The organism is Stenotrophomonas sp. YAU14D1_LEIMI4_1 (genome assembly GCF_003086815.1).
Lineage (GTDB): Bacteria > Pseudomonadota > Gammaproteobacteria > Xanthomonadales > Xanthomonadaceae > Stenotrophomonas.
In genome coordinates this window covers 1,934,359-2,049,701 of record NZ_CP025997.1, presented here as the reverse complement: position 1 = coordinate 2,049,701, position 115,343 = coordinate 1,934,359, and the positions used below count along the sequence as shown (strand labels likewise).

Below are 115,343 nucleotides of genomic sequence, written 5' to 3'. Positions count from 1 at the left end.
ACCGCCGACAAGGACAAGAGCGCCAAGCCGCGCAGTCCTTTGCTCATCACCGCCCTGGTGGCCGTCCTGGCCGCAGGTGCCGCCGGCGCCGGCGTCTGGTTCTTCACCCAGAGCAAGCACGAACCGGCCACCGCCGAAGCCCCGAAGAAGGGCGCCACCCCGGCCCCGGCCCAGTACTTCGCGCTGGAACCGGCGTTCGTGGTCAACCTGAACGGCCCCATTGATGGCCCGCGCTACCTGCAGGTGGAAGTGCAGCTGATGACCCGCGACGCCGCCGCGCTGGAGGCGATCAAGACCCATGCGCCGGCACTGCGCGCCAACCTGCTGATGCTGTTCTCGCAGGTCAGCCCCGAGCAGATTGCCGACGTGGCCGGCAAGCAGAAGCTGCAGGGCGAAGCGCTGGCCGCCGTGCAGAAAGTGCTGAAGGCCGAGACCGGCAGCAACGGCGCCGACGATCTGCTGTTCACCAGCTTCGTGACCCAGTAAGGGCCTACCGATGAATGACCTGCTGTCCCAGGATGAGATCGATGCCCTGCTGCATGGCGTGGACAGCGGCGCGGTCGAAACCGAGCCGGAGCCGCCGTCCGGCGAAGCGCGTTCGTACGACTTCGCCAGCCAGGACCGCATCATCCGCGGTCGCATGCCCACGCTGGAAATGGTGCACGAGCGTTTCGCCCGCCTGTGGCGCATCGGTCTGTTCAACCTGATCCGCCGCTCGGCCGAACTGTCCGTGCGCGGAATCGAGCTGATCAAGTTCAACGACTACATGCATTCGCTGTATGTGCCGACCAACCTGAACCTGATCCGCTTCAAGCCGCTGCGTGGCACCGGCCTGATCGTATTCGAGCCGACCCTGGTGTTCGCCATCGTCGACAACTTCTTCGGCGGCGACGGGCGCTACCCCACCCGCATCGAAGGCCGCGAATTCACCGCCACCGAAATGCGGGTGATCCACCTGTTGCTGAAGCAGACCTTCGCCGATCTGCGCGAAGCCTGGGCGCCGGTGATGGAAGTGGATTTCGAGTACATCAATTCGGAAATCAACCCGCACTTCGCCAACATCGTCACCCCGCGCGAATACGTGGTGGTGTGCCGCCTGCACGTGGAACTGGACGGCGGTGGCGGCGATATCCACGTCACCCTGCCGTATTCGATGCTGGAGCCGATCCGCGAACTGCTGGACGCCGGCATCCAGAGCGATCGCAACGACCGCGATGCCAGCTGGGGCGTGATGCTGCGCGAACAGCTCGACATCGCCGAAGTGACGCTGTCCAGCGTGCTGGCCAGCAAGCGCATGACCCTGCGTGACCTGACCCAGCTGAAGGTGGGCGACATCCTGCCGATCGAGCTGAACACCCAGGTGCCGCTGTGCGTTGAAAACATTCCCGTGTTCACCGGCGAATTCGGCATCGCCAACGGCATGAACGCCGTGAAAGTCACCGCTACCCATCCGCCGGGGACCCGCCCGCGCGTACCCGTCATCCAGGAAGACCCGCAATGAACGATATCGACGCCCTCGAACCGACCCCGGCCCAGTTCGGCAGCCTGCTGGCCGATGAAACCCAGGGTCCGGACCTGAACCTGGACGTGATCCTGGACGTGCCGGTGACACTGTCGCTGGAAGTCGGCCGCGCCCGCCTGCCGATCCGCAACCTGCTGCAGCTCAACCAGGGCTCGGTGGTGGAACTGGAACGCGGCGCCGGCGAATCGCTGGACGTGTTCGTCAACGGCACCCTGATCGCCCACGGCGAAGTGGTGGTGATCAACGACCGCTTCGGCGTGCGCCTGACCGACGTGGTCAGCCCGAGCGAGCGGATCCGGAGACTGCGTTGAGCCTGCTGCTGGCCACCGCGCAGGCCGCTGCGAAGGCAACGCCGCAGATCGGCCAGCATGCCGCCACCGCACCGAGCCTGTTCGGTGCGGTGCTGGCCCTGCTGGCCGTGCTGGCCCTGGTGATCGGCCTGGGCTGGCTGCTCAAGCGCCTGCCCGGCAGCGGCTTCCGTCCGGCCGAAGGCATGAAGCTGGTAGCCAGCCTGACCGTGGGCGCCAAGGAACGCGTGGTGGTGGTGGAAGTAAACGGCCAGCAGCTGCTGCTGGGCGTCACCGCCGGCAGCATCAACACCCTGCATACCCTGTCCGAGCCCCTGCCGCCGCCGGCGCCGGTGCGCGTGCCGGACCTGAAGAACCTGCCGAATTTCGCCCAGCTGCTGCAACAGCGGCTGCGCAAGGACCCCTGACATGCGCGTGACCCGTTCCCGCTTCGCCACCCTGATGCCGTGGCTGATCCTGATCGCCCTGTGCCTGCTGCCCGCGCTGGCGTTTGCCGCGCCGGGCGCACCGCCGTCGCTGCCCGATGTAAACGTGGGCAAGATCGGCGGCGCACCGGTCAGCCTGCCGCTGCAGACCCTGCTGCTGATGACGGCGATCACCCTGATCCCGTCGATGCTGCTGGTGCTGACATCGTTCACCCGCATCATCATCGTGCTGGGCCTGCTGCGCCAGGCGCTGGGCACCGGGCAGACGCCGTCCAACCAGGTGCTGCTGGGCCTGGCCCTGTTCCTGACCGCGATGATCATGCTGCCGACCTGGGACAAGGCCTGGAGCACCGGCATGGCGCCGTACCTGAACGGCGATATCGACTTCCAGACCGCCTGGACGCTGACCACCCAGCCGCTGCGCGCCTTCATGCTGGCGCAGATCCGCGAAACCGACCTGATGACCTTCGCCGGCATTGCCGGCCACGGCACCTATGCCAGCCCCGATGCGATTCCGTTCCCGGTGCTGGTCGCCTCGTTCGTCACCAGCGAGCTGAAGACCGCCTTCGAGATCGGCTTCCTGATCTTCATTCCGTTCGTGATCATCGATCTGGTGGTGGCCAGCGTGCTGATGTCGATGGGCATGATGATGCTGTCGCCGATGCTGGTGTCGGCGCCGTTCAAGATCCTGCTGTTCGTGCTGGTCGATGGCTGGGTGCTGACCGTAGGTACGTTGGCGGCCAGCTTCAATCCGGCTTGATTGCAGCAACAGCAGTCGAGCACAGCAGTCGAGCATGGCTCGACTCTACCCAAAGCAAATGGAACAACGATGTCTCCCGAACTTGCCCTGACTGAACTGCGTGGCGGCCTGATTACCGTGCTGTGGGTGGCCGGCCCGCTGCTGCTGACCGTGCTGGTGGTTGGCGTGGTGGTGGGCGTGGTGCAGGCCGCGACCCAGTTGAACGAGCCCACCATTGCCTTCGTGGCCAAGGCCGCAGCACTCACCGCCGTATTGTTTGCGCTCGGCAGCCTGCTGATCGGCCACCTGGTCGAGTTCACCACGCTGCTGTTCCAGCGCATTCCACACCTGATCGGCTAGGAACCGCGCCGCCATGGACGCCGCCACCCAGATGGCCGCCGACGGCCTGCAGGCCTTCGGCATGATCGGCACCGTGCTGTGGACACTGCTGCGTTTCGGCGCGGTGGCCATGGCCATGCCCATGGTCGGTACCCGCGCGGTGCCGGCCCGCGTGCGGGTAATGCTGGCGGCCACGCTGTCCATCGCGCTGGCCCCACTGCTGCCGCCGGTACCGGACTGGACCGGCTTCGACGCCGCCACCGTGCTCACCATTGCCCGCGAACTGGCCATCGGTGTGTCCATCGGCTTCCTGCTGCGGCTGATCTTCGAAGCCGGCGCTCTGGCGGGCGAGCTGGTCGCCCAGGGCACCGGCCTGGCCTTCGCGCAGATGAGCGACCCGCTGCGTGGCGGCACCTCCGGTGTGATCGGGCAGTGGTTCTACCTGCTGTTCGGCCTGCTGTTCTTCACCGCCAACGGACATCTGGCACTGATCTCGCTGGTAGTGGACAGCTACCGCGCCCTGCCTATCGGCGCGCCGCTGCCCGACCCGCATGCCTTCTTCAGCATCGCCCCCACCTTCCTGCTGACCGTACTGCGCGGCGGCCTCACCCTGGCCATACCGCTGGTGGTGGCCATGCTGGCGGTCAACCTGGCCTTCGGTGTGCTAGCCCGCGCCGCGCCCGCACTGAACCCGATCCAGCTGGGCCTGCCGGTATCGCTGCTGCTGGGCCTGTTCCTGCTGGCACTGCTGGCCGGTGAAATGGGCCCACCGGTGCAGCGCATGTTCGACGCTGCGTTCGAGGCCGCTGGCGCCGTCACTCAGTGAGAACTTCATCACATCCTGTTGATTGCCCTGCCCCCCCTGTAACGCGTTACAGTGAATGGGCGGCGACCAGGGGGCGCCGCACGCGGCCCGCGTTCTGTACGGCCGCTTGCCGTAGCCTTGCCCCACCGTAGTTTTTCCGTTGACAGGCAGGTCCGGGAGACTGACGAATGCTGGTAGGCACGTACAACCCATGGCTGGTGGCCACATCGCTGCTGGTTGCCGTCATGGCTTCGTATACCGCCCTGGCCATGGCCGGGCGCACGGTGACTGCACCTGGTCGCGGTGCCACCTGGTGGTGGCGGCTGGGCGGCGGGTTTGCCATGGGGCTGGGCATCTGGTCCATGCACTTCATCGGCATGCTGGCCTTCGACCTGCCCATTCCGCTGGGTTACGACCTGCCCATCACCCTGGTGTCGCTGGCGCTGGCCATCGCCTCGTCGGTGTTCGCGCTGTGGCTGGTGTCACTGCACACCCTGCCGCATGGCCGCCTGGCCGGCGGCGCGCTGCTGATGGGCACCGGCATTGCCAGCATGCACTACGTGGGCATGGCCGCGCTGCGCATGCAGCCGGGCATCGACTACCAGCCAGTGTGGCTGGCGCTGTCGCTGTTGGTGGCCGTGGCTGCATCGTGGACCGCGCTGTACGTGGCCTTCCGGCTGCGCGCGCAGAACACCCGCAACGTTGATCGGTTGACCGCCGCCGGCCTGCTGGGCCTGGCCATCGTGGGCATGCATTACACCGGCATGGCCGCCGCCCGCTTCCCGGAAGGCAGCGTGTGCGGTGCCGCCGTCGGCGATGGCCTGCGCAGCACGTGGCTGGCGGTGATGGTGGTGGTGCTGACCGTGGCCATCCTGGCGGTGGTGCTGGTGGTGTCCTGGCTGGAACAGCGGGTGGAAGCGCAGCTGCTTCGGCTGCGCAATTCGCTGCTCAGCACCTCGCTCACCGACGCCCAGCAGGAACTGACCCAGGCCGCACTGCACGACCCCCTTACCCGCCTGCCCAACCGCCTGCTGCTGCAGCGCCGGATCGTGCAGGCGCTGGCCGAGGCCGAACAGCGCGGCAGCCGCTTCGCGGTGATGTTCATGGATCTGGACGGCTTCAAGCAGGTGAACGATGCCTATGGCCACCAGGCCGGCGACGCCCTGCTGGTGGCCGTGGCCGAACGCACCCGCCAGCTGCTGCGGCCCAACGACATGCTGGCCCGGCTGGGCGGTGACGAGTTCGTGCTGGTGGTGCGCATAGAACACGACGAAGACCTGCCAACCCTGGCCCGGCGCATCCTGGAAGCGGTGGGCGGCGGCCCGCTGCTGGCCGACAACGAACTGCAGGTGACCGCCAGCATCGGCATTGCCATTTGTCCCGACCACGCCGCCAGCGAACGCCAGTTGATGGCCTTTGCCGATGCGGCGATGTACCAGGCCAAGGAATCGGGCCGCAACGCCTTCGTGCTGTTTTCCGACTGGATGAACGACAGCGCCGAACAGCAGTTCCGCCTGCTGGCCGACCTGCGCCGGGCCATCGGCACCGACCAGTTGTTCCTGCACTACCAGCCGAAGATCCGCGTGGCCTCGCAGGCCGTGGCCGGTGCCGAGGCGCTGATCCGCTGGCGCCATCCCGAACAGGGCCTGATCCCGCCGGACCGCTTCATCCGCCTGGCCGAGCGCAGCGGTGCCATCCACGATATCGGTCGCTGGGCGCTGGAACAGGCCTGCCAGCAGTTGCGCCGCTGGCACGATGCCGGCCATGACGGCTGGTCGATGTCGGTGAACCTGTCGCCGGTGCAGTTCAGTTCGCCGCACCTGCTGCGCGATGTGCAAGACGTGATCGAACGCTACGCCGTCACCCCGCGCCACCTGGTGCTGGAAATCACTGAAAGCACGGTGATGCGCGATACCGACACCAGCCTGCGCCTGCTGCAGAGCCTGTCGGCGCTGGGCGTGGGCATTTCCATCGACGATTTCGGCACCGGCTATTCCAGCCTGCTGTACCTAAAGCGCCTGCCGGCCACCGAAATCAAGATCGATCACGCCTTCGTGCGCGATCTGGAACACAGCCCGGAAGACGTGGTGATCGTGTCGGCCATTGTGGCCCTGGGCCACGCGCTGGACATGGATATCGTGGCCGAAGGCGTGGAAACCGCGCCGCAGCGCGCCTATCTGGAACGACTGGGCTGTGACTACCTGCAGGGCTACCTGCTGGGCCGCCCGGTGGACCCGGCCCGCTTCATGCAGTTGCATGACCTGCCCCGGCCGCGGGTGGAGCTGGCCAACCCACCGCCGCGCTGAGCGGTGGTGGGTTGCACCCCCGGCCGGCTGCGGCGCCGCCGTCCACACGAACTGAGCGTGTGGACGGCGATCATGCGCTGCGCAGAGCCAGCAGCAGGCTATTTCACCCGCAGGTTGATGGATATCTGCTGCCGAACAAATCGCACGGTAGACGTCTCATCGATGATGGACTGTTCAAGCGGGCGGCCCTTTGCATCCAGGAGCGACACCGTAAACATGTCGTACCCTCCAGTACTGGCGTCAGCATCGCGTACGACACGTAACAGATAGGGCGCCGACAGCGGCGTGGCAAGAAGATTGAACGCCTGGTTCTCCTTGACCTCGACAATCACGGAACTGTTGCGGGCTTGCACGTGCGGATCCAGCGAGTCCACCTTGACCAGAAAATCCAGCGTAGCGGCCGCGCCTGATTGCCTGGCCGTTACGGATCTGTTGGCCGCAGGCGCAGCGGTTGCGGCCCCTACGCCGCCCACCAGCAATGCTGCGGCCCCCATGGGGGCCAACCTCAGCAGTTGGCGACGACGATCATCGAATTTTTCCATGGATCATTCCTCCCAAAAGTGGCTTATTCGAGAACCGGGACATCTTCGACATAGCAGATATGACGGTTGGTGCAGCCCCGGTTGTTCGTGCCGGTACAGTCAGTGGTATTGGTGCAGCTGACGTTGCAGCTTGGATTGGAACAGCCGCTGTTCGCCATGGGGCTGATACGGTCGCCCCTGCGCTGCAGAGACTGTGCTGCTTCGTCGTTGATGCTCACCGCACCGGATGACGTCACTGCAATATCTGAAGGATCAATGCTGTCGATCACCGGGTATCTCCTTTACGCGGGAAGAGTCGAAAGCGGGCAGGAAAGCGTCCGCGCATCCATCGTGCGATAACCCTCGAACCATCTCCGCAGCTGCTGCTGGTCCAGGTCAAGCGTTCCGTCATCCAGCAGGCGGCCTACATCATTACGCGGATCATTCAGCGCCACTGTGCACTTGCCGATACGGCCATCAGCACGCACGAGCAGTGAATTGGGCCTGGCGGCATAGCAGATGTAGTCATCCAGACTTGCTTCGGACGTCGCCTTGGCCGGCTCCCCGATCTCCTGCCCGCCCGTGATGTAGGCCAGCACCTGCTGATATCTGGAGAACCCCAGCTCTGTCTGCGGAATGCCTTTTTCACCACTGAGGTTTGAGACACGGTGGAAGAACACCTGGTAGCGATCATCAGCGCCGAATGTCTGTTGCACATTGCTGTAAAGCCGGCGGACAGATTCGATGTTCTCCGAATGCACATGGAGGCGCAGAGTTATCCGGAAGTCCTGCTGGAGACCCTGCATCTGAACGAGATTGTTCCAGATGACATCGAACGTGCCGGACTTGTTCGCCAGAAGCCGAGTTCGGTCGTGCCACTCCGCATCGCCGTCGAGGGTTATCTGGTAATTGTTGTGCCTGATTGCGACGAGATCATCGAACAGACTCCTCTGCAACGTATATGCATTGGTGGTCAGGGCGCCGTGGAACTGGATGCCGCTTGATTCGCACAGCGCATGCGCGAATCCACCAATCTCACGCACCACGCCCTCAGCCAGCAGGGGCTCACCGCCGAACCAGGATAGCGTGAAGTCGTCGATGTCACGCACTCTGACCTCAATGAGCTTCTTTATCCCATCGATGGTCCTTCGCTTCATCCTGCCGATCTGGAAATCTTCGTAGCAGTAGGTACAACGGAAGTTGCATTTCTCGGTCGGCAGTACGATCAGCTCAAACCGCCTGTTGGACAATGCACCCGCCAGGGAGGCTTCACTTACCATGGGTGAAATCCTCCTATTCGAAGATGGGGTGTTCGCTGGTAAGGTTGCAGCTGCCGATGTTCTTGGAGCCGCCGCAGGCTCCACTGTTGGTGCAGTCGATGTTGGTGCCCCTGCACGACCCTTGGTTCGTGCAGAGATCGTTGGCGCCGCCAGCCTTGACGACAGTGCCGATGTTCTCAGCCAACCCGCTCGCGTAAAGGTCCTGATGACGAACCCTCCCCTGCTTCGACACAGAGATGGTCGAAGGATCAATCCCTTGAACTGCCATGGCTACATTTCCTCGTTGGAAGAACGTTGCTTGTTCCAGCAATACAGGTGACACAGGACCGATCATCATCGCGCCTGTTACTTTCTGTCAACATTATCTTTGCGTGGGTATTTTCCTACACCACCGTCTCGAGCAGTGGATTGTCGGATTTACCCGACCCTGCAGATAGGGGTAGCCGTCAGCGGACGGGAACAATGGACCGCTGAAATGCCCTGAGACATTTCGGAACAGTTCTTGCAAGCACCCCGGCACTCCCCGCCGTAGTGCACCGCGATGTCCGAGAACGAAGACGCAGGCGAAAAAACCGAACAGCCCACAGAAAAACGCCTGCGCGACGCTCGTGAACAGGGCAACATCCCGCGTTCGCGCGAGCTGGCCACCGTGGCGGTGTTCGGAGCGGCGGTCATCGCCATCATGGCCACCAGCAGCTCCATTGCCGCCGGCGGCCATGCCTGGATGCGCGCCGCGCTCAGCCCCGAACCGGCCCTGTGGCAGAACCCGCAAGCCTTGTTCGGCCACTTCGGCTGGCTGTTCCTGCGCCTGATCCTGGCCTGCTGGCCACTGCTGGTGGTCTGCTTCCTGGCCAGCTTCCTGTCGCCGCTGGTGATGGGCGGGCTGCGCTGGTCGAACAAATCACTGATGCCCGACCCCAAGCGGCTCAGCCCGATCGCCGGCCTGAAGCGCATGTGGGGTGCCGAGGCCGTGGCCGAGTTCACCAAGTCGCTGCTGCGCGTGGGCTTTGTCGGCGCCGCGGCCGCGCTGGTCTTTGCCAGCAGCTTTGATGCCCTGCGCGGCCTGCTGCACCAGCCACTGGAATCGGCCATCGGCCATGGCCTGGCCTTCACCCTGAAGCTGCTGCTGGCCACCGCCGGCGCCATGCTGCTGCTGGGCGCCATCGATGCGCCGTACCAGCGCTGGAACTGGATGCGCAAGCTGAAGATGACCCGTGAAGAGCTGCGCCGGGAAATGAAGGAAAGCGAAGGCAGCCCCGAAGTGAAGGGGCGCATCCGCCAGCTGCAGCAGCAGATGGCCAACCGCCGCATGATGGAAGCGGTGCCCACCGCCGACGTGGTGGTGGTCAACCCCACCCACTACGCCGTGGCCCTGAAGTACGAAGGCAGCCGCATGAGTGCCCCCACCGTGGTCGCCCTGGGCGTGGACGAAACCGCCCTGCGCATCCGTGAAGTGGCCGACGGCAACAAGGTGGCCATCGTCTCGGCCCCGCCTTTGGCACGCGCCTTGTATCGGGAGGGTCAACTCGGCAAGGAAATTCCCGTGAGACTGTATTCAGCCGTCGCCCAGGTGCTGTCCTACGTCTACCAGCTGCGCAGCTGGCGGACCGGCCCGATGCCGTCCACTCCCCACATCGATGTGGATGAATTCGGCACTGGAGGCCGCCCATGAACGCCCAGACCTCTGGTTTCAACAGCCGCCGCGTGCTCGACATGATCCGCCAGGGTCTTGGCGCGCCGCTGATCGTGCTGGCCCTGCTGGCCATGGTGGTGGTGCCGCTGGCCGCCCCGGTGCTGGATGCGCTGTTCACCTTCAACATCGCCATCTCGCTGATGGTGCTGCTGGCGGTGGTCTACGTGAAGCGTCCGCTGGATTTCACCATCTTCCCCATCGTGCTGCTGGTCACCACCATGCTGCGCCTGGCGCTGAACGTGGCCTCCACCCGCGTCATTCTGCTCAATGGCCAGAACGGCCACGAAGCAGCCGGCAAGGTGATCGCCGCCTTCGGCGAGTTCGTGATCGGCGGCAACTACGCGGTCGGCATCGTGGTGTTCGCGATCCTGACCATCATCAATTTCGTGGTCATCACCAAGGGTGCCGGCCGCGTGTCCGAAGTGACCGCGCGCTTCATCCTGGACGCCATGCCCGGCAAGCAGATGGCCATCGACGCCGATCTGAACGCCGGTTTGCTGACGCGTGAAGAAGCCAAGGCACGCCGCGAGGAAGTGCGCGAGGAAGCCGACTTCTACGGTGCGATGGACGGCGCCAGCAAGTTCATCCGCGGCGATGCGATCGCCGGCATCCTGATCCTGTTCATCAACATGCTGGGCGGCCTGGCCGTGGGCGTGCTGCAGCATGGCATGCCGTTCGGTGAAGCGGCGGCCACCTACACCCTGCTGTCCATCGGTGATGGCCTGGTGGCGCAGCTGCCGGCCCTGCTGGTGTCCAGCGCCGTGGCCATGCTGGTCACCCGCGCCTCGCGTTCGCAGGACATGGCCCAGGCCATGACCGGCCAGGTGTTCGGCCAGTACCGCGCGCTGGCCATCACCGCAGGCATCATCGGCCTGGTCGGCCTGGTGCCGGGCATGCCCAACGTCGCTTTCCTGACGCTGGCCGCGATCCTCGGCTTCATTGCCTGGAAGCTGTACCGCAAGACCCAGCTGCCGGCGGCCGATGCCGCCGCCACGGCCGGCGAGAACGGCCCGGTGAACGCGCTGGGCCGCCCCGCCGCGCCGGCACCGACCGCCGAACTGAGCTGGGACGAACTGCGCCCGGTCGATCCGCTGGGCCTGGAAGTGGGCTATCGCCTGATTCCACTGGTGGACAGCAACCAGGGCGGCGAACTGATGGCGCGCATCAAGGGCGTGCGCCGCAAGCTGACCCAGGACGTCGGCTTCCTGATTCCTTCGGTGCATATCCGCGACAACCTGGAACTGGCCGCCAACGCCTACCGCGTACTGGTGCACGGCGTGCCGGTGGCCACCGCCGAAATCCACCCCGACCGCGAACTGGCGCTGGACCCGGGCAGTGCGCTGGGCCCGCTGGATGGCATTGCCGGCAAGGACCCCGCCTTCGGCCTGGACGCCACCTGGATCCAGCCGCACCAGCGCGCACAGGCCGAAACCCTGGGCTACACCGTGGTCGACCCGGCCACCGTGGTCGCCACCCACCTGTCGCACCTGATCCGCGAGCACGCGCCGGAACTGCTGGGCCACGAAGAAGTGCAGCACCTGCTGGCCAACCTGGGCAAGAGCGCGCCCAAGCTCGTCGAAGATCTGACGCCCAAGGCGCTGCCGCTGTCGGCAGTGGTGCGTGTGCTGCAGAACCTGCTGATCGAACGCATTCCGATCCGCCAGCTGCGCAAGATCGCCGAAGCGCTGGTCGAGCACGCCCCGTCCAGCCAGGACCCGGCCACCCTTACCGCTGCCGTGCGCAACGCGCTGGGCCGCTTCATCGTGCAGGAGATCGCCGGAATGTCGGCGGAGCTGCCGGTGTTCACCCTCAACCCGCAATTGGAACGTGTCTTGCAGGAGTCCACGCAGGGCAACGGCGCCGCGCTGGAACCCGGACTCGCTGAGCGACTGCACCAGAGCCTGGCCGAATGTGTCAGCAAGCAGGAAGCCCGCAACGAGCCCGCGGTTGTGCTGGTACCGGGCCCGGTGCGCGCCGCGCTGGCCCGCCTGGTCCGCCACAGCGTTCCCTCGCTGTCGGTCCTGGCCTACAGCGAGGTGCCGGAGGACAAGCGCCTGAAGCTGGTCGGAACGATCAGCTGACGCCGCCCACCGCAGCGCCAGAAAACAGACACCACTCTTCACTTGCAGCAACCGACAGATTCCAAGGGGAACCCGAACCGTGCAGACCACCGACCACCCGCGTTCTCCGACCGCCAATCCGCCGTCTTCGACCCGTGATCACAGCATGAAAATCAAACGCTTCGTCGCCGCCGACATGCGCTCGGCCATGAACCTGGTGCGCAAGGAACACGGGCCCGATGCCGTGATCCTGTCCAACCGCCGGATCGAAGAAGGCATCGAAATCGTGGCCGCCGCCCATTACGACGAAGGCGTGGTGCAGCGCGCACTGGATGCCTCGCGCCGCGATGTCGCGCCGCCGCCGGCACCGAAGCCGCGCACCGCCGCCGATGCCGTCATCGCCGCGGTTACCCGCCGCCGCAGCGCCACCCGGGCGCCGGAACCGATCGCGGCCACCACCTCGGCCGTGGCCGCCCTGGCCCGCGCCGCCGTGGGTGCCACCGGCCGCACCCTGGACAGCGCCGACGAGATCGTGCCGACCCGCGGCAGCACCGGCTTCGCCGACACCCTGGCCCGCGCCAGCGTCAACGAACCGGCACTGCCGGAACAGATTTTCGCCCCGTTCGCCCAGGCCGTCGTCGCCCCGCCGGCACCGGCCGCTGCGCCCGCCGCGCCGGCCCCGATCAACCGCGCCCGCTTCCTGATCGATCCGCCGCACGACGAACCGCAGGACACTGCCGCCCTGCCGCCGCCGCTGCCGATGACGGCCGAAGCGCCGACGGCCGCCGTGATCGCCGCCGAGCCGGCAGTGATCACCGACCAGCCGGCGCCGGCACTGGCCGCAGCCGCGCCGCAGCCCGAACCCGCCCCGCAGCTGATGCCGGCGCCGGTGGTGACCGTGGTGGCCCAGGATGACGCCGAGATCCGCCAGCTGCGCCAGGAAGTGGCTGGCATGCGCCAGGTGATCGAGCGCGAGATGAACCGCTTCACCGACGAACGCCTGCGTGGCAATGCGGTGCGCGGTGCCGCGCTGGACCTGATGGACGAGTACGGCTTCGATGCCGGCCTGGCCCGCGACGTGGCCATGCAGATTCCGGCCGAGACCGAGGCCCACCGTGGCCGCGGCCTGATGCTGGGGCTGATCTCGCGCAAGCTGCCGATCGCCCCGGTCGATCCGCTGGAAGAAGGTGGTGTGATCGCCCTGGTCGGCCCCACCGGCGCCGGCAAGACCACCACCATCGCCAAGCTGGCCTCGCGCTTCGCCGAAAGCCACGCCGCCCGCGATGTGGCCCTGGTCACCACCGACACCCTGCGCGTGGGCGCCCGTGAACAGCTGTACGGCTACGGCCGCCAGCTGGGCATCGCGGTGCACGAAGCCAACAGCGGCACCGACCTGGACCAGCTGCTGGAACGCCTGAAGGACTACAAGCTGGTGCTGATCGACACCGCCGGCCTGGGCCCGCGCGACCGCGCCCTGGCCGCCCAGCTGCAGTGGCTGCGCGCCGCCCGCCAGGTCCGCACCCTGCTGGTACTGCCGGCCAACACCAGCTTCGGCGACATGGACGAGGTGGTCCGCCGCTTCGGCGCGGCCAACCTGCAGGGCCTGGTGCTGAGCAAGCTGGACGAGACCGGCCGCTTCGGCAACGCCCTGTCGGTGGCCGTGGACCACCAGCTGCCGATCACCTGGGTGACCGACGGCCAGGACGTGCCGGACGACCTGCACCGTGCATCTGCAGCCAATCTTGTACTTCGCCTTGAAGATTTGCGCCGAGCGGCCGATATGCCCTGCAACCCGGAGTTGAACCATGCCGTCGCGTGAGTACGCCAAGCTGACCACCACCTTCCCGCTGACGGCCACCCGCAGCGAGCCGCTGGGCCCTGTGCGCACCATTGCGGTGACCGGCGGCAAGGGCGGCGTGGGCAAGACCAACGTGTCGGCCAACCTGGCCGTGGCGCTGGCGGGCATGGGCAAGCGCACCCTGTTGCTGGACGCCGACCTGGGCCTGGCCAACATCGACGTGATCCTGGGCCTGAACCCGACCTTCACCCTGGCCGATCTGGTGGCCGGCCGCTGCTCGCTGGACGATGTCATCATCGAAGGCCCCAACGGCGTTCTGGTGGTCCCGGCCGCGTCGGGCCGCAGGCACATGGCCGAACTGGCCCCGGCCGAGCACGTGGGCCTGGTCAACGTGTTCTCCGAACTGGAACGCGACCTGGACATCATGGTGGTGGACACCGCCGCCGGCATCAACGACGGCGTGCTGACCTTCTGCCAGGCCGCGCAGGACACCGTGGTGGTGGTCTGCGATGAGCCGGCCTCGATCACCGACGCCTACGCACTGATCAAGGTGCTGTCGCGCGAACGTGGCGTGGACCGCATCCAGGTGGTGGCCAACATGGTGCGCGACCCCAACGAAGGCCGCGTGCTGTATGAAAAGCTCACCCGCGTCTGCGAGAAGTTCCTGGCCGATGTCTCGCTGAACTACCTGGGCTGCGTGCCGCAGGATGACTGGCTGCGCCTGTCGGTGCAGCGCCAGCAGCCGGTGGTGAAGGCCTACCCGTCCAGCCCGGCCGCGCTGGCGATCACCGAGATTGCCCGCCGCACCGCGCGCTGGCAGGCCCCGACTGAGCCGCGCGGTGGTGTTGAATTCTTCCTGGAACGCATCCTGAAGCAGCGCGGGGTGACCGCATGAAAGGCGCAGCCCAGTACAAAGAGGTGCAGCGCGCCTCGGCCACCGATGTGATCGTGCAGCACTCGGACCTGGTGCGGCGCATCGCCCACCACCTGGCCGCGCGTCTGCCGGCCAGCGTGGAAGTGGACGACCTGATCCAGGCCGGCATGATGGGCCTGATCGAGGCCTCGCGCAGCTACGACGCCGACCAGGGCGCTTCGTTTGAAACCTATGCCTCGATCCGCATCCGCGGCTCGATGATCGACGAGATCCGCCGTGGCGACTGGGTACCGCGCTCGGTGCACCGCCGCGCCCGCGATGCCGCCGCCACCATCCGCCGCCTGGAACAGAGCAGCGGCCGTGCCGCCAGCGCCACCGAAGTGGCCGCGGCCATGGAAATGCCACTGCCCGACTACCTGCGCCTGATGGAAGACGCCTCGCGCGGCCAGGTGCTGAGCCTGGAATCGCGCATCGAAGACCAAGGCGAACTGGACACCATCGCCCAGGGCGGGCCCACCCCGCAGCAGGTGCTGGAGCGCGGCGAATTCGGGCGCGAACTGGGCAAGGCCATCGGCCACCTACCCGAACGCGAACAGCTGGTGCTCTCGCTCTACTACGAGCAGGAACTGAACCTGAAAGAGATCGGCGCGGTGCTCGGCGTGAGCGAATCGCGGGTCTGCCAGATCCATGGCCAGGCAGTGCTGCGCCTGCGTGGCCGACTGAAAGTCTTCGAGGCGGCCGACGCCGGCCTCGAGAATTGAACAACAAAGGAACTCTGCTTTGAACAAGAACATGCGCATCCTGATCGTTGACGACTTTTCGACCATGCGTCGCATCGTCAAGAACCTGCTGGGCGATCTGGGCTTCACCAATACCGCCGAAGCCGAGGACGGGCATGCTGCGTTGTCACTGCTGCAGAGCCAGCCCTTCGATTTCGTGGTGACCGACTGGAACATGCCGGTCATGACCGGCATCGAACTGCTCAAGGCCATCCGCGCCGACGCCAAGCTGAAGACCCTGCCGGTGCTGATGGTCACCGCCGAAGCCAAGCGCGAGCAGATCATCGAAGCGGCACAGAACGGGGTGAACGGCTACATCATCAAGCCGTTCACCGCGCAGACGCTGGAAGAGAAGCTGGGCAAGATCTTCGAACGCCTGGCGGCCAGCGCCTGATGGATACCACGGTCGACAAGAGCGCCCTGGCCCTGCGCCTGCAGGAAGCACTGGATGCACTGGAAGCAGGCGATGAGAGCGCCTGGCGCCAGCGCATCGACAGCCTGGTAGCCGCACGCACCCAGCCGATGATGAGCGGCCTTTCGCGGCTGGCCCGTGAACTGGGCCAGGCCCTGGGCGAGCTGCCGACCGTGCCCGACGAAGCCGGCGAGCTGGATGACGCCTGCGCGCGCCTGGACCACGTGGTGGCCATGACCGAACAGGCCACCCACCGCACCCTGGACCTGGCCGAAGAATGCCGCGCCCTGACCGAACAGCTGCGCGCCGATGGCCTGCAGCCCGGCCAGGACGTGCAGCTGGAGCGCATCCGCCACAACCTGACCGAGATCGCCCTGACCCAGAGCTACCAGGACCTGACCGGGCAGATCATCCGTCGCGTGGTCGGCATCGTCCGCCGCGTGCACGAAGGCTTCGGCGCGCTCGGCCTGCCACCGGAACAGCATCGCACCGACCCGGAACTGGCCGGGCCGGCACTGAAGGGACTGGACCGCCACGCGGTCTCGCAGAACGACGCCGACGACCTGTTGTCGGACCTGGGGCTGTAAGCATGAGCGCGGTTGCCGACGACATCACTGCCGATTTCATCATCGAAGCACAGGAGATCCTCGATCGCCTGGGCGAACAGCTGGTGTCGCTGGAACAGGCACCGCAGGACAGCGACCAGCTCAATGCCGTGTTCCGCGGCTACCACACGCTGAAAGGCGGCGCCGGCTTCCTCGGCATCACCGCCATGGTCGAGCTGTGCCACGCCGCCGAAGAGGCACTGGGTTCGGCCCGTGCCGGCCAGGCCGTGCTGCAGTCGCACCACTTCGACGCGGCGCAGCAGTCGCTGGACTACCTGCAGTCCATGCTCGACGCCGTTTCATCCGGCACCGAACCAGGCTACGCCCCGCCGGAACTGATCGCCCAGTTCGACGTGCATGGCGGCACCGCACCCGCGGCCAGTGCCAACACGGCGGCGGCGCCGGCCGCCGGCGGCAGTGACCTGATCACCGACGATGAATTCGAAGCCCTGCTGGACCAGTTGCACGGCGGCGGCGCGCCCACGGCCGTGGCCCCGGCGAAGAAGGCCGACGATGGCCTGATCAGCGAAGACGAATTCGAGGCCCTGCTGGACCAGCTGCATGGCGGCGCCGCACCCGGCAGCAAGCCGGTGGCTGCAGCGCCCGCCCCGGCACCGCGCCCAGCGGCGGCACCTGCCGCTGCGCCGGCCAAGCCCGCTGCTGCCAAGCCGCTGGCCGAAGCCGAGCACACCGTGCGCGTGGACACCAAGCGCCTGGACGCCATCGTCAACCTGATCGGCGAACTGGTGCTGTCACGAAACCGCCTGAAGACGCTGCGCACCCGCCTGCGCGATGAAGAGCTGGACCGTGCCGTGTCCACCCTGGATATCGCCACCGCACGCCTGCAGTCGGCGGTCATGCGCACCCGCATGCAGCCGGTCGGCAAGGTGTTCTCGCGCTTCCCCAAGGTGGCCCGCGATGTGGCCCGTTCGCTGAAGAAGGAAGTCGATCTGGAACTGATCGGCGCCGAAACCGAACTGGACCGCAACCTGGTGGAAGCGCTGGCCGATCCGTTGGTGCACCTGGTGCGCAACGCCATCGACCATGGCGTGGAAATGCCGGACCTGCGCGAAGCACAAGGCAAGCCGCGCATGGGCCATGTGCGCCTGTCGGCACAGCAGGAAGGCGACTACGTCAGCATTGAAGTGCAGGACGACGGCGCCGGCATCGACCCGGAAAAGCTGCGCGCCAAGGCACGCGAGAAGGGTCTGATCGATCCGGAAGCCGCCGCCCGCCTGAGCAGCGAGGAATGCCTGCACCTGGTGTTCCTGCCCGGGTTCTCCACCAAGCAGCAGGTCACCGATATTTCCGGCCGTGGCGTGGGCATGGACGTGGTGCAGTCGCGCATCCGCGAACTGAGCGGACAGATCCAGATCCAGTCTGAACTGGGCCGCGGCAGCCGCTTCCTGATCCGCGTACCGCTCACCCTGGCCATCCTGCCGACCCTGCTGGTGCAGGCCGGCGAAGATGTCTACGCCCTGCCGCTGGCCCGCGTGATGGAAGTGCTGCATGCACCGCGCACCTCGCTGGGCTGGTTCGATGGCCGCGCCGTGCTCGACCGCCGCTCGCACACCCTGCCGCTGATCGATCTGCGGCAGTGGCTGGATGTCACCCCGGCCGCCTCCAGCCTGCTGACCATCGTGGTGCTGCAGGCCGGCGAGGCCCGCTTCGGGCTGGTGGTGGACCAGGTGCGCGGCCGCGAAGAAGTGGTGATCAAGCCGCTGCCGAAGGCGCTGCGCGGCCTGCGCGGCTATGCCGGGGCAACGCTGATCGGCGATGGCCGCATGGCCCTGATCCTGGACGTGGACGGGCTGAGATGAACCCGGCCGGGCCCAGCCCGGCACCCCGAAAACTGTGACTACCGTCTGTACACGCGCCACCGGTGTCTCAAGTCCCATTCACACACGCCGATACCGGACCCATGGATAGACTCAGCCTCATTGGACTTTTCCTTGCCCTGGCCTCACTGGTCGGCGGCAGCATCCTGAAGGGCGCCGGCCTGGCCTCGCTGTGGTCGCCGGCTGCCTTCGTGATCGTGATCGTCGGTACCGTGGCGGCCATCCTGCTGCACACCGCGCCGGCCGTGTTCAAGCACGCCTTCAAGATCGTGCGCTGGGTCGTGCGCCCGCCGCACAGCGACCGTCGCGAACTGATCCAGCAGATCGTGGAATGGAGCAACATCGCCCGCCGCCAAGGCCTGCTGGGCCTGGAATCGCAGGTGGAAGCACAGCGCGATCCGTTCCTGCGCAAGGGCCTGCAGCTGCTGGTGGACGGCGTGGAGCCCGAATCGATCCGGCACATGCTGGAAATCGAACTGGGCAGCCAGGAGCACCAGGACCAGGCCGGCGCCAAGGTGTTCGAAGCCATGGGCATCTATGCGCCCACGCTGGGCATCATCGGTGCCGTGCTGGGCCTGATCGCCGTCATGAAGAACCTGGCCGACCCCAGCAAGCTGGGCCACGGCATCGCCGCCGCGTTCACCGCCACCATCTACGGCATCGCCTCGGCCAACCTGCTGTTCCTGCCCATCGCGGCCAAGCTGAAGGGCGTGATCGCCCACAACTCGCGCGACCGCGAGATGGTGATCGAAGGCCTGATCTCGATTGCCCAGGGCGAGAACCCGCGCAACATCGAAACCAACCTTTCCGGCTTCCTGCACTGACATGGCCCGCCGCAAGCACCACGAAGAGCACGCCAACCATGAAGCATGGGCGATCCCCTATGCCGATCTGATGACGTTGCTGCTGGCGTTCTTCGTCGTGATGTACGCCATTTCCTCGGTGAACGAGGGCAAGTACCGCATCATGGCCGATGCGCTTACCGATGCGTTCGGCGGCGCCCCGCGCACCATCAATCCGGTGCAGGTGGGCAACAAGCAGGTGCAGGGCGGCGGCTGGGACAGCCCCTCGGTCATCAAGTCCGGCACCAAGATCGGCCCGTCCGCGCCGGCGCCCTCGCACGACCCCACTCTGCTGCCGTCGATGGCCTCGCAGATGCGCATGCCGGTGTCGGTGCACAACCAGGAACAGATCGCCCGTGCCGAGCGCCAGCTCAACAGCATCGCCGACCGCCTGACCGCCGCACTATCGCCGCTGATCGACCGCGGCATGATCAGCGTGCGCCGCACCGAGCTGTGGATCGAGGTGGAGATCAACAGTGACATCCTGTTCCCCACCGGTTCGGCGGCACTGGACGTGCATGCGCGGCAGACCCTGGCCAGCCTGGCCGAGGTGCTGCGCGATGTGCCCAACAGCGTGCGCGTGGAAGGCCACACCGACAATATTCCGATTGCCACGGCCACCTTCCCGTCCAACTGGGAACTGTCGGCCGGGCGTGCCGCCAGCGTGGTCCACCTGTTCGCCGACCAGGGCGTGCAGCCCTCGCGCCTGGCCATGGTCGGCTACGGTCAGTTCCGCCCGCGCGATGCCAACGACAGCGCACAGGGCCGCAACCGCAACCGCCGGGTGATGGTCATCATCCTGGCTGACACCAGCCACGCGGTGGACCCGCTGGGTGAGCGCCTGAACGCCGCCACTGGCCAGACCGATTCCGCCGCACCTGCGGCCAGCACCGCCGCTGCGGCGACGGCACGCCCCCCTTCCCCCCTTGCACCGGTGCAGTTGCCGCCGGTGTCGGCAGGCAGCCATGTCGGCGCCGCCGTTCCCCCTGCAATGAAGGAGTAATCCGATGCGCATCTGGGCAGTCGCCAACCAGAAGGGCGGTGTCGGCAAGACCACCACCACCCTCGCCCTCGGTCGCGGCCTGGCCGCACTCGGCCACCGGGTCCTGCTGATCGATCTGGATCCGCACGCCTCGCTCACCCGCGCCTTCGGCGTGCCGGTCGAGCCGGCGCCTGCCGGGGTCCTGGAACTGTTCGGCGCACCGCCGGCCGATCTGGCAACGCTCAGCCACCCCAGCCCGATCACCGGCCTGGACTACGTCTGCGCGCAGGCCTCGCTGGCCACGCTGGAACGCCGCAGCGCCAACCAGCCCGGCCTGGGCCTGGCCCTGCAGAACGCGCTGGCCCGCCACCAGGGCCAGCACGATTACATCCTGCTGGACTGCGCGCCCACCCTGGGCCTGCTGATGATCAACGCACTGGCCGCGGCCGATCGCCTGATCATTCCCACCCAGGCCGAACCGCTGGCGCTGCACGGCCTGGACGGCATGGTGCGCACCGGTGAAATGGTCGAGCGCTCGCGCCGCCGCCCGCTGCCGATCTCGATCCTGCCGACCCTGTTCGACCGCCGCACCCGCGCGGGCAACGAATCGCTGCGCAGCATGCAGGACCGCCACATCGGCCGCGTCTGGGAGGACGCCATCCCGCTGGACACCCGCATCAGCAACGCCGCCGGCCTGACCCTGCCCAGCGTGGGCGAGGACTACCCGGGCCGCGGCCTGGCCGCGTACCGGCGCGCCCTGAACTGGATCCTGGGCGAAGACGAGCGCGCACTGGAGCAGGCGGCATGAGCACCACCGGCGTACTGGACGACTATCTGGACGAACTGCTGGGCGAAGCCATCGTGGCGCCGCCGCCGGTTGCCGTCGCCGTGGCCGTGGCCGCTCCCGAACGCGAGCCGACCTGGGACGATCTGCCGGCCGAAGTGATCTACGAAACCGAAGACGCTCCGGCGGCCGTGCAGAGCGACAGCGCAGCGCTGGAGGCCGCCTTCGACGCCGTGGCCGTCGCCGCACCCGAACGCGAGCCGACCTGGGACGACCTGTCGGCCGAAGTAATCTACGAAACCGAAGACGTTCAAGCCGCCGCGCAGAGCGACAGCGCAGCGCTGGAGGCCGCCTTCGACGCCGTGGCCGTCGCCGCGCCCGAACGCGAGCCCACCTGGGACGACCTGCCGGCCGACGTGATCTACGAAACGGAAGACACCGACGGTAGCGCCGGGCCACGCCCGGCGAGCGCCGCGGCGCCTGCACCCGCCGCACCGACCGGCCCCGAGCCCACCTGGGACGACCTGCCGGACGAAGTGATCTACGAAACCGACAGTGCCGACAGCCACGCCCTGGCCCACATCGACAGCCCCGCCCTGCAGGCCGCCTTCGAAGCCGCCGCAGAAGGTGAAACGGTAGCCGTGCCGGCCCCGGCCACAGTGGCGCCAGCGCTTCCGCCCGCCGCGACCGTCGCAGCGGCCCCGGTCGCCCGCACCGCTGTGGCACCGCCGCCGCGCGTGGCAGTGAACGCCCCGGCAGGCGCGCGCCCGTCCAGCTGGCAGGAACTGCAATCGCAGGCCCACCAGCCGGCCAGCAGCCCGCACCCGCAGGCCCGCCGCGCCGGCGAACGTACCTCGCGCTGGCTGCGCCTGCGCTGCGGCGTGCAGGCCTACGCGCTGGAACTGCTGAAAGTGCAGGAAGTGGTGCTTCCCGTGCCCCTGCTGCCCCTGCGCGGCACCGCCGCCGCCATGCTGGGCATCATGAACCTGCGCGGCCAGGTGGTACCGGTGATGGACCTGGGCCTGCACCTGGGCACCACCACCGCCGAAGACGACGCGCAGACGCGTATCGTGGTGCTGGAAGAGAACGGCGAGATCCTGGGCCTGCGGGTATCGGCCGTGGAAGACGTGGCCAACCTCACCGATTCGCAGATTGAACCGCCGGACACCGCGCGTATCTGCCAGATTTCCAACGACCTGTTCCGCGGCGTAGCCCGTATTGGCCAACGGCCGATGATCCTGCTGGACGCGACCCGTTTGTTGGGGTGAATCCCATCCACGCATGGCGTGGATCTACCGAACCTCATCCACGCATGGCGTGGATCTACACGCCGGCATCGCCCGGGGCGATCAACACCCTGATCGCCCGGTAGATCCACGCCATGCGTGGATACCCCTCTCCCCGAAACAATCCTAAAGAACCCCGCCGGTGTGCCGTTATGGATCTCGGAACCGTTTGTCCGGAGCAATCATGAGCACTGTCGAACTGGGTGATGATCTCGGCATCGAGAGCAGCACCGAGCTCAAGAACCGCCTTTCGCCCCTGGTGGCGGAAGCAGGCGAGCTGACCCTGGACGCAAGCCAGGTCGGCCGCATCCACACCGCCAGCGTGCAGGTGCTGTGCGCCTTCGTGCAGGCCCGCCGCGAGGCCGGGCTGGACACCGGCTTCCACGGTTGCACCGCAACCTTCCGTGACGCCGCCCGCCTGTTGGGCGTCACCCAGGCCCTGGGCCTGGACGTACCCCATGACAACCTGAAATCTGTGGAGAACGCTGCATGAGCGCACGTATCTTGGTGGTGGACGATTCGGCGTCGATGCGCCAGATGGTTTCCTTCGCCCTCACCTCGGCCGGTTTTTCCGTCGAAGAAGCCGAAGACGGCGCCGTGGCCCTGGGCCGCGCCAAGGGCCAGCGCTTCAACGCGGTGGTCACCGACGTCAACATGCCGAACATGGATGGCATCAGCCTGATCCGTGAGCTGCGCCAGCTGCCGGACTACAAGTTCACCCCGATGCTGATGCTGACCACCGAATCGGCTGCGGACAAGAAGTCCGAAGGCAAGGCCGCCGGCGCTACCGGCTGGCTGGTCAAGCCGTTCAACCCCGAACAGCTGGTCGCCACCGTACAGAAGGTGCTGGGCTGATCGCCCGGCACTGCTGAACCGCCCCTTCCCCACGTTTCCGGATTACCTCTGCCATGAGCATGGACCTGCAACGCTTCCACGCCACCTTCTTCGAGGAGAGCCGCGAAGGCCTCGACGCCATGGAGGCCGGGCTGCTTGCCCTGGAATCGGGGCAGCAGGATCCGGAAATCATCAATTCGGTGTTCCGTGCCGCCCACTCCATCAAGGGCGGCGCCGGCACCTTCGGCTTCGACACCATTGCCGGTCTGACCCACGTGCTGGAAACACTGCTCGACGAGCTGCGTGCCGGCAAGCGGGCCCTGGAAGCCACGGCCGTGGACGCCATGCTGTCCTCGGTGGACGTGCTGCGTGCACTGCTGCGTGAAGCCGAACATGGCCAGGCCGCCGACCCGGCGTCGGTGGCCGCAGTAAAGGCCCGCCTGGAAGCGGTGCTGTCCGGGCAGGCCGCGGCCAGCGCCCCGGTAGCAGCGGCCGCCCCGGTCGATGACACCCCCGAGGCCTGGCAGATCGGCTTCACTCCGGCGCCGTCGCTGTTCATGAGCGGCAACGATCCGCTGCGCATCATCCGTGAGCTGGAGCACCTGGGCTCGCTGCAGGTGGCCGCACGCATGGACCGCCTGCCGGGCTTTGCCCAGCTGGACCCGCTGGAAGCCCACCTGGCCTGGGACCTGGGCCTGGTCGGCAAGGTGCCGCGCAGCAAGATCGAAGACACGTTCGCCTGGGTACTGGACGACTGCGAACTGGATATCCGTCCGGCCGCACCGCCCAGCCTGGCCACCCAGGCACCGCCGGCACCCGCCCTCACGGCGGCCGCTGCACCTGCAGCCGCACCTGCTGCTGCCGCCGCAGCCACGCCGGCCGCCGCCGAAGCGGAAACCTCCATCCGCGTGAGCGTGGACAAGGTCGATGCCCTCATCAACCTGGTGGGCGAACTGGTCATCACCCAGGCCATGCTCAAGCAGGTATCGCATGCGATTGATCCGGTGCATGCCGAACGTCTTTTCGCCGGCCTGGACCAGCTTGAACGCAATACCCGCGACCTGCAGGAAGCGGTGATCGGCGTGCGCATGCTGCCGGTGGACGCGGTGTTCCGCCGCTTCCCGCGCCTGGTGCGCGACCTGTCCAGCCGCCTGGGCAAGCAGGTGCGCCTGCGCACCATCGGCGAAGGTACCGAGCTGGACAAGGGCCTGATCGAGAAGATTGCCGACCCGCTGGTCCATCTGGTGCGCAACTCCATCGACCACGGCCTGGAAATGCCCGACGTGCGTCGCGGCGCCGGCAAGGACGAGACCGGCACCATCACCCTGGCCGCTTCGCACCAGGGTGGCCACATCGTCATCGAAGTCAGCGACGACGGCCGCGGCCTGAACCGCGACAAGATCCTGGCCAAGGCCCACGAGCGCGGCCTGAGCGTGCCAGACAACCCCACCGATTCGCAGGTCTGGGACCTGATCTTCCAGCCCGGCTTCTCCACCGCCGATGCAGTGACCGACCTGTCCGGACGCGGCGTGGGCATGGACGTGGTCCGCCGCAACATCCAGGCCCTGGGTGGTGAAGTGCAGATCGAAAGCAGCCTGGGCAGCGGCACCCGCACGTTGATCCGCCTGCCGTTGACTCTGGCGATCCTTGACGGCATGACCGTGGCGGTGGCCGGCGAAACGCTGATCCTGCCGCTGGCCTACGTGCTGGAAGCGCTGCAGCCGCAGCCCGAAGACATCCGCAGCATGGCCGGCGAAGGCCGCGTGCTGCGCGTGCGCGGCGAATACCTGCCCATCCTGTCGCTCACCGAGTACTACGGCTACGGCAACCGCCGCGCCAACAGCGAATCGCTGGTGGTGGTGGTGGAAGGCGATGGCCAGAAGATCGCGCTGGAAGTGGACGAACTGGTCGGCCAGCAGCAGGTGGTGGTCAAGAACATCGAGAACAACTACCGCCGCATCGGCGGCGTATCGGGCGCCACCATCCTCGGCGATGGCCGCGTGGCCCTGATCGTGGACATCGGCGGCCTGGTGCGCTCGCTGCGCATGCCGCAGGCCGCCTGACCGCCGCCCACATCGCTGTGCACCACCCAACCGCCGCCCATCTGGGCGGCGGTTCTGTTTGCGGGGCCAGATCCCCGGGGTCAGATCCCTTTTCGCAGAAAAGGGCTCTGACCCCACAAACGTGACACCGATCGCCCCGGCAGTTTCCCCAGCAACCATCCAAATACCCCAAGGCCCCCGCCCCACAAGGCCTGCAGGCCCCCATCCCTACGCTAGCGAATGTGACATCCGTCCATAAAGTCCCCGCACGCAGGGCCGCTATCTCGCTTTGACGGCTTTCACCGAACCCCCACCGGCACGACCGTTCCCTCCTGCAACCACCCCCTACGCCGCCGCACCCGCGCCGGCACCTGCCCATCCGGAGCACCCTGCATGAAGTGGTTCCACGATCTGCCCATCGCCCGCAAGCTGGCGGTGGGGTTCACCCTGACCACCCTGATGACCGTCATCCTGGGCGTGTTCGCCCTGGTGCGCCTGTCCGAGGCCAACGCGCAGCTGCGCGCCATGGCCACCAACGATATTCCGTCCGTGCAGTACCTGGGCGAAGTGCGCTCGCAGCTGGGCGAATTCCGCACGTACGAGCTGGCCCAGCTGAGCATGCTGGACAAGCCGGAAAAGGTCGCCGAGTACAACACGCGCATGGCCGACACCGCCAAGATCGTGCGCGAGCAGTTGGCCGCCTATGCCGCCCTGCCGTCGGGCGAGAAGGAGCGCGCGCTGTACCAGCCGGTGCAGGCCGACGTGGACGCCTACTTCGCCGCCAACACCAAGCTGCGTGACGCCGCCACTGCCGGTGAAGCCGCCCTGGCCCAACAGGTGTCCGACGAGCAGTCGCGCCCGCTGCGCCGCAAGGCCTTCGAAGACATGAAGGCGCTCAGCGCGTATCTCAGCTCGCAGATGCAGGGCAAGATCGACGCCGCCAACGCCACCCACCGCAACAGCCTGATCGCCATCATCAGCTGCATCGTGCTGCTGTCGCTGGTCGCTGCAGCCCTGGCCGTGGTCATCTCGCGTGCCGTCACCGGTCCGCTGGGCAAGGCCGTGCAGGCCATCCAGGCGGTCTCGCGCGGCGACCTGAGCGTAACCACGCAGGCCACCAGCAACGACGAAGCCGGACGCATGCTGGCCGCCACCAGCGAGATGACCGCCATGCTGCGGCGCTTCTCGGAACAGACCCAGCTGATGGCACAGATGCATGCCGGCCCGGATATCAGCCACCGCATTCCGGAAGATTTCCCCGGCGTGTACGGCCAGCTGGCCGGCGGCATCAACACCGTCATCTTCGAACACCTGGATGCCATCCGCGATGCCATCGACGTGCTGAACCAGTACGCCGCCGGCAACCTGACCGAAGATGCGCGCCGCCTGCCGGGCACCCGCGCCTTCCTGCACGAAGCCATGGATGCAGCCAAGTCCAGCCTGCTGGCCATCAACACGCAGATCCAGCAGTTGGCCAGCGCTGCCGCCGCGGGCGATTTCAGCCAGCGTGGCGACGCCGATCGTTTCGCGCATGACTTCCGCGCCATGATCGACAACCTGAACACCATGATGCAGGTGGCCGACGGCAACCTGGGCCAGTTGTCCACCCTGCTGCAGGCCATCGCCGAAGGCGACCTGACCGCACGCATGGACGGCCAGTTCAACGGCGTGTTCGCCCGCATGCGCGACGATGCCAACACCACCGTCGCCCAGCTGACCCAGATCGTCGGCCAGATCCAGGCCAGCACCTCCAGCATCACCCTGGCCGCCGGCGAAATCGCCTCGGGCAACAGCGACCTGTCGCGCCGCACCGAACAGCAGGCTGCCAACCTGGAAGAAACCGCTGCGTCGATGGAGGAACTGACCTCCACCGTGCGCCAGAACGCCGAACACGCCCGCCAGGCCAACCAGCTGGCCATCGGCGCACACGGCGTCGCCTCGCAGGGCGGCGAAGTGGTCGGCCAGGTGGTCACCACCATGTCCGCCATCGAAGCGTCGTCGAAGAAGATCGCCGAGATCATCAGCGTGATCGATGGCATCGCCTTCCAGACCAACATCCTGGCACTGAACGCCGCCGTGGAAGCCGCGCGTGCCGGTGAACAGGGCCGTGGTTTCGCCGTGGTCGCCAGCGAAGTACGCACCCTGGCCCAGCGCTCGGCCGCTGCCGCCAAGGAGATCAAGGGCCTGATCGACGATTCGGTCGGCAAGGTCAACGAAGGCTCGGCGCTGGTGCACCAGGCCGGCGCGACCATGGGCGAGATTGTGGCCTCGGTGCAGCGCGTGACCGACATCATGGCCGAGATTTCCGCCGCTTCGCAGGAACAGAGCGCCGGCATCGAGCAGGTCAACCAGACCGTGGTGCAGATGGACGAAACCACCCAGCAGAATGCTGCGCTGGTGGAAGAAGCCACCGCTGCCGCACGCGCCATGGAAGATCAGGCCGCGCAGCTGGGCGAAGCGGTGGCGCGCTTCCGCCTGGCCACTCCGGGCCTGTCCAGCGCACCGGTCCGTGTCGCGGCGCCAGCGGTGTCCGCGCCGCGCAAGGCGGTCAGCGCACCGGTCGCGGCCGCGCCGCGTGCGCGCAAGGCGGCACCGCAGCCGGCGCTGGCCGGCGACGGTGACTGGCAGGAGTTCTAAGCGCAGGCGCCGGGGATTGCCCGGCGCCTGTGTTGTAGAGCCGAGCCATGCTCGGCTTCCCCGTGGAAAAGGCGCCGGGCCCGTCCCGGCGCCGTGATGCGATCGCCCTTCAGCTTCACGCCGCACCGGCCGCTAACGAAATACGGCCCAACGCGTGCACGCCCATGTCCGCCCGCCCCACCGCCCCTGCGAAACCGGTTCGAGACTGGCGCCCGCTGGCCGGGGTGCTGCTGCTTTCTTTGTGGCTGGGCTGGACCCTGCCCCTGCTGTGGACGCAATCGCGCGCCGCGGCCCCTGAACCCGCCCGCTGGCGTGCCACCGATCTGCTGGCGCAGCTGCCGCATGATCTGGTGGCCGCCAGCGCCCAGCACCCCCTGTTGTTGCGCCTGCCCGACCGCTGCCCCTGCGATGGGCACGATGTACTGCCCAGCGGCAGCGCGGTGCAGACCAGCGCCCTGGCCCTGCCGTTCGATTGGCTGGTCCTGCACCAGCAGCAACTTGTCTATGCCGGCCCCGCCCGGCTCGACCCCGGCTGCGGCGGCGTCGGCCCTGCGGCCGCGCGCCTGGTGAACCATCTGCTGGCACAGCCGCAGGCAGCCGTGATCCTTGCCACCCCATGCACATGCCTCAAGGAGTAGTGCATGCACGCATCCCCTGCCCCCCAGGCAACGCCCGTCCGCGCCGGATCGCTGCCCTTCCTGCGCGCACTGTCCACCACCGCCGACCGCCTGTTCCTGGTCGTCACCGCCGGCCTGGTGCTGGCCTCGCTGGTGCTGGCCCTACGCAGTGGTGCCTGGGCGCCATGGCTGGGGGTCGCGCTGCCAGCACTGCTGGTCACCACGCTGCAGGTCTACTGGCTGCCCGGCACCCGTCTCAGCCGCTGCACCGTGGCCCTGGCCTGGATGGTGCTGTCGGCCACGCTCATCCACCAGACCCACGGGCAGCTGGAAACGCACTTCACGGTGATCGTGCTGATCGCGCTGCTGCTGTACTACCGCGACTGGCTGCCGATCGTGGTGGCCGCCGGCGCCATTGCCGTCCATCACGTGCTGTTCTACGCACTGCAGGTGCAAGGCCTGCCCTACCCGGTGTTTGCGGCCGGCAGCGGGTTGGGCACCCTCGCCCTCCACGCCCTGTACGTAGTGGTTGAAGCCGGCCTGCTCAGCCTGATGGCCGTGCAGATGCGCCGTCAGTTGCTGCTGCTGGGCCACGACCCGCAGCAGCTGGCACAGCTGGCGCGCGGCCTGGCCGAAGACCAGCCGGTGCCCGAGCACCTGCACAACGCCCGTTTCCCGCCGGATTCGCTGGCGGCGGCACTGGTGCAGACCGGTGACCGCCTGCTGCAGCGGCGCGACAGCGAGCAGCAGACCACGCGCGAATCGCTGCGCATCCGCACCGCGCTGGACGATGTCACCACCCACGTGATGATCGCCGACCGCAACCGCAACATCGTGTTCGTGAACCGCCCGCTGCAGCACATGCTGGCCGCGGCCGAAGCGGACCTGCGCCGCGACCTGCCGCAGTTCAACGCCGCCGACCTGATTGGCCGCAGCATTGACATCTTCCATCGCAATCCTGCCCACCAGGCCCGGCTGCTGGACACGCTGACCGGCACCTGGCGCGCGCAGATCCGCGTCGGCGGCCGCAGCATGCGCCTGATCATCAATCCGATCATCGGCGACGACGGCCAGCGCCAGGGCTTCGTGGTGGAATGGGCCGACCGCACCAGCGAACTGCAGGTGGAAGAAGAGCTGGGGCGTATCGTTGAAGCGGCCGCCCAGGGCGACTTCAGCCAGCGCGTGGGCACGGCGGGCAAGGACGGCTTCTTCCTGCAGCTGGCGCAGCGCCTGAACAGCCTGCTGGACGCCAACGCGTACAGCATCGAGCAGATCTCGCAGCTGCTGGCGGCGCTGTCGCGCGGCGATCTGACCGCGCACATGCAGGGCGATTTCCACGGTGTGTACGCCCGCATCCGCGATGATGCCAACACCACCATCGCCCAGCTCACCGCCATCGTCGGCAGCATCCAGACCGCCTCGGGCAGCCTGACCGGTGCCGCCGCCGACCTGGCCCGCGGCAACGACCACCTGGCCGACCGCACCGAACAGCAGGCGGCCAGCCTGGAAGAGACCGCCGCCACGATGGAGGAGCTGACTGCCACCGTGCGCCAGAATGCCGAGCACGCACGCCAGGCCAACCAGCTGGCCAGCGGCGCCGCCGCCGTCGCCCACCAGGGCGGCGACGTGGTGGGCCAGGTGATCAGCACCATGGGCGCGATCCAGGCCGCATCACGAAAGATCGGCGACATCATCTCGGTCATCGATGGCATCGCCTTCCAGACCAACATCCTGGCCCTGAATGCCGCCGTGGAAGCGGCGCGTGCCGGCGAACAGGGCCGTGGCTTTGCGGTGGTGGCCAGCGAGGTGCGTACCCTGGCCCAGCGCTCGGCAGCGGCGGCCAAGGAGATCAAGGGCCTGATCGACGATTCGGTCGGCAAGGTCGACGAAGGCTCCACCCTGGTGCGGCGCGCGGGCGACACCATGGGCGAGATCGTCGCCTCGGTGCAGCGGGTGACCGACATCATGGGCGAGATTTCGGCCGCCTCGCAGGAACAGAGCGCCGGCATCGAACAGGTGAACCAGAGCATCGCGCAGATGGATGCCAACACCCGCCAGAACGCCACGCTGGTGGAGGCCTCGGCGCACGCCACCCAGGGCATGGGTGAGCAGGCCACGGTGCTGGCGCAGGCGGTGGCACGCTTCCATCTGGACAGCGGCCGCCACCTGCGCAGCGTCGAGCGCGGGCCGCGGCCGGTGTCCCGCCTGCCCGGCTGACCACGGCAACGGGTTTGCCGGGCTACATATTTCCGGCGCGCGGCCGATACCCCCAGTAAGCCGCGCGCCAACACGCGCTGGCGCCCGCCCCAGACCCAAGATTCCATGTCCGACGGCCACGACATTGCATTGAGTGACACCCACGCGGCCGACGCCGCCGACGAGCGGTTCCTGGTTCGCAACCCCCGCCAGCTGCGCCAGTTGCTGCGCTCGCTGATCGACCAGCGCTCCCTTATCAACGCCCATATCGACGGGCGCGATCGCTCCTTCCCCACGGCCCTGCTCGACCTCGACGAGGACGAGGACACCCTGCTGCTGGACGGCAGTCCGCAGGAGGCGTCCAACCGCGCCGCCGAACAGGCCGACCACCTGCTGTGCTTCGCCCAGCTGGAACGGGTGCTGGTGCGGTTCCGGCTGCAGGCCCTGGAGCGCGTGGACAACGATGGCCACGTTGCCTTCCGCGCCCACCTGCCCGAGGAGCTGGTGCATCTGCAGCGCCGCGAGCTGTACCGCCTGGAAACCCCCATCACCGACTCGCCGCAGCTGAGCCTGGCCGCCGGTGAAGCCGGCGCCGACGCACTGTCGATGCGCGTGGTGGATATCAGCGGCGGCGGCCTGGCCATCACCGTGCCCAGCGACTGTGCGCTGTTCACCCTGCAGAAACGCTACGCCGCCACCCTGTCCATGCCCGACGGCCCGGACCTGCCTATCAGCCTGGTGGTCTGCAACATGCTGCCGCAGCGCCAGCCCAACGGCATCGAAGTGAAGCGGATCGGCATGCGCTTCGACGACCTGCCGCGCGGCGGCGACAGCGCCATCCAGCGCTACATCTTCCGCATCGACCGCCAGCGCAAGGCGCGCCAGAACGGCGAGCTCTAAGGCGCCCGCCCCGGGGTCGGATCCCTTTCCTCAGGAAAGGGCTCTGACCCCATCCCGCGCGCCCTCCCGGTAGATCCACGCCATGCGTGGATACTGCGGAACCCCACCTAAAGTCCCCCGCCGCGGGGCCGATATCGAGGCTGACACCGGGACTACCGGCCGAACCAGGACCCTCGATGAACGACAAGACCAGCTCCACCGCCAGCGCCGGTGGCGAATTCCTCAGCTTCACCCTCGGCGCCGAGCACTACGGCGTTGACATCCTCAAGGTGCAGGAAATCCGCGGCTACGACGCGGTCACCCGCGTGCCCGACGCGCCGGATTACATCAAGGGCGTGATCAATCTGCGCGGCACCATCGTGCCGGTCATCGACCTGCGCCTGAAGCTGCGCCTGGAGAATGCGCGCTACGACGCCTTCACCGTCATGATCGTGCTGAACGTGGAAGACCGCGTGGTCGGCATCGTGGTGGACAGCGTTTCCGACGTCATTCCGCTGGCCGCAGAGCAGATCCGCCCGACCCCGGAATTTGGCGCCGCGGTGGACACCCGCTTCATTTCCGGCATCGGCACCCAGGACGACCGCATGCTCATCCTGCTGGATATCGAAACCCTGCTCGACAGCGCCGACATGGGCCAGGCGGCCCTGCTGGAAGACGCTGCCGCCTGAGCAGGCGGACTTTTTTCACACTTCGACAAAGGTCCCCTTCAGTTCCCCGTCAGCTTGCCGATAGGGGGACAGAAGCCGGGTGCGCAGGAGCGCATCAGCCCGGATCGACTGTCCACACCATCCCCGGAGAATCACCTCGATGAAGTCCCTGCTTGTGTTCGTTTCGGCTGCTCTGCTGGCCACCACTGCTGCTTCTGCCTTCGCCCAGTCGGCCGACATGATTCCGCCGGAACTGGCCCCACGCCAGGTCGGCAAGGACGGCATGGTCTGCGGCAAGGTGGAAAAGGCCCGCTTCGCCGAAGGTTCCGAAGGCCAGCCGACCTTCCTGTACATGGGCGGCGCCTTCCCGCGCCACACCTTCTCGGCACGCATCGCCGGCGAGAACCGCGGCAAGTTCAACTTCCCGCTGGAATCGCTGGAAGGCAAGACCGTCTGTGTGATCGGCAAGATCCAGCGCGACGCCTCGCGCGCTGAAATCGAAGTCAGCTCGCCGTCCAGCCTGAAGCTGGCCAACATCAAGTAATCCGCTGTCCGTCCTGCCACGCCGGCCACCGGTCGGCGTGGTTGCTGCAAGCGGGCCCGATGCCCGCGCGCGTCTGCCTATGGAGATCGCAACGCCCATGCCGTGGATCAACAACCTGAAACTGATGCCGAAGCTCATGCTGACCTTCGGTGTCCTCCTGCTGGTGATGCTGCTGCAGGGCATCGTCGCCTATCGCGGCCTGCACTCGCTCAACAATGTCACCACCGAGCTGGCGGGCACGCGCATGGAGAGCATCCGCCTGGCCGGCGAGATGCGCGGCATGATCGGCGAAATCCGCAACTCCGAATACCAGCAACTGGTACGCGCCAGCGCCGAAGTGAAGGCCGATGCCCATGCGCGCGTGGCCGAGCTGCGCACCAACCTGGACAAGGCGATCAAGACCTACCCCGGGCTGATCGACAACCCGCAGCAGAAGAAGCTGTTCGAAACGTTCGCCAACGACTGGAAGGACGCGCTGACCTCCTACGACAGCGTGTCTGAAATGCTCGAACTGGACCTGCCGGACGACGCCATCGATACCTTCGTCGGCGAAACCCGCACCAAGCACCGCAAGGCCACCGCCTCGCTGGAAGCGCTGATTGCCGAAGACAACCGTCTGGCCCGCGCCGCCCGCGAAGAGGCATCGAGCACCTATTCGGCCTCGGCCGTGCTGACCGTCGTCGCCCTGCTGGGTGGCGCCGCACTGGGCCTGGTCCTGGTCTGGCTGATTGCCCGTGCCCTGGTGGGCAGCGTGCGCGGTGCCGTCTCCGTCGCCAACGACGTGGCCGGCGGCAAGCTCGACGGCCATATCGATGTCAGCCGCCAGGACGAAGTGGGCGAGCTGATGCAGGCCATGCAGCGCATGCAGCGCGACCTGCGCGAGCGCATCGAGACCGATGCCGCCGTGGCCCGCGAGAACCTGCGTATCCGTACCGCCCTGGATTACAGCTCCACCGGCGTGTACCTGACCGACCCGAACAACACCATCGTCTACAGCAACCGCGCCCTGCAGCAGACCCTGTCGCAGTACCAGGACGAGCTGCGCCGCGACCTGCCCGACTTCGATGCCCAGGCCTCGCTGATCGGCAAGCCGGTGACCGTGCTGGAACACCACGGCGAAATGGACCACACCCTGCTGGCCAACCTGAAGCAGCACGGCGTGGCCCGTCGCCCGATGCAGTACGGCGATGCGCAGTTCGCCCAGGTGGTGTCGACCATCCGCAACGAAGACGGCGACACCGTCGGCTACGTGGTGGAATGGCGCGACCGCACCCAGGAATCGCAGGTGGAAGCCGAAGTGGCGCGCGTGATCGCCCAGGCCGCCGCCGGTGACCTGTCCGGCCGCATCGACGCCGACGGCAAGGAAGGTTTCTTCCTGCAGCTGGCCCAGCAGATCAACGGCCTGCTGGACGCCAACGCCGGCAGCATCGAGCAGATTTCCGGCCTGCTGGCCGCCCTGTCGCAGGGTGACCTGACCGTGCGCATGCACGGCGACTACCAGGGCGTGTTCGCCCGCATGCGTGACGACGCCAACGCCACCGCCGCGCAGCTGAGCGAAATCGTCACCCGCATCAAGCAGTCCAGCCGTGCGATCAATTCGGCCGCAGGCGAAATCGCCGCCGGCAACAGCGACCTGTCGCGCCGTACCGAGCAGCAGGCCGCCAACCTGGAAGAAACCGCTGCGTCGATGGAGGAACTGACCTCCACCGTGCGCCAGAATGCCGAACACGCCCGCCAGGCCAACCAGCTGGCGATCGGCGCACACGGCGTGGCCTCGCAGGGCGGCGAAGTGGTCGGCCAGGTGGTCACCACCATGTCGGCCATCGAAGCCTCGTCGAAGAAGATTGCCGAAATCATCAGCGTCATCGATGGCATCGCCTTCCAGACCAACATCCTGGCGCTGAACGCCGCGGTGGAAGCCGCCCGTGCCGGCGAACAGGGCCGTGGTTTCGCCGTTGTCGCCAGCGAAGTGCGCACCCTGGCCCAGCGCTCGGCCGCTGCCGCCAAGGAGATCAAGGGCCTGATCGACGATTCGGTCGGCAAGGTCAACGACGGCTCGGCCCTGGTCCACAAGGCCGGCGCCACCATGGGCGAGATCGTGGCTTCCGTGCAGCGCGTGACCGACATCATGGCCGAGATCTCCGCCGCTTCGCAGGAACAGAGCGCCGGCATCGAACAGGTCAACCAGACCGTGGTGCAGATGGACGAAACCACCCAGCAGAATGCTGCGCTGGTGGAAGAAGCCACCGCTGCCGCACGTGCCATGGAAGAACAGGCCGGCCACCTGAGCGAGGCCGTGTCGATCTTCGTGCTGGACGAAGCCGAAGCCGTGGCCGCCCCGCGCGCCCCGGCACCGCGTGCAGCAGCACCGGCCGCACCGGTTGCAGCCGCTGCACCGGCCCGTCGCAGCACCGGCGGTCGCCCGATGGCCACCGAACTGGCCGACGGCGACTGGCAGGAGTTCTGATCCCTGCCCGGGGTCGGGTAGCTTTTCCAAAGGAGAAGGGCTCTGACCCCCGCTTTCCCAAGACGCCCTGGCACGTGCCGGGGCGTTTCCGTTTCCGGGGTATCCGGGTCAGCAGCCAACGGCGAAGCCCCTCGGGGTGGACGCGCTTCTGCTGGATTTCATGGGGTGGTCGGGTGGGTGGGCCGCGCAGGGGACGCTGCAAGTACGTCCTTGTAAGCTCGTAGGCGCCATCCATGGCGCCTGCGCCCCTGCGCAACCCACCCACCCGGCCCCGGACAGTTCCCCGCGCGTCCACCCCGGATTGAAGAAAGAAGAGCAGGAGCAACAGCTGCACGCTGCGGGGTCAGAGCCCTTCTCCGCGGGAAAAGGGATCTGACCCCACTCAGCCTGCATCCCGCCCCGGGGTCGGATCCCTTTTCCAAAGGAAAAGGGCTCTGACCCCAGTTCCCCACCCGATAACAACAAACGCTCTTGCCGTCCGCCGACGCGATGCATGAAGAGGCGGGTCGGGGTGGGCAGGCAGGACCGCAGGCGCCATGGGCCCGAGGCATGCCTCGGGCGGGTTGGGCAGGACGCCCAACCCCGGTCTTGCCGTGTGCGCAGGCGCCTACGAGCCCCCATGGATGGGTTTACGGCGTGTCCTGCCTGCCCACCCCGACCCACCTCCCTACAAGCAACAAAACAGCCGACCAACCGCCGTTGCTGTTGCTGTTGCTGTTGCTGTTCCTGTTGCTCCATAGCCTGCCGCAGGCAGCGAGGCAGCCGCCGCTGCAAGGGAACCTGAATGCGCTCATAGCGCCACCCTCAAATCTCCCCGCCCCCGGCCGATAACCGTTCTGTCACGGCCGGCCGCGCCGTCACCGGTACTGGCGCCGCCCGCCCGTCTCGACCTGGTCCCGCTTCATGAACCTCCTGCATCGCTGGCAACACTACTTCAGCAACCTTTCCGTCCGGCGCAAGCTCAACCTGCTCACGCTGATGATCGCGATCGGCGTGATCGCGCTGTCGGTGATCGCCGCCCGCATGCAGTACCTGGACCTGACCGAAACGCGCAAGGACGCCCTGCGCACCCAGGTCGAGCTGACCTACGGCGTACTGGACCACTACAAGCGCCTGGCCGGCACCGGCGAACTGACCGAAGAGGCCGCCAAGGCCGCCGCGCTGCAGGCGCTGGAAGTCATGCGCGCCAACAACGATGCCGACTACTACAACGTGCTGGACACCCAGTACCGCGTGCTGATGCACCCGTTCGCGCCCAAGCGCGTAGGCACCGTGCAGAAGGATTACACCTCCGATGACGGCGTGCCGATCTACTACCTGCAGGTCGGCATGGCCCGCCTCGGCGGCGGCTACACCTACTACCAGACCACCAAGCCCGGCAAGGAAGGCCTGATCGACAAGATCACCTACGCCGGCATGTACGAACCCTGGAAGTGGGTGGTCACCACCGGCGTCTACATGGACGACGTGCAGAGCGACGCCTGGGCCTTCACCCGCATCATGGCGCTGTCCGGTGGCCTGATGGTGCTGATCGTGCTGGGCCTGAGCTGGATCATCGGCAACCGCATCGCCGTACCGCTGAAGCAGGCCACCGCGGTGGCCGAAGGCATCGCGCGCGGCAAGCTGGACAGCCATATCGGCCCGCAGCCGCACGACGAACCGGGCCGCCTGCTCGAATCGATGTCGCGCATGCAGCAGCAGCTGCACGCGGTCATCACCGCCCAGCGCGAAATGGCCCGCCGCCACGATGGCGGTGAACTCAGCTACCGCATCGACGCCGCCGCCTTCCCCGGCGAATACGGCCTGATGGTGCAGGAAACCAACACCCTGGTCGGCAGCCACGTACAGACCCTGCACGATGTGCTGGACGTGGTGCAGCAGTACGCCGTGGGCGACCTCAGCCGCGACGTGGCGCGCTACCCTGGCGAAAAGGCCGCCATGACCAACACCGTCGATACGGTCAAGGCCAACCTGGGCCGCATCAACGCCGAGATCAAGCAGTTGGCCGCCGCCGCCGCCGCCGGTGATTTCAGCCAGCGTGGCGATGCCCAGCGCTTCAATCACGATTTCCGCGTGATGCTGGAAAACCTCAACGCCATGATGGCGGTCAGCGATGACAACCTGGGCAAGCTCTCGGAGCTGCTGTCGGCCATCGCCGAAGGCGACCTGACCACCCGCATGCACGGCGACTACCAGGGCGTGTTCGCCCGCATGCGCGACGATGCCAACAGCACGGTCAGCCAGCTGACCCAGATCGTCGGCCAGATCCAGGCCAGCACCTCCAGCATCACCCTGGCCGCCGGCGAGATCGCCTCGGGCAACAGCGACCTCTCGCGCCGTACCGAACAGCAGGCCGCCAACCTGGAAGAAACCGCCGCGTCGATGGAGGAACTGACCTCCACCGTGCGCCAGAACGCCGAACACGCCCGCCAGGCCAACCAGCTCGCCATCGGCGCGCACGGCGTGGCTTCGCAGGGCGGTGAAGTGGTCGGCCAGGTGGTCACCACCATGTCGGCCATCGAGGCGTCTTCGAAGAAGATCGCCGAAATCATCAGCGTCATCGATGGCATCGCCTTCCAGACCAACATCCTGGCGCTGAACGCTGCGGTGGAAGCGGCACGTGCCGGCGAACAGGGCCGTGGCTTTGCCGTGGTCGCCAGCGAAGTGCGCACCCTCGCCCAGCGCTCGGCTTCCGCCGCCAAGGAGATCAAGGGCCTGATCGACGATTCGGTCGGCAAGGTCAACGAAGGCTCGGCGCTGGTGCACCAGGCCGGCGCGACCATGGGCGAAATCGTGGCTTCCGTGCAGCGCGTGACCGACATCATGGCCGAGATTTCAGCGGCCTCGCAGGAGCAGAGCGCCGGCATCGAGCAGGTCAACCAGACCGTGGTGCAGATGGACGAAACCACCCAGCAGAACGCCGCGCTGGTGGAAGAAGCCACCGCTGCCGCACGCGCCATGGAAGACCAGGCCGCGCAGCTGGCCGATGCGGTGGCCATCTTCCGCCTGGACAACCAGGTGTCGGCGGCGGTGAAGGCCGTGGCCGCCCGCGTCGCCCCGCCCGCACACGCCATCGTGCGCGCCCCGGCCCGCCCGCAGGCCGTGCGCACCGCGGCACCGCGCACGCCTTCCAGCCCGGTCGCTTCCAGCGACGGTGACTGGCAGGAATTCTGATCCCCCGCGGCGGCTTCGGCCGCCGCCCACCCGATGGACACCTCCCCCGTGCAGAGCCCAACCCCCATCGTGACCGGCCCCCGCGAATTCGAGTTCGCCGACCGTGATTTCCGCCGCGTCTGCGACCTGATCTACCAGCGCGTAGGCATCGCCCTGGCTCCCGCCAAGCGGGACATGGTCTACGGGCGCCTGTCGCGGCGCCTGCGCGCACTGGGCATGCGCAGCTTCCAGCAGTACCTGGACCATCTGGAACAGGGCGAGGGCGAGGAATGGCAGGCGTTCACCAACGCGCTCACCACCAACCTGACCTCGTTCTTCCGCGAGCCGCACCACTTCGACAAGCTGCGCGAAGAACTGCAGAAGCGCACCGGCCGCGGTCCGCTGCTGCTGTGGTCGTGCGCGGCATCCACCGGTGAAGAGCCCTACTCCATGGCTATCACCGCGTGCGAGGCCTTCGGTACGCTGAAGCCGCCGGTGCGCATCATCGCCACCGACGTGGACACCCAGGTGCTGGCCACCGCCGGCCGCGGCGTCTACACCATCGACCGCGTGGCCAGCCTGGACCCGGACCTGCGCCGTCGCTACTTCCAGCGTGGCAGTGGCCCCAACGAAGGCCAGTGCCGCGTGTTGCCGGCCCTGCGCGAGCTGATTGAATACCGCCCGCTGAACCTGCTGGCACCGCGCTACGACGTGGGCGGTCCGTTTGACGCATTGTTCTGCCGCAACGTGATGATCTACTTCGACAAGCCGACCCAGCGCGCCATCCTGGGCCGGCTGGTGAACCATCTGGCCGACGATGGCCTGCTCTACACCGGGCATTCGGAAAACTATCTGCACGCGGCCGACCTGATCCAGCCGTGTGGCCGCACGCTGTACCGACGCGCACAGGGAGCCGGCGCATGAATGCATCACTGCGCACCGACGATGTGATGCGCTACCAGGACGCACGCTTCAAGACAGTAGCGGCCAAGCTGCTGCCCACCCAGTACCTGGTGGTGGACGACACCACCGCGCTGACCACCACGCTGGGCTCGTGCGTTGCCGCCTGCCTGCGCGATCCGGTGCTGAAGATCGGCGGCATGAACCACTTCCTGCTGCCCGAAGGCAACGCCGGCGATGGCGCCCCCGCCCGCTATGGCAGCTACGCCATGGAACTGCTGATCAACGACATGCTCAAGCGCGGCGCCCACCGCAAGCGCATCGAAGCGAAGGTGTTCGGCGGCGCCAACGTGCTGAAAGGCTTTACCAGCAACCCGGTCGGCACCCGCAACGCCGAGTTCGTGCGCCAGTACCTGCAGGCCGAACACATTCCGATCATTGCCGAAGACCTGTGCGGCATCCATCCGCGCAAGATCTGGTTCTTCGCCGATACCGGCCGCGTGGTGGTGCAGCGCCTGCCGCACGCGCACGAGGCCGAAGTGGCCGCCACCGAATCGGCCGTGCGTGCCCGCCTGTCCAAGGCCCCGGTCACCGGCGGCGTGGAGCTGTTCGAATGAACGCGCCCGGCAACGCCCCCTGCCGGGTACTGATCGTCGACGACTCTGCCGTGGTCCGGCAGATGCTCACCGAAATCCTGTCCAGCGATCCGGGCATCGATGTGGTCGGCACCGCCGCCGACCCGCTGCTGGCGCGCGAGAAGATCAAGCGCCTGGCCCCGGACGTGATCACCCTGGACGTGGAAATGCCACGCATGGACGGCCTGGCGTTCCTGGAAAACCTGATGCGCCTGCATCCGTTGCCGGTGGTGATGATTTCCTCGCTGACCGAGCGCGGCGCCGACACCACGCTGCAGGCGCTTGCACTGGGCGCGGTGGATTTCGTTTCCAAGCCCAAGCTGGACGTGGCCCGCGGGCTGCAGGGCTACGCCGAGGAGATCATCGGCAAGGTCAAGATGGCCGCGCGTTCGCGGGTGCGACCGCTGGTGCGTGCGGCGGCGCCGAAGGTGCTGCTGGACGCGGCACCGTCGCTGCGCCCGGCCGCACCGCAGTTCCGCACCACCGACCGGCTGATTGCCATCGGCTCCTCGGCCGGCGGCACCGAAGCGCTGCGCGTGGTGCTGGAAGGCATGCCCGCCGACGCCCCGGCGGTGGTGATGACCCAGCACCTGCCGGCCAGCTTCAGCACCGCCTTCGCCGAACGCCTGGACCGCCATTCGGCCATGGCCGTGCGCGAAGCCAGCGATGGCGAAGCCGTGCTGCCGGGCCATGCCTACCTGCCGCCCGGCGGCAAGCACCTGCGCATCATCCGCGACGGTGCCCGATGGCGCTGCCGCATCGACGACGGCCCGGCGGTGAACCGACACAAGCCGGCCGTGGATGTGCTGTTCCGCTCGGTCGCGCAGAGTGCCGGTGGCAATGCCATCGGTGCCATCCTCACCGGCATGGGTGACGATGGCGCGCGCGGCCTGCTGGAAATGCGCCAGGCCGGCGCGCCCACGCTGGTGCAGGACGAGGCCACCAGTGTGGTCTGGGGCATGCCCGGCGCGGCGTTCAAGCTGGGCGCCGCCGAAGAGCAGGTGCCGCTGGAGCGCATCGCCGAGCGCCTGCTGGCCCTGGCCCGCGGCTGACCGCGCAGGCGTCTTCCGCCTCACAATTCAACGTCATCCATAGGCGGCCCGCTCAGGGCCGCCCGTGCTGTTCCACTTTCAAGGAGTTTCACCATGGCATTACGCCTGATTCCACTGCGCGGCGCGCTTGCCGCCGCGTGCCTGCTGCCAACACTCGCCAGCGGCACCGGTCGAACCGACGCCCCGCCAGCGGCACCCACACCTTCCCCCGCAGGCTGGACAGAGCACGTGGCGATCAGCGCCGGCGCCGGCCAGCACATCCACGATCACCACCCGGATGTCGTACTGCGCATCGTCACCCCCGAAGATGGCGAGCGCATCACCGGCGCGGCCAAGACCGGGCAGTTTGTACGCCAGGTCTTCGGCGCCAGCTCCACTACCCGGCTGGATCCCAAGCATCTACGCGGCACCGACGTCCAGGCAGTACCCAGCCCAGCCATGGAACTCATGCCCAGCTTGTTCAATGACTGGCTGCAGCAGTACTTCACCCTGTTCCCCGGTGCGATTCCCCACGGCCGCACGCTGTTGAAGGTGGAGGCGAATGAGTGGGCGCTGGTCTACCAGAAGCTCAAGGCAGGGCAACAGCTCTATCAGCTCAGCCACTTCACCCGCCTGCGCCTGCAGCAACCGGACGGCAGCACGGTGGACGCCGCGTACTGCAACGACCCCGGGCGCGAGGCCACGCTCGAACAATGGCAGGCCAACGACTACGCGCGACTGCGCGCCAGTGCCCGCGAACTGGCCGCCGCCTGCGTGCAGCGCTTTGTCAGCAAGCTGCCACAGTTCTTCCCACAACCGCTACCCACAGCAGGCAGCGGTGACGGCACGGCACGCGTGCGGGTTTTCAACTCGGCAACAGAACGGGTCACCATGCTCGGCGATGCCTACTGCCTGGCCGACGGCAGCCGACGCTTCGATGACCCGCGTTGGCCAGCCGAAAGCAACGCCAATGCGCTGGACAGCGAGGCGGGCAACGTCAGCCTCGGCATCGCAGAAACCGAAACCCTGCGCAGCCTGAAGTCGCCGAAGTATCGCGAATATGCGGTGCAGGCCGGGCAGCCGTTGATCTTCGACGCGGACGTGCGCCACCGCGGCGCGTTCTGCAGCGGCACGCTGGCGGTACAGATCGTGCCGGTTACCGGTGTGGATTACGAAGTGAAGATGGATATCGTCGGCCAGGTCTGCAGGTTGAACGTCCATAGCGTCGATGCCGAAGGTGTCCGGCTCGCAGTGCCAGCCAGGCGCGCGCCGGAGACGTGCACGCGTCCGGACGTGGACTACACCACGCTCACCACGAAGACGCCGCGCGAACCGCTGGACGCCATGGGCGTCTTTCTGTTCACCGACAACGCGTTGCAGGTGCAACCCGCAGACAGGGACAGCCCACCGCTGCAGCTGGCCGACGGTGCTGCCGATGCTGCGCGACTGCAGACGCTGTTGCAGCAGATGCTGGCCACGCCGGGAACCCGTGCCTGCGTGATCGTGCCTGCGCAGGATCACGTCAGCCCATTGAACACGCTGCTGCGCGACTTCGTGCTGCAGCATGGCGCGGCATTGCCTGGCCTGTGGGAGGCCGCCGAGACGGTCAATCAGGCGCGCCACGCAGCCCCGGCAGCACCGCTGGATCTGCAGGCCGCCGTGCAGCACTGCCAGACCCTGCCCCGCCTGGATTTCCGCGTGCAGTAACCCATCGCCTGCGACGGTAGCGCTGGCCCGGGGCTGACCGGACCACAGCGCCCCCTCGACAGCACCTCGTTCGAATGCCGGCACCGGAAGGGCCGGCATGGCTGTATCTGTTTCTCAAGGAGCTTGACCATGGCCCTGCGCCGCTTCCCCTCCCGAACCACGCTACTGGCAGCGGCCCTGCTTGCACCGCTGCCGGCCACCGCGGCCACCGCGGCAGCCCAGCCGGCATCGCCACAGGCGCCCTCTTCGCCCGCCATCGACGGTGCCGATGCGTGGAGCGAACGCGTGCAGATCCTCAGCGGTCCGGACACCGCCGCCAGGCCGCTGCACGCACCGGACGTGGCGCTGCGCATCGTCACCCCCGATGACAGCGAGGCACTGACGCCGAAGGGACTGTCCCTGCTGTTCAGTGGCAACGAGCCCGACTACAGCCGGCGCAACCAGCTGCCCGGCAGCATCGTCGAGAGCCAGGCCAGCCCGGCCATCACGCTGATGCCGAACGTGGCCAAGGCGCTGGTGGGCGGCTATTTCCGTTATGCGCCCGACGCACTACCGACCCAGACCAGCACCCTGCGCTTCAATGCCGAAACCTGGGCGCTGGTACACCAGGGCAACACCCGCAAGGATCCGCTGTACCGGCTCAACCACACCAGCACCATCCAGCAGCGCCGCGCCGATGGCAGCCTGGCCGAGATCATCCGCTGCAGCGACAGCGACGAACGCGCGACGTTGGGCACCTGGCAGGCCAACGGCTACGCCCGGCTGAAGAGCGCCGCGCAGATGATCACCATGAAGTGCATCGAAAAGCTGATCAAGCGCATTCCGGCCATGTACCCGCGCCCGCTGGCGGCTGAAGATCTCAGCGCCTACGCCGGTGGTGTCGTGCCGCCGGCACGGGTGCGCGTGTACGCCGATTTCAGCCGCACCACCACCCTGCTTACCGATGCGTCGTGCCGCGACGACTACCGCGACCGCATCGACGTCAAGTACAACAATGCCGGTGACAAGGGCCTGCTCGGCATTCCCAGCACCGAAGCCCTGCGCAGCAAGCAGAGCCAACGGTTCTCCACGCTCAGTTACCAGGAATACGAAGTCCCAGGTGGCAAGCCGCTGATCTTCGAGGCGGCGTTTGATCCCAAGAGCGGCCTGTACTGCACGGGCACGCTGTCCGGCCAGTTCGTGCCCAAGCCGGGCCAGGACTATGAAGTGGAGTTTGAAGTGGCCGACAAGATGTGCCGCCTGCATGTCCGCCAGGTTCACGCCGGTGGCAGCGTGACGCCGCAGCAGGCCCGACCCACCCCCACCATCTGCGATCGCACGCGTGCGCCGGTGCGCATCGAGCCACGTCAGGAGATGCAGGTCCTGCTGTTCAACCCCGGCCAGCTGCAGATCCAGGATGCGAGCCAAGGCAGTGCCGCACAGCAGCTGCGTGACGAAGCAGGCAGCGGCGAAGCACTGCAGCAGATGCTGCAGCAGGCCAGCAGCACGCCCGGCACCCGCCTGTGCGTGGTGGCGCCGTCATCGGACTACAGCAGCGTGCTGCACGATGCCGTGCGCGAACGGGTGCTGGACGCGCCGCAGGTTCTGCCCAGCCTGTGGGAAGAAACCGCGTCGGTGAACCAGCACCGTGGTGTCGCCGCCGATGCGCCGCTGGACATCGCCGCTGCGGTCGAACGCTGCAAGGCCTTCCCGATCAAGGAGTTCGCTGGGCAGTGAGCCGCAGCGCGCCCGTTCCGCTTTTCCAAGGAGTATCACCATGGCAGTACGCCCCGCTTGTCTCACCGCCGCGATCGCCGCCAGCCTGCTGCTGGCCGCGTCGGCCCATGCCAGCGACCCAGCTCCCGCACCCGCGGCCGAACCGGCCGCCGAGACTGTTGCTGCGCCGGTTGCGGCCCCCGTGCTGGACTACAGCAGCCTGCAGCGCATCAAGATCACCTCCGGGCTTGGCACAGGGCCCGACGGCAATCGCTACGGAGATCCGACCCTGCGCCTGGTGATGCGCGGTGACACCGCCGGGGCAACCGCCGCCAAGGTCGGTCTGTTTGCGCTGGGCACGTTGGCCGGCATCGGCGGCCAGACCAGCACCTTCAGCAAGAACAACGTGCGCGGCGACAGCATCGGTGCCGTGCCCAGCCCCGCGTTTGGGCTGTTGCCGGCCATGATCCGCGAACAGCTGGCGATCTACTTCGCCGCCCATCCCGGCGCCATTCCCAGCGACGAGCGCACCGTCGAAGCCAGCGCCGGCCAATGGTCGCTGGTGTACCAGAAGCTCGGTGATGCGGACACGCCGTACGAGCTGCGCCACGACGCCACCATCGGCTTCCCGGTGGTGCGCAGGCTGTTCCGCAGCGCAAGCGGCGGCCAGGGCGTGCACTGCCAGGACGAGGCACAGGTGGCCTCGCTGCAGGACTGGCAGGCCGACGACTATGCCAAGGCGAAAGCCGCCTCGCGCGACTTCGCCGAGGCCTGCATCGCCCGCTTCGTCGCCGAACTGCCGCGCCTGTTCCCCGACCATGGCGTGTTGCCGGAGACCGCCGCCGAACCGGAGCCTCCGGCAGACGCGCCGGCGGTAGCCGAAGACGCGACCGCCGTCACCCAGGCCTGACCCCAGCCCAGGGTCGGACCCCTTGCCACAGGCAAGGGCTCTGACCCCGGGTGCATCGCCCGCGCCGCCATCCACGCATGGCGTGGATCTATCTACTCGCCCCAGTACAGCCGCATCGGGTTGTCCACCAGCAGCCTGCGCTGCAACTCGGGCGTGGGGGCGATGTGCGGAATCACGTCCACCAGCTGGCCGTCGTCGGGCATGTGGTCCTTCATGTTCGGGTGCGGCCAGTCGGTCCCCCACAGCACCCGGTCCGGGAACTGCTGCACCAGATGCCGGGCGAACGGCACCACATCGGCATACCCGGGCGGCCCCAGGCGTGACAGCCGCTCGGGGCAGCTGACCTTGCTCCACACGTTGCCGTGCTCGGCCATCAGTCGCACGAAGCGCTGGAACTCCGGCCCCTCCACAGACTGGCTCACGTCCGGGCGGCCCATGTGGTCCACCACCAGGGTGGTCGGCAACGTGGTGAAGAAATTCCAGCGCTCGGCCAGATCGGCCGCCTCGAAGTACACCACCACATGCCAGCCCAGCGGCGCGATGCGATCGATGATCGCGTGGTAGTAAGCATCTGGCTTCGGATCGACCAGACGGCGCACGAAGTTGAAGCGCACGCCACGCACACCGGCGGCATGCAACAGCTGCAGCTCCTCATCGCTGACGGTATCGCGCACGGTCGCCACGCCCCGGGCCAGGCCGCCGCTGGCCTGCAGCGCGTCCACCAGGGCGCGGTTGTCGGCGCCATGGCACGTGGCCTGCACGATCACATTACGGCTGAAGCCAAGGAAGTCGCGCAGCGCGAACAGCTGCGCCTTGCCGGCGTCGCAAGGGGTGTACTTGCGCTCGGGCGCATACGGAAACACATCGCCCGGCCCGAACACATGGCAGTGTGCATCCACCGCGCCGGGCGGCGGCACGAATTGTGGGCGGCTCGGGTGGGCACAGTAATCCAGCCAGTCGGCGTCTTTCTGGAATGCGGCCATCACAGCCCCCTGGCCTTCAGCTGGGCATCCAGCCGCGGGTAGACACGGCGCGCATTGCCTTCGAACACCTTGTAACGGTCCTGCGCCGAGATCGCCAGGGCATCGACGTAGCGGCGGGTGTCATCGAAGAAGTGGCCGGTCTGCGGGTCGATGCCGCGCACCGCGCCGACCATTTCCGAGCCGAACAGGATGTTGTCGATGTCGATCACCTCGAACAGCAGGTCGATGCCCGGCTGGTGGTACACGCAGGTATCGAAGTACACGTTCTTCATCACATGCTCGGCCAGCGGCGGCTTGCCCAGCATGTCGGCCAGGCCACGGAAACGCCCCCAATGGTACGGCACCGCACCCCCGCCATGCGGGATGATGAAGCGCAGCGTGGGGAAGTCACGGAACAGGTCACCCTGCAGGAACTGCATGAAGGCTGTGGTATCGGCGTTCAGGTAGTGCGCGCCGGTGGCATGGAAGTTGGCGTTGCAGCTGCCCGACACATGCACCATGGCCGGCACGTCCAGCTCCACCATCTTCTCGAAGAACGGGTACCAGGAACGGTCGGTCAGCGGCAGGCCATCCCAGTGGCCGCCGGACGGATCGGGGTTCAGATTGCAGCCGACGAAACCGAGTTCGTTCACGCAGCGCTCCAGCTCGGCCACCGCGTGGGCGATCGGTACGCCCGGCGACTGCGGCAGCTGGCAGACGCCAATGAACTGCTCGGGATACAGCTGCACCACCCGGGCGATCAGATCGTTGCAGTGCCGCGTCCACTCGGCACTTACCTGCTCATCGCCGATGTGGTGCGCCATGGTGCTGGCACGCGGCGAGAAGATGGTCATGTCCGCGCCACGCTCGCGCAGCAGGCGCAGCTGGTTGGCCTCCACACTGTCGCGCAGTTCATCGTCGCTGATGGTCGGATAGACCGCCGCCGGCAGCGAGCGATCGTGGTAGTGGGCCACCTGCGCCTTGCGGAACGCATCGTGGCCGGCCGGGGCCGTGGTGTAGTGGCCGTGGCAGTCGATGATCATGGGGGATCTCCTGGGGCGATGGATCACCAGCCAAACAGCTGGGCGAAATGCACATCCACGCGCAGGCCAACAATCAGCGCATCGGGGATGTTGGTCGTGCGCGTGGGCGCGTAGATCGGGTCGGGGTTGATGACGTACTGCAGGTTGGGCATCAGGCGGATGCCCTTCTTCACCGCCCAGCCGTAGCTGAGTTCGGTGATGATTTCATCGGCATGCGGCGCGCCCGTGCCGCCATTGCGGCTGCGGCGATCACGCAGGAAGCCGATCTGTTCGTCGCTGAAGTGGGTGTTGGACACGAACAGGGCCAGGGTGTCCTGGTCGCGGCTGGCAAACGTGCCGGTCTTGACGAAGCCGGCCGACACGAAATGATCGACCGGTGCCTCGTTGCCGGTGTTGACGTAGACACGCCCGAACACCGCAAGGTTGCGCTTGCCGTCGCCGCGCCACACGGTCTGGTCGCCCATTGCGTACCAGCCCATGCGTGCGCCGTCCTGCGCCGCGGTCGGCTTGCCGGTCAGCGCCGCCGAGTTGCCGTTGGCATCGAAGTACGGGCTCTTGCCACCATCGCTGTTGCGGTACATGCCCAGCCGGTACGTGCGCGGCAGGCGATCGTTGGCGAAGCTGGTCTGGTAGCCCACTTCGTAGGCACTGATCGTGCCGGTGCCCTCGCCCACCGAAAAATCCAGGCCGTTCTTGCCGGCCTCGTTCAGCGTGTTGTTGTAATCGAACACGCCGGCCTGGGCATACCAGCGATCATCCACGTCGAAGCGCACGATGCCCGCCCACGAAGAATTCGGGTAGGCGGTGATACCCAGGTCGGTGATCGCACCGTAGGGGGTCAGGCACATCGCATTGCTCATGAACACGCAGTTGTGCGGCGAGTTGTTGAAGTAGCTGTTCACCGGCGCGCGGCCTGCAGTGATGCTCAGCCCGTTGTCGAAGCGGTGGCGCACGGTCAGCCGGGTCAGGCGGCCGCCGGCCACCGGCCGCCAGGTCTGCTGTGCGCTGATCGAATTGCCGATCTTCTCGCGCGCCAGGTTGCGCCCGGCAAACCACGCCCACTGCGCGTCGACCTCGGTGCCGTGTACGCCGAACAGTTTGTCCAGGTCGAACTTCGACTGGGCCATCACCCAGTACGAACCTTCGGTGCCCTGTTGGACACCGCCCACCGGGTTGTGGGCCACGTTGCCGACCAGGTCCAGGGTCAGGTCGATGCCCTCGGGCACGCTGCGGTCAGCGGCGAAGGCCGGCGCGGCCAGCACACTGGCCAGCAGCAGGTACAGCGGGGTGCGCAGGAACTGCGACATGTTCTCTCCCTTCCCGGCGCCGCCGGCGCCAGGTTGTTGCATTCGATGGAGGCCACGCGCGGTGGCCGTCAGGGCTCAGGCCATGGCCTCAGGCGGGCTGTGCACCCAGCAGACGCTGGCGCGTGCGGCGGGTGCCGATCTGCGCCGCCATGGTCTTTTCATCCAGCTTGCCTTCCCACTTGGCGATCACCAGCACCGCAATCGCGTTGCCGATCAGGTTCACGAAGGTCAGCCCTTCGGCCAGGATGCGGTGGATGCCCAGGATCAAGGCAATGCTGGCCACCGGAATGGTGCCGGTGGTGCCCAGGGTGGCGGCCAGCACCACGAATGCCGCGCCGGCCACGCCTGCCGCGCCCTTGGACGTCAGCAGCAGCACGGCGATCAGCCCCAGCTGGTGCCACACGGTCAGTTCGGTATTGGTGGCCTGGGCCAGGAAGATCGCCACCGTGGTCAGGTACAGGCAGGTGCCATCCAGGTTGAACGAGTAGCCGGCGGGAATCACGAAACCGACCACCCCTTCCTCGCAGCCCAGCTTCTTCATCTTTTCGATCAGGCGCGGCAGCACGGTCTCGGTGCTGGTGGTGGCCGCCACGATGATGATCTCATCGCGCAGGTAGCCCAGCAGGCGCCACAGGCTGGCCCCGGTCCACCAGCACACCGTGCCAAGCACCAAGACGGTGAACAGCCCGCAGACCACGAAGAACTCGATGATCAGCTCGCCGAGTGACAGCAGCGAGGCGGCACCGAACTGGCCCACGGTGAAGGCGATGGCGCCGAATGCACCGATGGGCGCCACATACATGATGTAGCCGATGATCTTGAACAGCGCGCCGGAAGCACTCTCGATCACGTCCATCACCGGCTTGCCGCGTTCACCGACAGCGGCCAGTGCCACGCCGAACAGCACCGCCACGAACAGCACCTGCAGCACGTGCGCTTCGGTGAACGCACTGACCAGCGTGTTGGGAATGATGGCCATGATGTAGGCAACGATCGACTGGTCATGGGCGGTGTGCACGTAGCCCTGGATGCTGGCCATGTCGATGGTCGCCGCATCGATGTTCATGCCGGCACCGGGCTTCCACAGATCCACCGCCACCAGGCCGACGATCAGCGCCAGGATGGTGATCACCTCGAAGTAGATCAGCGACTTCAGCGCCAGCCGTCCCACGCTGCGCATGTCACGCATGCCGGCGATGCCGTGCACCACGGTGACGAAGATGATCGGCCCGATCATCATCCGGATCAGCTTGATGAAGCCATCGCCCAGCGGCTTCATCGCCGAACCCAGGTCCGGCTGCAGCCAGCCCAGCAACACGCCGATCACGGTGCCGGCCAACACCTGAAACCACAACTGGCCCAATATTCCAAAGCGGCCCGGCCGCTTCCCTACCACGGTCATAACAACCCTCCCAGGTCGCAGAGAATAGAAAGGCGTCGCCTGTTCAGTCGAACAGTTCGCCGTCGAACAGCTTCCGTGCAGTGCGCAGCATCGCCGCGCGGGCCACCTGCCCGTCCTCATTCAGTTCAATCACGCAGGCGGTCGCCCCGCTGGGGTGCTCCACCGCCAGCGTCTGCACCTGCCCACCCGGCAAGCGGGCCAGGGCGTGTGCCGGCGAACCCGGCAACAGGCAGGCCGTGGCCACCGTCACCGCGCCCAACACGCCGATGGAGGCATGGCAGCGGTGCGGGATGAACGAGCGCACGCAGATCGCGCCGCCGTCGGCCGGCGCGGCCACCAGCATCATCTTCGGCACCGATTTTTCGGCCACCTCGCCCAGGTTCATCTTCGGCCCGGCCTGCAGACGGATCGCCTCCAGCCGCGCCTTCAGTGCGTCGTCGGCATCCAGGGTGGCGCGGTCCTCATGCCCGCTGATGCCCAGATCCGATGCCTGCAGCACCACGCAGGGCATGCCGTTGTCGATCAGGGTCACCTGCACGCCGTCGATCACATCCACGGCGTTGCCGGTGGGCAGCAGCGCGCCGCAGCTGGAACCGGCCGTGTCCTCGAACGCCAGCGGCACCGGCGCGGCAGTACCCGGCACGCCGTCGATGCGCGCGTCACCGGCATAGCTCACCCGGCCTGCGGGCGTCTGCACGCTGGCGGTGGCCAGGGTGCCGGTGTTGGCCATGAAGATGCGCACCTCGGTCACCCCATCGCGTGCCGGCACCAGCCCGCGTTCAATCGCGAACGGGCCCACGCCAGCCAGCATGTTGCCGCAGTTCTGCGCATCGCTTACCAGCGCTTGGTCCACGAAGACCTGCAGGAACAGGTAATCGACATCGGCACCCTCGCGCTGCGAGGGCGATACGACCGCCACCTTCGAGGTGAGCGGGTCGCCGCCGCCCATGCCATCGATCTGCCGCACGTCCGGCGAACCATAGGCGCGCAGCAGGAAGGCATTGCGCGCGGCAGTGTCGGCCGGCAGGTCCTGGGCCAGGAAGAACCCGCCCTTGGACGTGCCACCGCGCATCCACATCGCGCGCACACCCTTACTCATAGCGCAGGCCCTTGGCTGCCAGCCGCTCACGCATCGCGTAGATGTCCAGGCCCAGTTCGCCACGGGCCAGGCGCTCGCGCTTGTCGGCCTCGCGTGCTTCGCGCGCCTGCGCCTCGGCAGCCACCCGCGCCGCCTCGGCACGCGGCACGATGCACACGCCGTCATCGTCGGCGATCACCACGTCACCCGCATTCACCAGGGCGCCACCACAGACCAGCGGCACGTTCACCGAACCCAGCGTTTCCTTCACCGTGCCCTGCGCATGGATCGCGCGGCTCCAGACCGGGAAGCCCATCGCGGTCAGCTCACGCACATCGCGCACGCCGGCATCGATCACCAGGCCGCGGCAACCGCGCGCCTGCGCCGAGGTGGCCAGCAGATCGCCGAAGTAGCCATCGCTGCAGTCGCTGGTCGGTGCCACCACCAGGATGTCGCCCTCGCCAAGCTGCTCGATGGCCACATGCATCATCCAGTTGTCGCCCGGCGGCACCGACACGGTCACTGCGCTGCCCGCAATGCGCGCGCCGTTGTAGATCGGGCGCAGCCGCGGGTGCAGCAGGCCGCTGCGGCCCTGCGCCTCGTGCACGGTGGCCACGCCGGCCTCGGCCAGTGACTGGATCAGCGCCGGTGCGGCGCGCTCGATGCGGGTGATGACGCGGGACATCCATCCATCCTTCGTTGGCGATGGCGCAGTCTGTTCCGCAGCCCACAGCCCCTCAAGATCGTTTTTCGTCCATGCCATTCACTCTTGTTATAATTGTGCCATGAACGCGCTGCCCGAGCTGAACCTGAAGCACCTGCACGCGCTGCTGGCAGTGCACACCCACGGCGGCATCAGCGCGGCGGCGCCGCACATCAATCTGTCCCAGCCGGCGCTCACCCAGGCCATCGCAAGGCTGGAGCGGCAACTGGATTCAGCGCTGTTCGACCGGCAGCCCGCTGGCATGGTCGCCACCGAGGCCACGGTGCTGCTGGTGCCACGCATCGAGCGCGCCCTGGCCTACCTGGCCCGCGGCGTGCGCGCCGCCCGTCGCGCCGCGCGGCTTCCGGCACTGGCTGCGGTCGAGCGCCGGCTGACCCTCAGCCAGCTGCGCGCACTCACTGCGGTGGACAGCGCCGGCAGCTTCACCCTGGCTGCAGCGCGCGCGGGAATCTCGCAACCGGCCATGCATCGCGCCGTGCGCGATCTGGAAGCGGTGATCGAAGTGCCACTGCTGCAGCGGCGCGGCAAGGCCTTGCTGGCCACGCCGGCCGCCACACGCCTGCTGCGCTGGGTGCGGCTGGCGCTGTCCGAACTGGCCACCGGCGTGGACGAGCTGGCCGCCCTGCGCGACCAGCATGGTGGGCGCCTGGCCATCGGGGTGATGCCGCTGGCCCGCGCACTGCTGCTGCCACAGGCACTGGCACGCTTCGCCCGGGCCTGGCCGGGCGCCACCGTGAACGTGGTGGAAGGGCCGTTCTCGGAACTGCTGTCCGACCTGCGCCAGGGCAGCCTGGACCTGCTGGTGGGCGCCATGCGTGATCTCAGCGCGGTGCCCGACGTGGTGCAGGAAGGCCTGTTCGACGATGATCCGGTGATCGTGGGCCGCGCCGGTCATCCGCTGGCGGCACAGCAGCCGTGGCGCTTTGCGCAGCTGCTCGACTACCCCTGGGTGATCCCGGCCACCGGCGCACCGGTGCGCGCACGCTGGGAACGGATGTTCCGCGACAACGGCCACGAACCGCCGGTGCTGCGCATTGAATGTGGCTCGCTGGTGATCACCCGCGGGCTGCTGCTGGAAGACGACTGGCTGACCCTGATGTCACGCGACCAGTTCCTGATCGAACGCCAGGCCGGCCTGCTGGCCGACCTGGGCCTGGCCGGTCAGGCCCTGCGCCGCCGCATCGGCCTGACCACCCGTGCCGACTGGCACCCCACGCGGCCGCAGCAGGCCTTCCTGCAGGTCTTCCGCGAGGTGTGCGCCGAACGCAGCAGCGATGGCCCTGACGCCTGGCCATTCCGCTATCGCTGAAGCCGCGTGGGGCGCCCTTGCCCACGCTCGGCTGCCCCATCGAGCCAACAAGTCGCCAAGCATCGGCCAGGCTCTACAGTGTGCTTTGATGTCAGCACTGCACAAGGAATGCCGCGCATGATCAGAAGGAACTGGAAGGCCGCGCTGGCGGCCGCACTATTGTCACTGCCCCTGGTACCGGCCAACGCCAGCGGCGATCTGTTCTACTTCGAGGCCGGACAGCGGGACGTGGTCTTTACGCTGATGCTGATCGGCCGTGAGGATCCCGGCGCGGTCGAGGTCAGCTGGAAAGGCCTGTCGATTCCGCCGCCTCCCAACGTGCAGCGCCGCTATTACATCGAATTCGACCGCGCCCGCTGCCAGGCCTATGTGCGTCCGCTCCGCCGCGACGGACTGCCATGGTTTGAAATGGACGTATCTGGAAAGCGCGGCAACGTGCTGATCGGCGGCCGTCGGCTGCAAGGCAACGCAGACTGGACCAGGCAGTAGCGGGCTCCGCGCACAAAAAACCCCCGGCTCGCACCGGGGGTTCTTCGTTTACCGCATCAACCGATCAGCAGGATCAGGCAGCGACCGTCTTGGCCACGTCCTGGTACTCCTCGATCTGGTCGAAGTTCATGTAGCGGTAGATTTCCGCACCGCTCTTGGCGATCACGCCAATATCGGCCATGTACTCTTCCTTGGTCGGGATGCGGCCCAGACGCGAGCAGATCGCGGCCAGTTCGGCCGAACCCAGGTACACGTTGGTGTTGCGGCCCAGACGGTTCGGGAAGTTGCGGGTCGAGGTCGACATCGCGGTGGAACCTTCGCGGATCTGCGCCTGGTTGCCCATGCACAGCGAGCAGCCCGGCATTTCCATGCGTGCGCCGGTGGCGCCGAAGGTGCCGTACACGCCTTCCTTGGTCAGCTCCGAAGCATCCATCTTGGTCGGCGGGGCCACCCACAGGCGGGTCGGCAGGTCACGCTTGCCGTCCAGCAGCTTGGCCGCGGCGCGGAAGTGACCGATGTTGGTCATGCACGAACCGATGAACACTTCGTCGATCTTGGCGCCGGCCACTTCGGACAGGGTCTTCACGTCGTCCGGGTCGTTCGGGCAGGCCACGATCGGCTCGTGGATGTCGGCCAGGTCGATCTCGATGACGGCAGCGTATTCGGCGTCGGCATCCGGCTCCAGCAGCTCCGGGTTGGCCAGCCACGCTTCCATCTTCTCGATACGGCGCTGCAGCGAACGCGGATCCTGGTAACCCTCGGCAATCATCCACTTCAGCAGGGTGATGTTGCTGGTCAGGTACTCGATGATCGGTTCCTTGTTCAGGCGCACCGAGCAACCGGCAGCCGAACGCTCGGCCGACGCATCGGACAGTTCGAAGGCCTGTTCGACCTTCAGTTCCGGCAGACCTTCGATTTCCAGGATGCGACCGGAGAAGATGTTCTTCTTGCCGGCCTTGGCCACGGTCAGCAGGCCCGACTTGATGGCGTACAGCGGGATCGCGTTGACCAGGTCACGCAGGGTGACGCCCGGCTGCATCTGGCCCTTGAAGCGCACCAGCACCGATTCGGGCATGTCCAGCGGCATCACGCCGGTGGCGGCGGCGAAGGCGACCAGGCCCGAGCCGGCCGGGAACGAAATGCCCACCGGGAAACGGGTGTGCGAGTCACCACCGGTACCGACGGTGTCCGGCAGCAGCATGCGGTTCAGCCAGCTGTGGATCACGCCATCGCCCGGGCGCAGCGAGATGCCGCCGCGGGTGGAGATGAACTCCGGCAGGGTGTGGTGGGTCTTCACGTCCACCGGCTTCGGGTAAGCGGCGGTGTGGCAGAACGACTGCATCACCAGGTCGGCCGAGAAGCCCAGGCAGGCCAGGTCCTTCAGCTCGTCACGGGTCATCGGGCCGGTGGTGTCCTGCGAGCCGACCGAGGTCATCTTCGGTTCGCAGTAGGTGCCCGGGCGCATGCCCTGGCCTTCGGCCAGGCCACAGGCGCGGCCGACCATCTTCTGCGCCAGCGAGAAGCCCTTGCCGGTGTCGGCCGGCTGCACCGGCAGGCGGAACAGATCGGTCGGGGCCAGGCCCAGCGCTTCACGCGCCTTGCCGGTCAGGCCGCGGCCGATGATCAGCGGAATGCGGCCACCGGCGCGCACTTCGTCGAACAGCACTTCGGACTTGACCTGGAATTCGGCAATCACTTCGCCGTTCTTCAGCGCCTTGCCTTCGTACGGACGCAGCTCGACCACATCGCCGTGCTCCATCTTCGACACGTCCAGCTCGATCGGCAGTGCACCGGCATCTTCCATGGTGTTGTAGAAGATCGGGGCGATCTTCGAACCCAGGCAGACGCCACCGGCGCGCTTGTTCGGGATGAACGGAATGTCATCGCCAGTCCACCACAGCACGCTGTTGGTGGCCGACTTGCGCGAGGAACCGGTACCGACCACGTCGCCCACGTAGGCAACCAGGTGGCCCTTGTCCTTCAGGTCCAGGATCTGCTGGATCGGGCCGCGCTTGCCGTCTTCTTCCGGGGTGAACGGCGCGTCGTCGCGCTTGTTCTTCAGCATCGCCAGGGCGTGCATCGGAATGTCCGGGCGGGTGGTTGCATCCGGCGCCGGCGACAGGTCGTCGGTGTTGGTTTCGCCCGGCACCTTGAACACGGTCACGGTCAGGCTCTGCGGCACTTCCGGGTTGTTGGTGAACCACTCGGCATCGGCCCAGCTCTGCAGCACGGACTGCGCGTTGGCGTTGCCGGCCTTGGCCTTCTCCTGCACATCGTGGAAGGCATCGAAGACCAGCAGGGTCTTCTTCAGGCCGTCAGCGGCGATGGTGCCAACGCTGGCGTCGTCCAGCAGCTGCACCAGCGGGGCCACGTTGTAACCGCCCAGCATGGTGCCCAGCAGTTCGGTGGCACGCTCGCGGCTGATCAGCGGGTTCTGCTCGCTGCCCAGCGCGATGGCGGCCAGGTACGAGGCCTTGACCTTGGCAGCGTCATCCACGCCGGCCGGCACGCGGTGGGTCAGCAGGTCGAGCAGGAACTCGGCCTCGCCCTGCGGCGGGTTCTTCAGCAGTTCGATGACATCGGCCGTCTGCTGCGCGCTCAGCGGCAGCGGCGGGATGCCAAGCGCAGCGCGCTCGGCGACGTGGTGGCGGTAGGCTTCCAACATGACAACTCCCGGGTAATGCGTAGGTTGAAAAAACAAAGTGGGCTCAGGCTTGCGGCACGATCAGCTTCAGGCCCTTGAAGTAGTCGCGGTAAAACGTGTCGTTCCAGGTGATCAGGCCATCGCATTGCAGCAATGCGTGGGCGCCGACCATGAATTCGTCCAGGCTGCGGCGGCTGCCGCTGCGCTGGCGGTGGCGGCGGTGCATCTCGCCGGCGCGCAGGGCCGATTTGGCCTCCATCGGGTTGAAGTGCACGCCCATTTCTTCCAGCGCTTCCAGCACTTCGGCACCGCCGCGCAGCGAAGCGCAGACTTCGGCCAGGGTGGCGCCGCAGACCACCACGCGGCCACCGACCAGGCTCTGCCGCAGGATGGCTTCGACCGCATCGGCCTGCGGGCCGTTGCTCAGCAGTTCCACCAGTACCGGTGAATCGACGGCAATCATCACGCCTTATTCCTCGTCGCGCACCGCGCGTACCGCCGATTCGGCCGACTCGAAGCCGTCCAGCGCGAACTTGCCGCGGGCGCGGGAGATCGCATCGTCCACGCTCTTGCGCAGGATGATACGGCTGCCGTCCAGCTCCACCTTCAACTGGGTGCCCTTGGTCAGGCCTAGGGCATCACGCACCGCCTTGGGCAGGGTGATCTGTCCGCGCTCTGCAACAGTGGCTTCCATCGGTAGGCCCTCTTCGGTATGCACAAATTATACATACTTTGCCGGGCATACTTCCACCCCGAACCCGGCCGGGCCCGCCCCGGCCCCTACAGCCGCAAAGGATCCGCCACATTCATGACATACGCCATACACCTGCCGCTGTAGTCTGGACCCGATGCCGCAGGCCGGCCCGCGCCCAGGTGAATGCGTTCATACTGGAGTGCACCGGGGCCAGCAGGCCCGCGGCGACCGCAAGCAGGCCCGTATACGCACGGGCCAGAGCAAGCCATCCGCAAGAGGAGTCATCCGCATGAGCGATTCGTTCTCCACCCGCAGCCAGCTCGATGTTGGCGGCAAGGCCTACGATTACTTCAGCCTGCCCAAGCTGGGCCAGCGCTTCGACATCTCCCACCTGCCCTATTCGATGAAGATCCTGCTGGAGAACCTGCTCCGGCACGAGGATGGTGGCGCCACCGTGGGCCCCGAGCACATCGAAGCGGTCGCCCGCTGGCAGGCCAGCGCCGAGCCGGACACCGAAATCGCCTTCATGCCCGCACGCGTGGTGCTGCAGGATTTCACCGGCGTGCCCTGCGTGGTCGACCTGGCCGCCATGCGCGACGCGGTGGTCAAGCTGGGCGGCAAGCCGGAACAGATCAACCCGCAGATTCCCTCCGAACTGGTCATCGACCACTCGGTGCAGGTGGATGTGTTCGGCAAGCCCGACGCGCTGGACCTGAACGGCAAGATCGAATTCCAGCGCAACCAGGAACGCTACGGCTTCCTGCGCTGGGGCCAGAAGGCGTTCGACAACTTCAAGGTGGTGCCGCCCAATACCGGCATCGTCCACCAGGTGAACCTGGAAAACCTGGCGCGCGTGGTGATGACCGCGCAGAAGGACGGTAAGGACGTGGCCTACCCCGATACCGTGTTCGGTACCGACAGCCACACCACCATGATCAATGGCATCGGCGTGCTCGGCTGGGGCGTGGGCGGCATCGAAGCCGAGGCGGCCATGCTCGGTCAGCCCTCGTCCATGCTGATTCCGCAGGTGGTCGGCTTCAAACTGACCGGCAAGCTGCCTGAAGGCGCTACGGCCACCGACCTGGTGCTGACCGTCACCCAGATGCTGCGCAAGCTGGGCGTGGTCGGCAAGTTCGTCGAATTCTTCGGTGACGGCCTGCAGCACCTGCCGCTGGCCGACCGCGCCACCATCGGCAACATGGCCCCCGAATACGGCGCCACCTGCGGCATCTTCCCGATCGATCACGAATCGCTGAACTACCTGCGCCTGTCCGGCCGCAGCGAAGAACAGATCAACCTGGTCGAAGCCTATGCCAAGGCGCAGGGCCTGTGGCATGAACCGGGCAGCGCGCCGGCGCAGTACAGCACCACGCTGGAACTGGACATGGGCACGGTGAAGCCGTCGCTGGCCGGCCCCAAGCGCCCGCAGGACCGCGTGCTGCTGGAAGACGTGCAGAAGAACTACCGCGAAGCCCTGGTCGGCCTGACCGCCAACCGCGACCGCAAGGACGCGGCCATTGCCAACTTCACCAATGAAGGTGGCGGCACGGCGGTCGGCAACGAGCAACTGGCCAAGGGCCAGGCCGACATCGAGATCGAAGGCCGCAAGGTGCGGCTGAAGGATGGCGCGGTGGTCATCGCCGCCATCACCTCCTGCACCAACACGTCCAACCCGGCGGTGATGATCGGTGCCGGCCTGCTGGCGCGCAACGCGGCGGCCAAGGGCCTGAACCGCCAACCGTGGGTAAAGACCTCCCTCGGCCCGGGCTCGCGCGTGGTTACCGATTACCTGGAAAAGGCCGGCGTGCTGAAGGAGCTGGAGAAGATCGGCTTCTACGTGGTTGGCTACGGCTGCACCACCTGCATCGGCAATTCCGGCCCGCTGCCGACCGAAGTCAGCGCCGGTATCGCCGCGGGCGACCTGGCGGTCACCTCGGTGCTGTCGGGCAACCGCAACTTCGAAGGCCGCGTTCACCCCGAAGTAAAGATGAACTACCTGGCCAGCCCGCCGCTGGTGGTGGCCTATGCAATCGCGGGCACCACCGACATCGACCTGACCACCGAACCGCTGGGCACCGGCAGCGATGGCCAGCCGGTGTACCTGCGCGACATCTGGCCCAGCAACAAGGAAATCGGCGATGTCATCGCCGCCACCCTGGGCCCGGACATGTTCAAGCAGAACTACGCCGACGTGTTCAAGGGCGACAGCCGCTGGAACACCATCGCCTCGCCGGACGGCAATCTGTACGAGTGGAGCGATGCTTCCACCTACATCAAGAACCCGCCCTACTTCGATGGCATGACCATGCAGACCGGCAGCATCGACGACGTGCACGGCGCACGCGTGATGGGCCTGTTCGGCGATTCGATCACCACCGACCACATCTCCCCGGCCGGCAACATCAAGAAGGACTCGCCCGCCGGCCGCTTCCTGCAGGAACGCGGCGTGCAGCCGGCCGACTTCAACAGCTACGGCAGCCGCCGCGGCAACGACGATGTGATGGTGCGCGGCACCTTCGCCAACATCCGCATCAAGAACCTGATGTTCGGTGGTGAAGAAGGCGGCAACACCCTGTACTACCCCGCCGCAGGCGGCCAGCCGGAAAAGCTGGCCATCTACGATGCGGCGATGAAGTACAAGGCCGACAAGGTGCCACTGGTGGTGCTGGCCGGCAAGGAATACGGCACCGGCTCGTCGCGTGACTGGGCGGCCAAGGGCACCCTGCTGCTGGGGGTGAAGGCGGTCGTTGCCGAAAGCTTCGAACGCATCCACCGTTCCAACCTGGTGGGCATGGGCGTGCTGCCGCTGCAGTTCCGCAACGGCGAAAACGCACAGTCGCTGGGTCTGGACGGCTCGGAAGTGATCGACATCACCGGCCTGCAGGATGGCGCCAGCAAGCGCGCCACCGTTACCGCAACCAAGGCCGACGGCACCCAGAAGACCTTCGAAGTGTCGGTGATGCTGCTGACCCCGAAGGAGGTTGAGTACTTCCGCCACGGCGGCCTGCTGCAGTACGTGCTGCGCCAGCTCGCCGGCCGGTAATGCGCCGCCCTCTGTAGAGTCGAGCCATGCTCGACTGAACCCACGTGCCAACCAAGGTTGGCACCTACCAGGGCAATGGGCCGCCGTCGGTACAGTCGATCTTGCTCGACTGATCCCAACGTGCCAACCAAGGTTGGCACCTACCGGGGCAATGGCCCGCCTTCGGTAGAGTCGAGCTTGCTCGACTGATCCCAACGTGCCAACCAAGGTTGGCACCTACCAGAATTTCAGCCGCTACGGCCGCACACCATAGATCCGCCACGGGGCCGCCGTCGGCCCCACGTCGTACACCAGCCCGCGCAGCCCCTCTTCCATCAGAGTCTCGCCATCAGCTGCGCCGGTATTGACCACCGTCACCACCATCTCGAACGCCGGGTGCGGCGCCTGGCCGATGCGCGAGCACACCACCCCACGATTCTCGTAGTGCACGACCGGAGTGAACCCGGGATCTTCGCAGTGCACGGCCACGAACCGGTAGCCCCGGTCCTCACTGCTGCCCGGCATCAGCGCATGCGCCGCGTACGACACCCGGCCCTGGCCGCCGGCGTAGGCCGGCACCTGCACCCGGAACTGGCCGGTGTCGCCGATCGCCAGCACCGGGTAATCCAACTGCTGCATCGGTGGCGGCGTCTGCGCCACGGCCAAGGCGGAACTACAGAACAGCAGGCAACTCACGGCAATGCGCATCGCACTCTCCCTCACGGAACGGCCTGTGATGGTGCAGTACGGCGGCGTATGGCGTCTTTAGGAATGGAATGAAATAGCCGCCCCTAATTTTCATATTTATCATGTTTTTCATCATTCATGAAATTCGTCCACATCCGGTGTAGGCTGGCGCCACAGGTCCCCCCTTCTGGAGCCCGCCATGCTTCACCTGCCCGTCCGCTTCGACCCCATCAACGAGCTGACCCACACCACCGCCTCGTCGGTGAAGGAACACTGGCGCAAGGTCATGCAGGAGGTCCGCGACCAGCGCATGGTGGTGGTCACCAACCATAACGAACCGCAGGCGGTCATCGTCTCCATCGAGCAGTACCGCGCCCTGCAGGCGCGCGTGGAGGCGCTGGAAGCCTCGCTTGAGGAGCTGCGCGACCAGGCCCCGGGCCTGGCTGAACTGCGCGCCGGCTTCGACCAGCGCCTGGCGGTACTGCAGCAGGCCCAGGCCGGCAGCAGCGCACGCGACCTGCTGCGCCGCCCCGCCCGCCTTGGCGGGCAGGTCAAGGCCGGCACCGGCCACTGATGGCGCGGCCTTTCCTGTACGTCCTTGCCGGCGTCAATGGCGCCGGCAAGAGTTCGGTGGGCGGCCATGTGCTGCGCGAGGCCGGGCTGAACTGGTTCAACCCCGACACCTTCGCACGCGAACTGCGCGGCATCACCGGGCTGTCGCAGGCCGAGGCCAACGCCCAGGCTTGGCAGGAAGGCGTCAACCGCATCCGCGATGCGCTGGACCGGCGCCGCAACCACGCCTTTGAAACCACCCTGGGCGGCAATTCAATCGCCGCCCTGCTGCATGAAGCCAGCCACAGCCACGATGTGCTGATGTGGTTCTGCGGCCTGTCCAGCCCGGAACAGCACATCGCCCGGGTCCAGGCCCGCGTCCGCTCGGGCGGGCACCCGATCAACGAAGCCGACATCCGACGCCGCTGGCCACTGGCGCAGCAGAACCTGATCCGGCTGATGCCGGTGCTGGCCCATCTGCAGGTCTACGACAACAGCGCCGAAGCCGCCCCCGGCGAAGCCGTGCCCGACCCCCGGCTGCTGCTGCAGATGGAAGATGGCCAGGTGCAGTTCCCGCAACCGGACGACCTGGCACAGCTTGCCGCCACCCCGGCCTGGGCCACGCCCCTGCTGGAAGCCGCATTGCGCCTGTGACCCAAGGGGTCGGATCCCTTTCCAACGGAAAGGGCCCTGACCCCGATCCCAGAAGCTCGTCGAGCAAGCTCGACGCTACCAAAGCCATCGCCAGGGGTCGGATCCCTTTCCAAAGGAAAGGGCTCTGACCCCGACCCCAAAAGCTCGTCGAGCAAGCTCAACGCTACCAGGCCGCGCTGACGCGGTCTTCACTTTTTATTGATTGGACGTTCAATCAATAACCCGCATACTGCTCGCCCTCCTCCCCAGGCCACCCGGCCCATGCCCAAGAAAGGCATCGAACCCCTGCGCCGCCAACAGCTGATCGACGCCACCTTCCAGGTCATCCACGAGATCGGCCTGGCCGACGCCACCGTAGCCACCATCGCGCGCAAGGCAGGCCTGTCCACCGGCATCGTCGCCCACTACTTCGGTGACAAGGCCGGCCTGCTCAACGCCGCCATGCGGCAGATCCTGAGCCAGCTCAAGGATGCCTTCGCCCAGCACCGCGGGCAGGCCGCCGCAGATCCGCGCTCACAACTGCGCGCACTGGTGGATGCGAACTTCGACCCCAGCCAGACCAGCGGGCCGGCCATGCGCGTCTGGCTGACCTTCTGGGCGGCCAGCATGCACCAGCCGGAACTGGCCCGACTACAGCGCATCAACGACCAGCGCCTGTATTCCAACCTGGCCTACCAGTTCCACCGCAGCCTGCCGGCCGAACCCGCCCGCGAGGCCGCCCGTGGCCTGGCCGCATTGATCGACGGCCTGTGGCTGCGCGGCAGCCTGGTCGGCGGCCAGATCAACGGCGACAACGCCCGTCACATCGCCTACGCCTACATCGACTTCCAGTTGCAGGCCAACGCGCTATAAGCGCTGCAGGACCCTGCCCCTTCCAAGGAGTACCCCCATGCCCACCCTGCCCGTTCAACAGCTCTACATCCATGGCCGCCGGGTCGACGCCACCAGCGGCAAGACCTTCCAGACCGTGAACCCGGCCAACGGCCAGGTGCTGGCCGAGGTGCAGATTGCCAGCCAGGCCGACGTGGACCGCGCCGTACGCAGCGCCAGCGAAGGCCAGCAGGCGTGGGCCGCGATGACCGCCATGGAACGCTCGCGCATCCTGCGCCGCGCGGTCGAGATCCTGCGCGAACGCAACGATGAGCTTGCCCACCTGGAAACGCTGGACACCGGCAAGGCTTTGGCCGAAACCACCACCGTGGACATCGTCACCGGCGCCGACGTGCTGGAGTACTATGCCGGCCTGGCCACGGCCATCGAAGGCATCCAGCTGCCGTTGCGCGAATCGAGCTTCTTCTACACCCGCCGCGAACCGCTGGGCGTGGTGGCCGGCATCGGCGCCTGGAACTACCCGATCCAGATCGCGCTGTGGAAATCGGCCCCGGCACTGGCCGCGGGCAACGCGATGGTGTTCAAGCCCTCCGAAGTGACCCCTCTGACGGCGCTGAAGCTGGCCGAGATCTACACCGAAGCCGGCGTCCCCGACGGCGTGTTCAACGTGCTGCAGGGCCCCGGCGGCGAGATTGGCAACTGGCTGACCGAACACCCGGTGATCGAGAAGATCTCCTTCACCGGTGGCGTCACCACCGGCAAGAAGGTGATGGCGGCCGCCGCGTCCTCGTCACTGAAGGAAGTGACCATGGAACTGGGCGGCAAGTCGCCGCTGCTGATCTGCCAGGACGCCGACCTGGACCGTGCCGCCGATATCGCGGTCATGGCCAACTTCTTCAGCTCCGGCCAGGTCTGCACCAACGGCACCCGCGTGTTCGTGCCGCGCGCCATGCTGGCAGCCTTCGAAGCGGCGGTGGTACAGCGCGTGCAGCGCATCCGCATGGGCGACCCGACCGCGCCGGACACCAACTTCGGGCCGGTGGTCAGCTTCCCGCACATGGACAACGTGCTGCGCTACATCGACAGCGGCAAGGCCGAAGGCGCCCGCCTGCTGACCGGTGGCGGCCGCGCCACCGAGGGTGCGCTGGCCAAGGGCGCGTACGTGCAGCCCACCGTGTTTTCCGACTGCCGCGACGACATGAAGATCGTGCGCGAGGAAATCTTCGGGCCGGTGATGAGCATCCTGGCCTACGACGATGAAGACGAAGCGGTGCGGCGCGCCAACGACACTCCGTTCGGCCTGGCCGCCGGCGTGGTCAGCGGCGATATCAGCCGCGCCCATCGCATCATCCACCGCCTGCAGGCCGGCATCTGCTGGATCAACACCTGGGGCGAATCGCCTGCCGAAATGCCGGTGGGCGGCTACAAGGAATCCGGCGTGGGCCGCGAGAACGGCCTGTCCACGCTGGGCCACTACACCCGCATCAAATCGGTCCAGGTGGAACTGGGCGACTTCGCCAGCGTGTTCTGAGCAGCGCGCCCCGACCGCAGGAGACAATAATGAGCACCACCAACGAGTACGACTACATCATCATCGGCGCCGGTTCGGCCGGCAACGTGCTGGCCACCCGCCTGACCGAAGACGCCGATGTACGCGTTCTGCTGCTGGAAGCCGGCGGCCCCGACTACCGGCTCGATTTCCGCACGCAGATGCCGGCCGCACTGGCCTACCCGCTGCAGGGCAAGCGCTACAACTGGGCGTACAAGACCGACCCGGAGCCCTTCATGAACAACCGGCGCATGGACTGCGGCCGCGGCAAGGGCCTGGGCGGTTCCTCGCTGATCAATGGCATGTGCTACATCCGCGGCAACGCGATGGACTATGACAACTGGGCCAGCATGCCGGGCCTGGAAGACTGGACCTACCTGGACTGCCTGCCCTACTTCCGCAAGGCCGAAACCCGCGACATCGGCGCCAACGACTACCATGGCGACCAGGGCCCGCTGCAGGTCACCACGCCCAAGGCCGGCAACAACGAACTGTTTGCCGCCATGATCGAAGCCGGCGTGCAGGCCGGCTACCCGCGCACCGATGATCTGAACGGCTACCAGCAGGAAGGCTTCGGCCCGATGGACCGCACGGTCACCGCCAAGGGCCGTCGCTCCAGCACCGCCCGTGGCTACCTGGACCTGGCCAAGCCGCGCCCGAACCTGACCATCGTCACCCACGCGCTGACCGACCGCATCCTGTTCTCGGGCAAGCGCGCGGTGGGCGTGCAGTGGCTGCACAACGACCAGCCGCAGCGCGCCACCGCCCGCCGCGAGGTGCTGCTGTGCGGCGGCGCCATTGCTTCGCCGCAGATCCTGCAGCGCTCGGGCGTGGGCCCGGCCGACCTGCTGCGCAGCCTGCATATCGACCTGGTGCACCACCTGCCCGGCGTCGGCGCCAACCTGCAGGATCACCTGGAAATGTACCTGCAGTACGAATGCAAGAAGCCGGTATCGCTGGCGCCGGCACTGAAGCTGTACAACCAGCCGGCCATCGGCGCGGAGTGGCTGTTCCTGGGCACCGGCATCGGCGCCAGCAACCAGTTCGAGGCCGGCGGCTTCATCCGCAGCGATGCCGAATTCGACTGGCCGAACCTGCAGTACCACTTCCTGCCGGTGGCCATCAATTACAACGGCTCCAACCCGATCAAGGCGCACAGCTTCCAGATGCACGTGGGCTCGATGCGCTCGCCCAGCCGCGGTCGCATCCACGTGCGTTCCAAGGACCCGCGCGAACATCCCAGCATCCTGTTCAACTACATGTCGCACGAGCAGGACTGGCGCGAGTTCCGCGCCGCCATCCGCATCACCCGCGAGATCTTCGCGCAGCCGGCGCTGGCCCCCTACAGCGGCCGCGAGATCTCGCCCGGCCGCGAGCTGCAGACCGACGCGCAGATCGATGGCTTCGTGCGCGAGCACGCCGAGACCGCCTACCACCCCTCGTGCACCAACAAGATGGGGCATGCCGACGACCCGATGGCGGTGGTCGATGGCCAGGGCCGCGTGCACGGCCTGGACGGCCTGCGCATCGTTGATGCCTCGATCATGCCGCAGGTGGTGACCGGCAACCTCAACGCACCGACCATCATGATGGCCGAGAAGCTGGCCGACGTGATCCGCGGCCGCCCCGCGCTGGCCCGCAGCACGGCCCCGTACTACCAGGCCAACGGCGCCCCGGTACGCCGCCAGCGCTGACGCGAATGCCACGCCCGTGCGCCCGGTAGGTGCCCACCTTGGTGGGCACGCGCCAACCACCCCAACGCCCGGTAGGTGCCCACCTTGGTGGGCACACGCCAACCACCCCAACACCCGATAGGTGCCCACCTTGGTGGGCACGCGCCAGCCCATCCTGCCGACCAAGGTCGGCATCTCCCAACCACCGGCGCACTGACCGTCACGCCCTCTTCGCGTTTTCCCTACGGAACGGTATGCTGCTGCGAGCGGTTCTGGCGGATACTGTCCGCGCCGCACCCATCACAACGATTCCTGGAGGGGGAATATGAGTCTGGATCGTCCCTGGCTGCAGAGCTATCCGAAAGGCGTTCCCGCCGAAATCGACGTCAACGAGTTCCATTCGGTAGCTTCGGTCTTCGACGCCTCCGTGGCGAAGTTCCGCGACCGCCCCGCCTACTCCAGTTTCGGCAAGGTGCTCACCTACGGTGAAACCGATGCCCTGGTCGAGCAGTTCGCGGCCTACCTGCTGGGCGAACTGAAGCTGAAAAAGGGTGACCGCGTTGCCCTGATGATGCCCAACTGCCTGCAGTACCCCATCGCGACCTTCGGCGTACTGCGCGCCGGCCTGACCGTGGTCAACGTCAACCCGCTGTACACCGCCCGCGAGCTGAAGCATCAGCTGGTCGACGCCGGTGTCACCGCGCTGGTGGTCGTGGACAACTTCGGCGACACCGTGCAGCAGGTCATCGCCGAGACCCAGGTCAAGCAGGTCATCACCACCGGCCTGGGCGACCTGCTCGGGGCCAAGGGTGCGATCGTCAATTTCGTGCTGAAGTACGTCAAGAAGATGGTGCCCAACTACCATCTGAAGGGCGCCATCCGCTTCAAGCAGGCGCTCAAGCTGGGCAGCCGCCACACCCTGCCCAAGGTCGAGATCGACCACGACGATGTGGCATTCCTGCAGTACACCGGCGGCACCACCGGCGTGGCCAAGGGCGCCATGCTGACCAACCGCAACCTGATCGCCAACATGCAGCAGGCCTCGGCCTGGATCGGCGCATCGGGCATCGAGCCGGGCAAGGAATGGATCATCACCGCCCTGCCGCTGTACCACATCTTCGCATTGACCGCGAACGGCCTGGTCTTCATGAAGTTCGGTGGCTGCAACCACCTGATCACCAATCCGCGCGACATGAAGGGCTTCGTCAAAGAGCTCAAGTCGGTGCGCTTCACCGCCATCACCGGCGTCAACACGCTGTTCAACGGCCTGCTGAACACCCCCGGCTTCGACACCGTGGACTTTTCCTCGCTGAAGGTCACCCTGGGCGGCGGCATGGCCGTGCAGCGTGCGGTGGCCGAGCGCTGGAAGAAGGTGACCGGGGTGACCCTGGTGGAGGCCTACGGCCTGACCGAAACCTCGCCGGCGGCCTGCATCAACCCGCTGGACCTGAAGGAATACAACGGCGCCATCGGCCTGCCGATTCCGTCCACCGATGCCTGCATCAAGGACGACAGCGGCAACACCCTGGCGCTGGGCGAAGTGGGCGAGCTGTGCATCAAGGGCCCGCAGGTGATGAAGGGCTACTGGCAGCGCCCGGACGAAACCCGCCAGGCCATCGACGCCGACGGCTGGCTGCACACCGGCGACATGGCGCGCATGGATGAGCAGGGCTTCTTCTACATCGTCGATCGCAAGAAGGACATGATCCTGGTGTCCGGCTTCAACGTGTACCCCAACGAAGTGGAAGACGTGATCGCGATGATGCCCGGCGTGCTGGAAGTGGCCGCGGTGGGCGTTCCGGACGAGAAGTCCGGCGAAGTGGTGAAGGTCGTGATCGTGAAGAAGGACCCGAACCTGACCGCCGAAATGGTCAAGGAACATGCCCGGGCCAACCTGACCGGCTACAAGCACCCCAGAATCGTAGAATTCCGAAAAGAGCTGCCGAAGACCAACGTGGGCAAGATCCTGCGTCGCGAGCTGCGCGATACGCCCACCACGTAAGGGTTTCCACTGGTTTGAACGCCGTCAGGCCCGGGTCGGAAACGCCCCGGGCCTTTTCGCATGTGAAAGGCTGCACCCGTTGTAGCATCGCCTCGTGTGTGGACCGTTCGGCCCGCCGGCCACCACGTTTTCACGCGGGCCGCCTGCCGAGGACCCTTCCATGAGCACCATCGAAAAACTGCCTACCAGCGGTTCACCGTTTGCCACCATCCGTACCGAAGACAGCGACGACGGCGCTGCCCACTGGCTGTTCATGCATGCCGATGCGTCCACGGGTATCCGCCCGTGCTGCCGCAAGGACATGCTGGACGAAATGTGGAGCTACATGAACGCCATCACCCGCAGCCCGGCGCAACGTCACAGCGGTCAGCTACGGCACTTCGTGCTGGCCTCCGATGCCATCGCCTACAACCTGGGCGGTGACCTGGACCTGTTCACCCGCCTGATCCGCGAAGGCAACCGCGACCTGCTGCTGACCTACGCCCAACGCTGCGTGGAAGGCGTGCACCACCTGCACACCGGCTTTGGCGGCGATGTGCGTTCTATCGCACTGATCCAGGGTGACGCCCTGGGCGGCGGTCTGGAAATGGCCCTGGCGTGCCACACCATCGTGGCCGAGGAAGGCAGCGGCATGGGCCTGCCGGAAGTGCTGTTCGGGCTGTTCCCGGGCATGGGCGCGTACTCGTTCCTGTGCCGCCGCGTGGCCCCGCAGCTGGCCGAGAGGATCATCCTGGACGGCCGCATCTACAGTGCCGAGGAAATGCACGCGCTGGGGGTGGTGGACGTGCTGGTGAAGAAGGGCGAAGGCCGTGCCGCCGTGCAGGAGATGATCCGCCACCAGCAGCGCCTGCCGCAGTCGTACCTGGCCATGAACGCCGCACGCAACCTGGCCCAGGCGGTGAGCTACGACGAGCTGCTGGAAATCACCAAGGTCTGGGTGGATTCGGCGCTGGCCCTGGGTGACCGCTCGCTGCGCACGATGGATCGATTGATCAAGGCACAGACGCGTCGTGCGTCGATGGATGCAGCCTGATTCCAGCCCTCCCCCTGCTGGCTTGGAGCCCGGCTGGCCACCGGGCTTTTTTTCGCGCGATCCCCAAAACGTAGAGTCGAGCTTGCTCGACTGCCGTCGATAGTCGAGCAAGCTCGACTCTACGGGGCGTCGTCGGCCGCGCCGCGGGCCTTGCGTTCGGCGCGTGCGTCCAGCGCCTGCCGGCCTTCCTTGATTGCCCCCTGCAGCACCGACAGGCGCGCCTGCCATTCGGCCTTCAACTGCCAATCGGCCATGCGCATCAACTCACCGGCACGGTTGGCCGCGCGCACCAGCCCCAGGTTGCCGGACACACCCTTGATCGCGTGCGACTGCTCGCGGAACTGGCCCCAGCGCCCGGCCTCGCCATCGGCCTCTGCCTTGCGCAGGCAGGCCTCGGCATCTTCCAGGCATTGGCGGATGAACTCACGTTCGAAGCCATCGCCCATGCCCAGCGATGCCAGTTCGTCCAGCACGCCAGTATCAAGCACGCCATCGAGCTGTACCGGCGCACGCACCACCAGGGGCGCGGCATTCTTCAGGTTCGCGTTGTTGGCGATCTCCGCCAGCGTATCCAGCAGGCGCGCGGCCACCACGGGTTTGGCCAGGAAGGCATGCGCGCCGGCCTGCGTGCAGCGCTGGATCGCTTCGGGGGTCACATCGGCACTGAGCACCATCACCGGCGTGCGCGGGCCGCCACCGGACTGCATCACCCGCAGTTCCTTCAGCATGTCCAGGCCACTCATGCCGGGCATGTGCAGGTCGACGATGGCCGCATCGAACTCACTCTCGGCCAGCGCATCGAGCACCGCTTCGCCGCCGTCCACGCACATCACCCGGTGGCCGGCCTTCTGCAGCAGGCGCTGCAGCACCATGCGATTGGCTTCGTGGTCGTCGGCCACCAGGATCTGCATGCTGCGCACGCGCGCACGGTGGCGCAGGAACGGATCGGCGAAGGCGATCACGTTGCCGCCCGGGCCGATGTCCTCGCCGGCGGCCACGCTGGGCACCAGGCCCGGCTCGACCGGCTGCGGCGGCGCGAACGGCAGTTCCACCCAGAAATGGCTGCCCTGTGGCGGGTTGTCCAGGTAGCCGATCTGCCCGTCCATGGCCTCGACCAGGCCCTTGGCGATGGTGGTGCCCAGGCCGGTGCCTTCGTGGCGGCGGGCCATGCTCACATCAGCCTGCTCGAAGGCCTCGAACAAGCGCGGGCGCATGGCCACCGGCACGCCAATGCCGGTATCGATGATGTCAAAGCGCAGCCGCACCGCACCGTGGGTGTCGGCATGCACCACGTTCACCCGGATCTCCACCCGGCCCTGGTCGGTGAACTTCACCGCGTTGCCGGCCAGGTTCAGCAGGATCTGGCGCAGGTGGCCCACGTCGCCGCGCAGGGTCTGCGGCACGGTCGCGGCCACCTTCACCCGGTAATCCAACCGCTTGGCCTTGGCCTGCGGCAACAGGATCAGGCCGATCGCCTGGATCACGTCGGACAGCACGAAATCCTCGGCCACCACGCGCAGCTTGCCGGCCTCGATGGCCGAGATGTCCAGTACTTCCTCCACCAGCGCCAGCAGGCTGCGGGAAGAGGCCTGGATGGTATTCAGGCACTCGCGCTGTTCTTCATCCAGACGCGTGGTCGCCAACACTTCGGTCATGCCATTCAATCCATTGAGTGGGGTGCGGAATTCGTGACTCATGTTGGCCAGGAAGCGGCTCTTGGCCTCACTGGCCCGGCGCGCTTCGGCCATCGCATGGGTCAACTGACGCAGCAGCGTCGAGAAATACAGCGGTACCGCCGCCAGGCCCAGCCACAGGCCGATGGCCAGGCGCAGGTTCTGCTGCCAGTACGGGGTCAGCAGCGCGGTGGCGCCGAAGCTGACCATGGCCATCGCCACGGCCACGTAAAGATAGGTATTGCCAAAGCGCATGCCGTTGCCGACGGTCACCCACATCACCACGATGTAGACCCACGACAGCGGCTCGCCCATCTGGATCATGCCAGCGGCGATCAACCCATAGTCGGCCAGCATGCCCAGCACGCGGCGCGGGTCGGAGCGGCCGGGACGCCACAGCAACCAGCCGAACGCCAGCAGCGACAGGCTCAGGCCGGTCAGCACGATGGCCAGCACGCCCACGTACTGGTCGTGCGGCAGGTCGAAACGCACGCTGGGCAGCAGCACGTAGCCCAGGATCAGGCTGATCAGCACGATACGGACGATCTGCTGCCCATGCTCGCTGTCCTGCCGGTTCGACAGGCGCTGGCGCAGCCGCGACAGCAGCCGCTTCACGTGCCCATCCCCGGCCGCGCCGAGGCGGTGGAGTGCTCGGCGCAGATCTGTTCCAGCTGATTGCGCCCGCGCAGCAGCGCATCCACGCAGCGCGGGTCGAACAGGCGCCCGCGCTGGGCGTACAGATAGGCCAGGGTCGCTTCGAAGGTCCACGCCTCTTTGTACGGACGCGGCGAAATCAGCGCGTCGAACACATCGGCCACGGCCACGATGCGCGCCTCCAGCGGAATCGCGTCGCCCACCAGGCCGTCGGGATAGCCGCTGCCGTCGTAGCGCTCGTGGTGGCGCAGCGCGATCAGCGCACCGACCTGGATGAAGCGGTTCTGGCTGCCGCTCAGCAGTTCGTGGCCGATGCGCGGGTGCCGGCGCATGATCGCCAGCTCGTCATCGGTCAGCTTGCCCTGTTTCAGCAGCACCGCATCGGGAATGGCGATCTTGCCCATGTCGTGCAGGGGCGCGGCCATCTCGATCAGCTTCACTTCGTCTTCGGGCAGGCCCAGCTGCTCGGCAATCAGCCCGGCCACGCGTGCCATGCGCTCAAGATAGGCACTGGTGCCGGCATCACGGAACTCGATCGCCCGCGCCAGCCGCGCAAGGGTTTCGCGCTCGCGCTCTTCCACCTCGTGCATGCTGGCCAGCAGGCGCTGCTCCAGCGACAAGGCGCGTTGCTTCACGTTCTCGCTCTGCTGGCGCAGCTGCAGCAGGTTGTAGCAGCGCGCGCGCAGTTCACGCGGGCGGATCGGCTTGACCAGGAAATCGATCACCCCGGCTTCCAGTGCCGCCTGGCGGATCGGTTCATCGCCCACCACGGTGATCAGGATCACCGGAATGTCGCGATGCTTGGGCAGGCGGCGGAAGCGGCGGGCGAACTCCAGCCCGTCCATTTCCGGCATGCGGTAGTCCAGCAGCAACAGATCGACCGGGTGCGCTTCGCACCAGGCCAGGGCCGTAAGCGGATCGCCAAAGTCGTACACGGACAGTTCTGGTGCGATGTCTTCAATGACATGCCGCAACATCGTCCGTGCAGAAGTCTGGTCGTCGACAATGACGATATTCAACGCGCTCTCTGCCTTCCTTCTCGACCACGCTGGAAACTCAGCCGGCGAGGATACTCCGCCGCTGTGCACACTGGCACCCTGCATCGGCCCCACTCCCGTCACGATGTCGCCGGTTCATGATCGTCATCACAATGTGAAGCCGGTCCTTCGCATTGCCTCCACCCCGGCCCCTGTTTGCCACAGGGGATGTCAAGGCGGTGCAATCACCATACGCCGTGTGCGGAAAGCGTCAATCGCGCCATCCCATTCCGGGACGGCGCGCACATACAGAGTGCGAACCCGAGCTTAGTGCTCCGGACGCATGTAAGGGAACAGCAGAACGTCACGGATCGAACTGCTGCCGGTCAGCAGCATCACCAGACGGTCCACGCCGATACCCAGGCCACCGGTCGGGGCCATACCGTACTCCAGCGCACGGATGTAGTCGGCATCGTAGTGCATGGCCTCGTCGTCGCCACCTTCCTTGGCGGCCACCTGGGCCTGGAAGCGCTGCGCCTGGTCTTCCGGGTCGTTCAGTTCGGAGAAGCCGTTGGCCAGCTCCTTGCCGTTGATGAACAGCTCGAAGCGGTCGGTGTAGCCCGGATCGTTGTCGTTGGCGCGGGCCAGCGGCGAAACCTCCACCGGGTGGTCGGTGATGAAGGTCGGCTGGATCAGAGTGTGTTCGACGGTGGCCTCGAAGATTTCCAGCAGCAGCTTGCCCCAGCCGTAAGACGGCTTGACGCGGATCTTCAAGCGCTCGCAATGACGCAGCAGGGCCTCGCGGTCAGTGCAGTCGGCCGCGGAGATTTCCGGATTGTGGTGGCGCACCGCCTCGTCCATGCGCCAGCGGCGGAACGCCGGGCCCAGGTCGATGTTGGCGCCGTCCCATTCCACCGTGGTGCCGCCGTTGACGGTCTGCGCCACATCGCGGATCACGCCCTCGGTCAGGTCCATGATCTCGTTGTACGTGGCATAGGCCTCGTACAGCTCCATCATGGTGAATTCCGGGTTGTGACGGGTGCTGACGCCTTCGTTGCGGAAGTTGCGGTTGATCTCGTAGACCCGCTCCAGGCCGCCCACGGTCAGGCGCTTGAGGTACAGCTCCGGCGCCACGCGCAGGTACAGGTCCAGGTCCAGCGCGTTGTGGTGGGTGGTGAACGGCTTGGCCGCCGCGCCGCCGGGGATGTAATGCATCATCGGCGTTTCAACTTCCAGGAAGTCGCGGTTGTCCAGCCACGCACGCATGGCGCGGATGATCTTGGAGCGCTTGATGAAGACCGCGCGCGATTCCGGGGTCACGATCAGGTCGACGTAGCGCTGGCGGTAGCGCTGTTCCACGTCGGAAAGGCCGTGCCACTTGTCCGGCAGCGGGCGCAGCGACTTGGTCAGCAGGCGGATCGTTTCGGCCTTGACCGACAGTTCACCGGTCTTGGTACGGGTCAGGCCGCCTTCCACGGCGATGATGTCACCCACGTCCCAGCCCTTGAAGGCGGTGTAGGCATCGCCCAGCACGGCGCCCTGCAGGAACAGCTGGATGCGGCCGGACTCGTCCTGGATCTGGGCGAAGCTGGCCTTGCCCATGATGCGCTTGGCCATCAGGCGGCCGGCCATCTTCACCGTGCGGCCGGTGGCTTCCAGCGCCTCGGCGGTCCACTGCTCGGCATCGGCGAACTCATCCTGCAGGCGCCCGGCGAAGTCCTGGCGACGGAAATCGTTCGGGTACGCGATGCCCTGCCCACGCAGCGCTTTGAGTTTCTCACGGCGCTCGGCGATCAACTTGTTTTCGTCGACGGGGGGGGTATCGGTAGCTTCGCTCATGGATCTGCGGGAATCGTGTAGTGAGGGGGGATGCTGCGCCGGCACAGCCGGTTGGACAGCATACCAAAACCGCCCTGCCCCGGCCCCGGCAGCGCCCGGTAGCGCCGGGCCATGCCCGGCGGTCGGTCGGCGCACGAATCCGCCGGGCGTGGCCCGGCGCTACCTCATGCATTCCCGGGAAACGCCTGCCGCAGCTCGTCCACCAGCACCCGCTGGTTTTCCGAGTAATCCACCGGCACCGATACCAGGTGCACCCCGCCCTCGTTGAAGGCCGCTTCCAGGGTCGGAATGAACTGCTCGATGGCCGTCACCTCATGGCCCTGGCAGCCATAGGCCTGCGCGTACTTCACGAAATCGGGGTTGCTGAAGGTCATACCGTAGTCGGTGAAACCATCCACCGCCTGCTTCCAGCGGATCATGCCGTAGGCCCCATCGTTGAGGATCAGCACCACCAGGTTCAGGCCCAGCCGCCGCGCGGTCTCCAGCTCCTGGCTGTTCATCATGAAGCCGCCATCGCCACACACCGCCAGCACCCGCCGCTGCGGATACAGGATCGACGCCATGATCGCCGACGGCAGGCCCGCGCCCATGGTCGCCAGCGCATTGTCCAGCAGCAGCGTATTGGCCACCTGGGTGCGGTAATTGCGCGCAAACCAGATCTTGTACATGCCGTTGTCCAGCGCCACGATGCCGTCCGGCGGCATCACCTCGCGCACGTCATGCACCAGCCGCTGCGGGGTGAAGCCTGGCTCCTCGGCACGGTCGGCCAGATGGTCCAGGATGGTCGCGCGCAGCGGCAGCAGCGCATCGGCATGTGGCACCTGGCCTTCGATGCGATCAGCCAGCTGGGTCAGCGAGCGGCCGATGTCGCCGATCACTTCCACCTGCGGGAAGTACACCTGCTCCACCGCCGCCTGCGAATAGCCGATATGAATGACCGTGGGGCCACCGGGACGCATCACGAACGGCGGCTTCTCGGTCACCTCGTGGCCGATGGTCACGATCACATCGGCCTGGTCGATGGCCATGTGCACGTAGTCGCGCTCGGTCAGCGCGGCCGTGCCCATGTACAGGCCCGAGCCGCCGGCCACCGCGCCCTTACCCATCTGCGTGGTGAAGAACGGAATGCCCGCACGCAGCACGAAGGCCGACAGCGCCTCGCTGGACTGCGGCCGCGAGGCCGCCGAGGCGATCATCAGCAGCGGCCGCTTCGCCACGCGGATGAGCTGCGCCGCCCGGTCCAGCGCTTCGGGGCTGGCAATGGGCCGATCCACCGCATGGGTGGGAATGAGCGATACCCCTTCCACCTCGGTGGCGGCGATGTCCTCGGGCAGCTCCAGCAGCACCGGGCCGGGGCGCTCTTCCTGGGCCACCCGGAAGGCCTCGCGCACGATGGTCGGGATCGTACGCGCCGACACGATCTGCCGCGCCAGCTTGGTCAGCGGCTTCATGGTGCTCACGATATCCACGATCTGGAACCGCGCCTGCTTGCTGGCCACGATGCCCTTCTGCCCGGTGATCATGATCACCGGCCATGCGCCCAGCAGCGCGTAGGCGGCGCCGGTGGTGAAGTTCAGCGCGCCCGGCCCCAGCGTGGCCAGGCACACGCCCGGCTTGCCGGTCAGGCGGCCGTAGGTGGCGGCCATGAACACCGCCGCCTGTTCGTGGCGGGTGATGACCAGCTCGATGCTGGAATGGCGCAGCGACTCGACCACGTCGAGGTTTTCTTCGCCGGGAATACCGAAAATGCGCTCGACGCCTTCGTTCTCAAGTGCGGCGACAAGCAGATCTGAACCCTTGGACATCGGAATGCCGTCCTTTCGCTGGACTGTGGGGGGAATGGTTGCAGGTGGGGTGGGAGCCGGGTGTCAACGCTTGTCGAACCAGACCGTCTGCGCGTTGACGAACTCACGGATGCCAAAGTGCGAGAGCTCGCGGCCGAAGCCACTCTTCTTCACCCCGCCAATGGGCACGCGCGGGTCGGAGGCCGAGAAGCCGTTGACGAACACGCCCCCGGTCTGCAGCCGGCGGGCCAGCTGCATGGCCCTCGCGCGGTCGCCGCTCCACAGGTTGCCGCTCAGGCCGAACTCGCTCTGGTTGGCCAGCTCCACCGCATGGTCGGCATCGCGGGCGCGGCTGATCGAAGCCACCGGGCCGAAGGTTTCGGTATCGAAGGCCTGCATGCCGGGCTCGACGTCCACCAGCACCGTCGGGGCGTAGAAGGCACCGGGGCGATCCAGCTGATGGCCACCCACCCGCAGCTGGGCACCGGCGTCCACCGACGCCTGCACCTGCGCATGCAGTTGGTCCAGCAGGTCCTGGCGGGCCATCGGGCCGATGCCGTTACCCGGCTCGCGCCCATCGCCGATGGTCAGCGCCTGCACCTTCTGGCAGAACTGCGCCACGAACCTGTCGTAGACCGCTTCTTCGACGATGATGCGCTTGCCGGCGATGCAGACCTGCCCAGTGTTCTGGAAACGTGAGGCCACGGCCGCATCAACGGCAGCGTCCAGATCGGCATCGGCCAGCACGATGAACGGGTCCGAGCCGCCCAGTTCCAGCACCACCTTCTTCAGCGCCTGCCCGGCCTGGGCAGCGATGCTGCGGCCGGCGGCCACGCTGCCGGTCAGGGTGACGGCGGCAATGCGGTCGTCGGCAATCGCGGCGCTGGTGCCGTCGCGGCTGATGTTGGCGGCGATGAACGCGCCCTCCGGCAGCCCGGCCTCACGCCAGGCGGCGTCGAGCAGCAGCGCGGTACCGACGATGCTCTCGGCCGGCTTCAGCAGGAAGCCATTGCCGCCCATCAGGATCGGCACTGCCGCGCGCATCACCTGCCAGTACGGGAAATTCCACGGCATGATGCCCAGTACCACGCCCAGCGGCAGGTAGGACACATAGGCCTGGTCGCCCGGCACCTGGGTCGGTTCATCGCGCAGGAACGGCGCGCCATGGTCGGCGTACCAGTCGCACAGCACGGCACATTTCTCGATCTCGGCCAGGGCTTCGGCCTGCACCTTGCCCATTTCGGCGGTGGCCAGCGCGGCCAGCGGTTCGCGGTCACGGCGCAGCACCGCGGCCATGGCGCGCAGCACGCCCGCGCGCTGTTCCAGGCTGTAGCCGCTCCAGGCGGCGAAGCCGGCCTGGCCGCGCTGCAGGATCGTTTCCAGTTCGGCGGTGCTGGCGAACGGGTGCTCGGCGATCACCTGGCCGGTGGCCGGGTCGCGGGAGATGGCGGTAGTGGGGGCAGCGGACATGCAGGTCTCCTGTTGTCTCGACAGCGGGCGGGCAGCCCGTGTCCTGCACAGGAATGTGGACCTGTTCGAGGGCAGCAACAAGGCGTCTGCTTATCCTGTGACCTGCACTTACCTGTATAGGGGGGGGTACGGCAGGGCTTGCAGCCCTGCACCTGCTGTAGAGTCGAGCCATGCTCGACTGAAGCAACAGCAACAGCGGGCATTCCGTGGGTTGGCGGGGCGGTGTGGGTAGGCAGGACACGCCGTTAACCCATCCATGGGGGCTCGTAGGCGCCATCCATGGCGCCTGCGGTCCTGCCTACCCACACCGCCCCGCCTTTGACAGTTCCTCGCGATCTGTCGGAACGGCATGGGGTCGGATCCCGTTGCTGCGCAACGGGCTCTGACCTCGGATCGATTTCTATGTTTGACAGATTCATCCACGCATGGCGCTCTGATCCGGTAGGTGTCGACCTTGGTCGACACGGATGAATCCATTCGATACCTGACAGATGTGTCGACCAAGGTCGACACCTACCAACAGCCGCGTGAACCTGTCGAAGGTGGGGCGGTGTCGGATTGCGGGGTGTCAGCCGCATGGATGCGGCTGCCAAGCCTACAGGGGTGAGGGCGCTTTGTTTGCGAAGCACTGCTTCGCAAGCGCCCGAACGCACAGCCGCCAGCGGCTGGGCCGGGCCCCGGAGGGGGACTTGCGGCGTCCCCGCAATCCGACATCGCCCCGCCCAACAAAGGAAACCCGCTCTGGCTTTTGACGTTGATCGCAGCAGGTGCAGGGCTGCAAGCCCTGCCGAACACCCCCTACTTCCGCGGCAGGTAGGTCACCAGCGAAAGGTCGTGCCTGCTCTCTGGCACCAGCGCCACGTACTGCAGGTCCAGCAACCCACGCACGGGGTGGTTCAACTTCTTCGCACCCTCGTCGAAACGGCGCACATCGTGCTCCGGCCACCACAGCCGGAACTCCTCGCTGTGTGCCGCAAGGTCCTCGACCAGTGCCAGGAACGGCGCCTTGTCCGGCGCCTGCGCCATCGCCGCACGGAACCCGGCCAGCAGGCCACGGGTCATTTCTTCCCAGTTGAGAATCAACGTGCGGTACGGCGCGTACAGGAACATCAGCCGCAGCGTGTTGCGCTCGTGCGGCGGAAACTGGCTGTAATCCACGAACAGCTCGGCGATGGCCGGGTTCCAGGCCAGTATGTCAAAGCGCGTATTGCGCACGTAGGCCGGGATCGGCTGCATCGCCTCCACCAGCTGGCGCAGGCCGTCGGTCACGCTTTCGTCCGGCGATTCCAGTGGCACACCATAACCGGACAGCGCAAACGCGTAGGCGCGCTCGTCATCGCTCAGGCGCAGCACCTTGGCCAGGCGCTCCAGCACTTCTGGCGAGGCCCGCACTTCGCGCCCCTGCTCAATCCAGGTGTACCAGCTCACGCTGACCCCGATGGCCAGCGCCACTTCCTCGCGCTTCAGGCCCGGGGTGCGCCGGCGCCCGGCCGGCAGGCCGAGCGTGGCGGGGTCGACACGGGCGCGGCAGGCTTTCAGGAAGCCGCCCAGTTCCTTGCATTCACCTTCGCTGCGCATCATCGCCCCCCCCGTTGCAGGAGACGATGATATCCGCGCAGGCGCGCCGATCAGGCATCGATGCGCTTGGAACCCACGGCCAGACCGGCCTTCAGGCTGGCCTCCACGAACTCGTCCAGGTCGCCGTCCAGCACCTTCTGCGTGTCCGAACGTTCGATACCGGTGCGCAGGTCCTTGATGCGGCTCTGGTCGAGCACGTAGTTGCGGATCTGGCTGCCCCAACCGATGTCAGACTTGGTGGCTTCCACCGCATCCTTTTCGGCGTTGCGCTTCTGGATCTCCAGCTCGTACAGCTTGGCGGCCAGCATCTTCATCGCGTTGTCGCGGTTCTGGTGCTGGCTGCGGCCGGTCTGGCAGGCCACAACGATGTTGGTCGGGATGTGGGTGATACGCACCGCCGACTCGGTCTTGTTCACGTGCTGACCACCGGCACCGGACGAACGGTACACGTCGGTGCGCAGATCGGCCGGGTTGATGGTGATATCGATGTTGTCATCGATTTCCGGCGACACGAACACAGAGGTGAAGCTGGTGTGGCGGCGGTTGTCCGAGTCGAACGGCGACTTGCGCACCAGGCGATGCACGCCGGTCTCGGTCTTCAGCCAGCCATAGGCGTAATCGCCTTCCACGCGCAGGGTGGCCGACTTGATGCCCGCGACGTCGCCGCCGGACACTTCCATCAGCTCGGTCTTCCAACCGCGCGATTCGCACCAGCGCAGGTACATGCGCAGCAGGATTTCGGCCCAGTCCTGGGCTTCGGTGCCACCGGCACCGGCCTGGATGTCGACGAAGGCCGCCGCATTGTCCATCTCGCCGGAGAACATGCGCTGGAATTCCAGCTTCTCCACGTGCGCCTGATGCTTGTCCAGATCGGCGACCACGGCCAGGGCGGTGTCTTCGTCCTGTTCGGATTCAGCCAGTTCCAGCAGCTCGGTCGCGTCGGTCAGGCCGTCCAGCACCGAGGCGATGCCGCCCACGGTCTTTTCCAGGCTGGAGCGCTCGCGGCCCAGGTTCTGCGCGTACTCGGCGTTGTTCCAGACGTCGGGGCTTTCCAGCTCCCGCGTTACTTCTTCAAGACGCTCTTTCTTGGCGTCGTAGTCAAAGATACCCCCTGAGCGACACCACACGATCGGTCAGATCGGCGATGCGCTGGCGGACAGGATTCAGTTCGATCATGTCGGCGGTTATGCACTAAATAGATGACTGCATATGATACCGCAGGCCGCGGTTCCCGGCATGAGGCCCGCTCCCCGCCCACTCGCGCCGACGGCGACGCCGACCCGGGTCCTGGTAGAGTCGACTGTCAGTCGACTGCTCTCCGTTCAGGTTGTGGTGGAGCCCGTGCTGTGCGCGATAGTCGACTGACAGTCGACACTACCCCCCGTGTGAAGCGCCCAGCGCCTGCCGCAGCAGCGGCAACTGCCGCCGGCTGCACGGCACCCTGGCCCCGTCTGCCATGTGCAGCAGTGCTTCGCCGCCGTCCAGCGGCTCGATCGAGCGCAGCTGGTCGCGGTGGATCAGCCAGCTTCGGTGCGGCCGCAGGAACACGGCCGGGTCCAGCCGCTGCTCCAGCGCCGCCATGGTGATCCGCAGCGGGTAGTCATGCCCGCGCACGCGCAGGTTCACATAGTTGCCGGCCGCCTGGGCGTATTCCACATCGGCCGTGGCCAGCAGGAACTCCTTGCCCAGCTTGCGTACAAGGAAATGCTGCGGACGCTCGACCGGCTCCACCGGCGGGCCTTCGTCGGGCGGCGCCAGCAGGTGTGCCTCGCCCTGCCGCTGGCGGCCGAACCAGGCCACGGCATGCACGGCGATCACCAGCAGGCTGTAGGTCTGCACGTCCTTGAAGAACTCGTAGAACCACTGCGCCGGCCAGTCACCATAGATGTAGTGCTGGCCTGACAGGGCGAAGGCCAGCTTGCGCAGCAGCACCATCGCGCTGACATGCAGCAGCCACCAGGCAATGCCGCCCAGCACATAGAAGCCGATCCGGCGCCGCCAGGTATCGGCATGCAGCGGCCACCGGCGGGCCGCCGCCTGCAGCAGCATCAGCAGCCCCAGGGTTGCCAGCGCGCTGCTGAACTCCTCGATGGAGGTGCCCAGCCCGGCGAAGGGCTGCGCGTCACGCACCGCCCGCATCCACTGCGCCAGCACGTTGCCCGCGGCGGTACACAGGAACAGCAGCGACCAGAACATCACGTCCTTGCCGGGCCTATACGCCACCTGGGCGGTTGCAGCGGCACGCGCCGCCGGATCTCCATTTTCCATGCCGCCATTGTTGCCCATCCGCCCCCGCGCGCATCGGCCATTGGTCCCTACCGCCCCGCCATTGGGCCCAGAACGCCCGCCACTGCGCCCTTTCAGCTGGTGCGGTGATGGTTGGCCAGCGAAGGTGCAGCGTCCCCCTGATGCCCATCGCCATGCACCGACGCCACGATCTGGACACCCTGCGCATCGCCGCCTTCGCGCTGTTGATCCTCTACCACGCCGCCATGGCCTACGTGGCCGGCTGGGATTTCCACCTGAAGAGCGCCTACACCGCGCAGTGGCTGCAATGGCCGATGATCGCCCTCAATCGCTGGCGGATGCCGCTGCTGTTTGCCATCAGCGGCATCGCCCTGGGCCTGTCCCTGCCCGACCGGGGGCGCCTGTCGCATACCCTGCGCCGCTGCTGGCGCCTGCTGCTGCCGCTGCTGTTCGGCATCGTGGCGGTGGTCTCGCTGCAGGCGTACTGCGAGGCACTGGACAAGGGCGACGTGGCGCCGGGGCTGGGACGGTTCCTGTGGCGCTACTGGCAGTTCCGGCCATGGCCAGGCGCGCACTTCACAGGCTCCCAGTACGGCTTCACCTGGAACCACCTGTGGTATCTGGCCTACCTGCTGCCCTACACCGTGCTGGCCGTGGTGCTGGCCAGCCTGCTGCGGCCGGCGGCCGAGGCGCTGCCGACGCTGCAGGTTCGCGACCGTCTGTTGGGGGCCGCGCTGCTGGTGCTGCCGGTGGTCTGGCTGGCCTGGGCGCTGTTGGTGCTGATGCCACGTTGGCCGCCAACCCATGCGTTGCTGGACGACGTCTACGTGCACGCCGAGTCGCTGCCGCTGTTCCTGGGCGGCTTCCTGGCCGCGCGCTGGCAGCGCGGCTGGGACCTGCTGGTGCGCGGCCGCCGCCTGACCCTTGGCCTGGCCGTGCTCGGGCTGTGCCTGGAACTGGGCATCCGCGCGCTGGTCCGACTGCCGGACGTGGGCAACGTTGATCCGTGGATTCTGGCGCTGCCATGGGCGCAGACCGAACGCGTCGGTCGCGCGCTCTACACCTGGTGCATGCTGCTGGCGCTGTTCGGCTGGGCCCGGGTGCTGTTGGCGCGCCCGTGGCCGGGCCAGGCCTATTGCCGCGAGGCGGTGTTCAGCTGGTACATCCTGCACCAGACCGTGTTGATCGTGCTGCTGTATGCGCTGCGACCGCTGCAGCTGGGCCCGTGGCTGGAACCGGCGCTGCTGGTGGCCGGCACCGTCGGCGGCTGCCTGTTGATCCACGAACTGTTGATCCGCCGCGTGCGTTGGCTGCGCCCCCTGTTCGGACTGCGCGCCCATCCGCTATCGTCGGCCACTGCACGCGCCGTACCGGCGCATTGAGGACAACGGATGTTCCAGACGCATTGGCACCTGTGGTTGCAGCAGACCTTCGACGCCAGCTGGATGCTGGCAGTGATGCAGTTCATCAGTCTGCTCGGCTACGAGCTGGGCTACACCGCGCTGATCCTGGTGTGCGCGTTCGGCGCGCGACTGCGCGCGGGCCTGTGCGTGATGCTGGCGGTGCTGCTGATGGCCTGCGCCACGCATGCGATCAAGCAGAGCGCCGCCCTGCCCCGCCCCTCCGACGTGGATGCGGCGGTACTGGACAAGGGTGAGCCTTCGCATCCGTTCGTCGTCGATGGCGGTGGCCGCACGTTCTGGTCGCTGCCCGATGCGCGGGCCACGGCGATGCTGCGCGCGCAGCCGCACGCCGACTATGGTTTCAACAGCGGCCACGTGGGCATCACCACCGCCGCCTGCGTCAGCCTGCTGCTGGCATTCGGCATTCGCCGGCGCTGGCTGCGTTGGGTGCTGGTGCTGGGTTGGCCGTTGTTGATGGCCATTTCGCGCATGTACCTGGGCCGGCACTTCCTGGCCGACGTGGTGGCCGGGTGGCTGATCGGGATCGGCGTGGCCGTGCTCGCCTGGCAGCTGATGCCAGGGCTGCGCGGGGCCCGACGCTGGCAGCTGCCCGTACTGCTGGGCTTGGGCGTGGCGCTGGCAGGGGCTTCGTTGTGGACGCATCTGGTGCCGCTGGGCGAAGCCGCACGCCTGCTGGCACTCGCTCTGCTGGTGGCGTGGCTGCAGTGGCGCGGCTGGCCGGTGGATCCACAAGGCATCGTGCAACGCGTGCTGCGGGTCCTGGGTGTGGTGGTGATCTACCTGTTGGCGCGACCGTTGATTGAATGGCTGGCGTACCGCCTTCCGTTACCCGACGCGCCGGTTACCGAAGTGTTCTGGCATACCGTTGGCACGCTGTTGATCCTCGGCGGCGGCGTGGCGCTGGCGCGGTGGATTCCGCGCCAGCGGTAGATCCACGCCGTGCGTGGATGGCCTGTTCCGGTAGCGCCGGGCCATGCCCGGCGGCTGCGGCGGATTCTGCGCAGCCACGCATGGCGTGGCTCTACCGGACATCGAACTCGCCTACCAGGATGGTTTCCGAGCGATCCTTCAGGCGCAGCGTGACCCTCTGGTCTTTCTGCTGCGGCGTGCCCCAATGGGTGGTCAGGCGCAGCATGAGCGTGGTGGCCCCGGTCACCAGTTGCTGGCGACTGCCGAAGTAGTTGGCTTCCACCTTGTATTTTCCGGACTTGGCGTTGCGCAGCGAGAACTGCTCGGGACCATAGCCGCCGGTGAAGTCCTGCGACATCTGCCCACCCTGCCAGGTCAGGCGGTTGCCGTAGTAGGCGCGCTCGCCGTTGGGGTCGGTCACCCACAGGTCCATGTCGCTGTTGTCGGCATCCCAGGCCAGTACCACGCGCAGGTCCAGCGGCATGGCCTGCAACAGGCGCGGATCGATGCCACGGGTATCCAGCGCCGGGCGGCTGCGTGCCACCAGGTTGGTCAGTTCGTCCAGTGCGATCAGGGCAACACCATTGAAGCGGCTGTCCCAGCGGCGCACCACCACCTGGTACAGCGGGTCCAGTGCCTGCTGCGGCTTGCCGGCCGCTGCCAAGGCCAGGCCCAGATCGCGGAAGCTCTGCGGCTCTTCCTGGCCCATCGCCAGCACCTGTTCGAACACCGGCACGGCCAGCGCGGGTGCATCGGCCTGCATCAGCCGATAGCCGAGCACGCGCAGCAGGTGCCGATTGTCCAGCTCCATCTCGGCCAGGTTGGACAGCACACGCAGCGCCAGTTCGCGCTGCCCCTGCGCCAGCAGCAGGTCGGCCACGTCCAGGAAGAACGCACTGCTGCCGGCGTGGCCATCGCGTTCGGCCAGGTAGCGGTCGTACAGCTGCGCGGGCGGGCCCTGGCGCAGGCGGCGAGCGACCTCTGAATCAGGCTGCCAGGCCGCCAACCGGATGCCGAGCTGGCCATCGTTGGCCGGCGCGGCGGCGTCCCCGGCATCAGCGGCCGCCACGGCTATCGCGTCCAGCGTCATTGCCTCGGCGGCCGGTGCCTGCCTGCGGGCCCGGGCCGGTGCCATCGGCGCCGGGGGCGGCGGAGGCGCTGCCGGTGCCGGTGCAGCCAGCAGGGCCATCGGCGCACTGGCCAAGGCCTCGTTCTGCGCGATTTCCTTGGCATTGCCCGCAGTGGGCGGCGCGGTCTTCGGCCAACGGCGGTTCCACCACTGCTGGCGCTCCTTCCACTGCGCGGCCACCGCATCCAGGCGGCGGCGGTCCTCGGCCTGGCGATCAACCACCTGCTTTGCGAAGCGGGCGTCATAGTCGGCACGCAGCGCACCCGCCGGACGGATGGCATAGCGCAGGTAGTCGTCCAGCGTCTCCAGCACGATCAGCGAGGTGTCCGGCCCGACCAGGCCAAACCGCTGCGACAGGCGCTGCATCGCCTCGCGGTTGCCGCGCCGGTCCAGCGCCAGCTGTTGCAGCTGCGCCTGTGCCCACAGACCCGCGAGCAGCGCGCCGTCATCACTGCGCGTACTGGCCGGCAGAGCCTGCCATGGGCCGCCGTCGATGCGCACCCGCATCGGCACGCCGTCGGCGGCCAGACGGGCGTGCAGCCACAACCAGCCCTGCGCTTCGCTGCGGCGATCGATCACCACGTCCTGCACGCCGCGCCCGGCATCGATCTGCACATCCAGCGGCGCAGACAGCAGTTCGCGCGCTGCGGCGTCCACGTCGGTGCCCACTGCCACGAAACGTCCGCCATGCGCCTGGCTCCAGCCGCGCAGGCGGGTGCTGTCGGTGCGTGCGCCCGCACTGCTGACGGCGAACAATCGCTGCCCCTCGGCCAGTGCCGGCAGGGCCTCGGGCCCATAGGTCAGCAGGCCGTCACTGACCAGCAGGTATTCCTGCACGCCCGGCTGCGGCTGCCACTGGGCCAATGCACTGGCGCCATCGGACCGCACCGCCTGCAACGCCTGCCGCAGCGCACTCCAATCGCCCTTGCGGATACGGAAGCTGCGTTCGGGCTCGGGACGGTCACGCAGCACCGTCAGCACCACCGTGCCGTCTCCCATGGCGGCGAAGTAGCGATCGAGCAGCGCGAACTCGCGTGTGCGGTCACGCTGGCCCGCCGAACCCGAGCCATCCCACAGCAGGCCGATCTTGCGCGGCAGCGTGCGCGGCGTGCTGCTTTCAGCCACCGGCAGCTGTGCCAGCAGATAATGGCCGTCCTGCCAGTTGGCCACCTGCACCTGCGCACGGCGCGTGGCAGGCAGCGTCCACTGCAGCTGCGCCGGCAATTGCGCGCCACGCCCCTGCCAGTGCAACTGACCCGCATCGATACGGAACGGTGCCGTGCCCACCGTCGCTTGGCCCGGCGCCTGCAGTTTCAGCTCAACCGATGCCGCAGCCGCGGCGAACTGCAGTGGCAGCGCCCATTGCCAGCCGTTGCCGGCGTAAGCCAGCGGCTCGCGAACAACCAGTTGCACACGGCGGCTGCCACCGGCCGGCAGTGGGTAGACACGCAGACGGAACTGGTTGCCGGCCGTCTGTTCCAGCAGGCCGGGGTCAACGCCGCGCCGGGCGATCTCTTCAAACACCTGGCGCCCCCGATCCTTGGGCACCGGCACCGCCTCGCGCAGTTCGCCATCGATATCCAAGGCAAAGCCGCTGATCTGCTGGCCATCGGCCAGTGGGAACTGCAGCTCGCCTTCCAGCACGCGACGGTTCGGGTTGTGGAATTCTAGGGTGATGCGGGTCTGCGCGATGCCGGCCTGGACCTCACCTTCGATGCGCGCCTGGCGCAGCTGGATCGGCTGTTCGGCGGCTGGAGCAACCAACAGCGGAGTGCTGGGCTGAGGGCGCGCAATGCCGGGGGACTGCGCGCCTGCGGACCAGGCCGCCAGCACCAGCAGGATGAAAGGGACGCAGCGGGCAAACGCCATGGCACGGCTCCAGTGGGATCGTACAGGGTTCAACGCACCAATAGGGCAGATGGGGTTAGCGGTCGACCGTCGATGCATCCCGCCGGGCATGGCCCGGCGAGCGCGAAGCGTGGCGCGCCGCCATCAGGCTGGCAGGCAATGCTCCACGATCAGCTGGATCGCGCTGCCGCCGCGGTAGTCATCGCAGGCAAGCCGATAGGCCAGATGCACGTGGCGACCGGGCGCGTTGCCATGCCAGCCACCGAAATGGATGGCGTTGATCGTGCCGGGCAGCCCGGGCAGGCGCAGCTCGAGTTTCAGATGCCGCTCTTTCAGCACGCGCCAGTTGGCCACTTCGAAGTGGCCGTCGAACAGCGGCTCGGGGAAGCCCTGCCCCCAGGGCCCGGCCAGGCGCAGCGCATCGGCATGCCGGTGATCGAGTTCGTCTGCGGACAATTCACCATCGCTCAGCACCTGCTGCTGCAGCGCGGCCGGATCCAGCAGTTCCTGCACGATGGCGACGAAGGCCGCCTCGAACGCGGGCAGGTGCTGCAGGCGCATGCTCAGGCCAGCGGCCATGGCGTGGCCACCGAAGCGCTCCACCAGCTCGGGATGGCGTGCATCGACCAGCGCCAGCGCGTCACGGATATGCAGGCCGGGGATGGAGCGCGCCGAACCGCGCAGGGTGTCGGCGCCGGGTTCGGCCGGTGCAAATGCAATCACCGGACGATGCAGGCGGTCCTTCATTTTCGACGCCACCAGGCCGACCACGCCGGGGTGCCACTCGGCGTCGAACAGGCATGCCGCAACCGGACGCTGGCCCTGCTCGTGCAGCACCACGCGCGACAGCGCCTGCTCGGCGTCATCGGTCATCGACTGCTGCACCGCGCGCCGCTCGGCGTTGATCTGTTCCAGGGTCTGGGCAATGTCGCGCGCCTGCCGCGGATCCTCGGTGAGCAGCAGTTCGATCCCCAGCGCCATGTCTTCCAGGCGACCGGCCGCATTGAGGCGCGGGCCCAACGCGAAGCCGATATCGGTGGAGGTCAGGCGTGCGGCGGCGCGTCCGCTGGCTTCGATCAATGCATTCAGGCCCACGCAACCCTGCCCGGCGCGGAGCCGGCGCAGGCCGGCGCTGACCAGCGCACGGTTGTTGGCATCCAGTGCGACCAGATCGGCCACGGTGCCCACGGCCACCAGGTCCAGCAGCGTGGTCAGGTCCGGGCCCTTTCCATCGGCGAACACGCCGGCTTCGCGCATGCAGCGGCGCAGGGCCATCAGCACATAGAAGATGACGCCGACACCGGCCAGCGATTTGCTGGGGAAATCATCGCCCTGCAGGTTCGGATCGACGATGACATCGGCCGGCGGCAGCTGCGGGCCGGGCAGATGGTGGTCGGTGACCAGCACCTGCCAGCCGCGCGCCTTGGCTGCGTTGACACCGGCATGGCAGGCAATGCCGTGGTCCACGGTCACCAGCAGGTCCGGCTGCAGCGCCGCCAGTTCGTCCACCAGCGACGGCGACAGGCCGTAACCATGCACCATGCGGTTGGGCACCGCGTGGAAGACGTGCTGCGCACCCAGCATGCGCAGGCCGCGCACACCCACGGCGCAGGCGGTGGCACCATCGCAGTCGAAATCGCCGACGACCAGGATGCGCTTGTCGTTGGCGATGGCATCGACCAGCAAGGCGACCGCCGCATCGATGCCGGTCAGCAGTTCGGGCGCATGCAGGTTGCCCAGTCGCGGCAGCGCCAGTTCCGGTGTGGTCGCGCCACGGCTGGCATACAGCCGGGCCAGCAGCGGCAGCGTGTCGTCGGGCCACGCACCGGGCTGCACCGGCTCGCGGCGGCGGATCAGCGGGGTATCGGACACGGGCAGCGCAGCATCGGCGGCAAGGGACATCGGCATCGCCGGGTTGCGGAAGACGTCACCATGATAACGCGGGGTCAGAGCCCTCTGCTGGCAGAGGGGTCTGACCCCATCGGGAGTATTTGGAATCGACGGCCATTTATTTCATGCTTGCCACCCCCGAAATGGAATTCACTGCATGCTGCGCATCCTGTTGCCGTCCCTGTTGGCCGCCGCCCTCGCCCCGGCCGCCCACGCCGCCACGCCCGAGCCGAAGGCCGGCGTGTCGTTCGACCACAACGACTGGTCGCTGGCCTGTGACAACACCCGCACCTGTCGCGCCGCCGGCTACAGCCCTGAAGAACCCGGCAACCTGCTCAGCCTGATGCTGGAACGTGCGGGCGGCCCCGGCGCGCCGGTAGTGGCGCGCCTGCGCAATGGTGACGACGGTGAGAGCCCCATGCCGACCGGCGCGCTGCGCCTGCGCCTGAATGGCAAGGACCTGGGCCCGGTGCGCGACACCGGTGATGGAGAGAAGATCCTGCTGCAGCAGGCCCAGACCGATGCGTTGGTCGCCGCCCTGCCCCGCCAGGCGCGCATCGAGATCGTCGATGGCAAGGGCAAGGCCTGGCCGATTTCCGACAGCGGCGCCACCGCGGTACTGCTGAAGATGGACGAGGCGCAGGGTCGGCTGGGCACGCCCGGCGCGCTGGTGCGCCGCGGTGACAAGGCCGAGGCCAGCGTGCCGGCCGCGCTGCCGATGCCGGTGGTGGTGCATGGCAAGCTGGCGCCGGCGCGCAGTGGCGATGCGGCCTTGGCCAATGCCCCGGCGCTGCGCAAGGCACTGCAGGCCAGCCTGCCGAACGCAGATGAATGCCGCCGCGTGAGCGAAGGCGAGCAGGACGAGATCGATATCGTGCGGCTGGACGGTTCGCGTGTGCTGGCCAGCACCAGCTGCTTCATGGGCGCCTACAACTTCAGCAGCGGCTACTGGGTGGTGCAGGACAAGGCGCCGTACCAGGCGCGCTTTGTTACCTCCGATGCAGAGGATTTCGACACCGACGACATGACCCTGCGCGGGCGCTTCCGTGGCCGTGGCATCGGCGATTGCTTCTCCGGCCACGATTGGGTCTGGGATGGCCAGCGTTTCGTGAAGACCAGCGCGTTCACCACCGGCCAGTGCCGTGGTGTAGCGGGTGGGCATTGGACGCTGCCGACGATCGTCAGCACGGTGAAGTGAGACCGGCAGGGCGGCGCCCTGCCCGCCCTCTGTAGAGTCGAGCCATGCTCGACTGATCCCAACGTGCCAACCAAGGTTGGCACCTACCGGGACGTGGCGTGCCAACCAAGGTTGGCACCTACCGCATCAGCGGTCAGAGCCCGTTGCGCAGCAACGGGATCCGACCCCGCTCAGTCGTGCAGCTGGCGGGGTTTCTTCCAGAACTGCCAGCGCTGGCCGCGATCGAGGCGGAACTGCAGGCCGTCTTCGAAATCCAGCACCAGCTGCTGCAGTTCGCCGCGACGCAGTGCCGCCAGCAGCGGAACAATCGCTTCGTTGCCCAACTGCTGCAGCGAGCGCAGTTGCCGCAGGTCCACCAGGGCATCCACGGCCTGCTCGCCATCCACGGCTACACCGGCGGCCTGGGCCAGGCCCTGCAGCAGGGCGTCGCGGCTGCGTACCTGCACGTGCTGGGTCGTCACCGATACCGGCATGACCCCACCGCCCCAGAACCACAGCGAATTGATCGGCTGCTGACCCTGCGCGGCACGCTGCTGGTTCCACGAGTGGTTGTGCAGCAGCACCTGCGCCTCGGTCATCAGCGCGCGCCAGCGGCGACCGGTCTGGCCTTCGGGCAGGTGCGAGAACAGATCATCGCCCAGCACATCGTCGGGGCTGTCGAAGTCGGGCAGTTCAATGTCGATGGGCAGGCGCAGGTACCAGCGCGCCGGGTCCGGTGCATCCAGCACGAAACCGGCGTCGGCAAACAGCGGCTGCAGTACCGGCAGCAACGCCAGGCTGTCGGCCAGCGTGGGCCGCAGCGTTTCGCCGTGCCCCATCATGCGTGCGCCGTGCATGTCCGGCACCATGCAGGCCGGATCGGCGCGCAGCCAGCACGCACCTCCGGCATCGCCAACATCGCGCTGGCGGGTCAGTGCGGCCACCGGCCAGTGCGGCGCGGCCACGCTGAAATGGCGTTGCAGCTGGGCGCGTTCGCCCGCATCCAGCTGCACAGTGGTGGCGCGGCCCAGGGCGCGCGCCACCTCGTCAGGCAATGCAGCCGCCGCAAAGCGGCTGCGCGCCGGCAACAACAGGGTCGCCGTTGCCACCCGGTCAGTCCAGATAGCTGACGCTGACGATTTCGTACTCGCGCTGGCCGGCCGGGGCGTCGATCACGATCGAATCGCCTTCCAGCTTGCCGATCATCGCGCGGGCCACCGGCGAGGAAATGGCGATCAGGCCCAGCTTGATGTCCGCTTCCAGGTCGCCAACGATCTGGTACTTCTTCTCTTCGTCGGTTTCCACGTCGGCCAGGGTCACGCTGGCGCCGAACACCACCTTCGAACCGGCGTTGAGCTTGCTCACGTCGATGATCTCGGCGTGCGACAGCTCACCTTCCAGCTGCTTGATGCGGCCTTCGATGAAACCCTGTTCCTCGCGCGCGGCGTGGTACTCGGCGTTTTCCTTCAGGTCGCCGTGCTCACGCGCCTCGGCAATCGCAGCGATGACCTTCGGGCGCTTGACCGACTTCAGGTGGTCCAGTTCGTCGCGCAGCTTCTGCGCGCCCTTCATGGTGATGGGGGCTCTCATGCATTCAACTCCTTGTGCAGTTCCTGCAGCGACCAGACGGGGCCGGTGCCACGGAATTCCAGTGAATCCACCAGCGCCTTGGCGCCGGCAATGGTGGTCGAGTAGGTGACGCGGTGCTGCAGCGCCTCGCGACGGATCGAGAACGAGTCGTTGATCGCCGCACGGCCTTCGGTCGTGTTGACGATGTAGACGATCTCGCCGTTCTTGATCGAATCGACGATGTGCGGACGACCTTCCACCACCTTGTTGATGATTTCGCAGTCCATGCCGTGCTGCTGCAGCCACGCGGCGGTGCCACGGGTGGCCACCAGGCTGTAGCCACGCGCCAGCAGGGCCTTGGCCACCGGCAGCACGCGCTTCTTGTCCGGGTCGCGCACCGAAACGAAGGCCTTGCCGATCGGCGGGGCCTTGATGCTGCCCGCTTCCTGCGCACGTGCGAAGGCGGCGTTGAAGGTGCGGCCCACGCCCATCACTTCACCGGTGGAACGCATTTCCGGCCCCAGGATGGGATCGACGCCCTGGAACTTGGCGAACGGGAAGATCGCTTCCTTCACCGAGTAGTAGTCCGGCACGATTTCCTTGGTGGCGCCCTGCTCTTCCAGAGTCTTGCCGGCCATGCAGCGCGCGGCGATCTTGGCCAGCGCCATGCCGGTGGCCTTGGACACGAACGGCACGGTACGCGAGGCACGCGGGTTCACTTCCAGCAGGTAGATGGTGTCATCACCGTCTTCGCTGGTCTGGATCGCGAACTGGGTGTTCATCAGGCCGACCACGTTCAGGGCCTTGGCCAGCTCCACCACCTGGCGCCGCAGCTCGGCCTGGGTCTTGGCCGACAGCGAGTACGGCGGCAGCGAGCAGGACGAGTCACCGGAGTGCACGCCGGCTTCTTCGATGTGCTCCATCACGCCGCCGATCAGGACGTTGCCATCCTTGTCGGCAATGATGTCCACGTCGCATTCCACGGCGTTGTCCAGGAAGCGGTCCAGCAGCACCGGCGAATCGTTGGACACCTTCACCGCGTCGCGCACGTAGCGGGCCAGGTCGGATTCACCGTAGACGATTTCCATCGCGCGGCCGCCCAGCACGTAGCTCGGGCGTACCACCAGCGGGTAACCGATCTCGCGGGCCAGCAGCAGGGCTTCCTGGTCGTTGCGGGCGATGCGGTTCGGCGGCTGCTTCAGGCCCAGCTTGTCCACCAGCTGCTGGAAGCGCTCGCGGTCTTCGGCCAGGTCGATCGAGTCCGGGCTGGTGCCGATCACCGGCACGCCGTTGGCTTCCAGCGCGCGCGCCAGCTTCAGCGGGGTCTGGCCGCCGTACTGCACGATCACGCCCTTGGGCTGTTCCAGTTCGACGATTTCCAGCACGTCTTCCAGGGTCAGCGGTTCGAAGTACAGGCGGTCGGAGGTGTCGTAGTCGGTCGACACGGTTTCCGGGTTGCAGTTGACCATGATGGTTTCATAACCATCCTCGCGCAGTGCCAGTGCCGCATGCACGCAGCAGTAGTCGAACTCGATGCCCTGGCCGATGCGGTTCGGGCCACCGCCCAGGATCATGATCTTGTCGCGGTTGGTCGGCGCGGCCTCGCACTCGTCCTCGTAGGTCGAGTACAGGTAGGCGGTGCCGGTGGAGAATTCACCGGCACAGGAGTCCACGCGCTTGTAGACCGGGCGCACCTTGTGCGCGCGACGCAGCGCGCGGATGGCCGCTTCGTTGGTACCGGTCAGCTGGGCCAGGCGCGCATCGGAGAAACCGGCACGCTTGAGCTTGCGCAGTCGCGCAGCGTCCAGCGCGTCGATGCCACCGGCAGCCACTTCGCCTTCGGCGGCGATGATCTCTTCGATCTGGTCCAGGAACCAATGGTCGATGAAGGACAGCGCGTAGATGTCTTCCACGCTCATGCCGGCGCGGAACGCATCGGCCACGTAGAACAGACGCTCCGGGCCCGGCGCCTTCAGCTCGCGGCGCAGGGTCTGCAGGTCGTCTTCGCTGGTCAGGTCCAGGCCGGTCGGGTCGAAGCCGACCTTGCCGGTTTCCAGGCCACGCAGGGCCTTCTGCACCGATTCCTGGAAGGTGCGGCCCATGGCCATCACTTCACCGACCGACTTCATCTGGGTGGTCAGGCGCGCATCGGCCGCCGGGAACTTCTCGAAGGCGAAACGCGGAATCTTGGTGACCACGTAGTCGATGGACGGCTCGAACGAGGCCGGGGTCAGGCCGCCGGTGATTTCGTTCTTCAGTTCGTCCAGGGTGTAACCCACGGCCAGCTTGGCGGCGACCTTGGCGATCGGGAAGCCGGTGGCCTTGGAGGCCAGCGCCGAGGAACGCGACACGCGCGGGTTCATTTCGATCACGACCACGCGGCCGGTCTTCGGATTGATGCCGAACTGCACGTTCGAACCACCGGTGTCCACGCCGATCTTGCGCAGCACGGCGATGGAGGCATCGCGCAGGCGCTGGTATTCCTTGTCGGTCAGGGTCTGTGCCGGGGCCACGGTGATCGAGTCACCGGTGTGCACGCCCATCGGGTCCAGGTTTTCGATCGAGCAGACGATGATGCAGTTGTCCGCGGTATCGCGGACCACTTCCATTTCGAATTCCTTCCAGCCCAGCACCGACTCTTCCACCAGCACTTCGGTGGTCGGCGACAGTTCCAGGCCGCGGCTGACGATCTCGACCAGCTCTTCGCGGTTGTAGGCGATGCCGCCACCGCTGCCGCCCAGGGTGAAGCTGGGGCGGATGATGGTCGGGTAGCCGACGCGGGTCTGGATCTCCAGCGCTTCGTCCAGGGTATGGGCGACGGCGGCGGTCGGGCACTCCAGGCCGATCTCACCCATGGCTACGCGGAACAGCTCGCGGTCTTCGGCCATGCGGATCGCTTCGCGCTTGGCACCGATCAGCTCGACGTTGTACTTCTCCAGCACGCCGTTGTCGGCCAGGTCCAGCGCGCAGTTCAGCGCGGTCTGGCCACCCATGGTCGGCAGCAGCGCGTCCGGCTTTTCCTTGGCGATGATCTTCTCGACCGTCTGCCAGTTGATCGGCTCGATGTAGACGGCGTCGGCCATCTCCGGGTCGGTCATGATGGTGGCCGGGTTGCTGTTGACCAGCACCACGCGGTAACCCTCGTCACGCAGGGCCTTGCAGGCCTGGGCGCCGGAATAGTCGAACTCACAGGCCTGGCCGATGACGATCGGGCCAGCACCGATGATGAGAATGGTCTTGAGGTCAGTGCGCTTGGGCATTTTCTTCTCTAAGTCAGTACAGCGTGACAAGGGGGAGTGATCGCACGCTGTCGATCAGGAATCTTGATCCGCAGCGCCGCGCCAGGGGCAGCAGCGATGCGGGGGCTTACGGTCCATCGCGACGCCACCGGCGGGCCGGCGGCGTACTGATCACGCCTTGCTCTGTTCCATCAGGGCCACGAAACGGTCAAACAGCGGGCCCACGTCGGTCGGGCCCGGCGAGGCTTCCGGATGGCCCTGGAACGAGAACGCCGGCACGTCGGTGCGGGCCACGCCCTGGTTGGTGCCGTCGAACAGCGAACGGTGGGTCACCCGCAGGGTGGCCGGCAGGGTCGCTTCATCGATGGCGAAACCGTGGTTCTGCGAGGTGATCATCACCCGGCCGTTGTCCAGGTCCTGCACCGGGTGGTTGGCGCCGTGGTGGCCGTGGCCCATCTTCATGGTCTTGGCACCCGAGGCCAGGCCCAGCAGCTGGTGGCCCAGGCAGATGCCGAAGGTCGGGATCTTCACGTCGATGAAGGTCTTGATCGCTTCGATGGCGTAGTCGCACGGTTCCGGGTCACCCGGGCCGTTGGACAGGAACACGCCGTCCGGCTTCAGCGCCAGCACGTCGGCCGCCGGGGTCTGCGCCGGCACCACGGTTACTTCGCAGCCGCGCTCGGCCAGCATGCGCAGGATGTTGGTCTTCACGCCGAAGTCGTAGGCCACGACCTTGAACCGGGCCGGCACGCTGACGAACGCGTTGGCGTCCAGGTCCAGCTGGCCTTCGGTCCAGGTGTAGGTCTTTTCGGTGGTGACCACCTTGGCCAGGTCCATGCCCTTCAGGCCCGGGAACTTGCGGGCGGCTTCCAGTGCCTTTTCCACGTCGATGTCACCGGCCATCAGCGCACCGTTCTGTGCGCCCTTCTCGCGCAGGATGCGGGTCAGCTTGCGGGTGTCGATGCCGGCGATGGCGACCACGCCGCGCTGGATCAGCCAGTCCTGCAGCGACACCTGGCTGCGCCAGTTGCTGGGACGGCGCGGCACGTCGCGCACGATCAGGCCGGCCGACCACACCTTGGACGCTTCATTGTCCTGATCGGTCATGCCGGTGTTACCGATGTGCGGATAGGTCAACGTGACCATCTGCCGGGCGTAGGACGGATCGGTCAGCACTTCCTGATAGCCGGTCATGGCGGTGTTGAACACCACCTCACCGACGGACAGGCCGGGCGCGCCTACGGATTCGCCCTCGAATACGGTGCCGTCTTCGAGGACGAGGATTGCGGCTTGGGTCACGGAATTCTCACTTTGGCTACCGAAGGGGGGGCCGAAGTCACGCCTGCGCTTCACGGAAATCCGGTTGCAAAAAAGCGCGGACGTACGGTCTGGGACCGGTCCGGCTTTCGTGATTCGGCGAGTGCGAATTGTAGCGCCGCCGGGCCGCTGGCGCCAGCGCTTACATCGCTTTATGAACAGGCGATTGCGTATTCATTTCAATCCGGCGGCGTATGTGGGCCGGAGACGGGGTCAGCGCCCTTTCCGTTGGAAAGGGATCCGACCCCGCCCGGTTCAGGCCCGCGGGGCGTCCAGCAGGTCGCGCACGCGGTAGCTGCCTGGCGCCCGGCCCTGCAGCTGGCGGGCGGCAAACAGCGCGCCGCGGGCGAAGATGTCGCGGTTGGTGGCACGGTGCACCAGTTCGATGCGCTCGCCCAGGCCGGCGAACTGCACCAGGTGCTCGCCGACGATGTCGCCGGCACGCAGGCTGGCGTAATGCGGCTGCGCCCCGCCCCGCTGCGCGGCCGCGCCCAGGGTCAGCGCCGTGCCCGAGGGCGCGTCCTTCTTCTGCGTGTGGTGGGATTCGACGATGTCGCAGTCCCAGCCGGCCAGCGCCTGCCCTGCCCGCTCCACCAGCTCGTCCAGCACCGCTACGCCCAGGCTGAAATTGGAGGCCCAGACCAGTGGAATCTGGGTGGCCGCAGCGTCAAGCGCCTGCCGCTGCGCGCTGGAAATGCCGGTGGTGCCCGACACCAGCCCGGCCCCGCGCTGCACGCACAGCGCCAGCATGGCGTCGAAGCCTTCCGGCAGGCTGAAATCAATGGCCACATCGAAGGCAGGCGCACCAGCCAGCTCACTGGCGGCGAAGAACGGCACGCCATCCACCACCCGCTGCGCCGGTGCGCGACCGGTGACGGCGGCAACGATCTGCAGCGTTTCAGGATGTTCGGCTGCCAAGCGCAACAAGGCCTGGCCCATGCGCCCGGAAGCGCCATGAATGAGCAATCTCAAGGGGGTCTGGTTCATGCAGGAAGGCTAGCGGCAGCGCCCCGACCCGTCCAGTAGATCCACGCCACGCGTGGATGCATTTCGAAATGCGTGCGAACAGCAGTCGAGCAAGCTCGACTCTACCGCTTCGTGGGGCCGCAGCTGTCGCAGCCGCCACAGGCACCACCGCCACCGCTGGCCGGCGGCGCGATCTTCCGCCCCAGCGCCTGCATCCAGCCCGGGCGTCCCGGCTTCAGCAACGCCAGCGCCACGCGGCCGCGCAGCTTGCGCGCCGCGCCCGGGAACTGCTTCTCCAGCACCACCCACGCACTGACCAGCACGGCCAGCGCGATGATGAGGTACTGGATCAGCAGCCCGGCGGCCATCAGCCGCCCCCCAGCGCCACGGTCACCTGGTAGGTGATCAGCGCCGCTACGTAGGCCGCAGCGAACAGGTACACGGTGGCAAAGCCCATCTGCTTCCACGAATTGGTTTCGCGCTTGATGGTGGCCAGGGTGGAAATGCACATGGGCGCATAGATGAACCACACCAGCAGCGACAGGCCGGTGGCCAGCGACCAGCCGTCGCTCAGCAGCGGGGTCAGTGCCTGCGCCGCGGCATCGTCATCGGCGGCCGACAGCGCATACACGGTGGCCAGCGATGACACCGCCACTTCGCGTGCGGCCATGCCCGGGATCAGCGCGATGCAGATCTGCCAGTTGAAGCCCAGCGGCGAGAAGATCGCCGTCATCGCATGGCCGATCTGCCCGGCGAAGCTGTAATCGATGGCCGGCATGGTCGCCCCTTCCGGCGCGCCGGGGAACGACAGCAGGAACCACAGCAGCACGGTCAGGGCCAGGATGATGCCGCCCACGCGCTTGAGGAAGATCATGCCGCGCTCGTACAGGCCCACGGCCAGGTCGCGCGGGTGCGGAATGCGGTAGGAAGGCAGTTCCAGCAGCAGCGGATGCTCGCTCTTGTCGCGGCGCCACTTCTTCATCACCCACGACATCACCAGCGCGCTTAGGATGCCGGCCACGTACAGGCCGAACAGCACCAGGCCCTGCTGGTTGAAGATGCCGACCTTGCCCTCGGGGATGAAGGCGCCGATCAGCAACGCGTACACCGGCAGACGCGCCGAGCAGGTCATCAGCGGCGCCACCAGGATGGTGGCCAGGCGGTCACGCGGATCCTGGATGCTGCGCGTGGCCATGATGCCGGGCACGGCGCAGGCGAAGCTGGACAGCAGCGGGATGAACGAGCGCCCCGACAGGCCGGCGGCGGCCATCATGCGGTCCAGCAGGAACGCTGCGCGCGGCAGGTAGCCCGACTCTTCCAGGGCCAGGATGAAGGCGAACAGGATCAGGATCTGCGGCAGGAACACCACCACCCCGCCCACGCCGGCAATGATGCCGTCGGTCAGCAGGCTGGTCAGCGGCCCGGCCGGCAGCGCGCCGGCGGCCAGCTCGCCCAGCCAGGCGAACCCGGCTTCAATGCCATCCATGAGTGGGGTCGCCCAGGCAAACACCGCCTGGAAGATCAGGAACATCACCACCACCAGGGTGGCCAGCCCGAACACCGGGTGCAGCAGCCAGCGGTCCAGGGTGTCATCGATTTTCGCGGTGCGCGCGGGCATGCGCACGGTCGCCGACAGGATCTGGCGCACCTTTTCGTGGTAATCGATGCCGCCTTCCACGCCGGTCAGCGGCGCATCCAGGTGCGGCACCATGGCATCCAGCCGCTCGACCAGCGCGCGCGCGCCCTGCTTGCGCACCGCCACGGTTTCCACCACCGGCACGCCGATCTCGCGCTCCAGCGCGGCCACATCGACCTGGATGCCACGACGCTGCGCGGCATCGACCATGTTCAGCGCGATCACCATCGGCTTGCCCAGCTCGCGCAGTTCCAGCGCGAAGCGCAGGTGCAGGCGCAGGTTGGTGGCGTCGATCACGCACAGCAGCACGTCCGGCGCGGCCTCGCCCGGGTAGAAACCCCGGCACAGGTCGCGGGTGATCGCCTCGTCCAGGCTGGCCGGCTGCAGGCTGTAGGCGCCGGGCAGGTCGAGCACGGCGAACTCGCGGCCGGACGGCGCGCGCAGGCGGCCCTCCTTCCTCTCGACGGTGACGCCGGTGTAGTTGGCCACCTTCTGCCGGCTGCCGGTCAGCTGGTTGAACAGCGCGGTCTTGCCGCTGTTGGGGTTACCGACCAGCGCAATGCGCAGCGGCGTGGCGGAGGCGTTGCTGGTCATGCACGGCTTTCCTGGCGGGCGGCATCGATCACGACGCGCTTGGCTTCAGAGATACGCAGGGCGAAACGGGTGAAGCCGACCTGCACCAGCAGCGGCTCGCCCCCCACAGGGCCCTTGGCCACCAGACGCACTTCCTCGCCCTTGACGAAGCCCAGCTCGCGCAAGCGGCGGGCAATGGCATCGTTGGCGTGCAGGTCCTGCACGGAATCGACCACGGCCGGGGTGTGCAGGGACAGTTCGGACAGCGTCATCTAGCGCATTCTCTGCTGGATGTAAATGGTTCTCGATTCTAACATTCCCGCGTCGCGTCATGGCCCATGACCAATGGCCCGCTATGATCCATACAGGTATGAAGTGACCCTGGATTCCCATGAACGATGCTTTGCAGATCGAGCGCACTGGCGCCACCCTGACCCTCTGGCTGAACCGGCCGACCCTGCACAACGCCTTCGACGCCGGGCTGATCGCACAGCTGACCACGGCGCTGGAGGAAGCGGGCCGCGATGACGGGGTACGGGTGGTGGTGCTGGCCGGCCATGGCGCTTCGTTCTCGGCCGGTGCCGACCTGCAGTGGATGCGCGGCATGGCCGCGGCCAGCGAAGCGGAAAACCGCGACGATGCGCTGGCCCTGGCACGGCTGATGCGCACCCTGGACGAGCTGCCCAAGCCGACCCTGGCGCGGGTGCACGGCGCCGCCTTCGGTGGCGGGGTGGGCCTAGTGGCCTGCTGCGATATCGCCCTGGCCAGCACCAGCGCCCGCTTCGGCCTGACCGAAAGCCGGCTGGGCCTTCTGCCGGCGGTCATTTCGCCCTACGTGATCCAGGCCATCGGCGCCCGCCAGGCGCGGCGCTGGTTCGCCACCGGCGAGCACTTCGACGCCGACACCGCCCTGCGCATCGGCCTGGTCCACCAGCTGGTGGAACCGGACCGCCTGAACGACGCCCTGCAGCGCCAGTTGGCCCTGCTGGACAAGGCCGGCCCGATCGCCGCGGCGTCGGCCAAGCAACTGGTCCGCCAGGTCTGCGAGAGCCGCGACCGCGACCGCCTGGACCATGACAATGCCAGCCTGATCGCCCGCCTGCGGGTATCGGCCGAAGGCCAGGAGGGCTTGGGCGCCTTCCTGGACAAACGTGCGCCACACTGGGTCACCGAAGCCTGAGCTGTTTCCTGCACGCTACCCACACCGCGTGGCCGGTCATATGGGCGGCCTGCGTATCCCCTCTGGCAGCCGGAACAACCGGCTGCCCCGTTTCCCCAGGACCCGACGTGATCCGATTCCCGCTGCCCTGCCCCATTGCTGCCGATGACACCAGCCCTGCACTGGGCACTGTCGGGGCACGCGCATGAACGATTTCGTACGCATCGTCGAAGTCGGCCCGCGCGACGGACTGCAGAACGAACAGCAGGCCGTGTCCACCGCCGACAAGATCGCCCTGATCGATCGCCTGTCGGCCACCGGCCTGCGCACCATCGAAGCCACCAGCTTCGTCAGCCCGCGCTGGGTACCGCAGCTGGCCGATGCGACCGAGGTCTTCACCGGCATCAGCCGCCGCCCCGGCGTGGCCTACCCGGTGCTAGTGCCCAACGAGCAGGGCTATGACCGTGCCGTGGCGGCGGGCGCGCAGGAAGTGGCGGTCTTCACCGCCGCATCGGAAACATTCAACCGCAAGAACACCAATGCCGGCATCGACGAATCGCTGGCCCGCTTCCAGCCGATCCTGCGCCGCGCCCAGATCGACGGCGTGCGCGTGCGCGGCTATGTGTCCACAGTGCTCGGCTGCCCCTACCAGGGCGAGGTGCCGCTGGCCGACGTGGTGTGGGTGGCCCGCGCACTGCACCGCATGGGCTGCTACGAAATCTCGCTGGGCGACACCATCGGCGTCGGCACCCCGCACAAGGCCCGCGCCATGCTGCAGGCGGTAGCCGCCGAAATTCCCATGTCCGCGCTGGCCGTGCACTTCCACGACACCTATGGCCAGGCCATCGCCAACATCGCCACCTGCCTGGAAGAAGGCGTGCGCGTGGTCGACAGCGCGGTGTCCGGCGCCGGCGGCTGCCCCTATGCCAAGGGTGCCAGCGGCAACGTGGCCAGCGAAGACGTGGTCTACCTGCTGCGCGGCCTGGGCCTGGAAAGCGGGGTGGATCTGGATGCCCTGGCCGCCACCGGCCGCTGGCTGGCCGGGCTGCTGGGCCGCACCACTGCCAGCCGCACCGGCCAGGCATTGGCGGCCACATGACCGCCCGCGGCCCGCGCGACCGTCCGGCCCTCGGCGAACCATCCGCCGCAACCGACGTCGCCCTGGCCGCACTGGACAGCGCGCTGGCCGCCACCCCGCCGCCCGCGCAGGCCGCACTGCTGAAACAGGCCCGCCAGGCCCTGCTGGACGAGCGCCAGCGCGCCCAGGACCATCAATCGCGCTACACCGCCCTGTTCGACGCGGTGCCCGACCCGGTCAGCATCCTTAGTGCCGAAGGCGTGGTGCTGGATGTGAACCGGGCCGGCATCCAGGCCTATGACCGCCCGCGCGACGCAATCGTCGGCCAGCCCATCGAACTGCTGAACCCGGACCTGCCCAGCGACCATCTGGAGCCGGTCTGGGAGGCATTGAACCGCGGTGACACCTACGTCATCGAAGTGACCAACATGCGCGGTGATGGCAGCCGCTTCCCGGTGGAAGTGCACTCGGCCGGCTTCAGCGACCGTGGCGAGCGCTGCATCGTGGCGGTGGCGCGCGACCTCAGTGGTCGCTGGCGCGCCGAATCGCGCTACCGGCTGCTGATGGAATCGATCGACAAGGGCGTGATCCTGTTTGATCGCAACCTCAACGCCCTGTCGGCCAACCCGGCCGCGCACCGCATCCTGGGCCTGGCCGGCGATGGCACCGGCCTGCATTCGCTGCTGGACCCCGAAGCGTGGATCGTGGTGGACGAACACGGCCAGCCACTGCCGGCGGCGATGTGGCCGACCAACCGCTGCTTCCAGGCCGGGCGGGTGATCCGCAGCACCGTGATCGGCCTGTACCACCGCCCGCGCGGGCGCATGTTGTGGCTGTCGTGCACCAACGTACCGGTGTTCAGCAGTGGCTGCGACGAGGCCGGGCATGTGTATGCGATGTTCAGCGACATCACCGAACTGAAGCGCAACAGCCTGCTGTTCTCACGCGCGCAGTCGCTGGCCCATATCGGCGGCTGGGAATGGGACCGCGGCCTGCAGCGCCTGTACCTGACCGACGAGGCGCGCCACATCGTCGGCCAGCCCAATGACGTGCAGGACATGCCCGACCTGCTGGACTGCCTGCGCAGCGATGACCGTGCGGCCCTGCAGCAGGCGCTGGCCGACACCATCGAGCACCGCAGCAGCTTCGGGCTGGAGCTGCAGGGGCAGCGCCGCGATGGCCATTCGTTCTGGATCCGCATGATCGGCGAGGTCTCTACCGGCGATGTCGATGCCGCTCGCATCGCCGGCACCCTGCAGGACATCACCGAGCGCAAGCAGGCCGAGGAAACCCTGCGCGTGCAGGCACGCACCGATCCGCTGACCGGCATCATGAACCGCGATGCGGTACTGAGCGACCTGGATGTGCGCATGGCCAGCCCCGGCCACGACCGGGTGGCGGTGCTGTACATCGACCTGGACCGCTTCAAGGTGGTCAACGACCTGCTGGGCCACAACGCCGGCGACGAGCTGCTGATCGAAGCCACCCAGCGCATCGCCCGTGCGATCGGCACCGAGGGCCTGCTGGCGCGGTTTGGTGGCGACGAATTCCTGGTCATCTGCGATCTGCGCGACCAGCCCGACCAGGCCGAACAACTGGCCGAGCGCATCATCACCGCCTTTGTGCCGCCCTTCCAGCTGGGCAGCGACGAGTTCCCGGTGACGGCCAGCATCGGCATTGCCTGCGCTCCGCAGGATGGCGACCGGCCGCAGCAGCTCATCCAGAATGCCGACACCGCCATGTACGAGTGCAAGCGCCGCACCCGCAACGGCTGGCAGGTGTTTTCGCAGGAACTGGCCGAGCGCCAGAACGACCGCCTGCAGATCGAAAGCCGCCTGCACAAGGCGCTGGATGGCGATGAGTTCCGCCTGGTCTACCAGCCGCAGGTGAACCTGCGCACCGGCGCCACCATTGGCTGCGAGGCGCTGATGCGCTGGCAGAACAGCCAGCTGGGGGAAATGCGCCCGGACCTGTTCATCCGCCATGCCGAACACACCGGCGACATCGTGCGCATCGGCCACTGGGCCCTGCGCGAGGCCTGCCGCCAGGTGCGGCAGTGGCGCGACGACGGCGTGGGCGTGTTGCGGGTGGCGGTGAACGTGTCCTACCGCCAGTTCACCGGCGACGACCTGGCGCGCAACGTGCGCAGCCTGCTGGACGAATTCGAACTGCCCGGCACCGCGCTGGAGCTGGAATTCACCGAGCGGGTGCTGATCGAGGATGCGCCCGACACCCTGCGCACCTTCGCCCGCCTGCGCGAGATGGGGGTGATGCTGACCATCGACGATTTTGGCGAAGGCTACAGCGCACTGAACTACCTGCGCCGGTTGCCGATCCATGGCCTCAAGCTCAGCCAGCTGTTCGTGGAAGGCATTCCACGCAACCGCTCGGACGTGGCGGTATGCGAGGCGGTCTGCGCGATCGCCCGCAGCTTGGGCCTTGGCGTGGTGGCCGAAGGCGTGGAAAACGAGGCCCAGCGCCAGTGCCTGCTCGACCTGGGGGTGACCGTCGGCCAGGGCTTCCTGTTCGCCCACGGGCTGGAGCCCAGCGAGTTCGAGCGCCACCTGGCCCGCGCATCGGCGGCTTTGTAGCGTCGAGCTTGCTCGACGGATGTTCCCGCAGCGCCGCCCGGCCACCGCCCGCCTTTGCAGCACCGCACAACAGCGCACGCCGCACCTTCCGTTAGAATCGGCGGTTCTTGAACCTGCAGGACCGTGCAATGCAGCTGTCTTCCGTACGTGCCGTGATCACTGGCGGCGTTTCCGGCCTGGGCCTGGCCGTGGCCGAACACCTGGTGGCCCACGGTGGCAAGGTCGCCCTGTTCGATCTGAACGACGATAAGGGCGCCGCCGCGGTCGCCGCGCTGGGCGCCGACAAGGCCCGCTACTTCAACGTCAATGTCAGCGATGAAGCGGCCGTGGCCGCCGCCATCGACCAGGCACATGACTTCCTGGCCGGGCTGAACCTGGCCATGAACTGCGCCGGCATCCTCGGGGCCGGCCGTGTGCTGGGCAAAGAAGCGCCGATGCCGCTGGCCAACTTCCAGGGCACGGTGATGGTCAACCTGGTGGGCAGCTTCAACGTGGCCAAGGCCGCCGCCAACCGCATGCAGCACAACCCGGCCGGCGATGACGGCGAACGCGGCCTGATCATCAACACTGCCAGCGTGGCCGCCTACGAAGGCCAGATCGGCCAGGCCGCCTACTCGGCCAGCAAGGGCGGCGTGGTCGCCATGACCCTGCCGATGGCCCGCGAACTGTCGCGCTTCGGCATCCGAGTGAACACCATCGCCCCCGGCGTGTTCTGGACGCCCATGGTGGACGGCATGCCCGAGGCCGTGCAGCAGTCGCTGGCCGCTTCGATCCCGTTCCCCTCGCGCCTGGGCAAGCCAGAAGACTTCGCCAGCCTGGTCGGCCACATCATCGGCAACACCTACCTCAACGGCGAGACCATCCGCCTGGACGGCGCTACCCGCCTCGCTCCGAAGTGATTCCCCCCGGGCGCCGGGATGGCGCCCTCCCCCAACCGACCTAGAACACCATGAAAGCCAACGACATCAAGAAGGGCAACGTCGTCGAGTACAACAACGGCGTGTACCAGATCCGCGACATCGAACGCAGCTCGCCGCAGGGCCGCGGCGGCAACGTGCGCTTCCGTTTCATCATGTACAGCGTGCCGGGCGGCAACAAGCTCGATGCCAGCTTCGATGCCGATGACAACCTGGTCGAAGTGGAACTGCTGCGCCGCCAGTCCACCTATTCGTACAAGGATGGCGATGCCTTCGTGTTCCTGGATGACGAGGATTACACCCCGTACACCCTGGATGCCGATGTGATCGGCGACGACGCCGGCTACATCACCGATGGCCTGAACGGCATCTACGTGCAGGTGATCGACGAACTGCCGGTGGCGATCCAGCTGCCGCAGAACGTGACCTTGGAAGTGGTGGAAACCCCACCGGAACTGAAGGGCGGCACCGCCACCAAGCGCCCGAAGCCGGCCAAGCTGAACACCGGCTTGGAAATCATGGTGCCGGAATACATCAGCAACGGTGAGCGCGTGCTGGTGAACACCACCACCGGCGAATTCGCCGGCCGCGCCGACTGAGCGCCCTGCGCCGGGCATGGCCCGGCGCTACCGCCGATCGTTGCGCCGGGCATGGCCGCGCGGCACCGCTTTTCGTAGCGGCGAGCTTGCTCGACTTCGCGTGCGGTAGAAGCCGTCGAGCAAGCACGACGTTACGGGGCGGGCGAGGCGAAGCGGCCGCAGCCGTGATACTGCCGGGTGCCCACGGTCAGCATCGCCGTGGCCTCGAGATCCTGCCCGCTCATGTCGTCTTGGCAGGGCGTGCGCTGGAAGCTGAGCTTGATATCGGTGCCGTCGGCAGCCTTGCCCACCCAGCCATCGGCACCTTCGGTCGGCGCCGGCACCTGGAAACGACGCTGGCCGTAATCCACTTCAACCTGCAGACCCGGCGCCGGTCCGCCGACAACGGCCAACCAGCCCGGCTCATTGCCGGTCGCGCGGAAAACAGGCTCGCTGCCCGCAGTCGTGCCCGATGCGGGCGCTTCCGGGGATGCACTGGCTTCCGGAGATGCACTGGAGGTGGGGCGCGCGGGCTGGCAGGCGGCCAGCACGGCGGAGAGGGAGACGGCCATCAAGGCGGAAACTGCACGCATGGCGTGGCTCCTTGTCGCAACTGCAGGAACCCTGACCCTACCACTGCGCTGTAAACGGGCACTGAAACCGGGTCCTGCGAACTGACGCACGGTTCAGGCAGGGTCGCCCGCAGGCGCGGCCTGCTCGCGCAGCCGCGTGGACAGCACGGCCAGGTTGGCATCGATCGCATCCATCTGCTGGCGCTGCTTCGGCGGCAGCTGCGGGCGCAGCTGCAGGCGCAGCGCCTGCCAGGCCGGCACCGATTGCGCACTGGCCTGCGCGACCTCGCGTGCCAGCGCGGCCTGTTCGTCGTCAAGCGGCAGACCATAGCCTCCCCCCGGCAGCAACGCTCCCGGACGCAGCCACTGCCCACTCTGCTGCAGCAGGCTGCGCAGGTCCGCGGTGGCCGCACTGTCAGGTGCCGCCAGCAGACGTCGCTTCAGCACGTCGCGCGCGCGCAGTTCGGCCCGGCGCTGCGCCGCTTGTTCCAGCAACAGCAGGGCGGCGGTGGCGCGCATGTCGCCACGCTGCAGCCAGTGCCCACGCTGTTCCGGCGCCAGCTTCAACCAGCCCGACACCGTGTCTGCCGGCAGATCGAGCTGCGTGGCCGCCACCGCGAACAACTGCTGGTAATGGTCGCGTGCGGATGCAAAGTAATAGCCCTGCGCCTGTGCCGACGCGCGGTCGGCCAGTACCGTTTCATCCAGCGCCTGCAAGCGCACCAGGCGCTTGCGCAGGCCACGCGGCGTCAGCTGCGCCAGGCCCGCCTGGCCCAGGCGTGGCACGCCCGACTGCAGCAGCTTTGCGGTTTCCACCGCACAGTTGTTGCTGACGAAGAAATAGCGGCCGTCGTAGCTCCAGTGCACCTGCGCGGTCCGCTCCAGCAGACTGGCGATCTCGTCGCGGTCCAGGTGCAGCGGCAGTGACTGCAGGCCGCGCAGCTCCACCTTGGTGTACTCCTCCACTACCTGCTGCAACGGCAGCACGAACAGACGCGAAGGGTAACCGCCGGTCAGCCCGCGCCAGTTGGAAATCTGCACATCCCCCACGAACGCGCGGAACGACAGCACGCGGTGGTAGGCCAGATCCAGACGGCAATCGGGGCCAAGCGCGCGGCCCGGGCGACAGATCACCAGGCGCAGCATGCTGTGGCCCCAGCGGCTCATCGGCTGCGCACTGCCCTCGGCAAACAGATAGTCCACCGCGTACACCCGCGCCGGGTCCAGGCGCAGCAGCGAGGCCGCGCCTTCTTCGTCGTCGGCCTGCATCAGTGGCAGCTGCACCGGGCACTGCGGCTCGGGCAGCGATGGCGGCACGCCGAAGTGGGCGCGATACCACTGCGCCAGCGCCGGGCGTCGGCAGCCGTAGTCTGCGTCCAGCACGAAGTATTCGGCGTTCACCGCCAGGTACTCGGCCGCGCTGTGGCGCTCGTAGGCATCCGGGCTGCGATCGGTGAACGCGTTGCCACCCCGCCCCAGGTGCCAGGGCCGCCGCTGCCAGCCGGCCAGGTCACGCCAACGCGCGCCGCGTGACCATTGCCCGTCTGTGCGATCGGCCACGTGCACCAGCTCGTGCACCAGCGCACTGCGCCGCGCGCGGCGTGCGCCCGGCGCACTGACATCCAGCAGCGCGCGGCGCAGCGCGATGCCGCCGGCAAATGCACGGCCATGCACGTGCGACGGCAGGTCGGTACGCCAGCCCACCTGCACCTGCTCTGGCAGTGCCTGCAGCAGGCCGGCGGGCAGCAAGGCCTGCACATCGTCCAGGGTCTGCTGCGCGGTGTGCTGTTGCGCGGCGGTCAGCCCGGCCGGGTCGAGTTGCAGGCGGTCGGCGGCCTGCGCGGCCGGCGCCGCCAGCCATGCCATCACGGCAATCCCGACCGCTCCCGCAGCGCGCCACAGTAGCGCCGGGCCATGCCCGGCGACGCTGGTGGCCGAGCTCATTGCGCCCGCATCAACGGGCCAGCAGTGCCCGCGCCAGTTCCAGATCGCTCTGCTGCTGCGCACCGGCATCCTGCTCGCGCAGGTGCACCAGCGCCGCCTGCAGGCGCGCACCACGGATCTGGCCATCGGTGGCCACGAAGGCCGCCGCATCATCACGCGCGGCCAGCACCACCTTGTCATCACCGGAACTGCTGCCGGACGAACCGGACGAGGCGCCAGTGGCCGAACCGGCCGAGGTGCCGGCGAAGCTGGAAGCGAAGCCGGCCAGCGGCAGGGACAGCAGGGCAAGCATCAGCGCGGATCGGATCATGGTGTGCGGTTCGCAGTGGGAATGGGTGAAGCGTAACGGCATCGTGAAGAAGATGTGCGACTCAGACGTCGAACAGCTTGCCGGGATTCAGCCGTGCTTCCGGATCGAAGGCGCGCTTGACCGCCTTCATCAGCGCGATCTCGGCCGGGCCACGGGTGCTGTCCAGGTAGCCCTTCTTGACCAGGCCAATGCCGTGCTCGGCGGAAATGCTGCCATCGAAGCGGGCCAGCACCTGCGCCAGCAGCTTGGTCACGTGCTCGCACTGCGTTACGAAATCGGCATCGCTGGTGTCATCGGGCTTGAGCACGTTGATATGCAGGTTGCCATCGCCGATATGGCCGAACCAGACCACGTCGAAATGCGGGTAGGCCTGGCCGATCAGCCCCTGGGTTTCGGCCAGGAACGCCGGCATGGCCGAAATGCGCACCGACACATCGTTCTTGTACGGCTTGTAGCGCGCCAGCGCTTCAGTGATGCCCTCGCGCAAGCGCCATAGCTGGGCCGCTTGGGCATCGCTGGCACTGATCACGCCGTCGCTGACCCAGCCATTGCCCATGCAGTCCTCGAAGGCCGCCATCGCCGCGGCTTCCTGCGCCTCGTCATTGGCCGCGAACTCGGTCACCACGTAGTACGGGTGTACTTCGTCAAACGGTGCCTGCGCCCCGTGCGCCAGCACGTGTTCCAGCGCCCGGTCGGTGAAGAATTCAAACGCCTGCAGCTGCAGGCGCGCGCGGAACGCGGCGAACACCTGCATCAGCACGTCGAAGCTGGGCACCGCCAGCAGCATCACGTTGCTGGCCGGCGGCGGGTCGGTCAGCTTCACGGTGGCTTCCACGATCACGCCCAGCGTGCCTTCCGAACCGATCAGCAGCTGGCGGAAGTCATAACCGCTGGAGTTCTTGATCAGGCCCTTGTTGAGCTCCAGCAGCTCGCCGCTGGCGGTCACCACCTTCAGGCCGGCGATCCACTCGCGGGTGTTGCCGTAACGGATCACGCGGATGCCGCCGGCATTGGTGGCGATGTTGCCGCCGATCGAGCACGAACCGCGCGCGGCAAAATCCACGGGGTAGATCAGGCCGTGTTCCAGCGCGGCGTTGTGCAGCGCTTCCAGCGGCATGCCGGCCTGCACCACCAGGGTACGGTCCACGGCATCGTAGGCCAGCGCCTTGTTCATGCGTTCCAGGCTGAGTACCAGCTCGCCGTTGGCCGCCACCGCGCCGCCGGACAGCCCCGTGCGGCCACCGGAGGGCACCACGGCCACGCCTTCGGCCGCGCTCCAGCGCATCACCGCCTGCACCTCCTCCACCGTTGCCGGCAGGGCGATGGCCAGCGGTGCCGGGATCCAGCGCCGGGTCCAGTCGCGGCCGTAATGCTCCAGGTCGGCAGGCTCGGTCTTCAGCTTCAGGCCAGGACAGGCCTGCTGCAGCGAGGCGATGCGGGAATCGGTCATGTCGGTCCAGCGCGGTGCGTGAAGAACGGGCAAGCGTGCCAGCGGTGCGGGCGGGCGTCCAGTCCCGTCGGCACGCGGCGATAGGTTCGAATGCAACCATTTCCGCACTGCACCATGGCGGCGGCGATCTGGCATAGTGGGCGGCCCCTGTCCCACTGGCCGTGCCGTCCCATGTCGCCGAAGAAGACCTCGTTCCCCAAGCAGGATATCCGCGTGCTGTTGCTGGAGGGGGTCAGCCAGACCGCCGTGGAGGTGTTCACCGCCGCCGGCTACAGCCAGATCGAGGCCCACAGCAAGGCCCTGCCCGAAGACGAACTGAAGGCGCGCATCGCCGAGGCGCACATCGTCGGCATCCGCTCGCGCACCCAGCTCAGCGCCGAGGTGCTGGCCGAGGCCAAGCGCCTGATCGCGGTGGGCTGCTTCTGCATCGGCACCAACCAGGTGGACCTGGAAGCGGCCGAGCTGGCCGGCATCCCGGTGTTCAACGCCCCCTATTCCAATACCCGCAGCGTGGCCGAACTGGTGATTGCCGAGGCGATCATGCTGACCCGCGGCATTCCGCAGAAGAACGCCGAATGCCACCGCGGCGGCTGGTCGAAGTCGGCCAGCGGCAGCCACGAGGTGCGCGGCAAGACCCTGGGCATCATCGGCTACGGCCATATCGGCACCCAGGTGGGCGTGCTGGCCGAATCGCTGGGCATGCAGGTGATCTTCCACGATGTGGAAACCAAGCTGGCGCTGGGCAATGCCCGCGCCGCGGCCAGCTTGGATGACCTGCTGGCGCGCGCCGACATCATCACCCTGCACGTGCCGGAAACCGCGTCCACGCAGTGGATGATCGGCAGCACCGAACTGGCAAAGATGCGCAAGGGCGCACACGTGATCAATGCCGCACGCGGCACCGTGGTCGATATCGATGCGCTGGATGCCGCCCTGGCCAGCGGCCACATTGGTGGCGCAGCGCTGGACGTATTCCCGGTCGAGCCGAAGGGCAACGGCGATATCTTCGAATCGCCCCTCACCCGCCACGACAACGTGATCCTGACCCCGCACGTGGGCGGCAGTACGCTGGAAGCGCAGGACAACATCGGCGTGGAAGTGGCGGCCAAGCTGGTTCGCTACAGCGACAACGGCAGCACCCTGTCGGCGGTCAACTTCCCGGAAGTGACCCTGCCCGAGCATGCCGACAGCCTGCGCCTGCTGCACATCCACCAGAACGTGCCGGGCGTGCTGTCCAAGGTGAACGAGATCTTCTCGCGCCACAACGTGAACATCGACGGCCAGTTCCTGCGTACCGACCCGAAGGTGGGCTACGTGGTGATCGACATCACCGCCAGCGAGGAACAGGCCGGTGCGGTGCGTGACGAGCTGGCTGCGATCCCGGGCACCCTGCGCACCCGCATTCTCTATTGACCCTGGCACCGCGTTATCCACGCATGGCGTGGATCTACCAGTTGCGCCGGGCCATGCCCGGCGGAATGCATCAACGTGCCAGCCAGCGGCGGGCCATGCGCTGCATCGATTCGTCCGATGCCGGATCTGCCGCCACCTCGACCACCGGCCGCCAGGCCAGCGCCAGCGATTCCTCGCTCAGCACGAAGGCTTCGCCGCCCAGCGCACGGATCACGAAACGCACGTCGTAGTGCCAATGCCCCGGCACCTCCTTGCGTTCGGGAATCCAGTGCTTGTCCAGGTCGAAGATGGCCGGGTCTTCCAGCACCAGGCCGGTCAGGCCCGACTCTTCCTCGCCTTCCTTCAGCGCTACTTGGGCCAAGTCGCGGTCACCATCGGCATGCCCGCCCAGCTGCAGCCAGCGCTGCAGCTTGCGGTGATGGGTCAGCAGCACGCGCTGGCCATCGGCGCTGACCAGCCAGCAGCTGGCGGTGAAATGCCCGGCCAGGCGCTCGCGACGGAACGGATCTTCCGGATTGTCCAGCAGTGTGCCGAATTCGGCAGCCAGTTCGCCGTGGGACGGCTCGCGGCCGGCATATTCCTGCAGCAGGCTGCGCAGCCGATCATCAAGCACGGCAAGGGATTGCACGGATTCGTTCATGAATGCGGGGCGGCCTGGAAAACATCGGCCATTATCGCCGTTCATTGTTGCGATTGCGCTTGTGCGGTGGCTTCAGCTTTGGCTAAGGTACAGCGGGCCGTTCGCACGGCCTTCACCATTCCAGGCCGCCGGCAACGTATCGGCAGCCCTCCCAATCCGATCATCAGGAAAGTTCTGCATGCTGAAAGCTCTGTTGAGGGTCAAGCCGGTACAACCGGCCGGGCACGTCGATGCTGGCGAACCCATCGAAGGCAGCCTGGACGGCGAAGCCACGTTGAAACGGACCCTCACGGCTAAACACCTCATCCTGCTGGGCGTAGGTGCGGTGATCGGCGCAGGTATCTTCGTGCTCACCGGCCAGGCCGCGGCCAACCACGCCGGCCCGGCGGTGATGCTGTCGTTCGTGCTGGCCGGCTTCGCCTGTGCCCTGGCGGGCCTGTGCTACGCCGAATTCGCCGCGATGATGCCGGTGTCCGGCAGCGCCTATTCCTATTCCTACGCCACCCTGGGCGAAGGCATGGCCTGGTTCATCGGCTGGTGCCTGGTGCTGGAATACCTGTTCGCCTCGGCCTCGGTGGCCGTGGGCTGGTCGGCCTACCTGATCAGCTTCATCACCACCACCCTGCACATGCCGTTCCCGGACCTGCTCAGCGCCGCGCCCATCGCCTGGACCGGCAGCGAATTCGTATCGTCGGGCAAGCTGTTCAACCTGCCGGCGGTGCTGATCGTGGCGGCCGTGTCGGGCCTGCTGTACGTGGGCGTGACCCAGTCCGCGTTCGTCAACGCGATCATCGTGGCGATCAAGGTCACCGTCATCTGCCTGTTCATCGGCATCGGCGCGGCCCATGTCGACCCGGCCAACTGGCAGCCGTTCATTCCGGAAAACACCGGCGTGCCGGGTGAGTTCGGCTGGAGTGGCATCTTCCGCGCGGCCACCATCGTGTTCTTCGCCTACATCGGCTTCGATGCGGTCTCCACCGCCGCCGGCGAAACCAAGGACCCGCAGCGCAACATGCCGATCGGCCTGCTCGGTTCGCTGGCCGTGTGCACCGTGGTCTACATCATCGTCTGTGCGGTGCTGACCGGCATGATGCCCTACCACCTGCTGGGCACCGACAAGCCGGTGGCTACCGCGCTGGAGCCCTACCCGACCCTGGCCTGGCTGAAGACCTTCGTCGAGATCGGCGCCATCGCCGGCCTGTCCTCGGTGGTGCTGGTGATGATGATGGGCCAGACCCGCATCGCCTACACGATCTCGCGCGACGGCCTGCTGCCGAAGTTCTTCGGCAAGGTGCATGCCCGCTTCCGCACGCCCTACTGGGCCACGATCGTGGTCGGCGTCATCGCCGCCGCGCTGGCCGGCCTGGTGCCGCTGAACGTGCTGGGCGAACTGGTGTCGATGGGCACCCTGCTGGCCTTCGCCACCGTCTGCATCGGCGTGCTGGTGCTGCGCTACAGCCGCCCGGAACTGCATCGCCCGTTCCGCGTGCCGGCGGTGTGGATCATCTGCCCGCTGGGTGCGGCCACCTGCCTGTTCCTGTTCTGGCAGGCGTTCGTGGTGCATTGGCACCTGTTCGTCGGCTGGACCGTGCTGGGCATGCTGATCTACCTGGGTTACGGCATGCGCAACAGCAAGCTGGCCAAGTCGCCCTGATCCCCCTACGGGCCGGCCCTGCGCCGGCCCGTCCGTTTTCCCCCGCGCCGCCTCGAACGGCGCTTCGACAAGACCGACACACATGTTCAAGCAACTGTGGGCCACCAAGCATCCGCATGCCGCCCATGAAGACGCCAACGGGCTGAGCCTGCGCCGCCACCTGGGCCCCTGGGGCCTGACCGCGTTGGGCATCGGCGCGGTGATCGGCGGCGGCATCTTCGTCATCACCGGCCAGGCCGCGGCCAACCACGCCGGCCCGGCCATCATGCTGTCGTTCGTGCTGGCCGCGATCTGCTGCGCGTTCTGCGCCCTGGCCTATGCCGAATTCGCCGCGATGGTGCCGGTGTCCGGCAGCGCCTACACCTACACGTACGCCACCTTCGGCGAGCTCTCGGCCTGGTTCATCGGCTGGATGCTGGTGCTGGAATACGGCGTGTCGGCCTCGGCGGTGGCGGTCAGCTGGACCGGCTACTTCCTCAGCTTCCTCAGCCAGTTCGACATCCATCTACCGGCCGCGCTGGTCAGCGCCCCACTGGATGCGCAGCTGCGGCCGACCGGTGCGATCGCCAACATTCCCGCCGCCATCCTGGTGCTGCTGCTCACCTGGCTGTGCTACGTGGGCATCAGCAAGTCCTCGGCGATGAACATGGCCATGGTCATCCTCAAGACCGGCCTGATCGTGCTGGTGATCGTGGTCGGCTGGAAGTACGTGGACACCAGCAACTGGACCCCGTTCATTCCGGCCAACGAAGGCCCGGGCAAGTACGGCATGGAAGGCGTGCTGCGCGGCGCGGCCATGGTCTTCTTCGCCTACATCGGCTTCGAGGCCGTGTCGGTGGCCGCGCAGGAATCGCACCGCCCGCAACGCGACATGCCGATCGGCATGATGCTGTCGCTGGTGATCTGCACCGTGCTGTACATCGCCATGGCCGCGGTCATGACCGGCCTGGTGCCGTTCCAGCTGCTGGGCACCGACGAACCGGTGGTGACCGCCGTGGCTGCGCATCCGCAGCTGGGCTGGCTGCGCTGGGTGGTGGAAGTGGGCGCCCTGATCGGCCTGGCCTCGGTGGTGCTGGTGATGGTGATCGGCCAGCCGCGCATCTTCATGATCATGGGCCGCGACGGCCTGCTGCCGCCGGTGTTCACCAAGATCCACCCGAAGTACCGCACCCCGCACATCAATACGGTCATCACCGGCATCGGCATCGCCCTGCTGGCGGCGCTGTTCCCGCTGGATATCCTGGGCGAGCTGACCTCGATGGGTACGCTGATTGCCTTCGCCGCGGTGTGTGCCGGCGTGCTGATCCTGCGCCGCACCCAGCCGGACCTGCCGCGCCCGTTCCGCATTCCGGCGGCCTGGCTGGTCTGCAGCCTGGGCGTGATCAGCTGCCTGGCACTGCTGTCGGCGATGACGCTGCACAACTGGATGCTGATGGGCGTGTGGACCGTAGTCGGCTTCGTGATCTATTTCGGCTACGGCTTCAAGCACAGCCGCCTGCGGGGCAAGTAAGGGGTTGTTTTGCTTGCAGGGCCTGCGGCCCTGCACCCCCGCTTGAAGCCAGAGCAACGGCAAGTGCGGGTGTGCTGGTTTGGCGGGGCGGGTTGGGTTCGCGGGGGACGCCGTGAATCCGTCCCTGGAGGCTTAGCCGCGCCATCCATGGCGCGGATACCCCCGCGAACCCAATCCGCCCCACCCCTGACAGTCTCCCGGCGCGTCCGGATGATCCACGGCATGCGTGGATGAACGCTGCCTGGGAAATGCTTCTGTGGTAGATCCGCGCCACGCGTGGATGAACTCTGTCCGGGAAATGCTTCTGTGGTAGATCCACGCCATGCGTGGATGAACTCTGTCCGGCAAACGATGCCCCTGTAGAGCCGAGCCATGCTCGGCTGCGAGCAAGCGCAGCGCCGCGACCCGCTTTCCGCTCTTCCTTCTTCACTCCGTGGCTGGCGCGCACGCAACCTGTCCGTGGCCGGGCGGTGTGGGTGGGCAGGACCGCAGGCGCCATGGGCCCGAGGCATGCCTCGGGCGGGTTGGGCAGGACGCCCAACCCCGGTCTTGCCGGGCGCGCAGGATTGCGCGCGCGAGCAAGGCGCCTACGAGCCTTATCTGACGGAAATCTGGCAGCGTAGGTGCCGAGAGCCGGCGTGGGCCGCCGTATGAGCCTGGATCTCGACGATCGCCATGGAGCTTGGCGCCCACGCCGGATTCTCCCTTGATCCGCCCGAACAGTTGCTGGAGCTGGACACTCGAAGCGATAAGACTGGGCAAGCGGGGGAGCTGTCGACCCTTCCAGACTATACGGAGTCGGGCAATGAACGGGATCGGGATTGATGTGAGCAAGCGCCGATTGGATATCGGTACGACAG

At 67.2% G+C, this 115,343-nt stretch carries 95 protein-coding genes (1 of these 95 running past the window's edge); 58 read left to right on the top strand and 37 right to left on the bottom strand.

Features of this window, described 5'->3' with window-relative positions:
- From C1932_RS09450 to C1932_RS09415, 8 genes are all read left to right on the top strand, one after another.
- A protein-coding gene (locus C1932_RS09450) for a flagellar basal body-associated FliL family protein (protein ID WP_108749557.1) crosses the window boundary here: on the top strand, positions 1-486 show its 3' portion. The gene continues 30 nt to the left of window position 1, outside the view; 486 of the gene's 516 nt are visible here — the last part of the coding sequence; the start codon falls outside the window, past its left edge; its stop codon occupies positions 484-486.
- A 10-nt stretch (positions 487-496) separates the two neighbouring features.
- Positions 497-1,501: a flagellar motor switch protein FliM gene (gene fliM / locus C1932_RS09445; protein ID WP_108761947.1), complete on the top strand. Its 1,005-nt coding sequence runs from the start codon at positions 497-499 to the stop codon at positions 1,499-1,501.
- Positions 1,498-1,833 carry a flagellar motor switch protein FliN gene (gene fliN, locus C1932_RS09440; protein WP_108761946.1) on the top strand — a complete coding sequence of 112 codons (336 nt, stop codon included), beginning with the start codon at positions 1,498-1,500 and terminating at the stop codon, positions 1,831-1,833. Before fliM ends, fliN begins: the two co-directional genes overlap by 4 nt.
- Positions 1,830-2,237 (top strand): flagellar biosynthetic protein FliO, encoded by a 408-nt coding sequence (gene fliO, locus C1932_RS09435; RefSeq protein ID WP_108749554.1) that lies wholly within the window; start codon positions 1,830-1,832, stop codon positions 2,235-2,237. The genes fliN and fliO overlap by 4 nt, the downstream gene beginning before the upstream one ends.
- Before the next feature lies 1 nt (position 2,238).
- Complete coding sequence (fliP, locus tag C1932_RS09430) at positions 2,239-3,015, top strand: flagellar type III secretion system pore protein FliP (protein WP_108761945.1); 777 nt, start codon at positions 2,239-2,241, stop codon at positions 3,013-3,015.
- A 69-nt stretch (positions 3,016-3,084) separates the two neighbouring features.
- Positions 3,085-3,354, top strand: a complete 270-nt coding sequence (locus tag C1932_RS09425) for a flagellar biosynthetic protein FliQ (protein ID WP_005413254.1) — start codon at positions 3,085-3,087, stop codon at positions 3,352-3,354.
- Positions 3,355-3,367: 13 nt separating this feature from the next.
- Positions 3,368-4,159 (top strand): flagellar biosynthetic protein FliR, encoded by a 792-nt coding sequence (gene fliR, locus C1932_RS09420; RefSeq protein WP_108749552.1) that lies wholly within the window; start codon positions 3,368-3,370, stop codon positions 4,157-4,159.
- Positions 4,160-4,326: 167 nt separating this feature from the next.
- A complete protein-coding gene (locus C1932_RS09415) occupies positions 4,327-6,444 on the top strand; it encodes a bifunctional diguanylate cyclase/phosphodiesterase (RefSeq protein ID WP_108761944.1) in 2,118 nt (705 codons plus the stop codon).
- A 98-nt stretch (positions 6,445-6,542) separates the two neighbouring features.
- Here C1932_RS09415 and C1932_RS09410 read toward each other — a convergent pair whose 3' ends face one another.
- From C1932_RS09410 to C1932_RS19800, 4 genes are read right to left on the bottom strand one after another with little or no spacing between them, the layout of a single operon-like run.
- Positions 6,543-6,986 carry a hypothetical protein gene (locus tag C1932_RS09410; RefSeq protein WP_108761943.1) on the bottom strand — a complete coding sequence of 148 codons (444 nt, stop codon included), beginning with the start codon at positions 6,984-6,986 and terminating at the stop codon, positions 6,543-6,545.
- A gap of 23 nt (positions 6,987-7,009) precedes the next feature.
- Entirely contained in the window at positions 7,010-7,255 is a 246-nt protein-coding gene (locus C1932_RS19805; RefSeq protein WP_159094519.1) for a hypothetical protein, read from the bottom strand.
- A 12-nt stretch (positions 7,256-7,267) separates the two neighbouring features.
- Complete coding sequence (locus tag C1932_RS09405; RefSeq protein ID WP_108761942.1) at positions 7,268-8,245, bottom strand: radical SAM protein; 978 nt, start codon at positions 8,243-8,245, stop codon at positions 7,268-7,270.
- Between the two features lie 13 nt (positions 8,246-8,258).
- Positions 8,259-8,582, bottom strand: a complete 324-nt coding sequence (locus C1932_RS19800; RefSeq protein WP_159094518.1) for a hypothetical protein — start codon at positions 8,580-8,582, stop codon at positions 8,259-8,261.
- Between the two features lie 204 nt (positions 8,583-8,786).
- Here C1932_RS19800 and flhB point away from each other — a divergent pair, with 204 nt between their 5' ends.
- The 29 genes from flhB to C1932_RS09260 all read left to right on the top strand — a co-directional run bounded on the left by flhB (position 8,787) and on the right by C1932_RS09260 (position 45,113).
- A complete protein-coding gene (gene flhB / locus C1932_RS09400) occupies positions 8,787-9,917 on the top strand; it encodes a flagellar biosynthesis protein FlhB (RefSeq protein WP_108753026.1) in 1,131 nt (376 codons plus the stop codon).
- Positions 9,914-12,019, top strand: coding sequence for a flagellar biosynthesis protein FlhA (flhA, locus tag C1932_RS09395; RefSeq protein WP_108761941.1), 2,106 nt, complete (start codon positions 9,914-9,916; stop codon positions 12,017-12,019). Before flhB ends, flhA begins: the two co-directional genes overlap by 4 nt.
- Positions 12,020-12,164: 145 nt before the next feature.
- On the top strand, positions 12,165-13,817 hold the full coding sequence (gene flhF, locus C1932_RS09390) for a flagellar biosynthesis protein FlhF (RefSeq protein ID WP_108761940.1): 1,653 nt from the start codon (positions 12,165-12,167) through the stop codon (positions 13,815-13,817).
- Positions 13,804-14,691, top strand: coding sequence for a P-loop NTPase (locus C1932_RS09385; RefSeq protein WP_108753023.1), 888 nt, complete (start codon positions 13,804-13,806; stop codon positions 14,689-14,691). Before flhF ends, C1932_RS09385 begins: the two co-directional genes overlap by 14 nt.
- Positions 14,688-15,431, top strand: a complete 744-nt coding sequence (locus C1932_RS09380; RefSeq protein ID WP_108749547.1) for an RNA polymerase sigma factor FliA — start codon at positions 14,688-14,690, stop codon at positions 15,429-15,431. Before C1932_RS09385 ends, C1932_RS09380 begins: the two co-directional genes overlap by 4 nt.
- 19 nt (positions 15,432-15,450) lie before the next feature.
- Positions 15,451-15,843, top strand: coding sequence for a chemotaxis response regulator CheY (gene cheY, locus C1932_RS09375; protein WP_005413247.1), 393 nt, complete (start codon positions 15,451-15,453; stop codon positions 15,841-15,843).
- Positions 15,843-16,448, top strand: a complete 606-nt coding sequence (locus C1932_RS09370) for a protein phosphatase CheZ (protein WP_108749546.1) — start codon at positions 15,843-15,845, stop codon at positions 16,446-16,448. The genes cheY and C1932_RS09370 overlap by 1 nt, the downstream gene beginning before the upstream one ends.
- 2 nt (positions 16,449-16,450) lie before the next feature.
- Positions 16,451-18,286, top strand: coding sequence for a chemotaxis protein CheA (locus C1932_RS09365; RefSeq protein WP_108761939.1), 1,836 nt, complete (start codon positions 16,451-16,453; stop codon positions 18,284-18,286).
- A 101-nt stretch (positions 18,287-18,387) separates the two neighbouring features.
- A complete protein-coding gene (locus C1932_RS09360) occupies positions 18,388-19,128 on the top strand; it encodes a flagellar motor protein (protein WP_108749544.1) in 741 nt (246 codons plus the stop codon).
- Position 19,129: 1 nt separating this feature from the next.
- A complete protein-coding gene (gene motD / locus C1932_RS09355; protein WP_108761938.1) occupies positions 19,130-20,149 on the top strand; it encodes a flagellar motor protein MotD in 1,020 nt (339 codons plus the stop codon).
- Between the two features lie 4 nt (positions 20,150-20,153).
- Positions 20,154-20,936: a ParA family protein gene (locus C1932_RS09350; protein WP_108761937.1), complete on the top strand. Its 783-nt coding sequence runs from the start codon at positions 20,154-20,156 to the stop codon at positions 20,934-20,936.
- Complete coding sequence (locus tag C1932_RS09345) at positions 20,933-22,180, top strand: chemotaxis protein CheW (protein WP_108761936.1); 1,248 nt, start codon at positions 20,933-20,935, stop codon at positions 22,178-22,180. Before C1932_RS09350 ends, C1932_RS09345 begins: the two co-directional genes overlap by 4 nt.
- A 202-nt stretch (positions 22,181-22,382) precedes the next feature.
- Positions 22,383-22,691, top strand: coding sequence for an STAS domain-containing protein (locus C1932_RS09340; protein WP_108749540.1), 309 nt, complete (start codon positions 22,383-22,385; stop codon positions 22,689-22,691).
- Positions 22,688-23,053 carry a response regulator gene (locus tag C1932_RS09335; RefSeq protein ID WP_038688521.1) on the top strand — a complete coding sequence of 122 codons (366 nt, stop codon included), beginning with the start codon at positions 22,688-22,690 and terminating at the stop codon, positions 23,051-23,053. The genes C1932_RS09340 and C1932_RS09335 overlap by 4 nt, the downstream gene beginning before the upstream one ends.
- Positions 23,054-23,106: 53 nt before the next feature.
- Positions 23,107-25,095: a chemotaxis protein CheA gene (locus C1932_RS09330; RefSeq protein WP_108761935.1), complete on the top strand. Its 1,989-nt coding sequence runs from the start codon at positions 23,107-23,109 to the stop codon at positions 25,093-25,095.
- A 372-nt stretch (positions 25,096-25,467) separates the two neighbouring features.
- Positions 25,468-27,711, top strand: coding sequence for a methyl-accepting chemotaxis protein (locus C1932_RS09325; protein ID WP_108761934.1), 2,244 nt, complete (start codon positions 25,468-25,470; stop codon positions 27,709-27,711).
- A gap of 47 nt (positions 27,712-27,758) precedes the next feature.
- A complete protein-coding gene (locus tag C1932_RS09320; RefSeq protein WP_159094517.1) occupies positions 27,759-28,349 on the top strand; it encodes a hypothetical protein in 591 nt (196 codons plus the stop codon).
- Between the two features lie 3 nt (positions 28,350-28,352).
- Positions 28,353-30,545, top strand: coding sequence for a methyl-accepting chemotaxis protein (locus tag C1932_RS09315; protein ID WP_108761932.1), 2,193 nt, complete (start codon positions 28,353-28,355; stop codon positions 30,543-30,545).
- Between the two features lie 105 nt (positions 30,546-30,650).
- Positions 30,651-31,424, top strand: a complete 774-nt coding sequence (locus C1932_RS09310) for a flagellar brake protein (protein ID WP_108753014.1) — start codon at positions 30,651-30,653, stop codon at positions 31,422-31,424.
- 176 nt (positions 31,425-31,600) lie between these two features.
- Positions 31,601-32,092 carry a chemotaxis protein CheW gene (locus C1932_RS09305; RefSeq protein ID WP_108749534.1) on the top strand — a complete coding sequence of 164 codons (492 nt, stop codon included), beginning with the start codon at positions 31,601-31,603 and terminating at the stop codon, positions 32,090-32,092.
- A 217-nt stretch (positions 32,093-32,309) separates the two neighbouring features.
- The gene (locus C1932_RS09300) at positions 32,310-32,615 is read left to right on the top strand and encodes a hypothetical protein (RefSeq protein WP_234412378.1); all 306 of its coding nucleotides are present in this window, start codon (positions 32,310-32,312) and stop codon (positions 32,613-32,615) included.
- 97 nt (positions 32,616-32,712) lie between these two features.
- Positions 32,713-35,082, top strand: coding sequence for a methyl-accepting chemotaxis protein (locus C1932_RS09295; protein WP_108763407.1), 2,370 nt, complete (start codon positions 32,713-32,715; stop codon positions 35,080-35,082).
- A gap of 903 nt (positions 35,083-35,985) precedes the next feature.
- A complete protein-coding gene (locus tag C1932_RS09290) occupies positions 35,986-38,256 on the top strand; it encodes a methyl-accepting chemotaxis protein (protein WP_108761931.1) in 2,271 nt (756 codons plus the stop codon).
- A gap of 33 nt (positions 38,257-38,289) precedes the next feature.
- Positions 38,290-39,159 (top strand): CheR family methyltransferase, encoded by an 870-nt coding sequence (locus C1932_RS09285; protein WP_108761930.1) that lies wholly within the window; start codon positions 38,290-38,292, stop codon positions 39,157-39,159.
- Positions 39,156-39,752 (top strand): chemoreceptor glutamine deamidase CheD, encoded by a 597-nt coding sequence (cheD, locus tag C1932_RS09280; RefSeq protein ID WP_079221788.1) that lies wholly within the window; start codon positions 39,156-39,158, stop codon positions 39,750-39,752. Before C1932_RS09285 ends, cheD begins: the two co-directional genes overlap by 4 nt.
- On the top strand, positions 39,749-40,822 hold the full coding sequence (locus C1932_RS09275; RefSeq protein ID WP_108753011.1) for a chemotaxis response regulator protein-glutamate methylesterase: 1,074 nt from the start codon (positions 39,749-39,751) through the stop codon (positions 40,820-40,822). Before cheD ends, C1932_RS09275 begins: the two co-directional genes overlap by 4 nt.
- A 93-nt stretch (positions 40,823-40,915) precedes the next feature.
- Positions 40,916-42,508 carry a hypothetical protein gene (locus C1932_RS09270; RefSeq protein WP_159094516.1) on the top strand — a complete coding sequence of 531 codons (1,593 nt, stop codon included), beginning with the start codon at positions 40,916-40,918 and terminating at the stop codon, positions 42,506-42,508.
- A gap of 129 nt (positions 42,509-42,637) precedes the next feature.
- On the top strand, positions 42,638-44,224 hold the full coding sequence (locus tag C1932_RS09265) for a hypothetical protein (protein ID WP_108761928.1): 1,587 nt from the start codon (positions 42,638-42,640) through the stop codon (positions 44,222-44,224).
- A 40-nt stretch (positions 44,225-44,264) separates the two neighbouring features.
- On the top strand, positions 44,265-45,113 hold the full coding sequence (locus C1932_RS09260; protein WP_108761927.1) for a hypothetical protein: 849 nt from the start codon (positions 44,265-44,267) through the stop codon (positions 45,111-45,113).
- Between the two features lie 92 nt (positions 45,114-45,205).
- Here the strand turns inward: C1932_RS09260 and C1932_RS09255 are convergent, their stop codons facing one another.
- The 6 genes from C1932_RS09255 to C1932_RS09230 form a co-directional block, all read right to left on the bottom strand.
- Entirely contained in the window at positions 45,206-46,096 is an 891-nt protein-coding gene (locus C1932_RS09255; protein WP_108761926.1) for an amidohydrolase family protein, read from the bottom strand.
- The gene (locus tag C1932_RS09250; protein WP_108761925.1) at positions 46,096-47,118 is read right to left on the bottom strand and encodes an amidohydrolase family protein; all 1,023 of its coding nucleotides are present in this window, start codon (positions 47,116-47,118) and stop codon (positions 46,096-46,098) included. The genes C1932_RS09255 and C1932_RS09250 overlap by 1 nt, the downstream gene beginning before the upstream one ends.
- 23 nt (positions 47,119-47,141) lie before the next feature.
- Positions 47,142-48,425, bottom strand: coding sequence for a carbohydrate porin (locus C1932_RS09245; protein ID WP_159094515.1), 1,284 nt, complete (start codon positions 48,423-48,425; stop codon positions 47,142-47,144).
- A gap of 88 nt (positions 48,426-48,513) precedes the next feature.
- Entirely contained in the window at positions 48,514-49,827 is a 1,314-nt protein-coding gene (dctA, locus tag C1932_RS09240; protein WP_108761923.1) for a C4-dicarboxylate transporter DctA, read from the bottom strand.
- A 43-nt stretch (positions 49,828-49,870) separates the two neighbouring features.
- A complete protein-coding gene (locus tag C1932_RS09235) occupies positions 49,871-50,926 on the bottom strand; it encodes a 4-oxalomesaconate tautomerase (RefSeq protein ID WP_108761922.1) in 1,056 nt (351 codons plus the stop codon).
- On the bottom strand, positions 50,919-51,590 hold the full coding sequence (locus C1932_RS09230) for a 4-carboxy-4-hydroxy-2-oxoadipate aldolase/oxaloacetate decarboxylase (RefSeq protein WP_108761921.1): 672 nt from the start codon (positions 51,588-51,590) through the stop codon (positions 50,919-50,921). The genes C1932_RS09235 and C1932_RS09230 overlap by 8 nt, the downstream gene beginning before the upstream one ends.
- A gap of 100 nt (positions 51,591-51,690) precedes the next feature.
- Between C1932_RS09230 and C1932_RS09225 the strand changes: the two genes are divergently transcribed.
- On the top strand, positions 51,691-52,938 hold the full coding sequence (locus tag C1932_RS09225; RefSeq protein ID WP_108761920.1) for a LysR substrate-binding domain-containing protein: 1,248 nt from the start codon (positions 51,691-51,693) through the stop codon (positions 52,936-52,938).
- 117 nt (positions 52,939-53,055) lie between these two features.
- Positions 53,056-53,427, top strand: coding sequence for a hypothetical protein (locus tag C1932_RS09220; RefSeq protein ID WP_159094514.1), 372 nt, complete (start codon positions 53,056-53,058; stop codon positions 53,425-53,427).
- Between the two features lie 73 nt (positions 53,428-53,500).
- Here C1932_RS09220 and acnB read toward each other — a convergent pair whose 3' ends face one another.
- The 3 genes from acnB to C1932_RS09205 are packed head-to-tail and all read right to left on the bottom strand — an operon-like array spanning position 53,501 to position 56,765.
- Entirely contained in the window at positions 53,501-56,092 is a 2,592-nt protein-coding gene (gene acnB / locus C1932_RS09215) for a bifunctional aconitate hydratase 2/2-methylisocitrate dehydratase (RefSeq protein ID WP_108756099.1), read from the bottom strand.
- A gap of 43 nt (positions 56,093-56,135) precedes the next feature.
- Positions 56,136-56,534: a type II toxin-antitoxin system VapC family toxin gene (locus C1932_RS09210; RefSeq protein WP_008267153.1), complete on the bottom strand. Its 399-nt coding sequence runs from the start codon at positions 56,532-56,534 to the stop codon at positions 56,136-56,138.
- A 6-nt stretch (positions 56,535-56,540) separates the two neighbouring features.
- Positions 56,541-56,765, bottom strand: coding sequence for an AbrB/MazE/SpoVT family DNA-binding domain-containing protein (locus C1932_RS09205; RefSeq protein ID WP_108749517.1), 225 nt, complete (start codon positions 56,763-56,765; stop codon positions 56,541-56,543).
- A 289-nt stretch (positions 56,766-57,054) separates the two neighbouring features.
- Between C1932_RS09205 and acnA the strand changes: the two genes are divergently transcribed.
- The gene (gene acnA, locus C1932_RS09200; protein ID WP_108761918.1) at positions 57,055-59,808 is read left to right on the top strand and encodes an aconitate hydratase AcnA; all 2,754 of its coding nucleotides are present in this window, start codon (positions 57,055-57,057) and stop codon (positions 59,806-59,808) included.
- Between the two features lie 234 nt (positions 59,809-60,042).
- Here acnA and C1932_RS09195 read toward each other — a convergent pair whose 3' ends face one another.
- Positions 60,043-60,495, bottom strand: coding sequence for a hypothetical protein (locus C1932_RS09195; protein ID WP_108761917.1), 453 nt, complete (start codon positions 60,493-60,495; stop codon positions 60,043-60,045).
- Between the two features lie 178 nt (positions 60,496-60,673).
- Between C1932_RS09195 and C1932_RS09190 the strand changes: the two genes are divergently transcribed.
- From C1932_RS09190 to C1932_RS09160, 7 genes are all read left to right on the top strand, one after another.
- Positions 60,674-61,048 carry a type II toxin-antitoxin system Phd/YefM family antitoxin gene (locus tag C1932_RS09190; RefSeq protein WP_108752998.1) on the top strand — a complete coding sequence of 125 codons (375 nt, stop codon included), beginning with the start codon at positions 60,674-60,676 and terminating at the stop codon, positions 61,046-61,048.
- Positions 61,048-61,680, top strand: coding sequence for an AAA family ATPase (locus tag C1932_RS09185; protein WP_108761916.1), 633 nt, complete (start codon positions 61,048-61,050; stop codon positions 61,678-61,680). Before C1932_RS09190 ends, C1932_RS09185 begins: the two co-directional genes overlap by 1 nt.
- Positions 61,681-61,941: 261 nt before the next feature.
- A complete protein-coding gene (gene betI, locus C1932_RS09180; RefSeq protein ID WP_108761915.1) occupies positions 61,942-62,532 on the top strand; it encodes a transcriptional regulator BetI in 591 nt (196 codons plus the stop codon).
- 37 nt (positions 62,533-62,569) lie between these two features.
- The gene (betB, locus tag C1932_RS09175; protein ID WP_108761914.1) at positions 62,570-64,042 is read left to right on the top strand and encodes a betaine-aldehyde dehydrogenase; all 1,473 of its coding nucleotides are present in this window, start codon (positions 62,570-62,572) and stop codon (positions 64,040-64,042) included.
- A 29-nt stretch (positions 64,043-64,071) separates the two neighbouring features.
- Positions 64,072-65,754, top strand: coding sequence for a choline dehydrogenase (gene betA / locus C1932_RS09170; protein ID WP_108761913.1), 1,683 nt, complete (start codon positions 64,072-64,074; stop codon positions 65,752-65,754).
- Between the two features lie 304 nt (positions 65,755-66,058).
- Positions 66,059-67,735 carry a long-chain fatty acid--CoA ligase gene (locus tag C1932_RS09165; protein ID WP_108761912.1) on the top strand — a complete coding sequence of 559 codons (1,677 nt, stop codon included), beginning with the start codon at positions 66,059-66,061 and terminating at the stop codon, positions 67,733-67,735.
- Between the two features lie 160 nt (positions 67,736-67,895).
- Positions 67,896-68,768 (top strand): crotonase/enoyl-CoA hydratase family protein, encoded by an 873-nt coding sequence (locus C1932_RS09160; RefSeq protein WP_108761911.1) that lies wholly within the window; start codon positions 67,896-67,898, stop codon positions 68,766-68,768.
- A gap of 119 nt (positions 68,769-68,887) precedes the next feature.
- On the opposite strand, the gene C1932_RS09155 is transcribed toward C1932_RS09160, so the two are convergent.
- The 8 genes from C1932_RS09155 to C1932_RS09120 all read right to left on the bottom strand — a co-directional run bounded on the left by C1932_RS09155 (position 68,888) and on the right by C1932_RS09120 (position 81,029).
- A complete protein-coding gene (locus C1932_RS09155; RefSeq protein WP_108752991.1) occupies positions 68,888-71,056 on the bottom strand; it encodes a response regulator in 2,169 nt (722 codons plus the stop codon).
- Positions 71,053-72,198, bottom strand: coding sequence for a two-component system response regulator (locus tag C1932_RS09150; protein ID WP_108761910.1), 1,146 nt, complete (start codon positions 72,196-72,198; stop codon positions 71,053-71,055). The genes C1932_RS09155 and C1932_RS09150 overlap by 4 nt, the downstream gene beginning before the upstream one ends.
- A gap of 201 nt (positions 72,199-72,399) precedes the next feature.
- The gene (gene lysS, locus C1932_RS09145) at positions 72,400-73,911 is read right to left on the bottom strand and encodes a lysine--tRNA ligase (protein WP_108761909.1); all 1,512 of its coding nucleotides are present in this window, start codon (positions 73,909-73,911) and stop codon (positions 72,400-72,402) included.
- A 164-nt stretch (positions 73,912-74,075) separates the two neighbouring features.
- Positions 74,076-75,716 (bottom strand): acetolactate synthase large subunit, encoded by a 1,641-nt coding sequence (locus tag C1932_RS09140; RefSeq protein WP_108761908.1) that lies wholly within the window; start codon positions 75,714-75,716, stop codon positions 74,076-74,078.
- A gap of 63 nt (positions 75,717-75,779) precedes the next feature.
- Positions 75,780-77,165 (bottom strand): NAD-dependent succinate-semialdehyde dehydrogenase, encoded by a 1,386-nt coding sequence (locus tag C1932_RS09135; RefSeq protein ID WP_108761907.1) that lies wholly within the window; start codon positions 77,163-77,165, stop codon positions 75,780-75,782.
- A 798-nt stretch (positions 77,166-77,963) separates the two neighbouring features.
- Positions 77,964-78,746, bottom strand: a complete 783-nt coding sequence (locus tag C1932_RS09130) for a helix-turn-helix transcriptional regulator (RefSeq protein ID WP_108761906.1) — start codon at positions 78,744-78,746, stop codon at positions 77,964-77,966.
- Positions 78,747-78,793: 47 nt separating this feature from the next.
- Positions 78,794-79,919 (bottom strand): peptide chain release factor 2 gene (prfB, locus tag C1932_RS09125; protein WP_108749502.1). Its coding sequence is split into 2 segments (ribosomal slippage): positions 78,794-79,843 and positions 79,845-79,919, totalling 1,125 coding nucleotides; the frame shifts between segments, so codons are not numbered across the junction.
- Positions 79,920-80,117: 198 nt separating this feature from the next.
- The gene (locus C1932_RS09120; protein ID WP_108761905.1) at positions 80,118-81,029 is read right to left on the bottom strand and encodes a LytTR family DNA-binding domain-containing protein; all 912 of its coding nucleotides are present in this window, start codon (positions 81,027-81,029) and stop codon (positions 80,118-80,120) included.
- A 134-nt stretch (positions 81,030-81,163) separates the two neighbouring features.
- Here C1932_RS09120 and C1932_RS09115 point away from each other — a divergent pair, with 134 nt between their 5' ends.
- Both C1932_RS09115 and C1932_RS09110 read left to right on the top strand, forming a co-directional pair.
- A complete protein-coding gene (locus C1932_RS09115; protein WP_108763406.1) occupies positions 81,164-82,372 on the top strand; it encodes an acyltransferase family protein in 1,209 nt (402 codons plus the stop codon).
- Positions 82,373-82,381: 9 nt separating this feature from the next.
- Positions 82,382-83,344 (top strand): phosphatase PAP2 family protein, encoded by a 963-nt coding sequence (locus C1932_RS09110; RefSeq protein WP_108761904.1) that lies wholly within the window; start codon positions 82,382-82,384, stop codon positions 83,342-83,344.
- Between the two features lie 91 nt (positions 83,345-83,435).
- On the opposite strand, the gene C1932_RS09105 is transcribed toward C1932_RS09110, so the two are convergent.
- Together C1932_RS09105 and recJ are read right to left on the bottom strand one after the other, a co-directional pair.
- Positions 83,436-86,321, bottom strand: a complete 2,886-nt coding sequence (locus C1932_RS09105; RefSeq protein WP_108761903.1) for a VIT domain-containing protein — start codon at positions 86,319-86,321, stop codon at positions 83,436-83,438.
- 123 nt (positions 86,322-86,444) lie between these two features.
- A complete protein-coding gene (gene recJ, locus C1932_RS09100; RefSeq protein WP_108761902.1) occupies positions 86,445-88,202 on the bottom strand; it encodes a single-stranded-DNA-specific exonuclease RecJ in 1,758 nt (585 codons plus the stop codon).
- Positions 88,203-88,347: 145 nt separating this feature from the next.
- Here recJ and C1932_RS09095 point away from each other — a divergent pair, with 145 nt between their 5' ends.
- Positions 88,348-89,388, top strand: coding sequence for a DUF1176 domain-containing protein (locus C1932_RS09095; RefSeq protein ID WP_108761901.1), 1,041 nt, complete (start codon positions 88,348-88,350; stop codon positions 89,386-89,388).
- Between the two features lie 170 nt (positions 89,389-89,558).
- Here C1932_RS09095 and C1932_RS09090 read toward each other — a convergent pair whose 3' ends face one another.
- The 8 genes from C1932_RS09090 to C1932_RS09055 form a co-directional block, all read right to left on the bottom strand.
- Positions 89,559-90,476, bottom strand: a complete 918-nt coding sequence (locus C1932_RS09090) for a phosphoglycerate mutase (RefSeq protein WP_108761900.1) — start codon at positions 90,474-90,476, stop codon at positions 89,559-89,561.
- A gap of 4 nt (positions 90,477-90,480) precedes the next feature.
- Positions 90,481-90,945 (bottom strand): transcription elongation factor GreA, encoded by a 465-nt coding sequence (gene greA / locus C1932_RS09085; protein WP_188489793.1) that lies wholly within the window; start codon positions 90,943-90,945, stop codon positions 90,481-90,483.
- A gap of 8 nt (positions 90,946-90,953) precedes the next feature.
- Positions 90,954-94,196: a carbamoyl-phosphate synthase large subunit gene (gene carB, locus C1932_RS09080; protein ID WP_108756083.1), complete on the bottom strand. Its 3,243-nt coding sequence runs from the start codon at positions 94,194-94,196 to the stop codon at positions 90,954-90,956.
- Between the two features lie 150 nt (positions 94,197-94,346).
- The gene (carA, locus tag C1932_RS09075) at positions 94,347-95,474 is read right to left on the bottom strand and encodes a glutamine-hydrolyzing carbamoyl-phosphate synthase small subunit (RefSeq protein WP_108761899.1); all 1,128 of its coding nucleotides are present in this window, start codon (positions 95,472-95,474) and stop codon (positions 94,347-94,349) included.
- 273 nt (positions 95,475-95,747) lie between these two features.
- The gene (locus tag C1932_RS09070; RefSeq protein ID WP_234412377.1) at positions 95,748-96,431 is read right to left on the bottom strand and encodes a 4-hydroxy-tetrahydrodipicolinate reductase; all 684 of its coding nucleotides are present in this window, start codon (positions 96,429-96,431) and stop codon (positions 95,748-95,750) included.
- Between the two features lie 149 nt (positions 96,432-96,580).
- Positions 96,581-96,826, bottom strand: coding sequence for a DUF6587 family protein (locus C1932_RS09065; RefSeq protein ID WP_108761897.1), 246 nt, complete (start codon positions 96,824-96,826; stop codon positions 96,581-96,583).
- Positions 96,826-98,688 (bottom strand): ferrous iron transport protein B, encoded by a 1,863-nt coding sequence (feoB, locus tag C1932_RS09060; RefSeq protein WP_108761896.1) that lies wholly within the window; start codon positions 98,686-98,688, stop codon positions 96,826-96,828. The genes C1932_RS09065 and feoB overlap by 1 nt, the downstream gene beginning before the upstream one ends.
- Positions 98,685-98,939, bottom strand: coding sequence for a FeoA family protein (locus C1932_RS09055; protein ID WP_108761895.1), 255 nt, complete (start codon positions 98,937-98,939; stop codon positions 98,685-98,687). Before C1932_RS09055 ends, feoB begins: the two co-directional genes overlap by 4 nt.
- A gap of 119 nt (positions 98,940-99,058) precedes the next feature.
- On the opposite strand from C1932_RS09055, the gene C1932_RS09050 reads away from it, so the two are divergent.
- The 5 genes from C1932_RS09050 to yeiP all read left to right on the top strand — a co-directional run bounded on the left by C1932_RS09050 (position 99,059) and on the right by yeiP (position 105,011).
- Entirely contained in the window at positions 99,059-99,847 is a 789-nt protein-coding gene (locus tag C1932_RS09050) for an enoyl-CoA hydratase/isomerase family protein (RefSeq protein WP_108761894.1), read from the top strand.
- Positions 99,848-100,031: 184 nt separating this feature from the next.
- Positions 100,032-100,925 (top strand): hydroxymethylglutaryl-CoA lyase, encoded by an 894-nt coding sequence (locus C1932_RS09045; protein ID WP_108761893.1) that lies wholly within the window; start codon positions 100,032-100,034, stop codon positions 100,923-100,925.
- A complete protein-coding gene (locus C1932_RS09040) occupies positions 100,922-103,495 on the top strand; it encodes an EAL domain-containing protein (protein ID WP_108761892.1) in 2,574 nt (857 codons plus the stop codon). The genes C1932_RS09045 and C1932_RS09040 overlap by 4 nt, the downstream gene beginning before the upstream one ends.
- A gap of 128 nt (positions 103,496-103,623) precedes the next feature.
- Positions 103,624-104,394: an SDR family NAD(P)-dependent oxidoreductase gene (locus tag C1932_RS09035; protein WP_108763405.1), complete on the top strand. Its 771-nt coding sequence runs from the start codon at positions 103,624-103,626 to the stop codon at positions 104,392-104,394.
- A gap of 50 nt (positions 104,395-104,444) precedes the next feature.
- Positions 104,445-105,011, top strand: a complete 567-nt coding sequence (yeiP, locus tag C1932_RS09030) for an elongation factor P-like protein YeiP (protein WP_108749488.1) — start codon at positions 104,445-104,447, stop codon at positions 105,009-105,011.
- A gap of 131 nt (positions 105,012-105,142) precedes the next feature.
- Here the strand turns inward: yeiP and C1932_RS09025 are convergent, their stop codons facing one another.
- The 4 genes from C1932_RS09025 to C1932_RS09010 all read right to left on the bottom strand — a co-directional run bounded on the left by C1932_RS09025 (position 105,143) and on the right by C1932_RS09010 (position 109,266).
- Complete coding sequence (locus C1932_RS09025) at positions 105,143-105,583, bottom strand: hypothetical protein (protein ID WP_108761891.1); 441 nt, start codon at positions 105,581-105,583, stop codon at positions 105,143-105,145.
- A gap of 93 nt (positions 105,584-105,676) precedes the next feature.
- On the bottom strand, positions 105,677-107,506 hold the full coding sequence (locus C1932_RS09020) for a DUF4105 domain-containing protein (RefSeq protein ID WP_108761890.1): 1,830 nt from the start codon (positions 107,504-107,506) through the stop codon (positions 105,677-105,679).
- 10 nt (positions 107,507-107,516) lie between these two features.
- Positions 107,517-107,816 carry a DUF2388 domain-containing protein gene (locus C1932_RS09015; RefSeq protein ID WP_108756073.1) on the bottom strand — a complete coding sequence of 100 codons (300 nt, stop codon included), beginning with the start codon at positions 107,814-107,816 and terminating at the stop codon, positions 107,517-107,519.
- 61 nt (positions 107,817-107,877) lie between these two features.
- Positions 107,878-109,266 carry an FAD-binding oxidoreductase gene (locus tag C1932_RS09010; protein WP_108761889.1) on the bottom strand — a complete coding sequence of 463 codons (1,389 nt, stop codon included), beginning with the start codon at positions 109,264-109,266 and terminating at the stop codon, positions 107,878-107,880.
- 171 nt (positions 109,267-109,437) lie between these two features.
- Between C1932_RS09010 and serA the strand changes: the two genes are divergently transcribed.
- Positions 109,438-110,679, top strand: a complete 1,242-nt coding sequence (gene serA / locus C1932_RS09005; protein WP_108761888.1) for a phosphoglycerate dehydrogenase — start codon at positions 109,438-109,440, stop codon at positions 110,677-110,679.
- 70 nt (positions 110,680-110,749) lie between these two features.
- Here serA and C1932_RS09000 read toward each other — a convergent pair whose 3' ends face one another.
- Positions 110,750-111,364 (bottom strand): NUDIX hydrolase, encoded by a 615-nt coding sequence (locus C1932_RS09000; protein WP_108761887.1) that lies wholly within the window; start codon positions 111,362-111,364, stop codon positions 110,750-110,752.
- Positions 111,365-111,497: 133 nt separating this feature from the next.
- On the opposite strand from C1932_RS09000, the gene C1932_RS08995 reads away from it, so the two are divergent.
- The gene (locus C1932_RS08995; protein ID WP_108749481.1) at positions 111,498-112,973 is read left to right on the top strand and encodes an amino acid permease; all 1,476 of its coding nucleotides are present in this window, start codon (positions 111,498-111,500) and stop codon (positions 112,971-112,973) included.
- 82 nt (positions 112,974-113,055) lie between these two features.
- Positions 113,056-114,483: an amino acid permease gene (locus tag C1932_RS08990; RefSeq protein WP_108752963.1), complete on the top strand. Its 1,428-nt coding sequence runs from the start codon at positions 113,056-113,058 to the stop codon at positions 114,481-114,483.
- Positions 114,484-115,343: the final 860 nt, after the last annotated feature.

What these genes read in the sequence shown, in the direction of transcription:
- fliM (WP_108761947.1), top strand. Translation starts at nt 497, where the DNA reads ATGAATGACCTGCTGTCCCAGGATGAGATCGATGCCCTGCTGCATGGC.
- fliN (WP_108761946.1), top strand. Translation starts at nt 1,498, where the DNA reads ATGAACGATATCGACGCCCTCGAACCGACCCCGGCCCAGTTCGGCAGC.
- fliP (WP_108761945.1), top strand. Translation starts at nt 2,239, where the DNA reads ATGCGCGTGACCCGTTCCCGCTTCGCCACCCTGATGCCGTGGCTGATC.
- C1932_RS09425 (WP_005413254.1), top strand. Translation starts at nt 3,085, where the DNA reads ATGTCTCCCGAACTTGCCCTGACTGAACTGCGTGGCGGCCTGATTACC.
- fliR (WP_108749552.1), top strand. Translation starts at nt 3,368, where the DNA reads ATGGACGCCGCCACCCAGATGGCCGCCGACGGCCTGCAGGCCTTCGGC.
- C1932_RS09415 (WP_108761944.1), top strand. Translation starts at nt 4,327, where the DNA reads ATGCTGGTAGGCACGTACAACCCATGGCTGGTGGCCACATCGCTGCTG.
- C1932_RS09410 (WP_108761943.1), bottom strand. Translation starts at nt 6,986, where the DNA reads ATGGAAAAATTCGATGATCGTCGTCGCCAACTGCTGAGGTTGGCCCCC.
- C1932_RS09405 (WP_108761942.1), bottom strand. Translation starts at nt 8,245, where the DNA reads ATGGTAAGTGAAGCCTCCCTGGCGGGTGCATTGTCCAACAGGCGGTTT.
- C1932_RS19800 (WP_159094518.1), bottom strand. Translation starts at nt 8,582, where the DNA reads ATGATGATCGGTCCTGTGTCACCTGTATTGCTGGAACAAGCAACGTTC.
- flhB (WP_108753026.1), top strand. Translation starts at nt 8,787, where the DNA reads ATGTCCGAGAACGAAGACGCAGGCGAAAAAACCGAACAGCCCACAGAA.
- flhA (WP_108761941.1), top strand. Translation starts at nt 9,914, where the DNA reads ATGAACGCCCAGACCTCTGGTTTCAACAGCCGCCGCGTGCTCGACATG.
- flhF (WP_108761940.1), top strand. Translation starts at nt 12,165, where the DNA reads ATGAAAATCAAACGCTTCGTCGCCGCCGACATGCGCTCGGCCATGAAC.
- C1932_RS09385 (WP_108753023.1), top strand. Translation starts at nt 13,804, where the DNA reads ATGCCGTCGCGTGAGTACGCCAAGCTGACCACCACCTTCCCGCTGACG.
- C1932_RS09380 (WP_108749547.1), top strand. Translation starts at nt 14,688, where the DNA reads ATGAAAGGCGCAGCCCAGTACAAAGAGGTGCAGCGCGCCTCGGCCACC.
- C1932_RS09370 (WP_108749546.1), top strand. Translation starts at nt 15,843, where the DNA reads ATGGATACCACGGTCGACAAGAGCGCCCTGGCCCTGCGCCTGCAGGAA.
- C1932_RS09365 (WP_108761939.1), top strand. Translation starts at nt 16,451, where the DNA reads ATGAGCGCGGTTGCCGACGACATCACTGCCGATTTCATCATCGAAGCA.
- C1932_RS09360 (WP_108749544.1), top strand. Translation starts at nt 18,388, where the DNA reads ATGGATAGACTCAGCCTCATTGGACTTTTCCTTGCCCTGGCCTCACTG.
- motD (WP_108761938.1), top strand. Translation starts at nt 19,130, where the DNA reads ATGGCCCGCCGCAAGCACCACGAAGAGCACGCCAACCATGAAGCATGG.
- C1932_RS09350 (WP_108761937.1), top strand. Translation starts at nt 20,154, where the DNA reads ATGCGCATCTGGGCAGTCGCCAACCAGAAGGGCGGTGTCGGCAAGACC.
- C1932_RS09345 (WP_108761936.1), top strand. Translation starts at nt 20,933, where the DNA reads ATGAGCACCACCGGCGTACTGGACGACTATCTGGACGAACTGCTGGGC.
- C1932_RS09340 (WP_108749540.1), top strand. Translation starts at nt 22,383, where the DNA reads ATGAGCACTGTCGAACTGGGTGATGATCTCGGCATCGAGAGCAGCACC.
- C1932_RS09335 (WP_038688521.1), top strand. Translation starts at nt 22,688, where the DNA reads ATGAGCGCACGTATCTTGGTGGTGGACGATTCGGCGTCGATGCGCCAG.
- C1932_RS09330 (WP_108761935.1), top strand. Translation starts at nt 23,107, where the DNA reads ATGAGCATGGACCTGCAACGCTTCCACGCCACCTTCTTCGAGGAGAGC.
- C1932_RS09325 (WP_108761934.1), top strand. Translation starts at nt 25,468, where the DNA reads ATGAAGTGGTTCCACGATCTGCCCATCGCCCGCAAGCTGGCGGTGGGG.
- C1932_RS09320 (WP_159094517.1), top strand. Translation starts at nt 27,759, where the DNA reads ATGCTCGGCTTCCCCGTGGAAAAGGCGCCGGGCCCGTCCCGGCGCCGT.
- C1932_RS09315 (WP_108761932.1), top strand. Translation starts at nt 28,353, where the DNA reads ATGCACGCATCCCCTGCCCCCCAGGCAACGCCCGTCCGCGCCGGATCG.
- C1932_RS09310 (WP_108753014.1), top strand. Translation starts at nt 30,651, where the DNA reads ATGTCCGACGGCCACGACATTGCATTGAGTGACACCCACGCGGCCGAC.
- C1932_RS09305 (WP_108749534.1), top strand. Translation starts at nt 31,601, where the DNA reads ATGAACGACAAGACCAGCTCCACCGCCAGCGCCGGTGGCGAATTCCTC.
- C1932_RS09300 (WP_234412378.1), top strand. Translation starts at nt 32,310, where the DNA reads ATGATTCCGCCGGAACTGGCCCCACGCCAGGTCGGCAAGGACGGCATG.
- C1932_RS09295 (WP_108763407.1), top strand. Translation starts at nt 32,713, where the DNA reads ATGCCGTGGATCAACAACCTGAAACTGATGCCGAAGCTCATGCTGACC.
- C1932_RS09290 (WP_108761931.1), top strand. Translation starts at nt 35,986, where the DNA reads ATGAACCTCCTGCATCGCTGGCAACACTACTTCAGCAACCTTTCCGTC.
- C1932_RS09285 (WP_108761930.1), top strand. Translation starts at nt 38,290, where the DNA reads ATGGACACCTCCCCCGTGCAGAGCCCAACCCCCATCGTGACCGGCCCC.
- cheD (WP_079221788.1), top strand. Translation starts at nt 39,156, where the DNA reads ATGAATGCATCACTGCGCACCGACGATGTGATGCGCTACCAGGACGCA.
- C1932_RS09275 (WP_108753011.1), top strand. Translation starts at nt 39,749, where the DNA reads ATGAACGCGCCCGGCAACGCCCCCTGCCGGGTACTGATCGTCGACGAC.
- C1932_RS09270 (WP_159094516.1), top strand. Translation starts at nt 40,916, where the DNA reads ATGGCATTACGCCTGATTCCACTGCGCGGCGCGCTTGCCGCCGCGTGC.
- C1932_RS09265 (WP_108761928.1), top strand. Translation starts at nt 42,638, where the DNA reads ATGGCCCTGCGCCGCTTCCCCTCCCGAACCACGCTACTGGCAGCGGCC.
- C1932_RS09260 (WP_108761927.1), top strand. Translation starts at nt 44,265, where the DNA reads ATGGCAGTACGCCCCGCTTGTCTCACCGCCGCGATCGCCGCCAGCCTG.
- C1932_RS09255 (WP_108761926.1), bottom strand. Translation starts at nt 46,096, where the DNA reads ATGGCCGCATTCCAGAAAGACGCCGACTGGCTGGATTACTGTGCCCAC.
- C1932_RS09250 (WP_108761925.1), bottom strand. Translation starts at nt 47,118, where the DNA reads ATGATCATCGACTGCCACGGCCACTACACCACGGCCCCGGCCGGCCAC.
- C1932_RS09245 (WP_159094515.1), bottom strand. Translation starts at nt 48,425, where the DNA reads ATGTCGCAGTTCCTGCGCACCCCGCTGTACCTGCTGCTGGCCAGTGTG.
- dctA (WP_108761923.1), bottom strand. Translation starts at nt 49,827, where the DNA reads ATGACCGTGGTAGGGAAGCGGCCGGGCCGCTTTGGAATATTGGGCCAG.
- C1932_RS09235 (WP_108761922.1), bottom strand. Translation starts at nt 50,926, where the DNA reads ATGAGTAAGGGTGTGCGCGCGATGTGGATGCGCGGTGGCACGTCCAAG.
- C1932_RS09230 (WP_108761921.1), bottom strand. Translation starts at nt 51,590, where the DNA reads ATGTCCCGCGTCATCACCCGCATCGAGCGCGCCGCACCGGCGCTGATC.
- C1932_RS09225 (WP_108761920.1), top strand. Translation starts at nt 51,691, where the DNA reads ATGAACGCGCTGCCCGAGCTGAACCTGAAGCACCTGCACGCGCTGCTG.
- C1932_RS09220 (WP_159094514.1), top strand. Translation starts at nt 53,056, where the DNA reads ATGATCAGAAGGAACTGGAAGGCCGCGCTGGCGGCCGCACTATTGTCA.
- acnB (WP_108756099.1), bottom strand. Translation starts at nt 56,092, where the DNA reads ATGTTGGAAGCCTACCGCCACCACGTCGCCGAGCGCGCTGCGCTTGGC.
- C1932_RS09210 (WP_008267153.1), bottom strand. Translation starts at nt 56,534, where the DNA reads ATGATTGCCGTCGATTCACCGGTACTGGTGGAACTGCTGAGCAACGGC.
- C1932_RS09205 (WP_108749517.1), bottom strand. Translation starts at nt 56,765, where the DNA reads ATGGAAGCCACTGTTGCAGAGCGCGGACAGATCACCCTGCCCAAGGCG.
- acnA (WP_108761918.1), top strand. Translation starts at nt 57,055, where the DNA reads ATGAGCGATTCGTTCTCCACCCGCAGCCAGCTCGATGTTGGCGGCAAG.
- C1932_RS09195 (WP_108761917.1), bottom strand. Translation starts at nt 60,495, where the DNA reads ATGCGCATTGCCGTGAGTTGCCTGCTGTTCTGTAGTTCCGCCTTGGCC.
- C1932_RS09190 (WP_108752998.1), top strand. Translation starts at nt 60,674, where the DNA reads ATGCTTCACCTGCCCGTCCGCTTCGACCCCATCAACGAGCTGACCCAC.
- C1932_RS09185 (WP_108761916.1), top strand. Translation starts at nt 61,048, where the DNA reads ATGGCGCGGCCTTTCCTGTACGTCCTTGCCGGCGTCAATGGCGCCGGC.
- betI (WP_108761915.1), top strand. Translation starts at nt 61,942, where the DNA reads ATGCCCAAGAAAGGCATCGAACCCCTGCGCCGCCAACAGCTGATCGAC.
- betB (WP_108761914.1), top strand. Translation starts at nt 62,570, where the DNA reads ATGCCCACCCTGCCCGTTCAACAGCTCTACATCCATGGCCGCCGGGTC.
- betA (WP_108761913.1), top strand. Translation starts at nt 64,072, where the DNA reads ATGAGCACCACCAACGAGTACGACTACATCATCATCGGCGCCGGTTCG.
- C1932_RS09165 (WP_108761912.1), top strand. Translation starts at nt 66,059, where the DNA reads ATGAGTCTGGATCGTCCCTGGCTGCAGAGCTATCCGAAAGGCGTTCCC.
- C1932_RS09160 (WP_108761911.1), top strand. Translation starts at nt 67,896, where the DNA reads ATGAGCACCATCGAAAAACTGCCTACCAGCGGTTCACCGTTTGCCACC.
- C1932_RS09150 (WP_108761910.1), bottom strand. Translation starts at nt 72,198, where the DNA reads ATGCAGGGTGCCAGTGTGCACAGCGGCGGAGTATCCTCGCCGGCTGAG.
- lysS (WP_108761909.1), bottom strand. Translation starts at nt 73,911, where the DNA reads ATGAGCGAAGCTACCGATACCCCCCCCGTCGACGAAAACAAGTTGATC.
- C1932_RS09140 (WP_108761908.1), bottom strand. Translation starts at nt 75,716, where the DNA reads ATGTCCAAGGGTTCAGATCTGCTTGTCGCCGCACTTGAGAACGAAGGC.
- C1932_RS09135 (WP_108761907.1), bottom strand. Translation starts at nt 77,165, where the DNA reads ATGTCCGCTGCCCCCACTACCGCCATCTCCCGCGACCCGGCCACCGGC.
- C1932_RS09130 (WP_108761906.1), bottom strand. Translation starts at nt 78,746, where the DNA reads ATGATGCGCAGCGAAGGTGAATGCAAGGAACTGGGCGGCTTCCTGAAA.
- C1932_RS09120 (WP_108761905.1), bottom strand. Translation starts at nt 81,029, where the DNA reads ATGGGCAACAATGGCGGCATGGAAAATGGAGATCCGGCGGCGCGTGCC.
- C1932_RS09115 (WP_108763406.1), top strand. Translation starts at nt 81,164, where the DNA reads ATGCACCGACGCCACGATCTGGACACCCTGCGCATCGCCGCCTTCGCG.
- C1932_RS09110 (WP_108761904.1), top strand. Translation starts at nt 82,382, where the DNA reads ATGTTCCAGACGCATTGGCACCTGTGGTTGCAGCAGACCTTCGACGCC.
- C1932_RS09105 (WP_108761903.1), bottom strand. Translation starts at nt 86,321, where the DNA reads ATGGCGTTTGCCCGCTGCGTCCCTTTCATCCTGCTGGTGCTGGCGGCC.
- recJ (WP_108761902.1), bottom strand. Translation starts at nt 88,202, where the DNA reads ATGTCCCTTGCCGCCGATGCTGCGCTGCCCGTGTCCGATACCCCGCTG.
- C1932_RS09095 (WP_108761901.1), top strand. Translation starts at nt 88,348, where the DNA reads ATGCTGCGCATCCTGTTGCCGTCCCTGTTGGCCGCCGCCCTCGCCCCG.
- carB (WP_108756083.1), bottom strand. Translation starts at nt 94,196, where the DNA reads ATGCCCAAGCGCACTGACCTCAAGACCATTCTCATCATCGGTGCTGGC.
- C1932_RS09070 (WP_234412377.1), bottom strand. Translation starts at nt 96,431, where the DNA reads ATGGGCCAGGCCTTGTTGCGCTTGGCAGCCGAACATCCTGAAACGCTG.
- C1932_RS09065 (WP_108761897.1), bottom strand. Translation starts at nt 96,826, where the DNA reads ATGGCCGCCGGGCTGCTGATCCAGTACCTCATCATCGCGCTGGCCGTG.
- feoB (WP_108761896.1), bottom strand. Translation starts at nt 98,688, where the DNA reads ATGACCAGCAACGCCTCCGCCACGCCGCTGCGCATTGCGCTGGTCGGT.
- C1932_RS09055 (WP_108761895.1), bottom strand. Translation starts at nt 98,939, where the DNA reads ATGACGCTGTCCGAACTGTCCCTGCACACCCCGGCCGTGGTCGATTCC.
- C1932_RS09050 (WP_108761894.1), top strand. Translation starts at nt 99,059, where the DNA reads ATGAACGATGCTTTGCAGATCGAGCGCACTGGCGCCACCCTGACCCTC.
- C1932_RS09045 (WP_108761893.1), top strand. Translation starts at nt 100,032, where the DNA reads ATGAACGATTTCGTACGCATCGTCGAAGTCGGCCCGCGCGACGGACTG.
- C1932_RS09040 (WP_108761892.1), top strand. Translation starts at nt 100,922, where the DNA reads ATGACCGCCCGCGGCCCGCGCGACCGTCCGGCCCTCGGCGAACCATCC.
- C1932_RS09035 (WP_108763405.1), top strand. Translation starts at nt 103,624, where the DNA reads ATGCAGCTGTCTTCCGTACGTGCCGTGATCACTGGCGGCGTTTCCGGC.
- yeiP (WP_108749488.1), top strand. Translation starts at nt 104,445, where the DNA reads ATGAAAGCCAACGACATCAAGAAGGGCAACGTCGTCGAGTACAACAAC.
- C1932_RS09025 (WP_108761891.1), bottom strand. Translation starts at nt 105,583, where the DNA reads ATGCGTGCAGTTTCCGCCTTGATGGCCGTCTCCCTCTCCGCCGTGCTG.
- C1932_RS09020 (WP_108761890.1), bottom strand. Translation starts at nt 107,506, where the DNA reads ATGAGCTCGGCCACCAGCGTCGCCGGGCATGGCCCGGCGCTACTGTGG.
- C1932_RS09015 (WP_108756073.1), bottom strand. Translation starts at nt 107,816, where the DNA reads ATGATCCGATCCGCGCTGATGCTTGCCCTGCTGTCCCTGCCGCTGGCC.
- C1932_RS09010 (WP_108761889.1), bottom strand. Translation starts at nt 109,266, where the DNA reads ATGACCGATTCCCGCATCGCCTCGCTGCAGCAGGCCTGTCCTGGCCTG.
- serA (WP_108761888.1), top strand. Translation starts at nt 109,438, where the DNA reads ATGTCGCCGAAGAAGACCTCGTTCCCCAAGCAGGATATCCGCGTGCTG.
- C1932_RS09000 (WP_108761887.1), bottom strand. Translation starts at nt 111,364, where the DNA reads ATGAACGGCGATAATGGCCGATGTTTTCCAGGCCGCCCCGCATTCATG.
- C1932_RS08995 (WP_108749481.1), top strand. Translation starts at nt 111,498, where the DNA reads ATGCTGAAAGCTCTGTTGAGGGTCAAGCCGGTACAACCGGCCGGGCAC.
- C1932_RS08990 (WP_108752963.1), top strand. Translation starts at nt 113,056, where the DNA reads ATGTTCAAGCAACTGTGGGCCACCAAGCATCCGCATGCCGCCCATGAA.